This is a genomic window from Streptomyces sp. NPDC002520 (assembly GCF_053595235.1).
Genome location: NZ_JBSFXG010000015.1, coordinates 115,344 through 202,143, shown reverse-complemented (window position 1 = coordinate 202,143; position 86,800 = coordinate 115,344). Strand labels below are relative to the sequence as shown.

Genomic DNA, 86,800 nt, shown 5'->3' with positions numbered 1-86,800 from the left:
CTTCGGTCTTGCGTTTCCGACTCTATCAGATCTTTTCTCGATCCGATTTCCTCGGTGCTTTCCAGGTTTTCGCTCTCGCGTTTCCCTTTCCGGCGGTTCCGACTCTATCAGATCCTCGCGGCGTCTGATTCCCAGTCAGAGGGGGTGGTCTTCGCGGCTTGCGGGCCGTTCCGACGAGTGAGACTTTAGCGGATTCCCGGCTCCCGAGCTAATCGGGGGCCGCGTCCTTTCGGACACGGATTCCTCATTTCGCAAATGCGCACACCAAAGCAATCCGACGCATGAGCATCGATGAATGAGTGGACCTTGCGGAATGGCTGTCCGGGGACCGACCGGAGTCGGCGCTCACGTCGGACAACTCGGAGAACACTACGCACCCGGGTGAGGCGTGTCAACCCCTCCCTTGAGTTCACTCCAGGGCGTACGGTGGGCTGCATGACTACGCGTACGTGTACCCAGCTCTGGTGGGCCGCCTGACGGCGGCCGTACTCACGTATGCATCCAACGGCCGCCGCTTCGGCGGCCGTTCTCGTATCTCCTCCGGACTCCGGGGGCCGGCCGCAGGAGCGGCGGTCCCGACCAGGAGACGGAGTGGAGATGACGAGGGTCTTCAGCGGGGTTCAGCCGACCGGGCACCTGACGCTGGGCAACTACCTGGGAGCGATGCGGCGCTGGGCCGAGACCGACCAGCACCGGGCTGACTCCCTGTTCTGCGTCGTGGATCTGCACGCGCTGACCGTGGACCACGATCCGGCGCGGGTGTGCAGACTCAGTCGGCAGACGACGACGTTGATGCTGGCTGTCGGGCTCGATCCCGAGGTGTGCACCGTGTTCCTGCAGAGCCATGTCGACGAGCACACGAGGCTCTCGTACCTGCTGGAGTGCGTGGCGACCGACGGTGAGATGCGGCGGATGATCCAGTACAAGGAGAAAGCCGCGCGGGAGCGGGAACGCGGCGGGAGCGTGCGGCTGTCGCTGCTGACGTATCCGGTGCTGATGGCGGCGGACATCATGGCGTACGGCGCGGACGAGGTTCCGGTCGGGGACGACCAGGTTCAGCACGTCGAGCTGGCGCGGGATCTGGCGGTGCGGTTCAACCAGCGGTACGGGCACACGTTCGTCGTGCCGAAGGCGACGCGGCCGGGGATCGCGGCACGGGTGATGAACCTGCAGAACCCGACGTCGAAGATGGGGAAGTCGGACGCCTCGGGTCTGGGCGTCGTCTATCTCCTCGACGAGCCCGACGTCGTACGGAAGAAGGTCATGCGGGCCGTGACCGACAGCGGTCGGGGCGTGGAGTACGACCGTGAGGGGCGGCCCGGGGTCGCCAATCTGCTGGAGATTCTCGCTGCGTGCACGGACGGGAACCCTGAGTCACTGGCGGACGTTTACCCCTCGTACGGCGCTTTGAAGAAGGACACCGCGGAGGCGGTGGTGGAGGTTCTGAAGCCCGTGCAGGCCAGGCACAGGGAGTTGTGCACGGATCCCGCGTATGTGGAGGGGGTGCTCCGGGATGGTGCGGAGAAGGCTCGGGCGATGGCGCGGCCGACCGCCGATACGGCCTATCGGGCGATCGGGCTGCTGCCGGCCGCCCCGGAGCCCGCGCTGAGCGCGGTGCGGTAGGCGGTGCGTGTCCGGGGGCGGCCGGTGTTTCGGTGGGCGCCCCCGGGTGCGGGGGTCAGTCCTTCTTGCCGGAGGCCAGCTCGCGGCTGCGGTCGCGGGCGGCTTCGAGGGCGGCGATGAGGGCGGCGCGGACGCCGTGGTTCTCCAGTTCGCGGATGGCGTTGATCGTGGTGCCGGCCGGGGAGGTGACGTTCTCGCGGAGCTTGACGGGGTGCTCGCCGCTGTCGCGGAGCATCACGGCGGCGCCGATGGCGGACTGGACGATGAGGTCGTGGGCCTTGTCGCGGGGCAGGCCGAGCAGGATGCCGGCGTCGGTCATGGCTTCGACCAGGTAGAAGAAGTAGGCCGGGCCGGAGCCGGACAGGGCGGTGCAGGCGTCCTGCTGGCTCTCCGGGACGCGGAGGGTCTTGCCGACGGCTCCGAAGATCGCCTCGGCGTGCGCGACGTGCGCCTCTGTCGCGTGGCTGCCGGCGGAGATGACGGACATGGCCTCGTCGACGAGGGCGGGCGTGTTCGTCATGACACGGACGACCGGGGTGCCCGTGGCGAGGCGCTCCTCGAAGAAGGAGGTGGGGATGCCGGCGGCTCCGCTGATGACCAGGCGGTCGGTGGGGACGTGCGGGGCGAGTTCGTCCAGGAGGGTGCCCATGTCCTGCGGCTTGACCGTGAGGATCAGGATGTCGGCGGTCTTGGCGGCCTCGGCGTTGGTGACCGGGGTGACTCCGTAGCGGGTGCGGAGTTCTTCGCCGCGCTCGGGGCGGCGGGCGGTGACCAGGAGGTCCGCCGGGGCCCAGCCGGCCCGGATCATTCCGCTGAGCAGGGCTTCGCCGATCTTGCCGGTGCCGAGGACTGCGACTTTCTGGCTCATGCGGTTCAGTCTGGCACCGGGGACGCGGTGGGCGTGTCGGCTGTCCGGTGGGCGGAACGTCCGCCGGCCGGCGAGGTGGGGCCGGGACGGGCCCGGGGCGCGGTCACTGCGTTCGCCGCCTGAGGGTCGCCGCGCCCAGGACGAGGACCAGGACCGCGCAGCCCGCCACGATCAGGGCGTCCCTGATGAACGTGGCCGTCATGTCGGTGTGGTGGAGGACCTCGTTCATGCCGTCGACGGCGTACGACATGGGGAGGACGTCGGAGACGGCCTTCAGGACGGGGTGCATGTCGGAGCGGGGCGTGAAGAGGCCGCAGAGGAGGAGCTGGGGAAAGATCACCGCGGGCATGAACTGGACCGCCTGGAATTCCGAGGCCGCGAAGGCCGAGACGAAGAGACCGAGGGCCGTGCCGAGGAGGGCGTCGAGGAGGGCGACCAGCAGGAGGAGCCAGGGGGACCCGGTGACATCGAGGCCGAGGAACCAGACCGCGAGCCCGGTGGCGAGGGCGGACTGGACGATGGCGAGCGCGCCGAAGGCGAGGGCGTAGCCGGCGATGAGGTCGGCCTTGCCGAGGGGCATGGCAAGGAGGCGTTCGAGGGTGCCCGAGGTGCGTTCGCGCAGGGTGGCGATGGAGGTGACCAGGAACATCGTGATCAGCGGGAAGATGCCGAGCAGGGAGGCGCCGATGTTGTCGAAGGTGCGCGGGCTGGCGTCGAAGACATAGCGCAGCAGGATCAGCATCAGGCACGGCACGAGGATCATCAGCGCGATGGTCCGCGGGTCGTGGCGGAGCTGCCGCAGGACGCGGGTCGCGGTGGCGGTGGTGCGGGAGGCGTTCAGCACGCCGGTGGGCGCGGCGGGGGCTTCGTTCACGGTCGTCGTGCTCATCGGGTCGTCTCCTTGGTGCGGTCCGCGGCGGTGGCTTCGTCCACGAGGCGGAGGAAGGCGGCCTCGACGGTGTCGCTGCCGGTGCGGGTGCGCAGGGCTTCGGGGGTGTCGTCGGCGAGGATCCGGCCTTCGCGCATGAGGAGGAGGCGGTGGCAGCGCTCGGCCTCGTCCATGACGTGGGAGGAGACGAGGAGGGTGGCGCCGCGGGTGGCGGCGATGTCGTGGAAGAGGTTCCACAGGTCGCGGCGGAGGACGGGGTCGAGGCCGACGGTCGGCTCGTCGAGGACGAGGAGTTCGGGCGTGCCGAGAAGGGCGACGGCGAGGGAGACGCGGCTGCGCTGTCCGCCGGAGAGGTTGCCGGCGAGGGCGTCGGCGTGGCTGGTGAGGTCGACGTCGACGAGAGTCTGGGTGACGCGCTGGTGGCGGCGTTCGCCGGCGGCCCGGCCGGGGTCGAGGATCGCGGCGAAGTACTCGAGGTTCTGGCGGACGGTCAGGTCGTCGTAGACGGAGGGGGCTTGGGTGACGTAGCCGATGCGGCTGCGCAGGGTGGGGTGGCCGGCGGGGCGGCCGAGGACGTCGAGGGTGCCGGTGACCTTGGCCTGGGTGCCGACGATGGCGCGCATCAGCGTGGACTTGCCGCAGCCGGAGGGGCCGAGCAGGCCGGTGATCTGCCCGCGCGGGACGGCGAATCGGAGGTCGTGGAGGACGGTGCGGGGGCCGCGGACGACGGTGAGGTTCTCCGCGTGGACGGCGTCCGGAGCCGGGGGGCGGGTCGGCTCGGGCACATAATTCATCATGCGGTGAATAATCTTCCCGAGGGTCGCCGCCGTCAAGTGGCGGCGGTCGCTGTGCCGTACACGAGAACGGCGGCCCCGAGAACCGGGCCGCCGCTGTCGGGAAGGGAGATGGGGCGCTATCAGGGCTTGGTCGCCACGAGCAGGAGCACGTCGTACGTCTCCTCGACGATGCCGTCCGGGAAAACCCGCATCAGATGACCGCGCTCCTGCTCCAGGAAGGCGGTCCGTCGCTCCTCCGGGGTGACGAGGAGGAAGGAGTGGCTGCCGACGTTGGCGAGGTGGGTGTCGACCGGGACGCGACGGCTCCAGCGGACCTCGCCGCGGGTGAAGCGGAGCCGGCCGCTGGGGTCGGCGCGCTCGGTGTCCGCGGTGTGCTCGGCGTCCTTGCGCCGTTCGGCGGCGAAGTCGATGCCGAAGAAGCGGCACGCGCGCTCCTGGGCCTCGGCGATCCACTCGACGTCGCGGGGGGTGGTGTTCCACCACAGTGCCAGCGCGCCGCCCGGCCGCAGCACGCGCAGCGCCTCCGGCACCGACTGCGCCGGGTCGGTCCAGTGCCAGGCCTGTGCGTAGGTGAGGAAGTCCGCGCTGGTGTCGGCCAGGGGCAGGGCGTCGCCGTTGCCGTGGACGAGCGGAATGTGCGGCAGCGCGCGGCGGAACTCGGCGGCCATGCCCGCGCCGGGCTCGACCGCGAGGACCTCGGCACCACGCTCGTGCAGCAGGGCTGTGGCGATACCGGTGCCGGCGCCGACGTCCACGACCCGGGCGCCGGCGAGGGGGCGTCCGGCCAGTTCCTCGACGGTGTCGAAGAGGGCGGGCGGGTAGGAGGGGCGGTTCGCGGCGTACTGGGCCGCCGCGGCGTTGAAGGAGTGGGCGCGCGGAGCGTGCGGCGGGTGCGGCGGATGGGGGTGCTCGGAGTGGCCGGAGTGCTCGGGTGCGGCTGGCGATGCGGTCATGACGCCCATGGTGCGCGGGGGCGGCAGCGGGGACGAGCGGGTTTTTGACCCCGTTTCGGCGCGATTCACGGCTCGCGGACCGACGGCGGGCCGGGGGCGCGGCGCCGGCCCGCCCGGTGGAGGGCGGTGGTACGGCGCCGGCATGGCCCACGGCGCCGAGCGGGCGGCTCGGAGGTACGACAGTCGGCCAGACCCGCACCGGTACGACAGTCGGCCAGACCCGCACCGGGCAGCCCGGCGCTACGCCGAGCGGCCCGAACCCACACTGGGCGGCCTGGAGCTACGACGACCGGCCCAGACCCACACCGGACGGCCCAAAGCTACGCGGTCAGCCCAGACCCGCACCGGGCAGCCCGGCGCCACGACGACCGGCCCAGACCCGCACCGGGCAGCCCGGCGCCACGACGACCGGCCCAGACCCGCACCGGGCGGCGGCCCGGAACTCCCGGTCTACCGGCGTCGCTTCTTCTTCGACGGGTTGCCCGTGCGCCGGGTGGTGCGGCGCTCGTACTCCTCGCGGGCCGTCTCGTACTCGGCGCGGTGGAGTTTCTCGCCCGGGGCCTCGGTGAGGGAGCGGAAGGAGTAGGCGAGGAAGGAGCCGATGAAGCCGATGGCGAGGAGGCCGCGCAGGGAGGCCTGGCGCTCGGGGTCGTGGCGCTTGCCGAAGCCCTCCCAGGTGTTGCGGAAGGCGAGCGCGCTGCAGATCGCGAACATGGCGACGATCAGCACGCTCACGAGGGAGCCGGTGCCGGCGATCTGGAGGCCGTCGTAGGCGAGGCGCAGGATCAGGCAGGAGGCGACGGCCGCGGCGAGGGAGCCGACGGCGACGCCGGCGCGGCGGGCCGGGTAGCCATTGTCGTGGTTCACCCAGGTGGTGCCGAAGAAGCGGAGGGGCTCGGGGCGGGGGCCGCCGCCCGGGGAGCCCGCCGAGGTGTCCGGGGTGCCGGTTTCGTCGCTCACGGGACGATTATGGCGCCGGGCGGCGGCGGGCTCCTGGTGGGGTCGCCCGCGAGGGTCAGCCGCAGCGCGCGGCGATGTAGCCGTCGCTGCCCGTCTGCACGTAGGCGTCGGCGACGTACTCGCCGTTGTTGATGTTGTCCCAGATCTTCGACGTGCCGTACGGGCCCGTCACGGTGGTGCCCGGTGCCTGGCAGTAGATCGGGACCTTGCTGCCGTAGGGCAGGACGCGGACGATGTTGTAGTCGGTGCCGGGGCCGCTGCGGACGTTCAGACGGACGTCCGGGGCGACCGCGTAGTAGCGCGTGCCCGGTACCCCGCCCGTCGCCACCGCCGCGGCGGTGCTCACCGGTTCCGTGACCTCTTCGGCCCCTGCGGCCTCTTCGACTCGCTCGACGGACATGAGATGTCTCCCCCTGACGGCCCCTCGGATGGACGGGGGCCTCGTCGCTTCCCCTGGATCCGAGCCGCGGAACACCTGTGCGCGACTCGCACGCGGAGGTTAGCAAGCCGCCTCTGTCTCCTACGAGTCATCGACTAGGCTCCGTGCGTCGCGCGCGCGGTCGAACAGCACGGGGGTTGGTCCATGGCGCCACAGCGCAGCACCGGAGCGGGCGCGGAAGCGGAACTTCCCGAGTACGCCGGTCACTACCGTCTGGAGTCGTGCCTGGGTTCGGGCGGCATGGGCGTGGTCCAACTGGCGCGGAGTCCCTCGGGGATGAAGCTCGCGGTGAAGGTCGTCCACGCGGAGTTCGCCCGGGATCCCGAGTTCCGGGGCCGCTTCCGGCAGGAGGTGGCGGCCGCGCGGCGGGTGAGCGGTGCCTTCACGGCGCCGGTCGTGGACGCCGATCCCGAGGCCGAACGGCCGTGGATGGCCACACTGTTCATTCCCGGTCCGACGCTCTCCGAGCAGGTGAAGCGGAACGGGCCGATGCCGGCGGAGCAGTTGCGCAGGCTGATGGCGGGGCTCGCCGAGGCGTTGCGCGACATCCACCGGGTGGGCGTGGTGCACCGGGATCTCAAGCCGAGCAACGTGCTGCTCGCGGAGGACGGGCCGAAGGTCATCGACTTCGGCATCTCCCGGCCGAAGGACAGCGAACTGCGGACCGAGACGGGCAAGCTGATCGGTACTCCGCCGTTCATGGCGCCGGAGCAGTTCCGGCGGCCCCGTGAGGTGGGGCCGGCGGCGGACGTCTTCGCCCTGGGTTCGGTGCTGGTGCACGCGGCGACCGGTCGCGGGCCGTTCGACTCCGACAGTCCGTACGTCGTCGCCTATCAGGTGGTGCACGACGAGCCCGATCTGACCGGGGTGCCGGAGAGTCTGGCGCCGCTGGTGCTGCGCTGTCTCGCCAAGGAGCCCGAGCAGCGGCCGACTCCGGACGAGCTGATGCGGGAACTTCGGTCGGTGGCGGCCTCGTACGACACGCAGGCGTTCATACCGGCGCAGCGCACGGCCGGGGCGTCCGCCGCCCCGGAGCCCCGTGGCGAGGGCGGCACGCCGCGCTCCGCCGCCAAAGAGTCCTCGCCCGGGAAACGCAAGCGCGGGGGCAGGAAGGCGGTGCTGGGCGCCGGCGCGCTCGGCCTCGTCCTGGTCGGGGTGCCGGCGGCGGTGCAGTTCGGCGGCGCCGACCCCGCGCCCTCGGCGTCCCGCGCGTCATCGCCGCGGGCCGTCGAGCCCTGGGCCGTGAAGGCCGCCCCCGGGAGCGGCGGAATGCCCCGGTGCTCGTACGGGGGCGGGCAGTTGCTGTGTGCGCGGTCGGGCGTGGTGTACGCGCTCTCGCCCACCGACGGTTCGCGGTTGTGGCAGCGGTCGGCGGACGTGAAGGCCATGAGCGGGGCGCCGGTTCTCGCGGGCGGCCTGGTGCAGCCGCACACCAGCGGAGGTGCCCGGCTGTCGGCGCTCAGGCCGGCCTCGGGCGGGAAGGCCTGGAGCCGGGCCGTGCCGGCGGGCACGCTGGTGCGGTACGTCGGGGGTACGGCCCTGCTCACGGGCGCCGACGGAATCGTCACCGCGCTGGACGCCGCGTCGGGCGGGACCCGGTGGAGCCATCGGATCGACGGGCTCGCCGCGCCGTCCTTCACCTCCTTCCCGGGCGACCCGCTGGCCTACGCGGTCAGCACCTCCGGCGACGGGGCGCGGACGCTCGTGACCGCGGTCGACCCGGAGACGGGGCAGGTGCGGTGGCGGGAGCGGCTGAGCGGGACCCTCAAGCCCGTCGGTTCCGCGGGCGGTGCCGTCTTCTGCCTCTCCGTCGACCAGGTCTACGGCACGGCGCGGGGGGTGGTCCGTTTCACCCCGGGGACCGGGTCCTCGCAGCGGGTGGATCTCCCGGTGGCCCTGGACGGTGCCCAGGCCACCGTGCGCGGGGACACGGTCTACCTCCTGGCCGCCGGGGGTCTGCTCGAGGCCGTGGACATGGCGGACCAGCGGCTCCAGTGGCGTCTGGAGACGTCGGTGAGCCGTGGTTCGGCGCCGGTCGCGGACGGCCGGCACGTGTTCTTCACCGCGAGCGACGGACGGCTCCTCGCCGTCGACGCGCACGACGGAACGCTCGTCGGGCAGACCCGGGCGCGCCTGGGCGCGCAGGCCACCCAGGTGATGGGGGCGCCGCCCGCGCCGCTGCTCGGCCACGGCCACGTGTACGCCACCGCCCCCGACGGCACCGTCTTCGCCGTGGACGGACGCGATCCCGCGGCCTGGTGACACGCGAAGGGGCCGCCTCCGGACGGAGACGGCCCCTGAGGGTCGCGGACGGGTGCGGGTGTCTACCGGCGTTTGCGGCCGGTCAGCCCAGCTTGGTCACGTCACGCACGGCGCCCTTGTCGGCGCTGGTCGCCATCGCCGCGTAGGCCCGCAGAGCCGCCGACACCTTGCGTTCGCGGTTCTTCGGCGCGTACACGCCGCCCAGGGCCTGCTCGCGGCGGGCCAGTTCGGCGTCGTCGACGAGGAGTTCGATGGTGCGGCCGGGGATGTCGATGCGGATGCGGTCGCCGTCCTGGACCAGGGCGATGGTGCCGCCGGAGGCCGCCTCGGGGGAGGCGTGGCCGATGGAGAGGCCGGAGGTGCCGCCGGAGAAGCGGCCGTCGGTGATCAGGGCGCAGCTCTTGCCGAGGCCGCGGCCCTTCAGGTACGAGGTCGGGTAGAGCATCTCCTGCATGCCGGGTCCGCCCTTGGGGCCCTCGTAACGGATGACGACGACGTCGCCGTCCTTGACCTCCTGGGTGAGGATCCGCTGGACGGCCTCTTCCTGGGACTCGCAGACGACCGCCGGGCCCTCGAAGGTCCAGATGGACTCGTCGACGCCGGCCGTCTTCACCACGCAGCCGTCGACGGCCAGGTTGCCCCTGAGGACCGCGAGGCCGCCGTCCTTGGAGTAGGCGTGTTCGGCGGAGCGGATGCAGCCGCCCTCGGCGTCGTCGTCCAGGGCCTCCCAGCGCTCGGACTGGGAGAAGGCCTCCGAGGAGCGGACGCAGCCCGGGGCCGCGTGCCACAGCTCGACGGCCTCGGAGGACGGGGAGCCGCCACGGACGTCCCACGTCTTCAGCCAGTCGGAGAGGGAGGGGCTGTGCACGGCGTGCACGTCCTCGTTCAGCAGGCCGGCGCGGTGCAGTTCGCCGAGGAGGGCGGGGATGCCGCCGGCGCGGTGCACGTCCTCCATGTAGTACGTGCGGTTCTTCGCGACGTTGGGCGCCACCTTGGCGAGGCACGGGACGCGGCGCGAGACGGCGTCGATCTCCTCCAGGCCGAACGGGACGCCGGCCTCCTGGGCGGCGGCCAGCAGGTGCAGGATCGTGTTGGTGGAGCCGCCCATCGCGATGTCCAGGGCCATCGCGTTCTCGAAGGCCTGGAAGGTGGCGACGTTCAGCGGCAGGACCGAGTCGTCGTCCTGCTCGTAGTAGCGGCGGGTGAGGTCCATGACCGTGCGGGCCGCGTCCTCGTAGAGCCGGCGGCGGGCCGTGTGGGTGGCGAGGACCGAGCCGTTGCCGGGCAGGGAGAGGCCGATGGCCTCGGTCAGGCAGTTCATCGAGTTGGCCGTGAACATGCCGGAACAGCTGCCGCAGGTCGGGCAGGCGTTCTCCTCGATACGGAGGATGTCCTCGTCGGAGATCTTGTCGTTGACGGCGTCGGAGATCGCGTCGACCAGGTCGAGGGTGCGGACCGTGCCGTCGACCAGCGTGGCCCGGCCGGACTCCATCGGGCCGCCGGAGACGAACACCGTCGGGATGTTCAGGCGCAGGGCCGCCATCAGCATGCCCGGGGTGATCTTGTCGCAGTTGGAGATGCAGACCAGGGCGTCGGCGCAGTGGGCCTCGACCATGTACTCCACCGAGTCCGCGATCAGGTCGCGGGAGGGCAGGGAGTACAGCATGCCGCCGTGGCCCATGGCGATGCCGTCGTCGACCGCGATCGTGTTGAACTCGCGCGGGATGCCGCCGGCCTCCTTGATCGCCTCGCTGACGATCCGGCCGACCGGCTGGAGGTGGGTGTGGCCCGGCACGAACTCCGTGAAGGAGTTGGCGACGGCGATGACGGGCTTCCGGCCGATGTCCGCACCGGGTACACCGGAGGCGCGCATAAGGGCGCGGGCGCCCGCCATGTTGCGGCCGTGGGTGACTGTGCGGGACCTCAGCTCGGGCATCGTCGCTCGCTCCTTCAGTGACTGCGATCAGAGACTGCGATCAGAGACTTCTGACTGTTGTCGAGAGTACGCCGGTCATCCAGGGACCGGGACGCACTGTCCGAAATGCGGGACGGGTGTCTCGTGTGCGGGGAGGCTTCGAGAGGCGCGAGAGGTGAGCTCCGCGGGTCCGGGGCGTCCGGTACGACGGGATCCTCAGGCGCCCGTCAGATGCCGCTGCACCACCGGCGCCACCCGGGCGATGATCTGCTCCAGGTCCGCCGAGGCCAGCGGCTCCAGCTTGATCACGTAGCGCATCATCGCCGTACCCACGATCTGCGCGGCCGCCAGCTCGGCCCGCAGCTCCGCGTCCGGCAGGTCCATCTGGGCCGCGAGCCGGCGCAGCAGCTGGGTGGCGATGAGGCGGCGGAAGACGGCGGCGGCGGTCTCGTTGTTCACCGCGGACCGGAGGATGGCGAGGACGGGCGCACGGGTCGTGGGGTTCTCCCAGACGCCGAACACGAAGCGGGTCAGCCGCTCCCCCACCGCGTCCACCGGCCCTTCGGCCACCGCGCGGGGCGCGTCGAGCGCTGGCGCGAAGGCGACCGAGATGGCCGCCTCGAAGACCTGTTCCTTGGTGCCGAAGTAGTGGTGGACGAGCGCCGAGTCGACGCCGGCGGCCTTGGCGATGCCGCGTACGGACGTCTTCTCGTAGCCGCGCTCGGAGAACTCCTCGCGGGCCGCGGCGAGGATGCGGTCGCGGGTGTCGGCGGACTCGGTGCGCGGGGGCCGTCCCCGTCGGCGTGCCGTGGCCCCGGTCATCGGCGTGGCACCTCCAGCGAGGACGCAAGGTGCTTGCGGGTGAAGGCCAGGGCCTCGGCGAGGTCGGCCTCGCGCTCGGCGCTGGACATGGCCCGCCGGGTGTTGACCTCGACGACGACATGGCCGTCGAAGCCGGTGAGCGCGAGCCGCTCCAGCACCTCGGCGCATGGCTGGGTGCCGCGGCCGGGGACCAGGTGCTCGTCCTTGGCGGAGCCGCGGCCGTCGGCGAGGTGGATGTGGCCGAGCCGGTCGCCCATGCGGTCGATCATGTCCAGGGCGTCCGTACGGGCGGTCGCCGTGTGGCTCAGGTCGATCGTGAAGTGCCGGTAGTCGTCCTTGGTGACGTCCCACTCGGGCGCGTAGGCGAGCATCTCGCGGTCGCGGTAGCGCCAGGGGTACATGTTCTCGACGGCGAACCGCACGTCGGTCTCGTTCGCCATCCGCCAGATCCCGTCCACGAAGTCGCGGGCGTACTGGCGCTGCCAGCGGAAGGGCGGGTGGACGACGACGGTCGAGGCGCCCAGCTTCTCGGCTGCCGCCTGGGCGCGCTGCAGCTTGGCCCAGGGGTCGGTGGACCACACCCGCTGCGTGATCAGCAGACAGGGGGCGTGGACCGCCAGGATCGGGACGCCGTGATAGTCGGACAGGCGGCGTAGGGCCTCGATGTCCTGGCTGACCGGGTCGGTCCACACCATGACCTCGACGCCGTCGTAACCGAGGCGCGCGGCGATCTCGAACGCCGTCGCCGTCGACTCCGGGTAGACGGAGGCGGTCGACAGCGCGATGCGCACGTCCTTCGGTTCAGCCACGTCCGTCACCTTACGGGGTCGAGTGGGAGGGGTGCGGGGTGCCGGTTCGCCGTTGTGAGATGGGTCATTTCGGCGTTCGGGGCGGGTTGGGGGGTGGGTTGGGGGTGGGCGAGGGCGCGTTGCGGCTCGTCACGGTGGCTTGCCGCGGTGACCGGTCGCGGGGCGGGCCTGTGGCGGGGTCGGCCGGCCGCGGGGCGGGCCTTGGGCGGGTCGGCGCGTCGCCGAGCGGGCCCATCGCGGAGCCAGCCCGTCACGGAGCCGACCCACCCGTCGCAGAGCCGACCCGCCACAGAGCCGACCCGTCACAGGGCCAGCCCGTCAGCCTCTCGGGTGGCTACGCCGAACCCATGTGATCGAGCCGCCGCAGGATCACGCCCTCCCTCAGGGCCCACGGACAGACCTCCAGCTTCTCGATGCCGAAGAGGTCCATCGCGCCCTCGGCCACCAGGGCGCCCGCCAGTATCTGGCCGGCCCGGCCCTCGGAGACGCCGGGGAGGTCGGCGCGCTGGTCGCCGGTCATGCCGGACAGGCGCGGGACCCAGGCCTCCAGGGACTCGCGCTTGAGTTCGCGCTGCACGTAGAGGCCGTCGGCGGTGCGGGCGGCGCCGGCGATGCGGGCCAGCTGCTTGAAGGTCTTGGAGGTGGCGACCACGTGGTCGGGGGCGCCGAAGCGCTTGAACTCGCCGACCGTGCGGGCGATCTCCGCGCGGACGTGGCGGCGCAGGGCGCGCACGTCCTCGGGGACGGGCGGGTCGCCGGGCAGCCAGCCGGCGGTGAGACGGCCGGCGCCGAGCGGGAGGGAGACGGCGGCGTCCGGTTCCTCGTCGATGCCGTAGGCGATCTCCAGGGAGCCGCCGCCGATGTCCAGGACCAGCAGCCTTCCGGCGGACCAGCCGAACCAGCGGCGGACGGCGAGAAAGGTGAGGCGGGCCTCCTCGGGCCCGCTGAGGACCTGCAGCCGTACGCCCGTCTCGGCCTCCACGCGCGCGAGGACCTCGTCGGCGTTGGTGGCCTCCCGGACGGCGGAGGTGGCGAACGGGAGCAGATCCTCGACACCCTTGTCCTCGGCGGCCTGGAGCGCGTCCTGCACGACGTCGATCAGCTTGTGGATGCCGCTGTCGTCGATGGCACCGCTCTCGTCGAGCAGCTGGGCGAGCCGTAGTTCGGCCTTGTGCGAATGCGCGGGCAGCGGGCGCGCGCCGGGGTGGGCGTCCACCACCAGCAGATGCACCGTGTTGGAACCCACGTCCAGGACACCGAGTCTCATGTACGGAACGCTACTGCCAGATCGTCCGTGCACGGTCCCCGGAGCGGCGCCGGGCCACTTACCCTGGAGACGTGCCAAAGACGAAAAAGGCGAAGGACCAGAAGGCCGCCAAGGCGGACAAGGCGACCAGATCCTCCAAGGGATCGAAGGATTCTTCGCAGGCGAAGGCGTCGACGTCCGCACGGGCCCCGAAGGTGAGCGACGAGAAGGGGCTCGACTTCGCGCGGGCATGGGTGGAGTTCCCTGATCCGGCGGACGACGAGCAGGTCTTCCGCTGCGATCTGACATGGCTCACCTCTCGCTGGAACTGCATCTTCGGCAGCGGCTGCCAGGGTATTCAGGCGGGCCGCGCGGACGACGGGTGCTGCACTCTGGGGGCGCACTTCTCGGACGAGGACGACGAGAAGCGGGTGGCCGAGCACGTGGCACGCCTCACCCCGGAGATCTGGCAGCACCACGACGAGGGCACGCGCGGCGGCTGGATCTCGGAGGACGAGGACGGCGACCGGCAGACCCGCCCCTTCCAGGGATCCTGCATCTTCCAGAACCGTCCCGGCTTCGCCGGCGGCGCGGGCTGCTCGCTGCACATCCTGGCGCTGAAGGAGGGTCGCGAGCCGCTGGAGACCAAGCCGGACGTGTGCTGGCAGCTGCCGATCCGGCGGACGTACGACTGGATCGACCGCCCCGACGACACGCGCGTCCTCCAGGTCTCCATCGGCGAGTACGACCGCCGGGGCTGGGGTCCGGGCGGTCACGACCTGCACTGGTGGTGCACCTCGGCGACGTCGGCGCACGGCGCGGGCGATCCGGTGTACGTGTCCTACCGGGCCGAGCTGACCGAGCTGATGGGCAAGGAGGGGTACGACCGGCTGGTCGAGCTGTGCGAGGCGCGACTGGCGTCGCAGTTGCCGCTTGTCGCGCCGCATCCGGCCGATCCGGAGCCGGTCGACTGAGGTCGGCTTCGGGGCGCCGGGGGTGGGGATTGTTCGGCCCGCCCGCGGGTTGCGGGTCGCAGGTGGCCGGTCGCGCCCACGCGGCGGAGCCGCATATCGATGCGGCCCCGCGCCCCTAAGGAACTGCAGCGCCGTCGGTCGTGAACATGCCCTTGGCTGTATCTCCCACCACATCCACGCCCTCCCCCCGGCTAACTGTCCGAAGGGCTCGGGCTGTCGCTGTCGCTCGGAGACGGGGAGGAGCTGGGCGGGTCCGACGGGGTCGGGGCCGAGGGGCTGGGGCTCGGGTCCGTCGGGGACGGGGACTCGCTGGTCGGTGGGGTGGTGGGGGGTGTGGTCGAGGGGGTCGGGTCGGGGGTGTCGGAGGGGGAGGCCGGTGGGGTCGGCGGTCCGGAGGGCGCCGTGCCGTAGCCGTCGATGGTGACGACGGAGCCGGCCGGGGAGACCGCGACCTGGGCGCGCCAGTGGCCGGAGGGCTCGCGCAGGTGGTCGACGTACACCTTGATCGTCAACGTGTCGCCGGGGTCCAGGGTTCCCGAGGACTGGCTGAGGTAGAGCCAGGACGCCGAGGTGGTCGCGGACCAGCGCACCGGTGCGGAGCCGGACGCGGTGAGGGTGATCAGCGTGGTGTCGCCGTCGTGGCCGGCGCCGACCTCGAGCTGCCCCTCGCCCTTCGTGCCGGTTCCGGTGACGCTGACGACCTCCACGGAGACGTCCGCCTTGCCGTTCTTGCCGAAGCGCGAGCCGGGTCTCACGCTGGCGTTGCCCGCGTTCTCGTACCCGCCCGCCGCGTCGCTGCCGAGCGCGTCGGGGCTCTTCGCCTCGCGCGCGGTGATGGAACGGCCGTCCGCGTCGGCGATGGGTCCGCCCCGGTAGGCGGCCCACAGGGCGAGGACCGGGGCGGCGACGACGGTGGCGACGACGGTCGTGGTGACGGCACGCGCGCGCAGCCGGTCGCGCCGGGCCGCGCGGTCCTTGGGGTCCATCGGAAAACCACGCCGGTCGAAGCGCGGCACGGCGGCACCCCGCGCGCGCGGGTGGTGCGCGAGGGCGACGCGCAGGGCCGCGCGGGGCGCCTCCAGGACGGGCAGCTCGGCCGGGGTGACCGTGGCACCGGGCCAGCGGCCGGGCACCGCGCGCTCGGCGGTGCGGCGGCAGCGCGGGCAGTCGTCGACGTGCCGGACCAGCTCGCGGCGCAGGGCCGCGCTGAGGACCAGACGGCTGTCGCCGGTGAGGTGGGCCACGCTCGGGCAGCCCCCGGTCTCGACCACGGCGAGGGCGGCCCGGGTCCGCTCCACCTCGCACGCGGCGGAGGCCAGCAGCTCGCGCGCGACGGCGGGCTCCATGCCGAGCACGGCGGCGACCTCGTTCGCCGCGAGCTGGTGGCGGACGGCCAGCTCCAGCGCCTCGCGCTGCTCGGGGGTGGTGCCGGCCGCCTCCGGCCAGGCGAGCAGGGCGAGTTCGCGGCGCCGCCGTTCCCGGACCTCCGGGGTGACGGGTGGATCCGGCGCCTGCTTCCCGGCCGCGGGACGGCTCGCCGCATGGGTGACCTGACGTTTCTGCTTGGCCTGGGCGAGCCCGCGCAGGCATGCCCAGCGGGCCAGCGCGTACAGCCAGGCCCTGCGGTCGGCCGCGGCCTGCGGGACGCGCTGTCCGCGCCGTTCGGCGAGCGCGAGGACGTCCCGGAGGGCGGCGGTGGCGGCGTCGTGGTCGCACAGCACCGACAGGCAGTAGGTGAACAGACCGTCCAGATACGGCTCGTAGCGCGCCGACGGCCGCTGGGCGAGGGTGCGTGCGGCGGCGCGGTCGCGCGCCTCCCGGTGCGCCCGGTGCGCGCCGGTGGTGCGGGTCGAGGTCTCCGGACTGCTGCTCATCACCTGTGCGACCGTAGGCGGCGGCGGTGCGCCCCTTGTTGCACCTTGAGCACATTTAACCCGTACGGGTGAAACGATCCCTCATAAGGGGACAGGAACCCTTCATTCCGTGGCTCGAATTCGACGGGCCATGGCCGGTATCGAACCCCTTCAGCGGCCTCTGGACCACGCCCATGCGCCCCGGGCGGGCGTTGTCAGTGGTCCGGGCTACGGTTTCCGCATGGCTGCCCGTACCAAGACCACCAAGGACCGACCGTCCTACCGCTGCACCGAGTGCGGCTGGCAGACGGCGAAGTGGCTCGGCCGCTGCCCCGAGTGCCAGGCCTGGGGAACCGTCGAGGAGTACGGCGCGCCCGCGGTGCGTACGACGGCGCCGGGCCGGGTCACCAGCTCCGCGCTGCCCATCGGCCAGGTCGACGGCCGCCAGGCCACCGCCCGCACCACCGGCGTGCCGGAGCTGGACCGGGTGCTCGGCGGCGGTCTCGTACCCGGCGCGGTCGTGCTGCTCGCGGGCGAGCCCGGCGTCGGCAAGTCCACGCTGCTGCTGGACGTGGCGGCCAAGTCCGCGAGCGAGGAGCACCGCACCCTCTATGTGACCGGCGAGGAGTCGGCGAGCCAGGTGCGGCTGCGCGCCGACCGCATCCGCGCTCTCGACGACAACCTCTATCTGGCCGCCGAGACCGATCTGGCCGCCGTCCTCGGACACCTGGACGCGGTCAAGCCGTCCCTGCTGATCCTCGACTCCGTGCAGACCGTGGCCTCCCCCGAGATCGACGGCGCGCCCGGCGGCATGGCCCAGGTCAGGGAGGTCGCCGGGGCCCTGATCCGCGCCTCCAAGGAGCGCGGCATGTCCACACTCCTCGTGGGCCACGTCACCAAGGACGGCGCGATCGCCGGCCCCCGCCTGCTGGAGCACCTGGTCGACGTCGTCCTCCACTTCGAGGGCGACCGGCACGCGCGCCTGCGTCTGGTGCGCGGTGTGAAGAACCGCTACGGCGCCACGGACGAGGTCGGCTGCTTCGAGCTGCACGACGAGGGCATCACCGGGCTCGCCGACCCCAGCGGGCTCTTCCTGACCCGCCGTGCCGAGCCGGTCCCCGGCACCTGCCTGACGGTCACCCTCGAGGGCCGCCGCCCGCTGGTGGCCGAGGTGCAGGCGCTGACCGTGGACTCCCAGATCCCCTCCCCGCGCCGGACCACCTCGGGCCTGGAGACCTCCCGGGTGTCGATGATGCTGGCGGTGCTGGAGCAGCGCGGCCGGATCAGCGCGCTCGGCAAGCGGGACATCTACTCGGCGACGGTGGGCGGCGTGAAGCTGTCGGAGCCCGCCGCCGACCTCGCGATCGCCCTCGCCCTCGCCTCCGCCGCGAGCGACACCCCGTTGCCGAAGAATCTCGTCGCGATCGGCGAGGTGGGTCTCGCGGGCGAGGTGAGACGGGTCACGGGAGTGCAGCGCAGGCTCGCCGAGGCGCACCGGCTGGGCTTCACGCACGCGCTGGTACCGGGCGATCCGGGCAAGGTCCCGGCCGGGATGAAGGTCCTGGAAGTCGCCGACATGGGGGACGCGCTCAGGGTGCTGCCGCGCTCGCGTCGCCGAGAGGCCCCACAGGAGGCGGAGGACCGCCGGTAGACTTTGCGCAGGTCTCGCCCGTCCGTACGAACCGAGCAGGGGACGGGAGCGCCTCAGAACCTGCGACCGGAGGAGTGCAGTGGCAGCCAACGACCGGGCAGCAGCTCCCGGAAAGTCCGGTGGGAGTGCCGGTTCCGATGGCCTGATGCGCGCCTCGCTGAGCGCTGTGGCTCCGGGTACCGCCATGCGTGACGGACTGGAGCGGATCCTGCGCGGCAACACCGGCGGGCTGATCGTGCTGGGCTCCGACAAGACGGTCGAGGCGATGTGCACGGGCGGATTCGTCCTGGACGTCGAGTTCACGGCGACGCGCCTGCGGGAGCTGTGCAAGCTGGACGGCGGCATCGTGCTGTCGTCGGACCTGTCGAAGATCCTGCGGGCCGGCGTGCAGCTGGTGCCGGACCCGACGATCCCCACGGAGGAGACGGGTACGCGGCACCGGACGGCCGACCGGGTCTCCAAGCAGGTCGGCTTCCCTGTGGTGTCCGTCTCCCAGTCCATGCGGCTGATCGCCCTGTACGTCGACGGGCAGCGGCGCGTGCTGGAGGACTCGGCGGCGATCCTGTCCCGGGCGAACCAGGCGCTGGCGACCCTGGAGCGGTACAAGCTCCGCCTGGACGAGGTCGCGGGCACGCTGTCGGCGCTGGAGATCGAGGACCTGGTGACGGTCCGCGATGTGTCGGCGGTCGCGCAGCGGCTGGAGATGGTGCGGCGCATCGCCACCGAAATCGCCGAATATGTGGTCGAACTGGGCACGGACGGTCGTCTTCTGGCTCTCCAGCTGGAGGAGTTGATCGCCGGGGTCGAGCCGGACCGTGAGCTGGTCGTCCGGGACTATGTTCCCGAGCCGACGGCCAAGCGGTCCCGCACGGTCGAGCAGGCCCTGTCCGAGCTGGACGCCCTCACCCACGCGGAGCTGCTGGAACTGGGCACGGTGGCGCGGGCGCTGGGTTACACCGGCTCCCCCGAGACCCTCGACTCGGCCGTGTCCCCGCGTGGCTTCCGCCTCCTGGCGAAGGTGCCGCGCCTTCCCGGCGCAATCATCGACCGGCTGGTCGAGCACTTCGGGGGGCTGCAGAAGCTGCTCGCTGCGAGCGTCGACGACCTGCAGGCGGTGGACGGCGTCGGTGAGGCGCGTGCGAGGAGTGTCCGCGAGGGGCTGTCGCGGTTGGCCGAGTCGTCGATTCTCGAGCGGTACGTCTGAGTTCTCGGCCGGTCCGTTTACGTGCGGGCCGATGGGGGCTGGTCGCGCAGCTCCCCGCGCCCCCAGGAAGTTACGGTGACGCCGACCGCACAGGCCCCGCACCTACCCGGTCACCTGCGAGCCGCCGGGGGGCTCGTCGCGCAGTTCCCCGCGCCCCTTGGGGGGGGTGCGGTGTCGTCCGTCGTCAGTCCGCCGACAGGACGAACGACGCCTGGGACTTGGAGAAGCCCGGGGTCTTCGCTTCCAGGAGGTAGGTGCCGGGCTTGGCCGAGCCCGCTGGGGGTGTCGCGCACTGGGGGGCGCTCGGCTTGCGGTCCCACTGCACGGTGTAGGTGATGCTCTGGCCCGCGGCCACGCGGAAGACCAGGTCGGCGGCACCCTTGGGGCAGTCGGCCGAGGACCAGTACGTGTCGTCGCCGTCGGCCGGGGTGACCGTCAACACCGCGTGCTTCGGGCCGAGATCGACCTTGCAGTCGGTGGACGAGGAGTTCTTCGCGACCAGTTGGAAGGTCGGCGTCTGGTCCGGCGAGTAGGAGTTGTGCTTGCTGCGCAGGGTCAGGGAGACCGCGCCGGAGGAACAGACGGGCAGGTCGGAGGACGCCGAGAGCACGTCACCCGAAGTGACGTCGCCGGAACCGGAGCCCGAGCCGGAGCCCGAGCCGGACCCGGAGTCGCCGCCCGAGCCACTGTCGGAGCCGCCGCCCGAGCCGGACGAGCCGGAGTCGCCGGCCCCCGCGGAGTCGGAACCGCCGCCGGAACCGCCACCCGATCCGCCACCCGATCCACCGCCGGATCCGCTGCCGCCGGAGTCTCCGCCCGACTCGTCGCGCCCGCCGGGGTGTTGGCTGTACGCGGGGCCGGATCCGGACGGTCCCGGGGTGATCGTGGACACGGGATTCTTGTCGTTGGACCCGCCCGCGCTCGTCCTGCCGCTCCCGCCGCCGGACGTGACGACCCACATGATCAGCAGCGCCAACAAGGCGACCAGGGACAGCAGTACGGCCCTCCTTCGCCAGTAGATGGAGGAGGGAAGCGGCCCGATCGGATTGCGCAGAGATCCCACGGCGCAAACTGTACGAGAGATCGGCGCGCTCGCTTGCGTCACCCGCCGTCCGGACACCAACTTTTCCGGATCATCATCCCGGGCAACTTCCGCCGAGTACAGGCATCTTCGACGCCCCTCCGGCCCGCCGCGCGGAGCGTTCCTCACCCGGCGCAACGCTCCGGTTCCGCGCCGCAACCGACCATGTGCGCGCACGGCGTGGCAGGATCGGAAAGGCCATGACTGAAAAGCTTCACGCCCCCGTGATCGACTGGTTCGACATCAACGCCCGCGACCTCCCCTGGCGCCGCCCGGAGGCGGGGCCGTGGGGCGTGATGGTCAGCGAGTTCATGCTCCAGCAGACCCCCGTGAACCGAGTGCAGCCCGTCTACGAGCAGTGGCTGGCCCGCTGGCCGCGCCCCGCCGACCTCGCCAAGGAACCCCCGGGCGAGGCGGTGCGCGCCTGGGGCCGGCTCGGCTATCCGCGCCGCGCCCTGCGCCTGCACGGCGCGGCCGTGGCCATAACGGAACGGCACGGCGGGGACGTGCCGACCGACCATGCGCAACTGCTGGCTCTGCCCGGCATCGGCGAGTACACGGCCGCCGCGGTGGCCTCCTTCGCGTACGGGCAGCGGCATCCGGTGCTGGACACGAACGTGCGCCGGGTCTTGGCGCGCGCGGTGACGGGGGTGCAGTACCCGCCGAACGCCACCACCGCCGCCGAACGCCGGCTGGCCCGTGAGCTGCTGCCCGAGGACGACAGGACGGCCGCCCGCTGGGCCGCCGCCTCCATGGAGCTGGGCGCGCTGGTGTGCACGGCGAAGAACGAGGGCTGCCAGCGGTGCCCGATCGCCGCGCAGTGCGCCTGGCGGCTGGCCGGCAAGCCGGAGCACGAGGGGCCGCCGCGGCGCGGGCAGACGTACGCGGGCACCGACCGTCAGGTGCGCGGCAAGCTGCTCGCGGTGCTGCGCGATGCGCACGCGCCGGTGCCGCAGGCGGTGCTGGACCGGGTGTGGCACGAGCCGGTGCAGCGTGCCCGCGCGCTCGACGGGCTCGTCTCCGACGGACTGGTGGAGCCGCTGGCGAACGGTCTGTACCGGCTGCCGCTGAGCTGACGCCCGGCCAGGTCGGCCGAGTCGGCCGACCTGGCCTGCCAAGTCACAGGGCGGGGGCTTCCGTTACGACAGCCCCCGCCAGGCCAATTACCCTATAACGGGACAAAAAGACCAACTCCCTTACCCCGCGCCTACTTCCGTTACACAACCGACGGACATCCGATTGCCGGCCGCAGGCCGCTCCGCACAGCCCCGTGACAACTGCTCCGTAGTTTCTGTGTCGTGCCCGGCGGACCACCGGGACAGCGGGACGGCAGAACTTCAGGCACAAGCCGGAGTCACGGGGAACGGAGGCGGTTGATCATGGCGCAGGGTGAGGTGCTCGAGTTCGAGGAGTACGTCCGCACCCGGCAGGACGCGCTGCTGCGCAGCGCCCGCCGGCTGGTCCCGGACCCGGTGGACGCCCAGGACCTGCTGCAGACCGCGCTCGTGCGGACGTACGGCCGCTGGGAGGGCATCGCCGACAAGCGGCTCGCCGACGCCTACCTGCGCCGCGTGATGATCAACACCCGGACCGAGTGGTGGCGGGCGCGCAAGCTGGAGGAGGTCCCGACCGAGCAGCTTCCGGAGGCGCCGGTCGACGACTCCACCGAGCAGCACGCGGACCGGGCCCTGCTGATGGACATCATGAAGGTGCTCGCACCGAAGCAGCGCAGTGTCGTCGTGCTGCGACACTGGGAGCAGATGTCCACGGAGGAGACGGCCGCTGCCCTCGGCATGTCGGCCGGTACGGTCAAGAGCACGCTGCACCGGGCGCTCGCCCGGCTCCGCGAGGAGCTGGAGGCGCGCGATCTGGACGCACGCGCGCTGGAGCGTGAGGAGCGGGAGCGTTGCGCGGCCTGACCGGGGCCGGGCCCAGCAGGGCCCGAGGGAGTTCTCTGGCGGTGATCTCGGCTGTGGCCTCGGTCGCCGCCCTCGCCCTTTTTCTCGCCTCGTGCAGCAGCGGCGGCACGGGCGCGCGGGACGAGGGCCCGGCGCACGCCTCCGCGGTGGCCGGCGCCGTCACCTCGCCGTCGGCGAGCCCCTCCGAGACGTACAAGCGCGTGGACGCGGTCGCGCTGCTGCGGAAGGACCCGCAGGTCTCGGAGGCGATCAAGCGGGACCTGAAGCCGTGCGGCGGCGACGACTACCCGGTCGACGTCACCTACGGCCACCTGACCGGCGGACCCGTCAACGACGTCGTCGTCAACGTGCTTACCTGCGGCGACTGGGTCGGGCTCGGCACCTACGTGTACCGGGACGTCCGCGGCACGTACAAGAACGTGTTCCGGGCGGAGGAGTCACCGGTCTACGCGGAGATCGACGGCGCCGACCTGACCGTGACCAAGCAGGTGTACGACACGGACGACGCCCTCTCGAACCCGTCCAGGGAGACCGTGATCACGTACAGCTGGAAGGCGGGCCGGTTCACCCAGGTGCACACGCACGAGACCGACTACAGCAAGACGGGCGGCGACACGGCGGCGCCCGCGCCGGACAACTGACCACACCACACACCGCGCCACACCGCACCGCACTCCGCCGCACGCACCCCCACACACACGCACACCACGAGGACTGAGAGCACCGGGATGGCAGACCAGACCCACGTCCTGTTCGTCGAGGACGACGACGTCATCCGTGAGGCCACCCAGCTCGCCCTGGAGCGGGACGGCTTCGCGGTCACCGCGATGCCCGACGGGCTGTCGGGCCTGGAGGCGTTCCGGGCCGACCGCCCCGACATCGCGCTGCTGGACGTCATGCTCCCGGGCCTGGACGGCGTGAGCCTGTGCCGTCGTATCCGGGACGAGTCGACCGTGCCGGTGATCATGCTGTCGGCGCGTGCCGACTCCATCGACGTCGTCCTCGGTCTGGAGGCGGGCGCCGACGACTACGTGACCAAGCCGTTCGACGGTGCGGTGCTGGTCGCGCGGATCCGGGCCGTGCTGCGACGCTTCGGGCACGCGGGCGGCAGGGCCAAGGCCGAGGCCGCGGCGGACGCGGTGAACGACGGGGTGCTCACCTTCGGGGACCTGGAGATCGACACCGACGGCATGGAGGTGCGCCGGTCCGGGCAACCGGTCGCGCTCACGCCGACCGAGATGCGGCTGCTGCTGGAGTTCTCCTCCGCGCCGGGCACCGTGCTCTCCCGCGACAAGCTGCTGGAGCGCGTGTGGGACTACGGCTGGGGCGGGGACACCCGGGTCGTCGACGTGCATGTGCAGCGGCTGCGCCAGAAGATCGGCCCGGACCGGATCGAGACCGTCCGTGGCTTCGGCTACAAGCTGAAGGCCTGAGCGGAGCACCGTGATGCGGGGGATCCTGCGACACCCGGTCCGGCGCATGGAGCGCGCGGGTCTGCACACCGGGCTCAGATGGAAGCTCAGCGCGGCGATCGCGCTGGTGGCCGGTCTTGTGGCGATCGCGCTGAGCCTGGTCGTGCACAACGCGGCCCGGGTCTCGATGCTCGACAACGCACGCGACCTGGCCAACCAGCGCGTCCAGATCGCGCAGCGCAACTACGAGCTGAACCGGCGGCCGAACTTCCCCAGCATCAAGGTCGACGACCCCGGGCTGCCGGCCGCGCTGCGCGAGAAGGTGGAGCAGGGCCGCAAGGCCAGCGACGTCACCGACGACGCGGACGTGCCGGACATCTGGGCGGCCGTGCCCACCAAGGACGGGCATGTGCTGTCCCTGCACACCCCCATGCCGGACCGTTCCTCCGACGTGCTGAAGGACCTGGACCAGGCGCTGGTCATCGGCTCCGTGGCGGTCGTGTTCGGCGGCAGCGCGCTCGGCGTGCTGATCGGCGGGCAGCTGTCCGGGCGGCTGCGCAAGGCGGCGGCCGCCGCGAACCGGGTCGCAGGCGGCGAGACCGACGTCCGGGTGCGGGAGGCCATCGGCGGGATCGTACGGGACGAGACCGACGATCTCGCGCGCGCGGTGGACGCCATGGCGGACGCGCTGCGCCAGCGCCTGGAGGCCGAGCGCCGGGTCACCGCCGACATCGCGCACGAACTGCGCACCCCGGTGACCGGTCTGCTCACGGCCGCCGAACTGCTGCCCCCGGGCCGCCCGACCGAACTGGTCCTGGACCGGGCGAAGGCCATGCGGACGCTGGTCGAGGACGTCCTGGAGGTCGCCCGGCTCGACGGTGCCTCCGAGCGGGCCGAGCTGCAGGACATCATGCTGGGCGAGTTCGTCGCCCGGCGGGTGGCCGCGAAGGACCCGGACATCGTCGTACGGGTGGTGCACGAGTCGGAGGTCACCACCGACCCGCGCCGCCTGGAGCGCGTGCTGTTCAACCTGCTCGCGAACGCCGCCCGGCACGGCAGGCCGCCGATCGAGGTGAGCGTCGAGGGCCGGGTGATCCGGGTCCGCGACCACGGCCCCGGCTTCCCCGAGGAACTGCTCGCCGAGGGCCCGAGCCGGTTCCGCACCGGCAGCGAGGACCGCGCCGGCCAGGGCCACGGCCTGGGCCTGACCATCGCCGCGGGCCAGGCCCGGGTCCTCGGCGCCCGGCTGACCTTCCGCAACGTACGTCCGGTCGACACGCCGCCCGGCCTGCCGTCGGAGGGCGCGGTGGCCGTCCTCTGGCTCCCGGAACACGCCCCCACCAACACGGGCAGTTACCCGATGCTGCCGCTGTCCGGCGGAGCCGGCTGACCGGGTCGACCAGCACCGCCTCCGCGACCCGCACGGCTCTGGGCGGCCGGCACGAGGCGGGTGCCCGCAGACACGACGAAGGCCCCCGGGGCGGACACCGACCGGGGGCCTTCGACTCGGGGACGCGTCAGACCGCGTCGACCACGGGCGGCGCGACCGCGCCGTCGCCCTCCTGCGAGGAGGCCTGCTTCTGCGGACCGCCCTTCAGCGGCACCTCCTTGACGAACAGCGCGAGGATCAGCACCGGCACCGCGATCACCGCGCCGAGCAGGAACGCCGAGTGCGTACCGGAGGACACCGCGTGCTGGTACGCCTCCCGTGCCATCGCGGGCAGCTTCGCCAGGCTCTTCGCGTCCAGCTGGGCGGACTTCTCGGTGATGCCCTTGCCCAGCGCACCGGCCCGCTCGGCCATGACGTGCTGGACCCGGTTGTTGAACAGCGCGCCCATGATGGCGACACCGAAGGAGGAACCGAGCGTACGGAGCAGCGTCGTGGACGAGGAGGCCACGCCCATGTCCTTCATCTCCACGCTGTTCTGTGCCACCAGCATGGTGATCTGCATCAGGCAGCCCATGCCCAGACCCAGGACGGCCATGTAGATGCCGGAGGTCAGCCGGGTCGTCCCGGTGTCCATCAGGGACAGCAGGTACAGCCCGACGATCATCAGCGCGCCGCCGACGATCGGGAAGATCTTGTAGCGGCCGCTGTTGGTGGTGACCCGGCCGGCGACCATCGAGGTCACGAGCATCGCGCCGAGCATCGGCAGGAGCAGCAGACCGGAGTTGGTCGCGGAGGCACCCTGCACCGCCTGCTGGTACAGCGGCAGGTAGAGCGTGGCACCGAACATCACGAAGCCGGTGATGAAGCCGATGACGGACATCAGGGTGAAGTTGCGGCTGCGGAACATGTGCAGCGGAACCACCGGCTCGGCGGCCTTGGTCTGCCACCACACGAACCCGATCAGCGAGACGACGCCGATGGCGGTCAGCTCCATGATCCGCGCGGAGGTCCAGGCGTACTCGGTGCCGCCCCAGGTGGTGACCAGCACGATCGAGGTGATGCCGACGGTCAGCAGCGCGACGCCCAGGAAGTCGATGCGCGCCTTCGCCCGCTTCTTCGGCAGGTGCAGCACGGCGCTGACCAGCGCCAGGGCCACGGCACCCAGCGGCAGGTTGATGTAGAAGGACCAGCGCCAGCCCCAGTTGTCGGTGATGGTGCCGCCGACCAGCGGACCGCCGATCATCGCGAGCGCCATGACACCGGCCATCATGCCGGTGTACTTGCCGCGCTCCCGCGGCGGGATCAGGTCGCCGATGATCGCCATGACGCCGACCATCAGACCGCCGGCGCCGAGACCCTGCACGGCGCGGAACCCGATGAGCTCGCCCATGTTCTGGGCCATGCCGCTGAGCGCCGAGCCGATCAGGAAGATCACGATCGACAGGAGGAACGAGCCCTTGCGCCCGTACATGTCACCGAGCTTGCCCCAGATCGGGGTCGAGGCCGCGGTGGCGAGGGTGTAGCCCGTCACCACCCAGGACAGGTGCTCCAGGCCTCCCAGCTCGCCCACGATCGTCGGCATCGCGGTGCCCACGATCATGTTGTCGAGCATCGCGAGCATCATCGCGATCATGAGCGCGAGCAGGACCACTCGGACGCTCTTCGGCTGCTTCTCGGACTTTCCGGGTTTCGCCGTCTCCGGCTGCTCCGGTATCGGCCGGCCGGTCTCGGCCGTCTGCGTGTCCGCCATCTCTCCCACTCCCCCTGGCGGCCATCACTTACTTGCCGCCCGGCTAGTTCATTACACTGGGGAAAGTAGACTGGAAACTAGCCGGGCGTCAAGTAAGTTTCCGCGGGAGCGCAAGGAGTACGAGGATGGGCGTCACCATGGACGGCACGAAGCAGCAGCGCCGCGGCAACACCCGCCAGCGCATCCAGGACGTGGCGCTCGAACTCTTCGCCGAGCAGGGCTACGAGAAGACCTCCCTGCGCGAGATCGCCGAGCGTCTCGACGTCACGAAGGCGGCTCTCTACTACCACTTCAAGACGAAGGAAGAGATCATCGTCAGCCTCTTCGAGGATCTGACGCAGCCGATCGAGGACCTGATCGAGTGGGGCAGGAGCCGCCCGCACACACTGGAGACCAAGCAGGAGATCGTACGGCGCTACAGCGAGGCCCTGTCCGGCGCGGAACCGCTGTTCCGGTTCATGCAGGAGAACCAGGCGACGGTACGGGAACTGCGCATCGGCGACACCTTCAAGGACCGGATGCGCGGCCTGCGGGACATCATCATCGACCCCGAGGCCCGGCTCGCGGACCAGGTCCGCTGCATCAGCGCGCTGTTCACGCTGCACGCGGGGATGTTCGTGATGCAGGACCTGGAAGGCGACCCCGAGAAGAAGCGCGAGGCCGTTCTCGAGGTCGCCGTGGATCTCGTCACGCAGGCGCACGAGGGCGCCCGCCAGGATGACCGGCTCCCGCCAGGGTGACCGGCTGACGCGGGATCAGACCTTGACGCCCTTGGCGTGCAGGAAGGCGACCGGGTCGACCGCGGAGCCGTAGTTCGGGGTCGTGCGGATCTCGAAGTGCAGGTGCGGGCCGGTGGAGTTGCCGGTGCTGCCCGAGAGCGCGATGTGCTGGGCGGTGTTGACGACCTGGCCGACCTTGACGTCGATCCGGGACAGGTGCGCGTACTGCGAGTAGGTGCCGTTGCCGTGCTTGATGACGACGGCGTTGCCGTACGCGGGACCGTCACCGGCGCCGTTGGGACCGGCCTTGACGACGGTGCCGCCGTGCGCCGCGAGGACCTCGGTGCCGGTCGGCACCGCGAAGTCCTGACCGCTGTGCTTGGCGACCCAGTGGCTGCCGGACTGCATGAAGCTGGCCGACAGGGTGTACTTCTTCACCGGGTCGACCCAAGAGGCCGCGGAGGGAGTCGCGGCGCTCGCGATCCCGCTGCCCAGTACCGCCGTGGCGCCCATTCCGAGGGCCAGGACGGCCGCGCGGTTGCGGAGCGAGGACGTACGGGAGTTACGGGACGTGAAGCGCTGGAACATCTAGACCTCGTGAAGTCGGGAACAGAGAGCCACCCGGCGTACGAATGCTTCCGCTCGGCGGGTGGGCAATTCATTGGTAACCCGCCACCCCATCGGCACTCAATCCCCCCCATCTACGACTCGGTGCAGTAGACGGCATCAAATACCATTACTTCTTGACAGATCGCCCATTTCAGACACCCGGCCCCTGACGTGGCCTTTCCTCTCCAGGCGTCACCCCTAAAATCCCTTTTGTCCCGTTTGGAGATCCACGATCGGGGTTAGTACCGGGTATTTCGCTGTGTGCCATGTCACCGACTCCATAAGCCGTGGACCGGAGAAATGTGACGCAGGCCTCTATCCACCTACCGATCAGTAACCTTACGGTTCCCCTCGCGACACCCGCACAGCAGATCATGCCCCTGACAGATCACTTTTCGGGCCGTGCAGCGTACGGACGTGAGAGGAACCCCACCGATGACCACACGCCCCTGGGCGCGCCGGATATCCGTCACCGCCGTCTCCGTGGCCGCGCTCGCCGCACTGGCCGTCCCCGCGCAGGCGGCCGACTCCGCCGCCCCGGCCGCCGCCGGCAGCTCCACCGCGGCCGCCACCACCGGCAAGGTCGACTACGCCACCTGGCAGAAGGACTGCCAGACGGTCATGAACCAGGCCCTGCCGTACCTCAAGTACCGCATCGCCCACGCCGAGCCGGGCGAGAAGCAGGCGATCGTCTTCGACATCGACAACACCACGCTGGAGACCGACTTCGGGTTCTCCTACCCGCAGCCGGCCAACAAGCCCGTGCTGAACGTCGCCCAGTACGCCCAGCAGCACGGCGTGAAGCTGTTCTTCGTCACCGCGCGTCCGGGCATCATCTACTGGCCCACCGAGTACAACCTCGAGCACGACGGCTACGACGTCTCCGGCCTGTACGTCCGCGGCCTGTTCGACCTGTTCAAGGACGTCGCCGCCTACAAGACCGCACAGCGCGTCGACATCGAGAACCAGGGCTACACGATCGTCGCGAACATCGGCAACAGCGCCACCGACCTCTCCGGCGGCCACGCCGAGAAGACGTACAAACTCCCGGACTACAACGGCCAGTTGTCCTGACCCGCCACTGAGTCCACCGACTGGGCTCCATCCCTGTCTTTGAGGTTCTACGACCACGGGGTGGCGGATGGAGCCCGCGGCAATCGGCGGGAAGCCGGCCCTCGGGCTGATCGTCTCGCTGTTGAAGAAGCTGTTCCCTGCGGACGGCCCCGGAGCCGGACTGGTCGCAAAGCCCATACGGCTGAGAGAACTCGTCCCCTTCCGAAACAGCGGACGCGGACCGGGCGAGAAGGAAATGCGCAAACTCGCCGCGCAGCTGGTGGACGCGGCGCTCGATTCACCGGGTCCTCGCGGGCGGCCGCGGCCTCGGCATCGCCTTGGACAGGACCGCGCACGACGCGGACTTCCCGGACACCGAAGTACTGGCTCCCCGGTCCCGCCCCTTCGCCTTCTGATCTCAAGGCGCCCACAGACCCCGAAAGGGGCCGGTGCTCGAAAGCACCGGCCCCTTGTCGCGCGGTTTCTGCCCGGCCGATTCGCCGAAGCCTTACGCGTCCTTGCTCAGGTTCGGCCCGGCCCCGCCGGCCGCCTGCTCGATCGGCGGGACGTCCGGCAGTGCCGACTTCTCCTCACCCCGGAAGGTGAAGGTCTGCGTCTCACCCTCGCCCTCGGTGTCCACGACCACGATGTGACCGGGGCGCAGCTCGCCGAAGAGGATCTTCTCGGAGAGCGAGTCCTCGATCTCGCGCTGGATCGTGCGACGCAGCGGACGCGCGCCCAGCACCGGGTCGTAACCCTTCTTGGACAGCAGCTCCTTGGCGGACTGGGAGAGCTCGATGCCCATGTCCCGGTCCTTGAGGCGCTCGTCCACCTTGCCGATCATCAGGTCGACGATCCGCAGGATGTCCTCCTGCGTCAGCTGCGGGAAGACGACCACGTCGTCGACGCGGTTGAGGAACTCTGGCCGGAAGTGCTGCTTCAGCTCGTCCTGGACCTTGTTCTTCATGCGCTCGTAGTTGGTCTTCGTGTCACCCGAGGCCGCGAAGCCCAGGTTGAAGCCCTTGGAGATGTCCCGGGTGCCGAGGTTGGTCGTCATGATGATGACCGTGTTCTTGAAGTCCACGACCCGGCCCTGGGAGTCGGTCAGGCGACCGTCCTCCAGGATCTGCAGCAGCGAGTTGAAGATGTCCGGGTGGGCCTTCTCGACCTCGTCGAAGAGGACGACCGAGAACGGCTTGCGGCGGACCTTCTCCGTCAGCTGACCGCCCTCTTCGTAGCCCACGTAGCCGGGGGGCGAACCGAAGAGACGCGAGACCGTGTGCTTCTCGCTGAACTCCGACATGTCGAGGGAGATCAGCGCGTCCTCGTCACCGAAGAGGAACTCGGCGAGGGCCTTGGAGAGTTCGGTCTTACCGACACCGGACGGGCCGGCGAAGATGAACGAACCACCGGGACGCTTCGGGTCCTTCAGACCGGCGCGCGTACGGCGGATCGCCTTCGACAGCGCCTTGACGGCGTCGACCTGGCCGATGACCCGCTTGTGCAGCTCCTCCTCCATGCGGAGCAGGCGGCTGGACTCCTCCTCGGTCAGCTTGAAGACCGGGATGCCGGTGGCCGTGGCGAGGACCTCGGCGATCAGCTCGCCGTCGACCTCGGCGACGACGTCCATGTCGCCGGCCTTCCACTCCTTCTCCCGCTTGGCCTTGGCGGCCAGGAGCTGCTTCTCCTTGTCGCGGAGGGAGGCGGCCTTCTCGAAGTCCTGCGAGTCGATCGCGGACTCCTTGTCCCGGCGGACGGCGGCGATCTTCTCGTCGAACTCGCGCAGGTCCGGCGGCGCGGTCATGCGGCGGATGCGCATCCGGGAACCGGCCTCGTCGATCAGGTCGATCGCCTTGTCCGGCAGGAAGCGGTCCGAGATGTAGCGGTCGGCCAGCGTGGCCGCCTGGACGAGGGCCTCGTCCGTGATGGAGACACGGTGGTGGGCCTCGTAGCGGTCGCGCAGGCCCTTGAGGATCTCGATCGTGTGCGGCAGGGACGGCTCGGCGACCTGGATGGGCTGGAAGCGGCGCTCCAGGGCCGCGTCCTTCTCCAGGTGCTTGCGGTACTCGTCCAGGGTGGTCGCACCGATGGTCTGCAGCTCACCGCGGGCCAGCATCGGCTTCAGGATGGAGGCGGCGTCGATGGCGCCCTCGGCGGCACCCGCACCGACCAGCGTGTGCAGCTCGTCGATGAACAGGATGATGTCGCCGCGGGTGCGGATCTCCTTGAGGACCTTCTTCAGGCGCTCCTCGAAGTCACCGCGGTAGCGGGAGCCGGCGACCAGGGCGCCGAGGTCCAGAGTGTAGAGGTGCTTGTCCTTGAGGGTCTCGGGCACCTCGCCCTTGACGATGGCCTGCGCGAGACCCTCGACGACGGCGGTCTTGCCGACGCCGGGCTCACCGATCAGGACCGGGTTGTTCTTGGTACGGCGGGACAGCACCTGCATGACCCGCTCGATCTCCTTCTCGCGCCCGATGACCGGGTCGAGCTTGGACTCACGAGCGGCCTGGGTGAGGTTCCGGCCGAACTGGTCCAGGACGAGGGAGGTCGAGGGGGTGCCCTCGGCCGGGCCGCCGGCGGCGGCGGTCTCCTTGCCCTGGTAACCGGAGAGCAGCTGGATGACCTGCTGCCGCACCCGGTTGAGGTCTGCGCCCAGCTTGACCAGGACCTGGGCGGCGACGCCCTCGCCCTCACGGATCAGGCCGAGCAGGATGTGCTCTGTGCCGATGTAGTTGTGACCCAGCTGAAGCGCCTCGCGGAGCGACAGCTCCAGCACCTTCTTGGCACGGGGGGTGAAGGGGATGTGGCCGGACGGGGCCTGCTGGCCCTGGCCGATGATCTCCTCCACCTGCTGGCGGACCGCCTCGAGCGAAATGCCGAGGCTCTCCAGGGCCTTAGCGGCGACACCTTCACCCTCGTGGATGAGACCCAGGAGGATGTGCTCGGTGCCGATGTAGTTGTGGTTGAGCATCCGGGCTTCTTCCTGAGCCAGGACGACAACCCGCCGCGCGCGGTCGGTGAACCTCTCGAACATCGTTAATCGCTCCTCAGAGCGGTCAGGCAGTGGGGGGAACTTCCCCTCCCTGTCCTTCCGCAGCTTAGTCCCGCAAGCGGGGACCGCTCATTCCAACTGCCGACACCGTCCTTGGCCTCCTGACCCCGAACGCCGACATCTGCTCCAACCCGATGGTGCGAGACGATGTTCCCGCAGGCCAGGCAGTTACCCCACTCGCCAGTACGCCGATGGCGAACGTGAGACGGCCGATCCTGCGCGTCGCCCCCTCCCACTAGGCATGTCTTACCCGCAGGGACTGACACTCCATGCCGCGCGGCCTGGTTCCCTCCGCTATGGGCGAACAACCTTGCGCCTCCCCAGGGGCCCATACGCTCCCCTTTTGGGCACTGTGCGCAATTATCGGCACACCCAGCGTAACTCTCGGTGTGCTTCGCCGGTTGCACGTGGCATGGCTGGCTCGGTCCCCGTGACCTCCACGGTCCCTCTTCCCCGTCGTCCGTGCGACCCCGGCCCCGATGCCGGGGTCCGACGCTGGTACGAGAACGATCTGGGGTGGGCGACAGTGCCCGGCCGGCCGCTGCGGCTGGTCACGGGGGTGCGGTTCGACGTCCTGGACGTGCCGGCCGAGGCGGGCGCCGTGGCGCTCAGGCATCTCGCGCCGGGCTCTCCGGTGGCCCTGCGGGGCGAGCGGATGCGGCTGCTGGTGGCGGCGGGCGGCGCGGAGGAGCTGCCGCAGCTGCTGGACTGGCTGGAATGGGGGCCGCTGGACCTGGATCTGCGGGCCCTGGGCGCCGGGGGCCTGATGGAGGCGCCGGCTCGGCCCGAGCGGTTCCGCGGCGGGACTCCGTCGCCGGTGCGCGACCGTGCGAGGGCGGCTGCGGCCGCCGGGGAGTGCGCGGGCTCCGTGCAGGGGGCCGCCGTCTGGCTGCGGCCCCCCGAGCCGGGATGCGAGCTGGAGGCTTCGCTGCCGGCGCTGCCGGCCATCGGGGCCGCGGGGGGCGCCCCCGATCTCGTACGACTGGTGGACACGGTGGCAGCCCAGTGCCACCGGGTCCGGCTGCGGCGCCTGAGCGCCGGGCCGCCCGCCTGTCGGCGAAATCAGCCGTTGGCCTTCTCGTAGGCCTCGCGGATGGACGCGGGAACACGGCCGCGGTCGTTGACCTCGTAATTGTTCTCCTTCGCCCAGGCGCGGATCGCCGCGGTGTCCTGGCTGCCACCGGAAGCGGCACGCGCCTTTCCACGTCCACCCGAAGCACGGCCACCGGTACGCCGGCCGCCCTTCACATAGGGGTCGAGAAGGCCACGCAGCTTGTCCGCATTGCCGGTCGTGAGATCGATCTCGTAGGTCTTGCCGTCCAGCGCGAACGTCACGGTCTCGTCGGCCGTGCTGCCGTCGAGGTCGTCGACAAGAAGGACCTGAACCTTCTGTGCCACCGGATTTCCTTTCATCGATAACGAGAGGGCGAGGGGTGAGCGGCGTCCGCCGTTTCGCCGCCCCTGTTATATGCAGTACTGCAGTACGTCGGAAAGCAAACCGCTTTTGCCGGAAAAACACAAACCCCTGGGAGAGACCCAGGGGCCCGCCCCGGCCCGGAAACATGCGCGTTTCGGACATAGGGAACCGCGGCAATGACGATCACAGATGCAGAAGCATCCGACTGTTGCCCAAGGTGTTCGGTTTCACTCGTTCGAGACCGAGGAACTCAGCGACGCCCTCGTCATAGGAACGCAAGAGCTCCGCGTACACATCGGTGTCGACCGGTGTCTCACCGATCTCCACGAAGCCGTGCTTCCCGAAGAAGTCGACTTCGAAGGTCAGACAGAAAACGCGGCGAACGCCGAGCCAGCGCGCGGTCTGCAGCAACTTCTCCAGCAAGTGATGACCGACTCCGGCACCCCTGAGGCCGGGCTCCACCGCGAGAGTGCGCACCTCCGCGAGGTCTTCCCACATCACGTGCAGGGCACCGCAGCCGACCACCTCGGCGTTGTCGTCGCGTTCCGCGACCCAGAACTCCTGGATGTCCTCGTAAAGCGTGACCGTGGCTTTGTCGAGCAGGATGCGCTCACGGGTGTAGTCGTCGAGGAGACGGCGCACGGCAGGGACATCGCTGGTCCGGGCCCGCCGGACGGTGATGGCTTTTGCGGTGGCTTCGGGGCGCTCTGCTGACATGGGCGGACGCTATCGCTCGTCGGCCTCCGCCGCCGAGCCGGGGTTCTCCGCTTGAGCGTCTTGTGAAGCCTGCCGTGTTTCCGGTCCCTGGACGATGCGCCACGCGTCCCTGAGGGCCTGGCGCTGTTCGTCGCTCATCATCCCGAAGAAGGCGACGAGAGCGGCCGCCGGGTTGTCGCTCTGCGACCATGCGTCGTTCATCAGGGCGGCGGCGTACGCGGCCCGGGTCGAGACGGCCTCATATCGATAGGCGCGTCCTTCCGCCTCGCGCCGGACCCAGCCCTTGTGATGGAGATTGTCCAAAACGGTCATCACGGTGGTGTACGCGATGGACCGTTCCTGCTGCAGGTCTTCCAGGACTTCTCGAACAGTCACCGGGCGGTTCCACTTCCACACCCGGGTCATCACGGCGTCTTCAAGTTCTCCCAATGGGCGAGGCACAGCTCAGAACAATAGTGGGAGATCCTGCCCAATGACGTACCGAACGTGCGCTTTGGCCGCAAATGCGAACAAAAAGGGCGTACGACTCGAAAGCACCGATGGTGCGGAGAGTCGTACGCCGGGACGGGCGACGGGTGGGCGGTGGGAGGCGGCAGACGGGGTCAGGCGTCGCCGGTGGAGGCCTTGCCGGTGCCCTCCATGCGCGCGAGGGCGGCGTCGACGGCCGCGTCCTCCTTGGCCTTGGCGGCCCCGCCCTGGGTCTTCACGATCACCCTGACCAGACCGATGAAGAACACGGCCATGACGATGGGGGGCACGAGCGCGGAGACGTAGTCCATGGCTCCAGAGTAGCCACGCGGGACGGGGCGGAAGGGGCGGGGTGGGCGTGTCGCGGGCGGGGCGGGCGCGCAGACCCCCACAGCCCGCCGCCGGTTCGGCCGGTGGCGGGCTGTGGGGGCTGTGGGGGCTGTGGGGGCTGTGGGGGTCTGCGGCAGGCGGGCTGCCGGATCTGTGGTGGGGCGGCGGGCCCGCGGGGCCGCGGCGGATTCAGCCGGCGGCGAGTTGGCGGGGCTGCTGCGGGTCGGCCGGTGCCGCGGGTGGCTTGCGGCGCGGGAAGACCTCGCCCGGGGTGGGGATGGGCCGCTTCGGGCTCGCCGGTTCCGTGCCGGGGCGCTCGGCGGGGCGCTCCGACGGGGTGCGGCCGGGCTTCTGTGCGGGCTTCTGAGGCCGTTTCTCCGCCTCCTCGGCCACCATCACCCAGGCCTCGCCCACGCCGCCCCGAAGGGCAGTCAGGCGGTTCCGGGAGGCCGGTACGGCGGGAGCGGGGACCGTGTGCGCGCCCTGGGCGAAGCGGGCCCGTACCACCTGCTCGGCGAGGACCTGGCAGCGGCCGAGCAGGGCGGCGGCCACGGGGTTCCCGCGCAGCGCGCGGAGCGCGGCGAGGTCGTCCGGAGTCGGCCGGTACCCGGCGCCCAGCACCTCCTCCAGAAGCGTGAGGTACCCGGCGGCGGTGCCCGGCAGGGCGGATCGGTACCGGCCGAGATCGGTCACCAGGAAGGCGCGCAGCCTGGCTCCCTCGCGCATCGCCTCGTCGAGCGACTCGGCGAGGCGGAAGCAGTCCTGCACATCCTCGGTGGACGCGTGGCCGGGCTGAAGGGCGAGGGCGAGGGCGCGGCGGAGCACACGCAGCTCCTCCACGCCGAACGCCATGCCGCCGCGGGATCCGTATGGCGTGGGCATGCGGCGACGCTACCGCTAATCGGACAAAAGTGACGAATCGGACGGTTATGTCGTCGCGTGTCGCTCCCGGTTTCCCCCGACCGGGGCCAGGCGCGACCAGGCTCCGGTCCCCTCACATGCTCCGGTCTCCTCACATGCGGGACACGTTCCGCTCGTACACGAGGCGCAGTCCGATGAGCGTCAGCCAGGGCTGGTGTTCGTCGATCACCGAGGACTCCCCGAGCACCATCGGCGCCAGACCGCCCGTGGCGATCACCGTGACGTCGTCCGGGTCGTCGGCCAGCTCCCGGGCCATCCGGCTCACCACGCCGTCGACCTGCCCGGCGAACCCGTACACGATGCCCGCCTGCATGGCCTCCACGGTGTTCTTGCCGATCACGCTGCGCGGCCGGGCCACCTCGATCTTCCGCAGCTGCGCGCCCTTGACACCGAGCGCCTCCACGGAGATCTCGATGCCGGGCGCGATGACCCCGCCGACGTACTCCCCGCGCGTGGAGACCGCGTCGAATGTCGTGGCCGTACCGAAGTCGACGACGATCGCCGGGCCGCCGTACATCTCCACGGCCGCGACCGCGTTGATGATCCGGTCCGCGCCGACCTCCTTGGGGTTGTCGGTGAGGATCGGCACGCCCGTCTTCACGCCCGGCTCGACCAGGACCGCGGGCACGTCGCCGTAGTAGCGCCGGGTGACCTCGCGCAGCTCGTGCAGCACGGACGGCACGGTGGCGCAGATCGCGATGCCGTCGATGCCGTCGCCCAGTTCCTCGCCGAGCAGCGGGTGCATGCCCATCAGGCCCTGCAGCAGCACCGCGAGCTCGTCCGCCGTGCGGCGCGAGTCCGTGGAGATGCGCCAGTGCTCGACGATGTCCTCGCCGTCGAACAGGCCGAGAACGGTGTGCGTGTTGCCGACGTCGATCGTGAGCAGCATGGCCGTTACTCCGCCTCGCGAAGGTCCAGGCCGATGTCCAGGATCGGCGAGGAGTGGGTGAGGGCGCCGACGGCCAGGAAGTCCACTCCGGTCTCGGCGTACGCGCGCGCGTTCTCCAGCGTGAGCCGGCCGGAGGCCTCCAGCAGCGCCCGCCCGGCCACGATGCCGACGGCCTCCTCGCACTCGCCGGGCGTGAAGTTGTCCAGCAGGATCAGGTCGGCGCCCGCGTCCACGACCTCGCGCAGCTGGTGCAGGGTGTCGACCTCGACCTCGATCGGCAGCTCCGGGAAGGCCTCCCGTACGGCCTTGAAGGCCTGGGCCACACCGCCGGCGGCGACCACGTGGTTGTCCTTGACCAGGGCGGCGTCGGACAGCGACATGCGGTGGTTGACGCCCCCGCCGCAGCGCACGGCGAACTTCTCCAGGGACCGCAGGCCCGGGGTGGTCTTGCGGGTGTCGCGGACCCGGGTGCGGCTGCCCTCCAGGGCGTCCGCCCACGCGCGTGTGGCGGTCGCGATGCCGGACAGGCGGCACAGGATGTTCAGCGCGCTGCGCTCGGCGGTGAGCAGGTCACGCGTGCGCGCGGTGACCGACAGCAGCTTCTGCCCGGCCTCGACGCGGTCGCCGTCCTCGACGTGCCGCTCGACCTCGAACTCGTCCGTGCAGACCACCGAGAGCACGGCCTCGGCGACCCGGAGGCCGGCCGCGACGCCGGCCTCGCGCGCGGTGAAGTCGCCGGTGGACACCGCGTCCTCGGCGATGGTGGCGACGGTCGTCACGTCCACGCCGCCGTCCAGGTCCTCCTGGACGGCGACGTTGGCGATGTCCTCGATCTCGATGGGGTCGAGCCCGGCCTCGGCCAGCAGCTCGGCGAGCGCGGGGTCGAGCCCGCACTCCAGGTACTCCTCGTCGCCCTCCACGCCGCAGGCGCAGTCGTCACCGCAGCCGCCGGTCGGGGCGAGGGGAAGGTCGTCGGTGCTCACAGTTCACTGCTCCTGGGGGCGCGGGTGGTGCCGGGTGGGCCGGGTCGGGGGGAAGTCTGCGTGGGCCGGGTCGGGGGGAAGTCCGCGGTGTCCGTGGTGTGTACGGCCAGGGACCGGTCGGGGTTGATCCGTACCACGATGTGCCGCCGCCATCGCGCGTCGTCGCGCTGGGCGCGGTCCTCGCGCCAGTGGCAGCCGCGGGTCTCCTCGCGCAGCCGGGCGGCGGCGACCAGGACCCGGGCCACGCACAGGAGGTTGGTGGCCTCCCAGGTGTCGACGCCGGGCTCGGCGGTCTTGCCGTTCTCGTCGAGGGCGTCGCGGGCCTCGCTGTGCAGCCGCTGGAGCTGACCGGCGGCCTTTGCCAGGGACTCCTCCGAGCGCAGTACACCCGCGCCCTCGCTCATGATCCGCTGGATGGCGAAGCGGGTCTCGGGCGCGAGCAGCGGGTGCGCGGGCTTCTCGGGATCGGGGACGGCTACGGGCACACGCGCGTGCAGGCCGTTGTCCGCGTGGGCCGCGGCGATGTCGGCAGCGATGCGCTCGGCGTAGACGAGGCCTTCGAGCAGGGAGTTCGAGGCGAGCCGGTTGGCGCCGTGCACGCCCGTGCAGGCGACCTCTCCGCACGCGTACAGGCCGGGTACCGTCGTACGCCCGCGGGCGTCGGTGCGGACGCCACCGGAGGCGTAGTGGGCGGCCGGGGCGATCGGGATGGGCTCGGTGACCGGGTCGATGCCGTTGGCGCGGCAGGCGGCCAGGATCGTCGGGAAGCGGTGCTCCCACATGTCGGCGCCGAAGTGCCGGGCGTCGAGGAACATGTGCTCGGCGTCCTGCTCCTGCATCCGCCGCATGATGCCCTTGGCGACGATGTCGCGGGGCGCCAGCTCGGCCAGCTCGTGCTGCCCCGCCATGAAGCGCACGCCGTCGCCGTCGACCAGGTGGGCGCCCTCGCCGCGCACGGCCTCGGAGACCAGCGGCTGCTGGCCCTCGGCGTCGGCGCCGAGGAACAGCACGGTCGGGTGGAACTGCACGAACTCCAGGTCGCTGACCTCCGCGCCCGCGCGCAGCGCCAGCGCCACTCCGTCGCCGGTGGAGACGGACGGGTTGGTCGTCGCGGAGAACACCTGGCCCATGCCGCCGGTCGCGAGGACGACCGCGGGGGCGTGCACGGCGCCCACTCCGTCGTGCTGGCCCTCGCCCATCACGTGCAGGGTGACGCCCGCGGTGCGGCCGGCCTCGTCGGTCAGCAGGTCCAGCACGAGCGCGTTCTCGATCGTGCGCACCCCGCGCGCGTGGGCGGCCTCCACGAGCGCCCGGGAGACCTCCGCGCCGGTGGCGTCGCCGCCCGCGTGCGCGATCCGCCGCCGGTGGTGGCCGCCCTCGCGGGTGAGCTGGATGCCGCCCTCGTCGTCGGTGTCGAAGTGGGCGCCGGTCGAGATCAGCCGCCGTACGGCGTCGGGGCCCTCGGTGACGAGGATGCGTACGGCGTCCTCGTCGCACAGGCCCGCGCCCGCCACCAGGGTGTCCTCAAGGTGCTGCTCGGGGGTGTCGCCCTCGCCGAGGGCGGCGGCGATGCCGCCCTGCGCCCAGCGCGTCGAGCCGTCGTCCAGCCGGGCCTTGGTGACGACGACCGTCGTCAGGCCCGCGGCCTCGCAGCGCAGGGCGGTGGTCAGACCGGCCACCCCGGAACCGACGACGACCACGTCCGCGGAGATGGACCACCCCGGTGCGGGCGCGTGCAGTCGTATGCCTGTGCTGGTCACGAGGCGGCTCCGAGGGATCCGAAGGTGAGGGGCAGGTTGTCGATCAGCCGGGTCGCACCGACCCGGGCGGCCACGGCGAGGACGGCCTCGCCGGTGAAGTCGTCGCCGATCTCGGTGAAGTCGGACGGGTCGACCAGGGCGAGGTAGTCCAGCTGCAGCGGCGGGTCGAGGCGGGCGGCCTCGTCCAGGACCTGACGGGCGGCCGCGCGGACGGCGGCAGGGGCGCCGGGCACGGCCGTGGCCACGGCGTGCGCGTCGGCGGCCGCGCGGGACTCCCCTATGGCGCTGAGCGCCTCGGCACGCGCGTGCGTGGAGGGCACTTCGAGGGCCCGTGCGCGCAGCGCCTCCTGGGCCGCGTGCCGGTCACCGCCCGCGAACAGGGCGCGGGACAGGGCGAGGGCGGTGTGGCGCTCCTGGGGGGAGAGGTAACGGTTGCGGCTGGAGAGGGCCAGCCCGTCCTCCTCGCGCACGGTGGGGACGCCGACGATCTCCATGCCGAAGTCGAGGTCGCGCACCATGCGCCGGATCAGCGCCAGCTGCTGGGCGTCCTTCTGCCCGTACAGGGCCACGTCGGGCCGGGTCAGGTGCAGCAGCTTGGCGACGACGGTGAGCATCCCGTCGAAGTGGCCGGGGCGCGAAGCGCCCTCCAGGCGCTCGCCCATGGGGCCCGCGGAGATACGGACCTGGGGTTGGCCGCCCGGGTAGACCTCGTCCGCGAAGGGCGCGAACACGGCGTCGGCACCCGCCTGTTCCGCGAGCGACAGATCGGCGTCCAGGGTGCGCGGGTAGCGGTCCAGGTCCTCGCCGGCGCCGAACTGGAGCGGGTTGACGAAGACGGTGACGACGACCTCGCCGTCCGGTCCCGCGATCTCGCGTGCGCTGCGGATCAGCGTGGCGTGCCCCTCGTGCAGGGCGCCCATGGTCATCACGACGGCACGGCGGCCGTGGCGCACGCGCGCGTGCAGTTCGTCGGCGGTGCGCAGCAGGGCGGTGGTCATCGGGCGTTCCCCTCGGTGCCGGTCGTGCCGTTGGTTCCGTCGGTTCCGTGGGATCCCTCGGCGAGTACCCCGAGCAGGTCCTCGGCCAGCTCCGGCTTCAGCAGGCCGTGGGCGAGGGCGCGGTCGGCGGTCGCGCGGGCCATCGCCAGATAACCCGCGACGGTCTGCGGGGCGTGCTTGCGCAGCTCGGTGACGTGCGCGGCGACCGTGCCGGCGTCGCCGCGCGCGACGGGCCCGGTGAGCGCCGCGTCACCGGAGCGCAGGGCGTTGTCCAGGGCGGCGCCGAGCAGCGGGCCGAGCATCCGGTCGGGGGCCTCCACGCCGGCCGCGCGCAGCAGCTCCATGGACTGCGCGACCAGGGTCACCAGGTGGTTGGCGCCGAGCGCGAGGGCCGCGTGGTAGAGCGGGCGGTTCTCCTCGCGGATCCACTCGGGCTCGCCGCCCATCTCGATGACCAGCGCCTCGGCGGCCAGCCGCAGCTCCTCGGGCGCGGTGACGCCGAAGGAGCAGCCGGCCAGGCGCTGGACGTCCACGGGAGTGCCCGTGAAGGTCATCGCCGGGTGCAGCGCGAGCGGCAGCCCGCCCGCGCGCAGGGCGGGGTCGAGCACGGCGGTGCCGTACCGGCCGGAGGTGTGCACGAGCAGCTGGCCCGGCCGGACCGCGCCGGTCTCGGCGAGGCCGGCGACCAGGCCGGGCAGGGCGTCGTCGGGGACGGTCAGCAGGACGAGGTCGGCACGCTCCAGGACCTCGGCGGGCGACACCAGGGGGACGTCGGGGAGCATCGTCTCGGCACGCCTGCGGGAGGCGTCGGAGACTCCGGAGACGGCGACCGGACGGTGTCCGGCGAGCTGGAGGGACGCGGCCAGGGCGGGACCCACGCGTCCGGCGCCGACGACGCCGACGGTGAGCCGCGCGGGGCGGTCCTGGGTGTCTGACTGGTGGACCTGGTGGACTGTACTCACGCGACTGCGGCCTTCCCGTTCCAGTCCGCTCTGGGTACCGGACGATTTCTCGTCATGTTAACGCTATCGGCTCCGGGGGCATCCGGCTGTCCACAGGCTGTGGGTCACGCCACGTGCGCGAGAGCGCGGCCGCCACGAAATCCCGGTGCCCCGGACGGCCGTGCGCGGGATGATCCCCGCCATGACGGATTCGGCTGAGCGGGACGAAGAGCGGTTGTCGGAGCAGGGTTCGGATCAGGCTGAGGAGCGGTCGGCCGGGCAGGACGACGGGGCGTCGGCGGCACGGAGCGACGAGGTGTCCGCACGGAGCGACGAGGTGTCCGCACGGGACGACGCGGTGGCCGGGCCGGACGAGGCATCGGCGCAGGACGACGAGCTGTCGGCGCGGGAGCGGATACGGGCGCGGCGCAGGGCCGCACAGCGGGCGGCACGGCGCACCCTGTCCCGCGCGGGATGGGGCGGCACGATCCGCGAGCGGCTCGCGCGGCTGCAGGACGAGGCAGCCCGGGTGCACGACCTGGACGAGCCGGCCGACGTCTACGGCAACGGGATCGTGGAGGCCCTGGAGGAGCGCGTCGCCGCGCTGCTCGGCACCGAGGCGGCCGCGTTCTTCCCGACGGGCACCATGGCCCAGCAGATCGCCCTGCGCTGCTGGGCGGGCCGCACCGGCGACCCCGCCGTCGCCCTGCACGCGATGGCGCACCCCGAGGTGCACGAACGGCATGCGTTCAGCCAGGTCAGCGGATTGCGCCCGGTGATCGTGACGAGCGAGCCCCGGCTGCCCACGGCCGCCGAGGTGCGCGACTTCCCGGAGCCCTTCGGGGCGCTGATGCTCGAACTTCCCCTCCGGGACGCCGGTTTCGTGCTGCCCACCTGGGACGAGCTGACGGAGGTCGTCGAGGCGGCGCGGGAGCGCGACGCGGTGGTCCACTTCGACGGGGCGCGCCTGTGGGAGTCCACCGTCCACTTCGACCGCCCGCTGGACGAGATCGCGAGCCTGGCGGACAGCGTCTACGTGTCGTTCTACAAGTCCCTCGACGGCTTCGGCGGCGCCGCGCTGGCCGGCCCGAAGACCCTGATCGAGGAGGCGAAGACCTGGCGGCACCGGTACGGCGGGATGGTCTTCCAGCAGTTCCCGACCGCACTGTCGGCTCTCGCCGGGCTGGAGCGGGAGCTGCCCCGGCTGCCCGAGTACGTCCGCCACGCGCGCGTGGTGGCCGCCGCGCTGCGCGAGGGGTTCGCGGAGGCCGGGCTGCCCTGGGCGCGCGTGTACCCGCAGACGCCCCACACCCACGAGTTCCAGGTCTGGCTGCCGTACGACCCCGAGGTGCTGGCGGAGGCCGCCGTGCGCCAGGCCGAGGAGACCTCGGTGATGCTCTTCGCGGACTGGTGGGGCAAGGGTGGGCCCGGCCTGGCGTTCACCGAGGTCACCGTCCGCGCCGCGGGCCTGGAGTGGACGGCGGACGATGTCCGCGCCGCGGTCGGGGACTTCGTGGGCCGGCTGCCCGGCAGGGAGTAGCCGGTCATCGCCGGAACGGACCGCGCGGGCCTGCCTTCCGGCGGGCACGGGCGGTCCGGCGGGCGCACCGGCGGTCCGACGGGCACGGGCGGTCCGGCAGACACCGGCCGTCCGGCAGACACCGGCGGTGCGGCCGGCACCGGCGGTCCGCGGGCGGCCCGCGTCGTCCGGCTACAGCCCGCGGGGCCGCAGCCGGCGGCTCAGCGCGCGGCGGAACCGGCCCCGGGCCGGACGCTCGGCGAGGACGGCGCGAAAACGCCGGTGGTCGCGCAGTTCGCGCAGCACGTCGAGGTCGTGGCGGCCCGGCGCGGGCGGCTCGGGCTCGCCGTGCGTACGGGCACGGTGGACGTCGAGGAGGTACTGCTCGGTGACGCTCATGGCGGATCGCCTTCTCGGGACGTGGACTGATCGCCGGCTGATCGCCGACCGCTCGCCGGCTGATCGGGCTCCGCGGCTGCCCCGGCGCCTTCAGCCTGCTTCCGACCGGTGCGGATGTCCCGTGGATTGACGGCTGTCGTCAATCGGCGCGAGCGCTGTCAGTGGCCCGGTGCACGATGGGGGGCATGAGCGTGACCATCGACATCACCGGGCTGCCGCTCGAGCGGGTCTCCGTCGTGCCCTCTCCGCTGGCGGAGCTGGGGATGGCGCTGCACGCGCTCAGCGAGCCCGGCCACCACCCGGAGCTCCAGGGCTGGGCGACCGCCGTCTCGTCCCGGCTGGACCCGTGCCTGGCCGACCGGCTGTGCGAGGCGGAGTTCCTGTGGCGTACGACGTTCTCCGACGTCTTCGCCCCGTTCGCCGGGATCCCCGGCCGGCGCACGCTCCCGGGCGCCACGCTCGCCGAGGAGCTGGACCTGCTGGACAAGCTGACGGACGAGCAGTTCGTCCACGCCGCCCTGGAGTTCAGCTGCTCGCTGCGCTACGACGTCCAGGACACCGCACCGCTGGACGACCCGGAGCTGCGTCGGCGCGCCCTGGAGCTGGCCGCCGCGCGCGGCACCGTCCAGGAGCGCATCGCCCGGCAGTTGCTGGACGACCCGCCGGCCGTGCGCGCCTGGTTCCGCAAGCTGATGCTCGACTGCGACGAGGCCTTCTTCGCCGACACCTGGGCGCGGATCCAGCCCCAACTCGCCGCGGACGCCCGGCACAAGACCGAGCTGCTGCGCCGCAAGGGCCTCGGCGCGGCGCTGTCGTCGCTCTCCGGTGCCGTCTCCCTGGACGAGGAGAGCGCGCTCGTCACGGTCGACAAGCTCGTGATGGGCCGCACCGCCACCGGGGACGGCGGCCTGGTGCTGGTGCCGACCAGCCTCGGCCGGCCGCATCTGATGGTCCTGCACCGGTACGGTTGGCAGCCGTCGATCACCTACCCGGTCAGCGGCTCCCGGCCCGAGGCCCCGTCCGTCGAGCAGCTCACGCGCCGCCTGGAGGCACTGGCCCACCCGGTACGGATCCGGCTGTGCCGGCACCTGGCCCGCGCCCCGTACACCACGAGCGAACTGGCCGACGCGCACGGCATGTCGGCGCCCGAGATATCCCGGCACCTGGCGGTGCTGAAGAAGGCGGGCCTGATCACCAACTACCGCCGGGGCCGGTACGTACAGCACCAGCTGGACCTGTCGGCGGTGGCCCGCCTGGGCAGCGACTTCATCGAGGGCGTACTGCGCTGAGGCGGTCCGTGGACCGACCGGGCCCAGGTGCCCGGCCGGACCCGTGAACCGACGGGGGGCTGACAGGAGTCCGGCCGGAACCGTGAACCGACAGGCACGGGCAGGAGTCCGGTCGGTCCCGCGCGTGGCCCGCGTCAGCCGTGGCCGCCGGCCCGTACCAGCCCGGTCTCGTACGCCAGCACCACCACCTGCACCCGGTCCCGCAGCCCGAGCTTGGTGAGGATGCGGCCCACATGGGTCTTCACGGTCGCCTCGGACAGCACCAGCCGGGCGGCGATCTCGCCGTTCGACAGGCCCTGCGCGACCAGCACCATGACCTCGCGCTCGCGGTCGGTCAGCCGCTCCAGCTCCTTGTGCCGGGGCTCCTTGCCGGCGGAGGGCAGCATCGGCGCGAACCGGTCCAGCAGGCGGCGGGTGGTGGAGGGCGCCACGACCGCGTCGCCGCTGTGCACCGCGCGGATCGCGGACAGCAGCTCACCCGGCGGCACGTCCTTGAGCATGAAGCCGGAGGCGCCCGCCTTCAGCCCGGAGAAGGCGTACTCGTCCAGGTCGAACGTGGTCAGGATGAGCACCTTGGGCGGATTGGGCTCCGAGCAGATCCGCCGGGTCGTCTCGACGCCGTCCAGTTTCGGCATGCGGACGTCCATCAGGACCACGTCGACGTCGGTGGTGCGCAGCACCTGGAGGGCCTCGACGCCGTCGCCCGCCTCCGCGACGACCTCCATGTCCGGCTGGGCGGCGAGCACCATCCGGAACCCGGTGCGCAGCAGCACCTGGTCGTCGACGAGCATCACGCGGATCGCCATCGGGTCCTCTTCCGTGTCTTCGGTTGCCGTAGGGGCGGGTCTTCGGTCGCCGTGAAGGCGTCTTCGTCTTCCGTTGTCGGCGACAGGGGTGTGGCAGGTGTCGACAAGGGGCGTGCGGTGGTGTCAGTGCGACGGTTTGAGCGGGAGCAGCACGCTGATGCGGAATCCTCCGCCCGGCCGCGGACCGGCGTCCAGGGTGCCGCCGACCATGCCGACCCGCTCGCGCATGCCGATCAGGCCGTGCCCCTGGCCGTCGGCGCCGCCCTCCTCGTACAGCTCGTGCGGGGCGCCCTTGCCGTCGTCCTCGACGAGCAGGCCGAGCCCGTCGTCGAAGTAGACCAGCCGCACGCTCGCGCCCGTGTTGGGCCCGCCGTGCTTGCGGGTGTTGGTGAGCGCCTCCTGGACGATCCGGTACGCGGTCAGCTCCACCCCGCTGGGCAGCGGGCGCGGGGTGCCCTCGACCTTGAAGTCGACGGGCAGGCCGGAGCTGCGGCACTTCTCGACGAGCTCGTCGATCTGCTCGACGTCGGGCTGGGGGACGTACTCCCCGCCCTCCTGGTGCTCACCGGTGCGCAGCACGCCGAGCAGACGGCGCATCTCGGCGAGGGCCTGGCGGCCGGTGGAGGAGATCGTCTCCAGTGCCTTCTTCGCCTGGTCGGGGGCGGCGTCGAGGACGTAGGCGGCACCGTCGGCCTGGACGACCATGACCGACACGTTGTGCGCGACCACGTCGTGCAGCTCGCGCGCGATCCGGGCGCGCTCGGCGGCGACCGCGACCTTGGACTGCGCCTCGCGCTCCTTCTCCAGGCGGGCGGCGCGCTCCTCCAGCTGGGCGAAGTAGGCCCGGCGCGTGCGCATGGAGTCGCCGAGGACCCAGGCGAGCGCGAACGGAACGGTCTGGAACGCCGCTATCGCGGTCTGTCCGAGGAAGCTGCTGTGCTCGGCGGGCCAGCGGATCTGCGCCAGCGTCGCCGCGCTCAGGCTGACTCCGAGGGAGAGCCGGGAGGCCCAGCGGGCGCCCATCGTGGCGACCGTGTAGGTGATCACCAGCATCGCGAAGTCGGCGAGCAGCGTCTCGATGTCCAGGACCAGCTGGGCGAGCCCGGTGGCGATCCCCAGCAGCAGCATCGCCTCCGGGAAGCGGCGGCGCAGGGCGACGACGACGCACAGGACGGCGGACACGGCCATCCCCGCGGCGACGGACCCGTGGTGGTGGTCCGACGCCCCGTTGACGTTCACCACGCTCACGCCGGAGAGCCCGAACAGGACGACGGCCCAGAAGCTGTCGACCCAGGTCGGGTGCCGGCGGAGGAAGTCATAGAGGCGCTGCACGTAACCCAGAGTAGGGAAACCGAATGCGTGCAGGGGTCAACCGGAGGGCCGATCCGCGCCGGGCGCGTGTACTCCGCAAGGTGGAGGCAGTGCTCACCTGTGCGCCTAGTCTGTTGCGGTGACGGATGAGACGGCGCGGGACGTCGGGACCGGGGAACCCGAGGCGGCGGGAGCCGGAACGGCCGGAGCCGAGGCGGCGGCCGGAGCCGAGGCGGCGGCGGACGGCGGGCGCGGCTGGCGGGCCGCGACCGAGGCGGCGCTGTACGGCCCCGACGGGTTCTACCGGCGTCCCGAGGGCCCGGCCGGGCACTTCCGTACGTCCGTGCACGCATCGCCGCTGTTCGCCGTCGCCGTGGCCCGGCTGCTGTGCCGGGTCGACGAGGCGCTGGGCCGGCCCGAGGTGCTGGACTTCGTCGACATGGGGGCCGGGCGGGGCGAGCTGGTCTCCGGCGTCCTCGCCGCCCTGCCGGCCGACGTGGCCGCCCGCGCGCGCGGGTACGCCGTCGAGATCGCCGACCGTCCGCCGGGCCTGGACGCGCGGATCACGTGGCTGCGGGAACCCCCGGAGGCGGTGACCGGGCTGCTGTTCGCCAACGAGTGGCTGGACAACGTGCCCGTGGACGTCGCCGAGGTCGATCCGGCGGGCGTACCCCGCCTGGTGCTGGTCGCGGCGGACGGCTCCGAGCGGCTCGGGGAGCCGGTGACGGGCGCGGACGCGGACTGGCTGGCGCGGTGGTGGCCGCTGCCGGCCGAGGAGGGGCTGCGGGCGGAGATCGGGCTGCCCAGGGACCTGGCGTGGGCGACCGCCGTGGACCGGCTGGTCCGGGGACTCGCGGTCGCGGTGGACTACGCGCACACCGCCGACGCACGCCCCCCGTACGGCACCCTCACCGGCTTCCGGGAGGGACGCGAGACGGCCCCCGTGCCGGACGGGTCGTGCGACATCACGGCGCACGTCGCACTGGACGCCTGCGCGGCGGCCCGCACAGCGCACACGCCCTCCGACCCGGCGCACGCGGCTTTCCACTCGCCCGCGAACACGGCGCGCGCGCTCCCCACCGCACAGCTCCGCAGCCAGAGCGACGCGCTCCGTGCCCTGGCCGTCACCGGCGCACGCCCCCCGCTCGCGCTCGCCTCCACGGATCCCTCGGCCTACGTGCGCGCCCTCGCGAGCGCGGGCGAGGCCGCCGAGCTCACGGCACCGGGCGGCCTCGGCGACTTCGGCTGGCTGCTCCAGCCGGTCGGAATTCCGGACCCACTCCTGTAGGCCGGTGGCCCGGAGCCGGCCCACCGGCCCGGAGCCGCACTACTTGTCGATGTCGCCGACCACGAAGAACATCGACCCCAGGATCGCGACCATGTCCGCCACCAGCGTCCCCGGCAGCAGCTCGGTCAGCACCTGGATGTTGTTGTACGAGGCGGAGCGCAGCTTCAGCCGGTACGGCGTCTTCTCGCCCTTGCTGACCAGGTAGTAGCCGTTGATCCCGAGCGGGTTCTCGGTCCACGCGTACGTGTGCCCCTCGGGCGCCTTCAGCACCTTGGGCAGCCGCTGGTTGATCGGGCCCGGCGGCAGCCCGGCGATCCGGTCCAGGCAGGCGTCGGCGAGGTCCAGCGCGTTGTGGGTCTGCTCCAGCAGGCACTCGAAGCGGGCGAGACAGTCGCCCTCCTCGCGGGTGACGACCTTCAGCACGTCCTGCAGCTCGCCGTACGCCAGGTACGGCTCGTCGCGGCGCAGGTCGAAGTCGACGCCCGAGGCGCGCGCGATGGGTCCGCTCGCGCCGTAGGCGTGCACGGCCTCCGGTGCCAGCGCCCCCACGCCCCGCGTACGCCCGCGGAAGATCTCGTTGCCGAGCACCAGGTCGTCGAAGACGTCCATGCGGGAGCGGACGGCGGCGACGGCGGCACGCGCGCGTGCGGTCCATCCGGCCGGCAGGTCCTCCTTGAGGCCGCCGACGCGGTTGAACATGTAGTGCATGCGCCCGCCGGAGACCTCCTCCATGACGTTCTGCAGCACCTCGCGCTCCCGGAACGCGTAGAAGACCGGCGTGATCCCGCCCAGCTCCAGCGGGTAGGACCCGAGGAACATCAGGTGGTTCAGCACCCGGTTCAGCTCGGCCAGCAGCGTGCGCGTCCAGACCGCGCGTTCGGGGACCTCCATGCCGAGCATCCGCTCGACGGCGAGGACCACGCCCAGCTCGTTGGAGAACGCCGACAGCCAGTCGTGGCGGTTGGCGAGCATGATGATCTGCCGGTAGTCGCGCGCCTCGAAGAGCTTCTCGGCGCCCCGGTGCATGTAGCCGATCACCGGCTCCGCGTGCGTGATGCGCTCGCCGTCCAGCACGAGCCGCAGCCGCAGCACCCCGTGCGTGGACGGATGCTGGGGGCCGATGTTGAGCACCATGTCGGTGCTCTCGGCGGCGCCGCCGATGCCGACCGTGGTCTCCGTCGCAGTCATGACCCCAGTTTCCCCTACGTACGCTGGCCCCATGGAGACGGGGAGCCCGGAAACCGCCGGGGGGACCAGGGAAGAGCCGGTGTGGCACGGGCTGCCACCCGGCCTGCTGCGCATGCGCCGGCTGCTGCTGGCGCTGTGGACGGGGCTGATCGCCCTGCTGGTGGGGTTGCTGCCGGGCCTGCTCGCCGGACCCGTGTGGGCGGCCCTCGCGCTGCTGCCCCTGGCGGTCGGCGCCTGGTGCTGGCGGATGCTGGGCCGCAACTGGCGTTCCTGGCGGTACGCCGAGCGCGCCGACGACCTGCTGATCAGCCGGGGCGTGCTGTGGCGGGAGGAGACCGTGGTGCCGTACGGGCGGATGCAGCTGGTGGAGGTCACCTCCGGGCCCGTCGAGCGGCACTTCGGGCTGGCCAGCGTGCAGCTGCACACCGCGGCCGCCGCGACCGACGCGGTCATCCCCGGCCTCGACCCGGCCGAGGCGGAACGGCTGCGCGACCGGCTCACCGAGCTGGGCGAGGCCCGATCGGCGGGCCTGTGACGACGCCGGAGGACAGGTCCGGCGCGTCTGAGGGCGGGCTCGGCGCACCGGAGGGCGGGCTCGGCGCACCGGAGGGCGGGGCGGTCGCCGAGCGGCGGCTGCATCCCGTCACGCCCTTGCGGCGGGCGTGGGCGCCGGTCGCCGTGCTCGCCGGGTGGGCCGTGCACGACCCGAACGCCGCGCAGGAGCAGCTGACGCGACTGACCGGCACCATGCTCCTGATCGCGGTCAGCGTGCTGGTCCCGGCCGCCGGCCTGTACGGCTTCCTGTCCTGGTGGTTCACGCACTTCGCGGTCACCGACACCGAACTGCGCATACGTACCGGGCTGCTGTTCCGGCGCACCGCGCACATCCGCCTGGAGCGCATCCAGGCGGTCGACGTCACGCGGCCGCTCCTCGCGCGCGTCGCCGGCGTCGCCAAGCTGCGCATCGATGTCGTCGGGGCCGACAAGAAGGACGAACTCGCCTTCCTGGGCGAGCAGGAGGCGCGCACCCTGCGTGCGGAGCTGCTCGCGCGCGCGGCGGGCTTCGCACCCGAGGCGGCGCGCGAGGTCGGCGAGGCGCCGGCACGGGAGCTGTTGCGCGTGCCCCCGCGCGAGCTGGCGCTCTCCGTGGCACTGACGGGCGCCACTTGGGGCTCCCTGGCCGCCGCGCTCGTCGTACCGCCCGTGCTGTGGCTCGCCCTGCACAGCGTGTGGACCGTCCTCGCGACCGCTCTCACGCTGTTCGGCGGCGCGGTGGGACGCAGTGTGGGGCGGTTCGTGACCGAGTACGACTGGTCGGTGGGCGAGTCCCCGGACGGGCTGCGCATCGACCACGGACTGCTCGACCGCACGCACGAGACCGTGCCGCCGGGGCGGGTGCAGACCGTGCGGATCGTGGAGCCGCTGCTGTGGCGGCGGCTCCGCTGGGTGCGCGTGGAGCTGGACGTGGCCGGGTCGGCCAACTCCGTGCTGGTGCCGGTCGCCCCGCGCGCGGTGGCCGAGTCGGTCATCGCACGCGTGCTGCCCGGCGTGACCGTCCCCGAGTCCCTGTCCCGCCCGCCGCGGCGGGCGGGACGGTGCGTGCCGGTGTGGTGGCGCGGGCACGGCCTCGCCGTCACCGACTCGGTCTTCGCCGTGCGGCACGGCCTGCTGAGCCGCCACCTGTCCCTGGTTCCGCACGCGAAGGTGCAGAGCGTACGGCTCGCCCAGGGCCCTTGGGCGCGCCTGTGGCGCCTCGCCGACGTCCACGTGGACACCGGGGCCGGCAAGACCGTGACGGCCCGTCTGCGCGACGCCGAGGAGGCCGCCCTCCTCCTGCGGGACCAGGCGACCCGCTCCCGCACCGGCCGCAGGACGGCCCGCCCGGACCGCTGGATGGCCTGACCTCCGCCGTCCGGGAACACCTGCCCCCGAAACCCTCGGCCCCCGGAACGCCTGAGCCCGGCTCACCCTCTAAGGGGAGCCGGGCTCTTGGGTCGTTCGGGCCGGTCCGACCGGGTCAGGAAGCCGCGCTGCGCAGGCCCTGCACGTCGATCTGCTCGGTCTCGTCGTGCGCCGTGAGGTCGATGACCTGGCCGATGCCGTGCGACTCGGCGTCGGCGGACTTGAACTCGGCCTCCGTCTCGGCCTTGTGCAGCGCGAGCGCCTCCTGGCCGACGACGTCAGCGAGGTCCTCGTTCTGCACGGAGTCCAGCGCGGTGGACGACGTCTCCTTCTGGGTGCCGAAGAAGTCGAACCCGCCCTCGACCGTCGGGCGCCGCGCGGGCGCTGCCGGTACGACGGCCACCGCGGTCGGCACCGTGAAGTGCCCGGCGGGCTGCTGCCCCTGGTGCTTGGCGGGAAGGGTCGGCGTCTCCGGAACGGCGGCCGCGCGCGCGTGCGTGGCGGTCGCCTCGACCGGTCCCTGCGCCTCGTCCGGGGCAGCGGCGGGCGCTTCCGTCACGCCCTCCGCGGCGCCTTCTCCTTTGGCAACGGCCTCGGCGTCATCAGCCACGGACACGGACGACGCCGGGTCGGACGCGGAGTCGGCCACGGACTCGGAGTCGGACTCGGAGTCGGACTCGGACTCGGACTCGGACTCGGACTCGGACTCGGCTACAGCTTCGGACCGGGCCCGGGATTCGGCCGGATCCGGCCCCTGATCCTCCGACTCCGCCTCGACGGACTCGGGCTTCACGGACCCGCCCTCGACGGACTCGCCCTTCGCAGCGCCGTCCTCGACGGCCTCGTCCTGCGGGGACCCGTCCTCCTCGGACGCCTCACCGCCGAACCGCGCCAGCGCCTCCGCCGCCCTCCGGTACAGCAGCGCGCCCTCCGTCGAGAACACGACACGCTGCTCCGGCGTCTCCTCGGCCGCCGCCTCCGGCACCACGGCCTCCACTGAAGCCGCCGGTACCTCCGGCTCGCCGACCCGCTGCTCGCCGACCCGCTGCTCCGGGACCTCCGGCTCCGCACGGCGCGCCGGCGGCAGCGCGGGCGCGCCCGACGACGGGGCCGCCTCGAGTTCCAGCAGCCGGCGTCCCTCCAGGGCGCTCGCGCGTTCGGTCTCCGCCGTGGCGTACCGGCGCAGCAGGGCCGCGTGCTCGTTGCGCAGGCCGGTCAGCTCCGCGCGCTTGGCGCGCAGCCGCTGCTCCAGCTTGGTGCGCAGTTCGCGCGACTCCTCCAGGTCGGTCTCCAGTTCGGCGACCCGTTCCTCGAAGCGCCACTCGTCGCTGGCACGCACGCGCGTGAGGTCGGCGACCTGCTTGCCGGCCTGCGCGTCCCAGCGGCGCATCACGATCGCGCCGACAACAGCCGTCAGCGCGGCGGCCGCGGCCGCCGCGCGCAGCACCGTGGCCTCGGAGAACACCCAGGGACCCAGCGCGCAGACGACGGAGACACCGGCGATCGCCGAGGGCGGCAGGAGCCGGTGCAAAGGCGGGGAATGGCGGTGGCGTCCACGTGGCATGGCCAGAAACTTACCGCGCGTAGGCGAATCGTGGGCGCCCGCACCGTAAAAACACGGCCACACCGGTGTCCTCGCCGCGCTTCGTCGCCCTTCGTAAGCGGAAGGGCAGCCGCCGCTCAGCGGTCGGACAGCCGTCCGCTGAGCCACTGCAGGGTCGCCGGGATCTCCCGTCGCCAGGTGTTGAAGTTGTGTCCGCCGCTGTCCAGGATGATCGACGAGATGCGGGTCCGGTTCGTGGCCTGCACACGCTCTATGAACTTGAGCGTGTCCTTGTAGTTGTGCTCGCCGATCTTGCTGCTGGTGACGAGCAACGAGGTGTCGGGCGCGGGCTCGTGCTGGAGGAGCCACCACAGGTCGGCACGATTCTGAAGGGTCTTGTCGCGGCGGAAGAGGTCACCGGTCGTGGGATCGATCGGCGCCTTGTAGTACGGCGAGAGGCCCGCGCCGGCGGCGTAGGCGCCCGGATGGCGCATCGCCAGCTTCAGCGCGCAGTAGCCGCCGGTGGAGTCGCCGACGATGCCCCAGCTGCCGGGCCCCTTGCCCACCCGGTAGTGCGCGAGGACGGCGTCCGGCAGATCCTTGGCGAAGAACGTCTCGGTCTGCGGCCCGCCCGGGACGTCCACGCACTCGGTGTCGCGGGGCGGCGCCACGGTCGGCCGCAGCATCACCAGGATCATCGGCTGCATCCGCCCGCTCTTGGCCAGGTCCTGCGCGGTGCGCGGGTAGCGCAGCTTGTCCACCAGCGCCCGCGCCGTACCGGGGTATCCGGTCAGCACGACGGAGGTGGGAAACGTCCGCGTGCGGTACCGGGCCTGGAAGTACTCCGGCGGCAGGTAGACGTACGCCGGAGTGGCGATGCGGGTCCGGCGGCCCACGATGTCGACCTTCTGGATCTGCCCGGTCGCCTGCGGCCGGGAGCCGCTTCCGCCCTCCACCAGGGAGGTGGACACCACCTGGAGCGGGCCGCCGGCGCCGTGGTTGCCCGAGTGGTCGATGACGACGCCCTGGTCGGTCTCCTTTCCGAACAGGTCGGCCCAGCTCGCGTAGAAGCCGAAGGCCTGGTTGACGCCGATCCCCAGGGTTGCGAAGAGCGCCAACTGGGTGGCGAGTAGAAGGGCGACGCGACCGCTGACGGCCCGCCAGGTCTGCCGGGCCAGCCGTGGCCACCACCACACCGTGGCGACGAACAGCACCACGGCGAACACGACTGTCAGCATCAGCACTTTGTTGCTCGTGAGACCCATGGGCTGTTTCCTGCCTGCGCTTTCCGCCTGTTGGCCGCTCACACATTCGTTGCAAGGGCTTGCCCGAGGCTTTCCTTAGCCTTTGACCCGACTTTCCGGAGGGGAATGAACCTCACTCCCCGAGACACCGTCCTAGAGGGCGCAATGTCGCCGGATGCCCCGATCGGCACCGGGTTCAAGGTCTCTCGCAGAACTACGGGATGCGATGTCTGTCAGGATAGATGGGGAAATGTCGGGCGAGGTTCCGAGCCGAACAAGCCGGGCGCGGCGCGTGCTGCGCGGCCCGCGCCCCGAGGCCGTTCCCACCCTCATCGCCAGGGCGTGCGCCGTCGTGGGCGTCCTGGACATCGCCGGGGGCGTCTTCCCGCGCTTCCGTCACAGCCGTATGCACGCCCTCGTCGAGGTCCTGCCCGGTTCCTTCGGGCCCTTCGCCGCGGCCGTGTCGCTCGCCGACGGTGTGCTGTTGCTGCTGCTCGCGCACGGGCTCAGGCGGCGCAAGCGCAGGGCGTGGCGCGCCGCAGCCGTGCTGCTGCCGGCCGGCGCCGCCGCCCAGTTCGTGTACCGGCACTCGCTCGTCGGCGTGCTCATCTCGCTGGCGCTCCTGATGCTGCTGCTACGCCACCGCGACGAGTTCGCGGCCCTGCCCGACCCGCGCAGCCGCTGGCGGGCCCTCGCCAACTTCGTCCTGATGGCAGCCGGTTCGATCGTCCTCGGACTGGTCATCGTCAGCGCGCACCCGAACCGCATGGTCGGCGACCCGAGTCTGGCCGACCGGCTGACCCACGTCGTCTACGGCCTGTTCGGCTTCGAGGGCCCCCTGGACTACGACGGCTACACCTCCTGGACGGTCGCCTTCTCCCTCGGCGCGCTCGGCTGGCTGACCGCGGTCACCACCATCTACCTCGCCTTCCGCCCCGAACACCCGGCCGCCCGGCTCACCGAGGAGGACGAGGCGAAGCTGCGCGCCCTGCTCGACAAGCACGGGCGGCGCGACTCCCTCGGCCACTTCGCGCTGCGCCGCGACAAGGCGGTCGTCTTCTCCCCCAGCGGCAAGGCCGCCGTCACCTACCGCGTCGTCTCCGGGGTGATGCTCGCCAGCGGCGACCCGATCGGCGACGTCGAGGCCTGGCCCGGCGCCATCGAACGCTTCATGGACGAGGCCAAAGCCCACTCCTGGACCCCCGCGGTCATGGGCTGCTCGGAGACGGGCGGCGAGGTCTGGACCCGCGAGACCGGCCTGGACGCCCTGGAACTGGGCGACGAGGCGGTGGTCGACGTGGCGGATTTCTCGCTCGCCGGACGCGCGATGCGCAACGTGCGACAGATGGTCAAGCGCATCGAGCGAGCCGGCTACGAAACCCGGGTGCGGCGTGTCCGTGACCTCGGCGAGGCGGAGCTGGAGCGCATCCGCCTGGCGGCGGAGGACTGGCGCGGCACCGACACCGAGCGCGGCTTCTCCATGGCGCTCGGCCGCGTCGGCGACCCCGCCGACGGCGACTGCCTGATCGCCACCGCCCACAAGCAGGACGACGAACCCGGCGAGTACGGCGACCTGAAGGCGATCCTGCACTTCGTGCCCTGGGGCACCGACGGCGTGTCCCTGGACCTCATGCGCCGCGACCGCGGCGCCGACCCCGGCATGAACGAGCTGCTGATCGTCGCCGCTCTCCAGGCCGCCCCGAAGTTCGCCGTCACCCGGATCTCGCTCAACTTCGCGATGTTCCGCTCCGCCCTCGCACGCGGGGAGAAGATCGGCGCGGGCCCGGTGCTGCGGGCCTGGCGCGGCCTGCTGGTGTTCCTGTCCCGCTGGTTCCAGATCGAGTCGCTGTACAGGTTCAACGCCAAGTTCCAGCCCCGCTGGGAGCCGCGCTTCGTCGTCTACCGCGCCCCCGCCGACCTGCCCCGCATCGGCTTCGCCGCCATGCAGGCCGAGGGCTTCGTCACCCTCGCCCTCCCGCTGCCGCGCGCCCTGCGCCGGCGCAGGGCGGCCGGCGCTCGCCCCTGCGCGCACGCGGTCGCGGAGCACGACGTCCGCGCGGCCTGACCCGGCCCCGCCCCGCGTGGACCCCGCCCCCCGACCGCCCTCTCCGGGCCTTGTCCCGGCGGCCCGGACGGAAGCCGGCCCTTCCCCCACAGGGCCCTCCGTCCGGGCCGTGGCGCGTTCACGGCACCCCCGGGGCCTACGCTGAACGTATGAACAACCTCAGCGGGCGCGGCCGAGTGGCGGGCCTTCCGGCATGGGACCGGTGTGCGGTCATGGGCGTCGTCAACGTGACCCCCGATTCCTTCTCCGACGGCGGCCGCTGGTTCGACACGACCGTCGCCGTCAAGCACGGCCTGGACCTGGTCGCCGAGGGCGCGGACCTGGTCGACGTCGGCGGCGAGTCCACCCGCCCCGGCGCCACCCGCGTCGACGAGGCCGAGGAACTGAGGCGCGTCATCCCCGTCGTGCGCGGCCTCGCCTCCGAGGGCGTGGTCGTCTCCGTCGACACCATGCGCGCCTCCGTCGCCGAGCAGTCCCTCGCGGCCGGCGCCGCCCTCGTCAACGACGTCAGCGGCGGCCTCGCCGACCCCGCCATGATCCCCGTGGTCGCGGCCGCGGGCGCCCCCTTCGTCGTCATGCACTGGCGCGGCTTCCTCCAGAACGGGAACGTCAAGGGCACCTACGAGGACGTCGTCACCGAGGTCGTGGACGAACTGCACGCACGCGTGGAGGCCGTTCTGGCGGGCGGCATCGCCCCCGACCGGATCGTCGTCGACCCCGGCCTCGGCTTCTCCAAGGAGGCCGGGCACGACCTCACCCTGCTCGCCCACCTCGACCGGCTGCGCGCTCTCGGCCACCCCCTGCTCGTCGCCGCCTCCCGCAAGCGGTTCCTCGGCCGCGTCCTCGCCGGCCCGGAGGGCGCGCCCCCGCCCGCCCGCGAACGCGACGCCGCCACCGCCGCCGTCTCCGCGCTCGCCGCGCACGCGGGCGCGTGGGCGGTGCGCGTGCACGAGGTGCGCGCCACGGCCGACGCGGTACGGGTCGCGCAGGCCGTCGAAGAGGCGCGCACGGCAGCCTCTTCCGCGCAGGCACCCGGCGCGGAAGGAGCCCGGTGAGCGCCCCCCACACCGACGTCGAGCAGGTGGAGGCCGCCAACACCGCCTTTTACGAGGCGATGGAACGCGGCGACTTCGAGGAACTCGCCTCCCTCTGGCTCACCCCCGCCGACCTGGGCGTCGACGAGGAGTACCACGACCCGGCGGACACCGGCGTCGTCTCCTGCGTCCACCCCGGCTGGCCGGTGCTCACCGGCCGCGGCGAGGTCCTGCGGTCGTACGCCCTGATCATGGCGAACACCGACTACATCCAGTTCTTCCTCACCGACACGCATGTCTCCGTCACCGGCGACACGGCCCTCGTGACCTGCACCGAGAACATCCTCAGCGGCGGCCCGGCGCCCGCGGACGGCGCGGAACTCGGCCCCCTGGTCGGCCAGCTCGTCGTCGCCACGAACGTGTTCAGGCGTACGCCCGACGGCTGGAAGATGTGGTCCCACCACGCCTCCCCCGTCCTCGCCGAGACCGACGAGGACGGCGAGGACGACACGCCCCGTGTGAACGGCGTCGACCCCGACGACGGCCCCCTCGGCTGAACGTGCGAAACCCCGCGGGCAGAGGGGAACCGGCCTGCGGGTACAGGGAAAGCGACCTGCGGGAAGAGAAGTGGTTGGAATCACGAACCCCGGGTAGGAGCGGCTTCCGGCCCATGGCACGGCCGGGTTCCCCCGGGGAAACAGGCGGTGAACCCTCACCGTCCCTGCCCCTGTCCACGCCTCGGTGACCCCTCCGTGTCAGTGCCCGCAGGTAGATTCGTCTGTGGCCGGTGTGCCGCCCGCACGCGGCACCGACCGGCCGTTCCCGACGATTGCAGGAGTGATTCGCGTGGATCGTGTCGCGCTGCGCGGCCTGAAGGCCCGCGGGCACCACGGTGTGTTCCCCAGGGAGCGCGAGGAGGGCCAGACCTTCATCGTCGACCTGGTCCTCGGCCTGGACACCCGGCCGGCCGCGGCCGGCGACGACCTGGCGAAGACCGTGCACTACGGCGTCGTGGCCGAGGAGGTCGTGGCCGTGGTCGAGGGCGAGCCCGTGAATCTGATCGAGACGCTCGCCGAGCGGATCGCCCAGACCTGCCTCAAGCACGAAGGTGTCCAGGAGGTCGAGGTGTGCGTGCACAAGCCGGACGCGCCGATCACCGTCCCCTTCGACGACGTGACCGTCACCATCACCCGGAGCCGAGTATGACCCGACCTTTCGCCCAGGGTCAGAGCGACCCGACCGTCCAGCCGGTGCCCGCCTCCGTCGTCCAGAAAGTCGACGACGCCGACACGACCCTCCAGAACCCGCAGTGGGCCGTGATCTCCCTCGGTTCCAACCTGGGCAACCGCCTGGAGACCATCCAGGGCGCCGTCGACGCCCTGGAGGACACCCCGGGCGTGCGCATCAAGGCCGTGTCCCCGGTGTACGAGACCGAGCCGTGGGGCGTCGCGCCCGGCAGCCAGCCCTCGTACTTCAACGCGGTCGTGGTCCTCAAGACCACCCTGCCGCCGTCCTCCCTGCTGGAGCGGGCGCACGCCGTCGAGGAGGCCTTCAACCGGGTCCGCGAAGAGCGCTGGGCCCCTCGCACGCTGGACGTCGACATCGTGGCCTACGCGAACGTCACCTCCGACGACCCGCAGCTGACCCTGCCCCACCCGCGCGCCCACGAACGCGCCTTCGTCCTCGCCCCCTGGCACGACGTCGACCCGCAGGCCACGCTGCCCGGCCGCGGCGCGGTGGCCGAACTGCTGTCGGCCGTCACGCGGGGCGGCATCGCGCCCCGCGCGGACCTGGAACTCCGACTGCCCGAGTAGTCGTTAAGGTCGACACGACCACATTCCGGGACCGGTCCGGGGGAGTTGAAGGGACACCGTGAAACAGCTGCGCATCAGGGTGCTGATCGGCGTGTTCGTCGTCGCCGGAGTCCTGTCCTGGGCGGGTGCCCGCCTGTGGAACTCGATCGGGACCCTTCCCAGCGTCCCCCTGGCCGCCCCTGTCGTCCTCGCCCTGATCGCGGTGGTCCTGCTGTCCACGGCGCTCTCGCTGCGCACACGCTTCAAGGCCCAGCGCGAGCGCCGCCCCGACGCGAAGGCCGTCGACCCCCTGATGGCCGCCCGCGCGGTCGTCTTCGCCCAGGCCAGCGCCCTGGTCGCCGCCCTCGTCTCCGGCATGTACGGCGGCACGGGCGTCCTGCTGCTGGAACTCCTCGACATCCCGGCCCGCCGGGACCAGGCCCTCTACGCCGGCTTCTCGGTCCTCGCGGGCATCGCCGTCATAGCGGCCGCCCTGTTCCTGGAGCGGGTCTGCAAGCTCCCGGAGGACGAGGACCAGAACGACCACCGGGGCGCGGAACCGGCGGCCTGACCGCCGGCTCGGTCCGGGCCGGTCAGCGCGCCATGATGAGGCTCATCGCCTCGTTGCGCGTCGCCGCGTCCCGCAGCTGACCGCGCACCGCCGAGGTGATGGTCTTCGCCCCCGGCTTGCGGATGCCCCGCATCGACATGCACATGTGCTCGCACTCGACGACCACGATCACGCCCCGGGGCTCGAGTATCTCCATCAGCGAGTCGGCGATCTGCGTGGTGAGTCGTTCCTGCACCTGCGGGCGGCGGGCGTAGACGTCCACGAGCCGGGCCAGCTTGGACAGCCCGGTGATCTTCCCCGTCACGGACGGGATGTAGCCGACGTGGGCGACGCCCCGGAACGGCACCAGATGATGCTCACAGGTGCTGTACACCTCGATGTCCTTCACGAGGACCATCTCGTCGTGTCCCAGGTCGAAAGTCGTCGTCAGGACGTCCTCGGGCTTCTGCCACAGACCCGCGAAGATCTCCTTGTACGCCCGCGCCACCCGGCCCGGCGTCTCCCTGAGGCCCTCACGGTCCGGGTCCTCGCCGACCGCGATCAGCAGTTCCCGTACGGCGTTCTCGGCGCGCTTCTCGTCGAACTCGCCGATGGCGCCCTCTCCGTCCAGGGTCACGGGGTCGGTCATGTGGTTCCTCGTTCCTGTGCCTGTCACGCGCGGCGGCCACGCGTGCTCTGTGCGGACATGCCGAAATGCCGCGCCCCCCAGGCTAGAACCTGGGGGGCGCGGCATTCATTCCGGGCCAGCTGTGGCCGAAAGCCATCAGCTCTCGGTGCGGTCCTCCGGGGTCTGCTCCGTCAGGGGAGCGGACTCCGAAGCCGTGGACTTGGCCGTGCTGATCGCCGCCGTCGCGCCGTTCGCACCGTTCGTCAGGGCCAGCTCCTTGGGGGAGAGCACCGGCGGACGGGTGGACGGGGTACGGCGGGAGGAGCCGGTCCAGGCGGGCCGCGGCGGGCGCTTGACGATCGGCGCGAAGATCTCGGCGATCTCCTCCTTGCCCAGGGTCTCCTTCTCCAGGAGGGCCAGGACGAGGTTGTCGAGCACGTCGCGGTTCTCGACCAGCATCTCCCACGCCTCGTTGTGCGCGGTCTCGATGAGCTTCTTGACCTCTTCGTCGACCAGCGCGGCGACCTCTTCCGAGTAGTCGCGCTGGTGAGCCATCTCACGGCCGAGGAAGGGCTCGCTGTTGTCGCCGCCGAACTTGATGGCGCCGAGCCGCTCGGTCATGCCGTACTGGGTGACCATCGCGCGGGCCAGGCCGGTGGCCTTCTCGATGTCGTTGGCGGCACCGGTGGTCGGGTCGTGGAAGACCAGTTCCTCGGCCGCCCGGCCGCCCAGCATGTAGGCGAGCTGGTCGAGCATCTCGTTGCGTGTGGTCGAGTACTTGTCCTCGTCCGGGAGCACCATCGTGTAACCGAGGGCGCGCCCGCGGGACAGGATCGTGATCTTGTGGACGGGGTCGGCGTTCGGCGAAGCCGCCGCGACCAGGGCGTGACCGCCCTCGTGGTACGCGGTGATCTTCTTCTCCTTGTCCGACATGATCCGGGTCCGCTTCTGCGGGCCCGCGACCACGCGGTCGATCGCCTCGTCCAGCGCCTTGTTGTCGATCAGCTTCTGGTCGCTGCGCGCGGTGAGCAGCGCCGCCTCGTTCAGCACGTTGGCGAGGTCGGCACCGGTCATGCCGGGGGTACGGCGGGCGACGGCGGCCAGGTCGACGTCGGACGCGACCGGCTTGCCCTTCTGGTGGACCTTGAGGATCTCCAGACGGCCCTGCAGGTCCGGCGGGTCGACCGCGATCTGCCGGTCGAAGCGGCCCGGGCGCAGCAGCGCCGGGTCGAGGATGTCGGGCCGGTTGGTGGCGGCGATCAGGATGACGCCGCCCTTCACGTCGAAGCCGTCCATCTCGACGAGCAGCTGGTTCAGGGTCTGCTCGCGCTCGTCGTGACCGCCGCCGAGGCCGGCACCACGGTGGCGGCCGACCGCGTCGATCTCGTCGACGAAGACGATCGCCGGGGCGTTCGCCTTGGCCTGCTCGAACAGGTCACGGACTCGGGAGGCACCGACACCGACGAACATCTCGACGAAGTCGGAACCGGAGATCGAGTAGAAGGGAACCCCGGCCTCGCCGGCGACGGCGCGCGCGAGGAGGGTCTTGCCCGTACCGGGGCGGCCGTAGAGCAGCACGCCCTTGGGGATCTTGGCGCCGACGGCCTGGAACTTGGCCGGTTCCTGCAGGAACTCCTTGATCTCGTGGAGCTCCTCGACGGCCTCGTCACAGCCGGCGACGTCGGAGAAGGTCGTCTTCGGGGTGTCCTTGGTGATGAGCTTCGCCTTGGACTTGCCGAAGTTCATGACCCGGGAGCCGCCGCCCTGCATCTGATTCATCAGGAACAGGAAGACGACCACGATCAGAACGAAGGGGAGCAGCGAGAGCAGAACGCCGAGGAACGGGTTCTGCTTGGACGGCGACACGGTGTAGCCGTCCGGGATCTGCTTGTTCTGGTACTTGGTCTGCAGCGTGTTGGCAAGGCTCACGCCCTGGTCGCCGATGTAGCTCGACTGGATCTTCGAGCTGCCTTCGACCTTCTGGCCGTCCTTGAGAGTGACCTTGATGCTCTGCTCGTCACCGGTGGTGAGCTTGGCCGACTCGACCTTGTTGGCGTTGATCGCCGCCACGACCTGGCCTGTGTCCACCGTCTTGTAGCCGCCGGACGAGCCGACGACCTGCATCAACACGACCACGGCAAGGACGGCCAGCACGATCCACATGACCGGCCCACGGAAGTATCGCTTCACGTCCATCCATACGGAGCGGTGCCGCCCCGTCCCTCCTGCCATAGTGAGTTTGATAAGACAGTTCTTCTGACGGTACCCCAGCAATGTTGCCCGAAGCCGCACGGAGCGGCATCGACGGCCGGCAATCCCGTCTCTGCCACCTCCAACGCCGTGAAACCCGCTGGGGTTCCCGATCGTCTTACAGAGGCTGTGTTCAGCCGCCGTAGACGTGCGGCGCGAGCGTACCCACGAACGGCAGGTTGCGGTACTTCTCGGCGTAGTCGAGGCCGTAGCCCACGACGAACTCGTTGGGGATGTCGAAGCCGACCCACTCGACGTCGATGGCGACCTTGGCGGCGTCCGGCTTGCGCAGCAGCGTGCACACCTTCAGCGAGGCGGGCTCGCGGGAGCCGAGGTTGTTGATCAGCCACGACAGGGTCAGGCCCGAGTCGATGATGTCCTCGACGATCAGGACGTGCTTGCCCTTGATGTCGGTGTCCAGGTCCTTGAGGATCCGCACGACGCCGGAGGACTGGGTGCCCGCGCCGTATGAGGACACGGCCATCCAGTCCATGACGACGGGGGTGGACAGCGCCCGGGCCAGGTCCGCCATCACCATGACGGCGCCCTTCAGGACGCCGACGATGAGCAGGTCCTTGCCCGCGTACTCCGCGTCGATCTTCGATGCCAGCTCGACCAGCTTGGCGTCGATCTCTTCCTTGGTGATGAGCACCTGCTGGAGGTCGGCACCCATGTCTTTCGCGTCCACCCGCATCACTTTCGGTCGTCCCGCACTTACGGCCGGCGGCCGGCCCCGGGCCACCGTCGGAGGGTTGCTCCGGGGGTCGGGTTTCAGCCTTGCCGAATCACCAGTCTGCCACCCTGGCGCTGAGCAACGACTTTGCCCGGGAGATTGATGGCCCCCTGACCGCGCCAGCCGGTGATCAGCCGGTCGACTTCCTCGATGTGGCGGGCGAAGAGGGAACCGGCCGGGGCGCCCGCCTCGATGGCGGCGCGGCGCAGGATGCGGCGGCGGACGGCGGGCGGCAGGGCGTAGAGCTTCGCGCACTCCAGCAGACCCGTGGCGTCGCGCACGGAGGCCTCCGCCTGGCTGGCCCAGGTGTCGAGGGCGTCGGCGTCGTCGCGGGAGAGCTGGGCGGTGCGGGCCAGTGCCTCCACGACGCCCTTGCCGAGGGCCTTCTCCAGGGCGGGCAGGCCTTCGTGCCGCAGCCGGGAGCGGGTGTAGGCGGGGTCGGTGTTGTGCGGGTCGTCCCAGACGGGCAGGGACTGGGCCATGCAGGCCTTGCGGGCGGTCTGCCGGTCCAGCTGCAGGAACGGGCGCCGGTAACGGCCGTCGGCCCCCGAGACCGCGGCCATGCCGGACAGGGAGCGGATGCCGGAGCCCCGGGCGAGGCCGAGCAGAACGGTTTCGGCCTGGTCGTCCCGGGTGTGCCCGAGCAGGATCGCGACGGCGCCGTGGCGCGCCGCGGCGGCGTCGAGGGCGGCGTAGCGGGCGTCGCGGGCGGCCGCCTCGGGCCCGCCCTCGCGGCCGACGCTCACGGCGATGGACTCGGCGGGGTCGAGGCCGAGTTCGCGCATCCGGAGGACGACCTCGTCGGCGCGGAGTCCGGAGCCGGGCTGGAGGCCGTGGTCGACGGTGATGCCGCCGGCGCGGATGCCGAGCTTGGGGGCCTCGAAGGCGAGGGCGGAGGCGAGCGCCATGGAGTCGGCGCCGCCGGAGCACGCGACGAGCACGAGCGGGGACGGCGGGCGCTCGGTCCGGCTGTGTTCGCGGGCGCGGCCGGCGGGCGCCGCGGCGGCGGCCACTGCTCCGACGCTGCGGCTGTGTTCGGTCATGATGTCGTGAAGGACGCGGCGGACCGCCAGGCGTATCGCCGCGACCGCAGGATGGGGACCCATGTCCGGTTCCCTTCATGAAGTTTTCGGGGGGTGAGCCCGAGATTCGGTCACTCAGAGTGTGAAGATGGTGACAGAAGCGGGCCGTTCCCCGAGCATTGCACGCCTACCCACGGCTCACGGTCCCTCGGACGGGTGATTGGAGGGGCGTTCGCCTGCCGTCGGCCGGATCCGGTTCACGACTTTCCCGCGGCGTTCACGACCCGGTCCTGCGGTGCACCCGTGCGACCCAGTCCGCCGGTTTGGCGATCTCCGCCTTGGTGGGCAGGGTGTTGGGGGAGGTCCACACGCGGTTGAAGCCGTCCATGCCGACCTGGTCGACGACGGCACGTACGAAGCGCTCGCCGTCCCGGTACTGCTTCAGTTTGGCATCCAGACCCAGCAGCTTGCGCAGGGCGAGGTCGAGCCGGGAAGCGCCCTTGGCCCGGCGCTGCTGGAACTTCTCGCGAATCTCGGAGACGGTCGGTACGACTTCTGGACCCACTCCGTCCATGACGTAGTCGGCGTGGCCCTCCAGCAGGGACATGACCGCGGTGAGGCGGCCGAGGATCTCGCGCTGGGCCGGGGTCTGCACGAGTTCGACGAAGGAGTGCCCGCCGTCGTCCTCCTCGCCCTCGGGACGGCCCCCGGCGAGGGACTGGGCGGCTTCCCTGATGCGCTCCAGGAAGGTCATGGGGTCGACGTCGGTCTCCGCCAAGAACGACTGGATTTCGCCCTCGAGGTGGTCGCGCAGCCAGGGGACGGCGGTGAACTGGGTGCGGTGCGTCTCCTCGTGCAGGCACACCCACATCCGGAAGTCGTGCGGCTGGACGTCGAGTTCGCGCTCCACGTGGACGATGTTGGGCGCGACGAGCAGCAGGCGGCCGCCGCCGCCTGACGGCGCGTCGGGCGCCCCGCCGGCCGGCAGGTCGCGGGTGGCGGGGGCGAAGGTCTCGTACTGGCCGAGGACGCGGGAGGACAGGAACGACAGCAGCATGCCGAGTTCGACGCCGGTCACCTTGCCGCCGACGGCGCCGAGGACGGTGCTGCCCGGGCTGCCGGCACGGCGTTCCTGCATCTTCTCCAGGAGGGGCCTCAGGATCTCGCGGAAGCCGGCGACGTTCGCGCGGACCCAGCCGGGGCGGTCGACGACCAGGACGGGGGTGTCGTGGGTCGACTCGGTGCCCATACGGGTGAAGCCCCGGACGTGCTCCTCCGAGGCCTTCGCGTGCCGGCGCAGCTCCGTGACGACGGCCCTGGCCTCGTCACGGCTGACTTCGGGGCCCGGTCGTACGAGCCGTGTCGCGGTCGCCACCGCGAGGTTCCAGTCGACCATCCCGGGAGATGCGGTGCCACCGAAGCTCGTCATGCGTCAACGGTACGTGAGCAGGGCCCCGGGAGGCAGGCGGTGAGGTCGGCGGCCGCCGCGGGCGAAGCGGCCGCCCCACCGGTCAGGGCCCTACGACGGGCCCTGGCGGCAGCCGCACCCCGCGAGAGCCGTCGCCGTCTTGTCCAGGGCCGCCTGCGCCCCCAGGGGGTCCGTCGTGCCGGAGGCCAGAAAGGCGAAGGCCAGGAGGTGGCCGTCGGTGTCCACGACGGTGCCGGCCAGGGTGTTGACGCCGGTCAGGGTGCCGGTCTTGGCCCGGACGACTCCCGCGGCGCCGTCGGTGTAGCGGGTGATGAGGGTGCCGGTGAAGCCGGCCACGGGGAGGCCGGTGAGGACGGGGCGCAGTCCGGGCCGGGCGGGGTCGGCGGCCTTGACCAGGAGGGCCGTGAGGAGGTTCGCGGTGAGCCGGTCGTCGCGGTCGAGGCCGCTGCCGTCGTGGAAGGCGGCGCCGGACATCGGCAGCCCGAGCCGTGTCAGCTGGGCGGCGATGGCCTTGGCGCCGCCGTCGAAGCTCGCCGCCCGGCCGGACGCGAGGGCGGTCTGGCGGGCCAAGGCCTCGGCGATGTCGTTGTCGCTGTTGGTGAGCATGCGCTCGACCAGGGCGGACAGCGGGGGCGAGGAGACCGTGGCGAGGGTCTCGGCGCGGCCGGTGGCCTTGGAGGGGCCGGGGGCCGTGGTCTTGACGCCGGCCGCCTCGAGGAAGCCCGCGAACTTGCCGGCCGCGTCCGCCGCCGGGTCGCCGACGCGCGTCGCCGGCCCGCTGACGGACTTGTCGGTGCGGCCCTCGTCGACGCTGAGGGCGCTCACGGGGGCGAGGTTCTCGTTGACGCCGACGGGGTGCAGGGCGGGGCCGGCGTAGAGCGTGCTGTCGTAGGAGAGGGTGATCTTGGCGATGCCGCGCTCCTTGAGGGCGGCGGCGGTGTCGGCGGCCAGGGCGCGCAGGTTCGCCCAGCCTCCCCCGGTCTCGGGGTGTGCGGTGAGCGTGGGGTCGCCGCCGCCGACCAGGATCAGCTCGCCGGTGTCGGATTCGAGGGCGGCGCGGGTGGTGAGGCGGTGGTCGGCGCCGAGGGCGGACAGCGCGGCGACCGCGGTGGCGATCTTGGTGGTGGAGGCGGGGGTGAGGGCCTGGCCGGCTCCGGTGCCGTAGAGCTGCTTGCCGGTGCTCATGTCGACGACGGCCGCCGTGTGGGTGCCGCCGAGCGCGGGGGCGCCGAGGAGGGGCTCCAGGACGTCCGCGAGGGCCTTTCCGTCGGGCGGGGTCTTCCGGGCGCTCACCGCGTCCGCGGCGCCGCCCAGACCGGCCAGGACGGACGGGGCGCTCGGGGCGGGGCGGGGCGCCCCGTCCCGCGTGCCCGAGCCGCCGGAGCCGTCGTGATCTGCGCCACCCGGCCGCTCCAGTGCGGCCGCCCGCTCCCGCTCGGCCGTACGCTGACCGGTGGCGTCCCACGGGCCGGCGACGGTCACCACGACGGCGGCCAGTGCCAGACCGGCGGTGGCGGCGCCCGCGGTGTACTGCCAGGTCCGGGCTGCCGGGGTCCTGGGAGCCCGCGCGAGCTGCGGTTTCACGGCCCGCGTGAGCCGTGCGACCCTCGGTCTCGCGGCCGTCGCGGCGCGCGCCAGACGCGGTCGTACGGCGTTCGCGACCCGCATCACCTGCGGTCTCGCGGCCCGCCAAGGCCTCAGCTCTGGCACGACCACCAGCCCCTTTCGCGATCACACACCTGCGTGAGGGACACTTAACCACCAGAACTATGTGTTGATCATGGAGGAGCCACCGGTGGAGTTCGACGTCACGATCGAGATCCCGAAGGGTTCGCGGAACAAGTACGAGGTGGACCACGAGACCGGTCGGATCCGCCTGGACCGTCGCCTCTTCACCTCGACCGCCTACCCGACCGACTACGGCTTCGTCGAGAACACTCTCGGCGAGGACGGCGACCCGTTGGACGCGCTGGTCATCCTGGACGAGCCGACCTTCCCGGGCTGCCTCATCAAGTGCCGTGCGATCGGCATGTTCCGGATGACGGACGAGGCGGGCGGCGACGACAAGCTGCTGTGCGTCCCGGCCACCGACCCGCGTGTCGAGCACCTGCGCGACATCCACCACGTGTCCGAGTTCGACCGCCTGGAGATCCAGCACTTCTTCGAGGTGTACAAGGACCTGGAGCCCGGCAAGTCGGTCGAGGGCGCCAACTGGGTGGGTCGCCAGGACGCCGAGGTGGAGATCGAGCGGTCGTACAAGCGCTTCAAGGAGCAGGGCGGCCACTGAGCACGCCTGTCGCGCCTGACCGGCGCCGCTCTCGCGGACCTGGTCGCGCGCCTCGAGCGGGTGCGCGAGCGATGATCGCTGCGCGTGCGCCGAAATGTGATCGGCCGTGCGGTCTCGTGGAGACTGTGCGGCCGTTCGGCTGTCTGTGCGCATACTGAGGCTTACGGAAGGTCGCGTTCAGGGAGCGGTACGAAGTGGCGGAGGCGGCGGACAAGAAGCCCCGATCGGACGAGGCGCGGTACGACCCGGAGATCACCTCCGAGTTCGCGGTCCCCGAGGGCATCGCGGTCCCCGAGAGCGGCGGCGAGCCGGAGACCACGTCCGAGTTCGCCGTCCCGGTCGGTCTGGAGGCACCGCAGGCGTCGACCGCCGAGCCGGAGGGCTCGGCGTTCAGCGTGCCGAGCGCCTACAGCGTCCATGACACCCTGCCCGGGTTCACACCGGCGCTGGGCGTGCCCGCGGTCAGCCTGGTCAAGGACGCGCCCTGGCAGGACCGGATGCGCACGATGCTGCGCATGCCGGTGTCCGAGCGGCCGACGGTGGAGCCCGCACAGCGCGCGGAGGAGGGCGTCCCGGCGGTCCCGCGCGTCCTCGACCTGACGCTGCGTATCGGGGAGCTGCTGCTGGCCGGCGGTGAGGGCGCGGAGGACGTGGAGGCCGCGATGTTCGCGGTGTGCCGGTCCTACGGCCTGGACCGCTGCGAGCCGACCGCCACCTTCACACTGCTGTCGATCTCCTACCAGCCGTCGCTGGTGGACGACCCGGTGACGGCCTCGCGCACGGTGCGCCGGCGCGGCACCGACTACACCCGTCTGTCGGCCGTGTTCCGTCTGGTGGACGACCTGACGGACCCCGAGACGCACGTGTCCCTGGAGGAGGCCTACCGGCGACTCGCGGAGATGCGCCGAAACCGGCACCCCTACCCCGGCTGGGCGCTGACCCTGGCGAGCGGTCTGCTGGCCGGTGCGGCCTCGGTGCTGGTCGGCGGTGACCTGGTGGTGTTCGTCGCGGCGGCGTTGGGCGCGATGCTCGGCGACCGGCTGGCGTGGCTGTGCGCGGGTCGCGGACTGCCGGAGTTCTACCAGTTCACGGTCGCCGCGATGCCGCCCGCGGCGATCGGTGTGGCGTTCGCGCTGGCCCATGTCGACGTGAAGGCGTCCGCCGTGATCACCGGTGGACTGTTCGCACTGCTGCCCGGCCGGGCGCTGGTGGCGGGCGTGCAGGACGGGCTGACGGGGTTCTACATCACCGCGGCCGCGCGCCTGCTGGAGGTCATGTACTTCTTCGTCGGCATCGTCATCGGCGTGCTGGTCGTCCTGTACTTCGGCGTGCAGCTCGGCGGCACGCTGAATCCGGACGCGGCGATGATCATCAACGAGCGGCCGCTGGTGCAGATCGCGGCCTCCATGGTGCTGTCGCTGACCTTCGCGGTGCTGCTGCAGCAGGAACGGTCCACCGTGCTGTGGGTGACGCTCAACGGCGGCGTCGCCTGGTCGGTGTACGGCGCGATGCACTACGCGGCCGACTTCTCGCCGGTGGCGTCCACGGCGGTGGCCGCGGGGCTGGTGGGGCTGTTCGGGCAGCTGCTGTCGCGGTACCGGTTCGCGTCGGCGCTGCCGTACACGACCGCTGCGATCGGGCCGCTGCTGCCCGGTTCGGCGACGTACTTCGGGCTGTTGTCCATCGCCCAGAACGAGGTGGACAAGGGACTGGTGTCGTTGGCCAAGGCCGCGTCGCTGGCCATGGCCATCGCCATCGGGGTGAACCTGGGGTCGGAGATCTCCCGGCTGTTCCTGCGGGTCGGCTCCGCGGGCAAGCGCCGGGCCGCCAAGCGGACCAGGGGCTTCTGAGCGGCCTAGTAGCCCTGGGGGTACCCGTTGCGGTCGTGCTGCTGGGGGCCACGCTGCTGCGGGTACTGCTGCTGGTCGTAGTACTGGCCGTCGTAGCCCTGGTGGCCCGGGTGGCCCTGGCCGTCGTAGCCCTGGTGGCCCGCGTGGCCCTGGCCGTCGTAGCCCTGGTGGCCCTGGTGGCCCTGGTTGTCGTAGCCCTGATGGCCCTGGTTCCAGTACTGCTGCTGTTCCTGCTGCTGGTACGACGGCTGCTGCCCGTGCTGCTGCGGCTGGTGCTGGTACTGCTGCTGGTAGGGGTCCTCCGGCTCGATGCGGCGCAGTTGGGTCGTCGCGTCGTCCATGACCGGCTGCTGCTGGTACGCGGGCTGCGGGGCGGGCCGGGGCGTCTCCTGGGGAGCCTGCTTGTTCTTGCCGCGCGCGCGGAGGAACTCGATGGCGATCGGGACCACCGAGACGAGGACGATCAGGATGAGGATCGCCTCGATGTTCTTGGTGACGAACTCGATGTTGCCGAGCCAGGAGCCGAGCAGGGTGACGCCCGCGCCCCACAGGACGCCGCCGATGACGTTGAAGATCAGGAACGAGCGGTACTTCATGCCGCTGACGCCCGCGATGATCGGCGTGAACGTGCGGACGACCGGCACGAAGCGGGCCAGGATCAGGGACTTCGGGCCGTACTTCTCGAAGAACTCGTGCGCCTTGGTGACGTTCTCCTGCTTGAAGAGGCGGGAGTCCGGGCGGTTGAAGAGCGACGGGCCGACCTTCTTGCCGAACATGTAGCCCGCCTGGTCGCCGAGGACCGCGGCGAGGCAGATCAGGCCGATCGCGCCCCAGAGCGGGAAGTCGAGATCGCCGGACGTGATCAGCAGACCGCACGTGAACAGCAGCGAGTCACCCGGCAGGAAGAACCCGATGAGCAGGCCGGACTCGGCGAAGACGATGAGCAGCAGACCCCAGATGCTGTACGTGTCGAGCAGGTAATTGGGATCCAGCCAGCTCGGGCCGAGGGCGAGAGTCATCACGGGTCCGGGCTCCTGAGGGGATGAGGGCGGCTTTCGCGCGCTTGTGCGGCCGCACAAAGCTATCAACGCGATGTGACCGCCCCAGGTTCCACCGGTGGCTCCAGGATGCACTGTGCGACAACTGGGGCAAGGCTGTGACCCATGGGACTCGAGGACTACGGCGGCGGCCAGGGGCCCCGGCCCGACGTGCTGGTCGTGACGACGAACGACGTGCCCGGACACCGGGTGCAGGAGGTGATCGGTGAGGTGTTCGGTCTCACCGTGCGGTCCCGGCATCTCGGCAGCCAGATCGGCGCCGGGCTGAAGCCGATGATCGGCGGCGAGCTGAAGGGGCTCACCAAGACCCTCGTACAGACCCGCAACCAGGCCATGGAACGGCTGGTGGAGCAGGCACGCGCGCGTGGGGCCAACGGGGTGCTGGCGTTCCGGTTCGACGTGACGGAGGCCGCGGACACGGGCACCGAGGTGTGTGCGTACGGCACCGCGGTCGTGCTGGCCCGGGAGTAGGTCACCGGCAGGTCACCGGCGGTCCTCTCCCGGACCGATCTCCTCCCGGACCGGCCTCCTGCCCGGCCGGGGATCAGGCGGTGTGCCGGTCGGCGTTCGCGGTGATCGCCTCGCTCAGGTGGTCGGCGAGACCGGGCCGCATGGAGTCGTAGAACGCCTTGAACCGCTCGTCGGCGACGTACATCGCGCCCAGGCAGCGGTGCATGACGTGATGGCACTCGTAGTACCAGGTGTTGATGTGCTGGCGGTGCTCCTCGGCCAGGTCCATGGCCGCCTCGCCGGTCGGCTCCCCGCCCGCGGCCATGACGGCGACGTAGCGCTCGGTCCAGTCGTCGACCTCGGCCTGGAGGCGCTTCCAGTCCTCCTTGGTGTAGCGGGCGGCCCGGCGCTGCGACTCGGTGTAGGCCTCGGTGCCGCCCCAGCGCTGCTCGGCCTCCTCGGCGTACTGCTCGGGATCCTTGTCCCCGAAGACCTCGAACCGCTCCTCGGGGGTGAGATTGATGCCCATCGTGCGTGCCTCCATGGCGTGTTCCACGGCCGCGGCCATCTTCTGCAGCTTCTCGATCCGGGCGGTCAGCAGTTCGTGCTGCCGGCGCAGATGCACGCGTGCGTCCGCCTTGCCGGTGGCCTGGTCGTCGAGCAGGGCCGCGACGTCGTCGAGCGGGAAGCCGAGCTCCCGGTAGAACAGGATCTGCTGGAGCCGGTCGAGGTCGGCGTCGGCGTAGCGCCGGTGGCCGGCGCGGGTGCGCTCGCTGGGCACGAGCAGCCCGATCTCGTCGTAGTGGTGCAGGGTGCGCACCGTGACCCCGGCGAACCCCGCGACCTGTCCCACGGAGTAACTCACTTTCCGCTCCTTCGTCGTCCGTACGGCCTCCACGCTGCAGCCTCACGTCACGTGAGGTGCAAGCGGCATTTCCCGCCGGACGGGCATTTCCTTCCGGATGTTGAGCCCCTTTCGTCCGCTTATGGTGAGCCCGTGGCCCAGGACATGGCGCAGCAACCGCCCCCGACCGCTCCGCCGGCCCCGGCGCGGGCGCTGCTCCCGCTGATCCTGCCCGCCGTCGTCGTGGGGGTGGCGGCCGCCCTGGTCTTCATCGGGGTGAGTACGGCCGCGGAACGGCTCCAGCACGTGCTGTGGGGCCCCCTGCCCGACGCGCTGGGCATCGGCCGGTACTCCGTGCTGTGGATGTTCGTGATGCTGATCGCGACCGGCCTGGCCGTCGGCCTGGTGGTCTGGAAGGTACCCGGGCACGCCGGGCCCGACCCGGCCACGCTCGGGCTCGACGCGCCGGTCCTGCCGCCGGTCGTGCTGCCGGGCCTGGTGCTGGCGGCCGGTCTGATGCTGGCCGGCGGTCCGAGCCTGGGCCCGGAGAACCCGATCATCGCCGTGAACATCGGCCTCGCGGCGTGGCTGGGAGGGCGCGTGGTTCCCCGGGCGGAGGGCCGCCTGTGGCCCGCGCTGGCCGAGGCGGGCACGATCGGGGCGCTGTTCGGGACGCCGGTGGCGGCGGCGCTGGTCGTCTCCGAGGCGCTGGCCGGGCGGCCGATGCGGGGACGGCTGTGGGACAACCTGTTCGCGTCGCTGACGGCCGGCACATGCGGCGCCCTCACGACCACCCTGGTGTTCCATCCGACGTTCGACCTGGGCCTGCCGCCCTTCGGCCACCCCCGCTGGGGCGACGTGACGGCGGCCATGGTGACCGCCTCGGCGGCCGCGCTGCTCGGTATGTGCGCCGTGTACGCCTTCCCGTACGTCCACGCGGCCTTCCGGCGGCTGCGGCACCCGATGCTGATGCTTCCGGCGGGCGGGGTCGTCCTCGGGGCGCTGGCGGCCGTCGGCGGCCAACTGACCCTTTTCAAGGGGCTGGACGAGGTCGCGGAGCTGGCCCGTGCCCCCGAGGGACGGTCGGCGGGCGGGTTCGCGGCGCTGGCGGTGGTGAAGCTCGCGGCGCTGCTCGTCGCGGCCGCCTGCGGCTTCCGGGGCGGGCGCATCTTCCCGGCCGTGTTCGTCGGTACCGCGCTGGGCCTGTGCGCCCACGCACTGGTACCCGCGGTCCACCCCTCGGTGGGCGTGGCGACAGGAGTGCTGGGCATGCTCCTGGCGATCACCCGGCAGGGCTGGGTGAGTCTGTTCACCGCCGCCGTCCTGGTCGCCTCGCCGGCCGTCCTGGCCCTGCTGTGCATCGCCTCGTTGCCGGCCTGGCTGGTGGTGACCGGGCGACCGCAGATGCTCCTGCGCCCGGACGGCGTCCCGATCCGCTGACATCCCCATGGAGGCACGTTCATGGCCCTGCACAAAGGCCCCGCGAAGCACGACCACCGGCTGATGTCCGTCAACCCGTTCTTCGGTGAGGCGAACCCGGTCAGCGGCATGACCGAGGCCCCGCCCACCCACCGGCTCCCGGACGCGCCGCTGCCGCCGTCGACGGCGTACCAGCTGGTGCACGACGAGCTGATGCTGGACGGCAACGCGCGGCTGAACCTCGCCACCTTCGTCACCACCTGGATGGAGCCGCAGGCCGGGGTGCTGATGGCGGAGTGCAGCGACAAGAACATGATCGACAAGGACGAGTACCCGCGCACCGCCGAACTGGAGCGGCGCTGTGTGGCGATGCTCGCGGCCCTGTGGAACGCGCCGGACCCCGCCAGCACCGTGGGGTGTTCGACGACCGGTTCCAGCGAGGCGTGCATGCTCGCCGGCATGGCGCTGAAGCGGCGCTGGTCCAAGCGCAACGCGGACCGCTACCCGGGGGCCCGCCCGAACCTGGTCATGGGTATCAACGTCCAGGTCTGCTGGGAGAAGTTCTGCAACTTCTGGGAGGTGGAGGCCCGGCTGGTCCCGATGGAGGGCGACCGCTACCACCTCGATCCGCAGGCCGCCGCCGAACTGTGCGACGAGAACACCATCGGGGTCGTCGGCATCCTCGGCTCCACCTTCGACGGCTCCTACGAGCCGATCGCCGAACTGTGCGCGGCCCTGGACGCCCTCCAGGAGCGCACCGGCCTCGACATTCCCGTGCACGTGGACGGCGCCTCAGGCGCGATGATCGCGCCCTTCCTCGACGAGGACCTGGTGTGGGACTTCCGCCTGCCGCGCGTGGCCTCGATCAACACCTCGGGGCACAAGTACGGACTGGTCTACCCGGGCGTGGGCTGGGCTCTGTGGCGGGACACCGAGGCGCTGCCCGAGGAACTGGTCTTCCGGGTCAACTACCTCGGCGGCGACATGCCGACCTTCGCGCTCAACTTCTCCCGGCCGGGCGCCCAAGTGGTCGCCCAGTACTACACGTTCCTGCGGCTGGGCCGCGAGGGCTACCGCGCGGTGCAGCAGTCGACCCGGGACGTGGCGATGTCGCTCGCCCGGCGGGTCGAGGAGCTCGACGACTTCAAGCTGCTCACGCGGGGCGACCAACTGCCGGTGTTCGCCTTCACCACCGCCGACCACGTGACGTCGTACGACGTCTTCGACGTCTCCCGGCGCATGCGCGAGCACGGCTGGCTCGTGCCGGCCTACACCTTCCCGGCCGACCGGGAGGACCTGTCCGTCCTGCGGGTGGTCTGCCGCAACGGCTTCACCCACGATCTGGGCGCCCTGTTCGTCGAGGACCTCACCCGGCTGCTGCCCGAACTGCGCCGCCAGCCGCACCCCCTGACCCGGGACAAGGAGGCGGCCACCGGCTTCCACCACTAGGAGCGTCGGAGAGAAGGCGGGAGAAAAGCGTCGGGGAGCAAGCCGAGTCGAGGAGCGAGCCGAAGGCGGAGCGGAGCGCATCCGAAGCGCGAGGCGACGGACCGGGAGTGATCAGCGGTCGTCCCCCGGATGCCGCTCCCCCGTCGCGTACGGGTTCTCCTCGCCCTCGCCCAGCACACCCACGAACGGCTCGCCCTCGCCCGCGAAGGTGTACGCCCCGCCCTCGATCCGCCCGATCAGCCCTTGGGTCCACTCGGCCTCGGCGTCGGCCGTGTGGACCCAGAGATTCATGATCTCGCCGATGTGGCCGAGCTGCTCCGGACCGTCCTCGGGCACGTAGTGCTCGGTGACGGTGGAGCGCCACTCCTCGGTCCGCCGGATCCGCTCCGTCAGGAGCGCCACCGCCTCGGCGCGCGGCAGGTCGACCATGAAGCCGATGGCGGCCGACTTCACGTCCGTCCTCTGGTCGTAGGAGACGAGGGCCTCGCGCAGCAGCCGGAAGTACTCCTCGGTTCCCCGGTCCGTGACCTCGTACTCGGTGCGCGGCGGGCCCCCGGCCGTGGACGGCGCGATCTCGTGCGCGTGGAGCAGTCCCTGCTTCGCCATCTGCTTCAGGGCGTGGTAGACCGAACCCGGTTTGGCGTTGGACCACTCGTGCGCGCCCCAGTACTCCAGGTCGCCCCGGACCTGGTAGCCGTGGGCCCGTCCGTGCTGGCGGACCGCGCCCAGCACGAGGAGGCGGATCGCTGACATGCGGTCCAGGTTATTGCCGTACGGCTACTCGGCCTGCTCCAGGGCCACCAGCTCGAAGGCGGTCCGGCCGTCCAGCGACTCCCGGATGATGTCGGCGTGACCCGCGTGCCGGGCCGTCTCGCGGATCAGATGCAGGCACACCCAGCGCAGCGAGACGCGGCCCTCCGGCGGGAACCAGGGGTCGGGCGGCAACGGGAAGGAGTCGTCCAGGCTCGGCGCGGACCGGATGAACTTCTCCGTCTCGGCGGCGACCTGCTCCCAGTAGGCCAGCTGCCCCGCCACCGTCTCGTCGTCCGTCAGCTGGAAGCACTCGTGCCAGTTCGACTGGTCGCGGTGCACGGCCGGCGGCTCCTGCCTGGCCCGCGCGATCCAGGTCTGCTCGACCTCGGCGGCATGCTTGAGCAGTCCGCCGAGCGACAGCTCACTGGCGCTCGGACGGGAGCGGGCCTGCTCCTCCGTCAGCCCGAGCAGTGCCCGGCGGATGCCTCCGCGCTGCTCCTCGATGAACGCCAGCAGCGCGCCGCGCTCGTCGCCCTGCGCCTCCGCCGGTACGTGCTTGACCATGGCCGACCGCCTTTCCTGGGTGCCGCCGGGGCGCTCCGCCCCCTGACGCCACCGAAGTTACGGGCGATTGAGGTCAGATCCTGGCCTCAATGGCCCGCCGGTTTCGGAAAAGTCCGCTCACACGCGCGCGTGCGTCAGAACGGGAAGCCGCTGCGCCCGTGCTGGACCGAGATCCACTTGACGGTGGTGAAGGCCTCCAGCGTGGTCTCGCCGTTCAGACGGCCGAGGCCGGAGTGCTTCTCACCGCCGAAGGGGACGATCGGCTCGTCGTGCACGGTCCCGTCGTTCACGTGGAACATGCCGGTCTCGATCTGCTTGGCGAAGTCCACACCGCGCTCGACGTCACCGGTGTGGACGGCGCCGCTGAGGCCGTACGGGGTGTCGTTGACGATCCGGACCGCCTCCTCCTCGCCGTCGAACGGGACGAGGAAGACGACCGGGCCGAAGACCTCCTGCTCGAGCAGGGGGGAGCCGGCGGGGACGTCGGTGAGCACGCTGGGCTCGACCAGGTTGCCGTCGGTGGCGCCGTGCACCAGGGCCGTGGCGCCCTCGGCGAGCGCCTGCTCGACCGTGCCCGAGATCGCGTTCGCCTGCCGGGAGTCGAGCACCGGGCCGATGACGGTCTCCGGGTCGCGCGGGTCGCCGACCTTGAGGGACCTGACCTTGGCGACGAACTTCTCGGTGAACTCGTCGGCGACCGAGCGGTCCACGAGGACCCGGTTGGCGGCCATGCAGACCTGGCCCTGGTGGACGAACCGGCTGAAGACCGCCGCGTCGACCGCGTAGTCGATGTCGGCGTCGTCCAGGACGACCAGCGCGCTGTTGCCGCCCAGTTCGAGCACCGAGCGCTTGAAGTTCCTGGCGCACACGGTGGCCACGTGCCGGCCGACCTTGTCGGAACCGGTGAAGGAGATGACCTTGGGAACCGGGTGCTCGATGAAGGCGTCACCGATCTCGGCTATGTCGGTGACGACGACGTTGAGCAGGCCGCCGGGCAGGCCGGCCTCCTCGAAGATCTTCGCGACCAGGGTGCCGCCGGCGATCGGGGTGTTCTGGTGCGGTTTGAGGACCACGGCGTTGCCGAGGGCGAGTGCCGGGGCCACCGACTTGATCGACAGCAGGAACGGGAAGTTGAACGGGCTGATCACGCCCACGACGCCCACCGGGAGGCGGTAGACGCGGTTCTCCTTGCCGTCGATCGGGGAGGGCACGATCCTGCCCTCGGGGCGCAGCGCCAGGTGGACCGCCTCGCGCAGGAACTCCTTGGCGAGGTGCAGCTCGAAGCCCGCCTTCACGCGCGTGCCGCCCAGCTCCGCGATGATCAGGTCGGCTATCTCCTGCTCGCGGTCCTCGATCAGCCTGAGGGCCTTCTCGAAGACCGTGCGCCGGGCGTAGGGGTTGGTCGCGGCCCACTGCCTCTGGGCGCGGGCGGCCGCCTGGTAGGCCTGGTCGACCTCGTCGACCGTGGCCACCGTGATCGAGGCCAGCTTCTCGTCGTCGTACGGGTTGAAGTCGATGACGTCCCAGGAACCGGTGCCCGGCCGCCACTCACCGTCGATGTACTGCTGGGCCAGGTCGTTGAAGTAGGACGACATGTGATCCCTCAATCGCTAGCGGACACCAGATCCACGCCAGTACTGATCACGCGTCATCGTACTTGTGTTTCAAGAGAGTTGAAGGAGACCCCGGAGAAGATCGCGGCTCTCGTCGGGACCCGGGCTGTCCTGCTGGAGCTCCTTGAGAGCCTGCTCGTAATGGGCGACGTCCTCGCGCTTGTCCAGATAGAGCGCGCTGGTCAGTTGCTCCAGGTAGACGACGTCGGACAGGTCGGACTCGGGGAAGCTGAGGAGGGTGAAGGCGCCGCTCTCGCCGGAGTGCCCGCCGAAGCCGAACGGCATGATCTGCAGCCGCACGTTGGGCCGCTCGGAGACGTCGATCAGGTGCTGGAGCTGGCCCCGCATCACCTCGCGGTCGCCGTACGGCCGGCGCAGGGCGGCCTCGTCGAGGACGATGTGGAACTCCGGCGCGTCGGAGGCGAGCAGGTGCTTCTGCCGCTCCATGCGCAGCGCCACCCGCCGCTCCACGTCGTCCGCGCTCGCGCCCTTCATGCCGCGCCGGACCACCGCGCGCGCGTACTCCGCCGTCTGGACCAGACCGTGCACGAACTGCACCTCGTAGGCGCGGATCAGGGATGCGGCACCCTCCAGGCCCACATAGGTGGGGAACCAGCTGGGCAGCACGTCCGTGTAACTGTGCCACCAGCCCGCCACGTTGGCCTCGCGCGCGAGGGAGAGCAGCGACTCGCGTTCGACCTCGTCGGTGATGCCGTACAGCGTCAGCAGGTCTTCCACGTCACGGGTCTTGAAGCTCACCCGGCCCAGTTCCATCCGGCTGATCTTCGACTCGGAGGCGCGGATGGAGTACCCCGCCGCCTCACGCGTGATCCCGCGCGCCTCGCGCAGTCGCCTGAGTTGCGAGCCGAGCAGCATGCGCCGCACCACCGATCCGGGCTCTCCCGCGCTCACGTTCGCCAGCCTCCCCAACCGTCTTCAGGGCCCGAAGTCTGCCACTAAAACACTTCGAGCAGTACTCGTACGGTTACGGAAACGGAAAGTCGACGGCCGTTCCTACCTGTGAAAGGTCACGACCACTGGCGGTCGACACCGTGAAGATGACGGAAAAAATGGCCAACAAGCGGTACGGGCGGGTCCAATTCGGTCGCGTGCACGTGCATCTGCCCTTGCATCTGCTCTACGCATCCGAAACCATGGTCCCGCGCCACCGCTGCATCGCAACGACCGCGAATTCCCGGGAGTGCCTCGCATGGGGACGAATGGATCGACCATGCTCAAGCCGTTACGGCAGGGCCTTCCACCGCTGGATCCCTCGGCCGTATCCGATGCCGCCTCCCGCGCCCTGCCCGCCCGCTACGAGGCGGTGCGCGAGGCCCGGCACTTCACCCGGGACACCCTGGACCGCTGGGACGTCGGCGATCACTTCGACGACATATGCCTGGTGGTCTCCGAACTCGTCACCAACGCCCTGCGACACGGCCTGCCCGACGCCCGCCACCCTTCCGACGAGGCTCCGCGGGCCGCGGCTTTCGACCCCGCCGACCCCGCGTGCGCCGGGCAGCCCCCGTGCGTACGGCTGCACCTGATGCGCTGGACCGGCCGGCTGGTGTGCGCGGTGCGCGACCCCAGCCACGAGACGCCGGTACCGCGCGACTCCGACGACTTCTCCGCCGAGTCGGGGCGCGGCCTGTTCCTGGTCGACTCCTTCGCCGACAGCTGGGGCTGGCATCCGCTCGCGGGCACCCTCAGCGGCAAGGTGGTCTGGGCGCTGTTCCGGATCGGGCCGGCCGACTGAGGACGTACGGCGCACGCGTGTGCCGTGTTTCTACGCGCGTCCACACACCCGTCACGAAGACACCGTCGCCGGGCCCCACCGGACCCAGGACACCCGAGCGCGGGTGTCAGCTCGCCGCCAGGTGGTCGAACTCGCCGTCCTTGACACCGAGGAGCATGGCCTCGATCTCCGCGCGCGTGTACACGAGCGCGGGTCCGTCCGGGAAGCGCGAGTTGCGTACGGCCACTTCGCCCCCGGGCAGCCGCGCGAACTCCACGCAGGATCCCTGCGAGTTGCTGTGCCGGCTCTTCTGCCAGGCCACTCCGTCCAGCTGCGTGGCAGCCATGCCGTTGTACACGTCGTACCCCCCGTACACGCTGTCAACGTCGCGGTCCACAGGTCGCTCCCCGGTGGTGCACTGGCTGATGTGGCCATGGATGCTCTGGTCAACTGACCCGGATCATAACCTTGTTCATGTGCAGATGCATGAGCAGATGCACGTGCACGGGCGGTGTTCCTGCGGTTACAGCATGGACGGCCGTCTACCCGAGCCGTTCCAGCGTCTGCCCCAGAGCCGGGAGCACATGCCCCCGCCATCCCCCGTTCATGATCTTCCGCGCCATCATCTGCGCCGGATCGTCCGGATCGAATCCTTCGTGCACGAGGAAGAGACGCGTTCCACGCCCTTCCTGTTCCAGGGTCCACGTGATGGTCCAGTCCGCCGGATTGGCCGGATCGGCGTCGGCCCACCGGAGCGACAGCGTCCGCCCGGCGTCAAACGCGAGGACCCGCACCTCGACGACGCCGGAGAAGCGGGAGTTGGGGCGCGGGACCGAGGTCATCCGGTACGTGTGCCCGACCTCGAGCCGGAAGTCCTCGGACCCGGGCATCTGCCAGCGGGCGAGCAGTTCGGGCTCGGTCAGGGCGCGCCAGACCTTGGCGGGCGGGTGCGGGAAGAACTGGTCGACGCGGACGACGGTCAGGTCGTCGTCCGCCGCCGGCTCCGGTGGTGTGCTCATGGCCGCTCATCGTCGGGCATGGCGTCCAGCAGGGCGCCGAGCCCCTTCAGCCGGTCGCGCCAGAACCGCTCGTACGGATGGAGCCAGTCCTGCACCTCGGCGAGCGGGGCCGCCTCCAGCTGGTAGATCCGCTGCCGGCCGGAGCGCCGCTCGGAGACGAGGCCGGCCTCCCGGAGCACCTTGAGGTGTTCCGAGAGACTCGGGCGGCGCATGTCGAAGTGGTCGGCGAGTGCCTGTACGGGCTGCGGCCCGCGCTCGCGCAGCAGCCGCAGCACCTCGCGCCGGGTGGCGTTGGCGAGCGCGGCGAAGACGCGGTCCTCGGCGGCGGTACCCGTACCGTTCATGGAGCGGTCAGAAGCCTTCCTTCTCCGTCAGCAGCATCAGACCGTTGCCGTCGGGGTCCGTGAAGGAGGCCATCCGCCCCCAGGGGAGTTCGTCCGGTCCCTGCACGGCGATCCCGGCCGCGGTGAGCCGGGCGCGGTCCGCGTCGACGTCGGTCGTGACCAACATGATCCCCCGCGCGGAACCGGGCTCGAAACCACCCATGCCCGGCCCTGAGAGCGTGAAGACGGTCTGGGCCCCCACGGGGGCCACCTGGAGCCAGCGGCCCTGGGGCATGTCCCGGTCGACGGTGACCTCCATGCCCAGGACGTCCCGGTAGAAGCGCAGGGCGCGGTCCTGGTCGGAGACGGGAAGCGTGACGAATGAGGCGTGCGTGATGGCCATGCCCAAAAGAATAGGTAGGCGATCTCCTACGAGTCAACCGTAGGAGATCGCCTACCTGTATGTGCTCACCTGTTGCGTTCTCAGTGGCCCGCATCGCCGGGTGCGGCGACGGCCACGAGCGGGCTCTACGCCGCGAGCCGCTTTCCGTACCGGCGCTCGAAGCGCTCCACGCGCCCGGCCGTGTCCAGGACGCGGGCTGTGCCGGTGTAGAAGGGGTGGCTGGCGTCGGAGATCTCGACGTCCACGACCGGGTAGGTGGCGCCGTCCTCCCACTCGACCGCCTTCTCGCTGGTCATGGTCGAGCGGGTGAGGAAGGCGTGACCCGCGGCGCGGTCACGGAAGACGACGGGCCCGTAGGCGGGGTGGGTTTCCTTGCGCATGGCGTACCTCAGCGCTCCTCTCGGAAGTCGACGTGCCGACCGGCGACCGGGTCGTACTTGCGCAGAGCCATGCGGTCGGGGTTGCTACGGCGGTTCTTTCGGGTCACGTAGGTGAAGCCGGTCCCCGCCGTGGACCGGAGCTTGATGACCGGGCGGAGTTCGTTGCTTGCCATGCCGACATAATACTGAAAATGAATCCCATTGCCAATAGATGCTTGTGTGAGGTACGTCACCATGCCCGCTCACCGCGTGCGCGCCTTCGACGCGTCCGGGTGAACCCGCGCGAGCGGCTCGCGGCGCCGTGCCGCCCGGAGTTCGGAGGTCTTCCCGGCGACGGCTGGTAGCTTGCTGCGGACCCTCCCGCCCAGGGGGACCGGCTACAGCTTGGGAGCTTGACGTGACGACGGCGACTGCAAGGGTGCGGACCGCGGCCGTGGCAGCGGGGCTGGTGGGCGCGCTGGCGCTGACCGCGTGCAGTGGCGGCGGTGACTCCGAGAAGGACTCCTCGGCCTCCGCGACCCCCACGTCCACCGCGGGTTCGGGCGGCGCGTCCGGCACCGTGACCGGCGCCTCCGACCAGCTCCAGGGCAGCTGGGTGACCGCCAGCGGCGGCAAGATCGTCGCCCTGGTGATCACCAAGAAGCAGGCGGGGCTCTTCGCCACCGGCGGAACGGTGTGCAGCGGCAGCGCGGGCGAGCAGTCGGGTATGCGGATGATCCATCTGAAGTGCACGGACGGCAGCAAGGACCGGACCAGCGGCATGGTCGACTCGGTCACCGCGAAGGACATGAAGGTGACCTGGTCCGGCAGGCTCGGCAAGGAGAGGTACATGAAGGCGGAGGGCGGGAAGCTGCCGTCCGGGATGCCGACGGACCTGAAGCAGTAGCGCCCGTGAGGCTGATGCTGCCCGGAGCGGTCGGCTCTCCGACGTGCCCCGAGCGGTCAGCTCTCCAATGCGCCGACGAATCCGAACCGGTGATTCGGGTGGGGCGCGTGATCGTGTCCCGGGCGCAGGCGCCATGATGCGGGGAGACCGTCACGACCTCGATGGGATCTGCTCATGCGCGTTATTCCGCTCACCGTCACCGCTCTCGCCGCCGCCCTCCTGCTGACCGCCTGCGACGACGGCGGCGGCGCCGAGAACGGGAAGAGCAACTCCGCCTGCGAGATCGGCGGAGTGTCGGTGCAGATCGGGTCGGCGAGCGTGGCCCCGGCCGCCGGCGACACGGGCGAGGTGCCCGTCAGCATCACCAACCAGAGCACCCCCTGCACCCTGGACAAGTTCCCGGGCGCGCGGTTGAACACGGGCAGCACCGAGGTCGACGTGCCCGTGCTCCAGGGCGCGAAGGCCCAGAAGCTGAAGCTCGCCAAGGGTGACTCGGCGACCTTCACCATCACCTACGTGCGCGGGAAGGCGGGCGACAAGAACGGCCTGGAGGCGAAGTCCGTGAAGATCGCCCTGCCGGGCTCCACGGCCACCCGCAGCTTCCCGTGGGCGTACGGCCCCGTCGCCACCAAGGGCGGCCCGCAGACTCCGGACGCCTCCGTCAGCGCCTTCCAGCAGGTCGGGGACTGACCCTCACGGGAGCCTGGGCCGGGCCCTGACCTGGGCCTCGTCCGCGGCTCGGGCGCCCTCCGTCCAGCCGGCCGCGTCGCTCACCCCGCGCAGCCGGGTCGTGGTGGTCTCCGGGAACATCTGCTCCAGCCGGTCGGTGACGGCTATCTCGCGCGTGGCCAGCACTGGCAGCAGGCCCTGGGTCACCTGGGTCTCGGCGACGGCCGCGAGCCGGTCCCCGACGCGATGGGCGTAGGCCGCGAGGAACGACTGGCGGAAGGTCTTGGTGCGCTTGCGGCCGCCGGCCCTCTGGGCGGCCTCGGCCTTGGTCATCGCGTGCGTGGCCTGCACCAGCAGTGAGGTGTAGAGCAGCTCGACGGCCTCCAGGTCGGCCTCGAAGCCGACGACCGTGGAGAAGGCGAGCGGCTCGTTCCACACCGCGCGGCAGTGGTTGGCGCGGGCGACCGCGTCCAGGAGCACGGCCTTGGCCTGCTCGTACGGCGGCTCGACACCGATCCGGCAGGCGCCGGGCGCGTCCGGTGCGGGGGCCGACGCGGCGAGCAGCGCCTCGTCCACGCTGTGCCGGGCCATCAGCTCCTGCGCCTTGGCGGTGAGGGCCTCGGCCTCCTCCGGGTAACCGGTGGCCTCCGCCTTGGCGAGCAGCGCGCGGATGCGCGTGGGCATGCGGGACGCTCCGGGGCCGGGGTCCCGGCGGGTCTCCTCCAGGGGTTCGAGGGCGGGCAGGCGCAGCAGCAGGCGGTACAGCTCCAGGACGGCGGTGGCGTGCGAGAACCGGTCGCTCCCGTGCGCGGGGCTCGCGTGTTCCTCCAGCGCGTCGAGCTGGGCGGCCCAGCGGTGCCCACGCGGACGGTCCCGGCCGGTCTGCGCGCGGATCAGCGCGGCGCAGAGGCGCGCGTGGACGTCGTCCAGCTCCCGTCGTACCAGCCGTACGACATCGGCGGGCTGCCAGCCGCGCTGCCAGGCCGCCACCACGAACTCCTCGCCGCGCCGGACGAGTTCCGCGTCCGCGTCGGGGTCGGCGGCGAGCAGGGACGCGCCGGTGTCGAGTCCGGCGTCGGTGTCGTCGTAGAGGGCGGCCCGGAACGCGCGCTCGACGGTGCTGGCAGTGCTGGTCACGTCGTCGATCGTGCCACGCGGCACCGACAGCCCGGCGACGGCCGTCCACAGGTTGTGGACAGATGCTGGCGGCCAGGGATGGGCGCCGATTCCAGAGGGGCAGGGACAGGGGCAGGGGTAGGGGTAGGGGCAGAGGCAGAGGCAGAGGCAGGCGACCGAATCAGGAACGAGACTGTCAACCATCGGTTGACAGTCTCAGGGTGTCAACTTACGGTTGACACATGGCGACCAACCCGTACACCACGGCATCCGTACGCCTCGACGACCTCATCGAGGCCATCAAGAAAGCCCACTCAGAGCCCCTCGAACAGCTCCAGGACGCGGTCATCGCCGGCGATCACCTCGGTGACGTGGCCGACCATCTGATCGGTCACTTCGTCGACCAGGCCCGCCGTTCGGGCGCGTCCTGGACCGAGATCGGCAAGAGCATGGGCGTGACCCGGCAGGCGGCGCAGAAGCGGTTCGTGCCGAAGGAGTCCGCCGACCTCGATCCCAGCCAGGGCTTCAGCCGCTACACCCCGCGCGCGCGGAACGTGGTCATGGCCGCGCACAACGAGGCCCTGGCCGCCCGCAACCCCGAGGGCCGCCCCGAGCACCTGCTCCTCGGCCTGCTCGCCGAGCCGGAGGGCCTGGCCGCGAAGGCGATCACCACGCAGGGCGTCCTGCTGGACTCCGTACGCCAGGCCGCGACCGCCGCGCTCCCGCCGGCCGCCGAGGACGTCCCCGAGCTCGTCCCCTACGGGCCCGAGGCAAAGAAGGTCCTGGAGCTCACCTTCCGCGAGGCGCTCCGGCTCGGCCACAACTACATCGGCACCGAGCACCTGCTGCTGGCCCTGCTGGAGCACGAGAACGGCGAGGGCGTCCTCAACGGACTCGGCATCTCCAAGGCGGCGACCGAGGAGTACGTCGGCAAGGTTCTCGCGTTGCTGCTGGAGCAGAAGAACGCGGGCACCGCGGCGGAGGGGGACGTCGCTGAGGGGTAGACACGTCGAGGGGAGTCCGCAGAGCGGGAGTCCGCGAAGGAGTGCCCGCGGAGCGGGAGGCGAAGGATCGCCCGCAGGGCTGAAGGCGGGGGCTGAGCACGCGGGTTGAGGGCAGAAGCTGCGGTCCGAGGCCTGCGGTCCGGGGCCTCCGGTCCGGGGCCTGCGGCCCGGTCGGCCCCGCCCTCACCCCTCGGTGTCTCGCCCTCACCCTGGGCCGGACACGCGAGCGGACGCATCGCCTGGCCGGGGTCGAGAGGCGGAGGCGCGGCGAAACCGCAGGTCGGGGTCGTTGTCAGACCCGCCTGCGACACTCGCAGACATGGCCGACCGGTGGGCGCTCGCTCCGGCCGAGGACGGTGGCGTGGACGTCGCCCCCCTCGGTCCGGACGGGCTGCCCGCCGGTCCGGTGCGGCGGGAGAGCGATCTCGCCGGGGCGGTGCGGAGCCGTCCGGAGGTGACGCGCTGGGTGTGGCGGTCGACCGCCGAGGTCTACCCGCGTCTGCTCGCCACGGGGGTGCGAGTGGAGCGGTGCTACGACATCGAGGACGCCGAGACACTCCTGTTGGGCCACGAGGGCCGGTACGGCGAGCCACGCTCGGCCGCCGCCGCCCTGGCCCGCCTCCGCGGTGGTCCCGTACCGCCCGACCCGCCGCAGCGCTCGGCCGAACCGGGCGCCCAGTCCCCGCTGTTCGAGCCGACCGGCGCCCGCCTGCCCCTGGCGGACCTCCTCACGGTCTACGCCGACCAGCTGCGGCGGCACGAGAAGACCGCCCACCCCGACCGGATGCGGCTGCTCACTGCGACCGAGTCGGCGGGCATGCTGGTGGCCGCCGAGATGAACCGCGCGGGCCTGCCCTGGAGCGCCGAGGTCCATCGCGAGCTGCTGCGCGACCTGCTCGGCGAGCGCTACGCGGGCGGTGGCGAGCCGCGCCGACTGGCCGAGCTGGCGGACGAGGTCTCGGCGGCCTTCGGCCGGCGCGTGCGGCCCGACCTGCCCGCCGACGTGATCAAGGCCTTCGCGCAGGCCGGGATCAAGGTCAGATCCACCCGCCGCTGGGAGATCCAGTCGGTCGACCATCCCGCGGTCGCACCCCTGCTGGAGTACAAGACGCTGTACCGCATCTGGGTGGCGCACGGCTGGTCCTGGCTGCAGGACTGGGTGCGCGACGGCCGCTTCCGGCCGGAGTTCCTCGCCGGCGGCACGGTCACCGGGCGCTGGGTGACCAACGGCGGAGGCGCGCTGCAGATCCCCAGGGTGATCCGGCGAGCCGTGGTCGCCGACCCCGGCTGGCGGCTGGTGGTGGCCGACGC

General features: G+C 71.5%; 84 protein-coding genes (1 of these 84 running past the window's edge). 34 read left to right on the top strand and 50 right to left on the bottom strand.

The annotated features are described in order from the left end of the window. Nucleotides 1–597: 597 nt before the first annotated feature. Entirely contained in the window at nucleotides 598–1,623 is a 1,026-nt protein-coding gene (gene trpS, locus ACWD5D_RS22520) for a tryptophan--tRNA ligase (protein WP_451374509.1), read from the top strand. A 55-nt stretch (nucleotides 1,624–1,678) separates the two neighbouring features. Here the strand turns inward: trpS and proC are convergent, their stop codons facing one another. From proC to ACWD5D_RS22490, 6 genes are all read right to left on the bottom strand, one after another. Next, a complete protein-coding gene (proC, locus tag ACWD5D_RS22515) occupies nucleotides 1,679–2,491 on the bottom strand; it encodes a pyrroline-5-carboxylate reductase (RefSeq protein ID WP_451374508.1) in 813 nt (270 codons plus the stop codon). A gap of 103 nt (nucleotides 2,492–2,594) precedes the next feature. Then, the gene (locus ACWD5D_RS22510; protein WP_451374507.1) at nucleotides 2,595–3,380 is read right to left on the bottom strand and encodes an ABC transporter permease; all 786 of its coding nucleotides are present in this window, start codon (nucleotides 3,378–3,380) and stop codon (nucleotides 2,595–2,597) included. Beyond that, nucleotides 3,377–4,177 (bottom strand): ABC transporter ATP-binding protein, encoded by an 801-nt coding sequence (locus ACWD5D_RS22505; protein ID WP_451374506.1) that lies wholly within the window; start codon nucleotides 4,175–4,177, stop codon nucleotides 3,377–3,379. The genes ACWD5D_RS22510 and ACWD5D_RS22505 overlap by 4 nt, the downstream gene beginning before the upstream one ends. A gap of 119 nt (nucleotides 4,178–4,296) precedes the next feature. Continuing rightward, nucleotides 4,297–5,130: a class I SAM-dependent methyltransferase gene (locus tag ACWD5D_RS22500; RefSeq protein ID WP_451374505.1), complete on the bottom strand. Its 834-nt coding sequence runs from the start codon at nucleotides 5,128–5,130 to the stop codon at nucleotides 4,297–4,299. Between the two features lie 450 nt (nucleotides 5,131–5,580). Continuing rightward, nucleotides 5,581–6,090, bottom strand: coding sequence for an EamA/RhaT family transporter (locus tag ACWD5D_RS22495; protein WP_451374504.1), 510 nt, complete (start codon nucleotides 6,088–6,090; stop codon nucleotides 5,581–5,583). Between the two features lie 55 nt (nucleotides 6,091–6,145). Further along, nucleotides 6,146–6,490: an SH3 domain-containing protein gene (locus ACWD5D_RS22490; RefSeq protein ID WP_451374503.1), complete on the bottom strand. Its 345-nt coding sequence runs from the start codon at nucleotides 6,488–6,490 to the stop codon at nucleotides 6,146–6,148. Between the two features lie 183 nt (nucleotides 6,491–6,673). Between ACWD5D_RS22490 and ACWD5D_RS22485 the strand changes: the two genes are divergently transcribed. Then, nucleotides 6,674–8,791 (top strand): protein kinase domain-containing protein, encoded by a 2,118-nt coding sequence (locus ACWD5D_RS22485; RefSeq protein WP_451374502.1) that lies wholly within the window; start codon nucleotides 6,674–6,676, stop codon nucleotides 8,789–8,791. 82 nt (nucleotides 8,792–8,873) lie between these two features. Here the strand turns inward: ACWD5D_RS22485 and ilvD are convergent, their stop codons facing one another. The 4 genes from ilvD to ACWD5D_RS22465 all read right to left on the bottom strand — a co-directional run bounded on the left by ilvD (nucleotide 8,874) and on the right by ACWD5D_RS22465 (nucleotide 13,604). Next, a complete protein-coding gene (gene ilvD, locus ACWD5D_RS22480) occupies nucleotides 8,874–10,727 on the bottom strand; it encodes a dihydroxy-acid dehydratase (RefSeq protein ID WP_451374501.1) in 1,854 nt (617 codons plus the stop codon). A gap of 195 nt (nucleotides 10,728–10,922) precedes the next feature. Beyond that, entirely contained in the window at nucleotides 10,923–11,528 is a 606-nt protein-coding gene (locus tag ACWD5D_RS22475; RefSeq protein WP_451374500.1) for a TetR/AcrR family transcriptional regulator, read from the bottom strand. Continuing rightward, the gene (locus ACWD5D_RS22470; RefSeq protein ID WP_451374499.1) at nucleotides 11,525–12,346 is read right to left on the bottom strand and encodes a sugar phosphate isomerase/epimerase family protein; all 822 of its coding nucleotides are present in this window, start codon (nucleotides 12,344–12,346) and stop codon (nucleotides 11,525–11,527) included. The genes ACWD5D_RS22475 and ACWD5D_RS22470 overlap by 4 nt, the downstream gene beginning before the upstream one ends. A gap of 325 nt (nucleotides 12,347–12,671) precedes the next feature. After that, on the bottom strand, nucleotides 12,672–13,604 hold the full coding sequence (locus ACWD5D_RS22465; RefSeq protein ID WP_451374498.1) for a Ppx/GppA phosphatase family protein: 933 nt from the start codon (nucleotides 13,602–13,604) through the stop codon (nucleotides 12,672–12,674). Between the two features lie 71 nt (nucleotides 13,605–13,675). On the opposite strand from ACWD5D_RS22465, the gene ACWD5D_RS22460 reads away from it, so the two are divergent. After that, a complete protein-coding gene (locus tag ACWD5D_RS22460) occupies nucleotides 13,676–14,557 on the top strand; it encodes a hypothetical protein (RefSeq protein WP_451374497.1) in 882 nt (293 codons plus the stop codon). A 191-nt stretch (nucleotides 14,558–14,748) separates the two neighbouring features. Here ACWD5D_RS22460 and ACWD5D_RS22455 read toward each other — a convergent pair whose 3' ends face one another. Next, the gene (locus ACWD5D_RS22455) at nucleotides 14,749–16,434 is read right to left on the bottom strand and encodes a BACON domain-containing protein (RefSeq protein ID WP_451374496.1); all 1,686 of its coding nucleotides are present in this window, start codon (nucleotides 16,432–16,434) and stop codon (nucleotides 14,749–14,751) included. 217 nt (nucleotides 16,435–16,651) lie between these two features. Between ACWD5D_RS22455 and radA the strand changes: the two genes are divergently transcribed. Together radA and disA are read left to right on the top strand one after the other, a co-directional pair. Then, nucleotides 16,652–18,061, top strand: coding sequence for a DNA repair protein RadA (gene radA, locus ACWD5D_RS22450; protein ID WP_451374495.1), 1,410 nt, complete (start codon nucleotides 16,652–16,654; stop codon nucleotides 18,059–18,061). Between the two features lie 79 nt (nucleotides 18,062–18,140). After that, nucleotides 18,141–19,265, top strand: coding sequence for a DNA integrity scanning diadenylate cyclase DisA (gene disA / locus ACWD5D_RS22445; RefSeq protein WP_451374494.1), 1,125 nt, complete (start codon nucleotides 18,141–18,143; stop codon nucleotides 19,263–19,265). Nucleotides 19,266–19,449: 184 nt separating this feature from the next. On the opposite strand, the gene ACWD5D_RS22440 is transcribed toward disA, so the two are convergent. Next, nucleotides 19,450–20,328 carry a hypothetical protein gene (locus ACWD5D_RS22440; protein WP_451374493.1) on the bottom strand — a complete coding sequence of 293 codons (879 nt, stop codon included), beginning with the start codon at nucleotides 20,326–20,328 and terminating at the stop codon, nucleotides 19,450–19,452. A 218-nt stretch (nucleotides 20,329–20,546) separates the two neighbouring features. Here ACWD5D_RS22440 and ACWD5D_RS22435 point away from each other — a divergent pair, with 218 nt between their 5' ends. The 5 genes from ACWD5D_RS22435 to cseC all read left to right on the top strand — a co-directional run bounded on the left by ACWD5D_RS22435 (nucleotide 20,547) and on the right by cseC (nucleotide 25,067). After that, a complete protein-coding gene (locus ACWD5D_RS22435) occupies nucleotides 20,547–21,422 on the top strand; it encodes an A/G-specific adenine glycosylase (RefSeq protein WP_451374492.1) in 876 nt (291 codons plus the stop codon). Nucleotides 21,423–21,725: 303 nt separating this feature from the next. After that, complete coding sequence (locus ACWD5D_RS22430; protein ID WP_451374491.1) at nucleotides 21,726–22,265, top strand: SigE family RNA polymerase sigma factor; 540 nt, start codon at nucleotides 21,726–21,728, stop codon at nucleotides 22,263–22,265. Nucleotides 22,266–22,306: 41 nt separating this feature from the next. Further along, nucleotides 22,307–22,906, top strand: coding sequence for a hypothetical protein (locus ACWD5D_RS22425; RefSeq protein WP_451374490.1), 600 nt, complete (start codon nucleotides 22,307–22,309; stop codon nucleotides 22,904–22,906). Nucleotides 22,907–22,993: 87 nt separating this feature from the next. Next, nucleotides 22,994–23,698, top strand: coding sequence for a two-component system response regulator CseB (cseB, locus tag ACWD5D_RS22420; RefSeq protein WP_451374489.1), 705 nt, complete (start codon nucleotides 22,994–22,996; stop codon nucleotides 23,696–23,698). 13 nt (nucleotides 23,699–23,711) lie between these two features. Continuing rightward, nucleotides 23,712–25,067: a two-component system sensor histidine kinase CseC gene (cseC, locus tag ACWD5D_RS22415; RefSeq protein WP_451374488.1), complete on the top strand. Its 1,356-nt coding sequence runs from the start codon at nucleotides 23,712–23,714 to the stop codon at nucleotides 25,065–25,067. A gap of 127 nt (nucleotides 25,068–25,194) precedes the next feature. On the opposite strand, the gene ACWD5D_RS22410 is transcribed toward cseC, so the two are convergent. Continuing rightward, on the bottom strand, nucleotides 25,195–26,817 hold the full coding sequence (locus tag ACWD5D_RS22410) for an MDR family MFS transporter (protein WP_451374487.1): 1,623 nt from the start codon (nucleotides 26,815–26,817) through the stop codon (nucleotides 25,195–25,197). Between the two features lie 125 nt (nucleotides 26,818–26,942). Between ACWD5D_RS22410 and ACWD5D_RS22405 the strand changes: the two genes are divergently transcribed. Next, nucleotides 26,943–27,557 (top strand): TetR/AcrR family transcriptional regulator, encoded by a 615-nt coding sequence (locus tag ACWD5D_RS22405; RefSeq protein ID WP_451374486.1) that lies wholly within the window; start codon nucleotides 26,943–26,945, stop codon nucleotides 27,555–27,557. 15 nt (nucleotides 27,558–27,572) lie between these two features. Here the strand turns inward: ACWD5D_RS22405 and ACWD5D_RS22400 are convergent, their stop codons facing one another. Continuing rightward, on the bottom strand, nucleotides 27,573–28,124 hold the full coding sequence (locus ACWD5D_RS22400; RefSeq protein WP_451374485.1) for a M23 family metallopeptidase: 552 nt from the start codon (nucleotides 28,122–28,124) through the stop codon (nucleotides 27,573–27,575). A gap of 456 nt (nucleotides 28,125–28,580) precedes the next feature. On the opposite strand from ACWD5D_RS22400, the gene ACWD5D_RS22395 reads away from it, so the two are divergent. After that, complete coding sequence (locus ACWD5D_RS22395) at nucleotides 28,581–29,219, top strand: HAD family acid phosphatase (RefSeq protein WP_451374484.1); 639 nt, start codon at nucleotides 28,581–28,583, stop codon at nucleotides 29,217–29,219. A gap of 487 nt (nucleotides 29,220–29,706) precedes the next feature. On the opposite strand, the gene ACWD5D_RS22390 is transcribed toward ACWD5D_RS22395, so the two are convergent. Then, the gene (locus ACWD5D_RS22390; RefSeq protein ID WP_451374483.1) at nucleotides 29,707–32,232 is read right to left on the bottom strand and encodes an ATP-dependent Clp protease ATP-binding subunit; all 2,526 of its coding nucleotides are present in this window, start codon (nucleotides 32,230–32,232) and stop codon (nucleotides 29,707–29,709) included. Nucleotides 32,233–32,662: 430 nt separating this feature from the next. Between ACWD5D_RS22390 and ACWD5D_RS22385 the strand changes: the two genes are divergently transcribed. Then, nucleotides 32,663–33,334, top strand: a complete 672-nt coding sequence (locus tag ACWD5D_RS22385) for an SCO3374 family protein (RefSeq protein ID WP_451374482.1) — start codon at nucleotides 32,663–32,665, stop codon at nucleotides 33,332–33,334. Here ACWD5D_RS22385 and ACWD5D_RS22380 read toward each other — a convergent pair. From ACWD5D_RS22380 to ACWD5D_RS22335, 10 genes are all read right to left on the bottom strand, one after another. Then, entirely contained in the window at nucleotides 33,313–33,648 is a 336-nt protein-coding gene (locus ACWD5D_RS22380; protein WP_451374481.1) for a histone-like nucleoid-structuring protein Lsr2, read from the bottom strand. The genes ACWD5D_RS22385 and ACWD5D_RS22380 overlap by 22 nt on opposite strands. A gap of 202 nt (nucleotides 33,649–33,850) precedes the next feature. Next, entirely contained in the window at nucleotides 33,851–34,384 is a 534-nt protein-coding gene (locus ACWD5D_RS22375) for an amino-acid N-acetyltransferase (protein WP_451374480.1), read from the bottom strand. Nucleotides 34,385–34,393: 9 nt separating this feature from the next. After that, a complete protein-coding gene (locus tag ACWD5D_RS22370) occupies nucleotides 34,394–34,813 on the bottom strand; it encodes a BlaI/MecI/CopY family transcriptional regulator (RefSeq protein ID WP_451374479.1) in 420 nt (139 codons plus the stop codon). Between the two features lie 173 nt (nucleotides 34,814–34,986). Continuing rightward, entirely contained in the window at nucleotides 34,987–35,163 is a 177-nt protein-coding gene (locus ACWD5D_RS22365; RefSeq protein ID WP_451374478.1) for a hypothetical protein, read from the bottom strand. Nucleotides 35,164–35,371: 208 nt separating this feature from the next. Then, nucleotides 35,372–36,034 carry a hypothetical protein gene (locus tag ACWD5D_RS22360; protein ID WP_451374517.1) on the bottom strand — a complete coding sequence of 221 codons (663 nt, stop codon included), beginning with the start codon at nucleotides 36,032–36,034 and terminating at the stop codon, nucleotides 35,372–35,374. A 160-nt stretch (nucleotides 36,035–36,194) separates the two neighbouring features. Beyond that, nucleotides 36,195–36,992 (bottom strand): type III pantothenate kinase, encoded by a 798-nt coding sequence (locus ACWD5D_RS22355; protein ID WP_451374477.1) that lies wholly within the window; start codon nucleotides 36,990–36,992, stop codon nucleotides 36,195–36,197. 5 nt (nucleotides 36,993–36,997) lie between these two features. Continuing rightward, nucleotides 36,998–37,975: a carboxylating nicotinate-nucleotide diphosphorylase gene (gene nadC, locus ACWD5D_RS22350; protein WP_451374476.1), complete on the bottom strand. Its 978-nt coding sequence runs from the start codon at nucleotides 37,973–37,975 to the stop codon at nucleotides 36,998–37,000. Further along, entirely contained in the window at nucleotides 37,972–39,735 is a 1,764-nt protein-coding gene (locus ACWD5D_RS22345) for an L-aspartate oxidase (protein ID WP_451374475.1), read from the bottom strand. The genes nadC and ACWD5D_RS22345 overlap by 4 nt, the downstream gene beginning before the upstream one ends. Continuing rightward, nucleotides 39,732–40,733, bottom strand: a complete 1,002-nt coding sequence (panC, locus tag ACWD5D_RS22340) for a pantoate--beta-alanine ligase (RefSeq protein WP_451374474.1) — start codon at nucleotides 40,731–40,733, stop codon at nucleotides 39,732–39,734. Before panC ends, ACWD5D_RS22345 begins: the two co-directional genes overlap by 4 nt. Next, the gene (locus tag ACWD5D_RS22335) at nucleotides 40,730–41,695 is read right to left on the bottom strand and encodes a Rossmann-like and DUF2520 domain-containing protein (protein WP_451374473.1); all 966 of its coding nucleotides are present in this window, start codon (nucleotides 41,693–41,695) and stop codon (nucleotides 40,730–40,732) included. The genes panC and ACWD5D_RS22335 overlap by 4 nt, the downstream gene beginning before the upstream one ends. Before the next feature lie 181 nt (nucleotides 41,696–41,876). Between ACWD5D_RS22335 and ACWD5D_RS22330 the strand changes: the two genes are divergently transcribed. After that, nucleotides 41,877–43,214 (top strand): threonine aldolase family protein, encoded by a 1,338-nt coding sequence (locus tag ACWD5D_RS22330; protein ID WP_451374472.1) that lies wholly within the window; start codon nucleotides 41,877–41,879, stop codon nucleotides 43,212–43,214. Nucleotides 43,215–43,385: 171 nt separating this feature from the next. On the opposite strand, the gene ACWD5D_RS22325 is transcribed toward ACWD5D_RS22330, so the two are convergent. Further along, entirely contained in the window at nucleotides 43,386–43,592 is a 207-nt protein-coding gene (locus tag ACWD5D_RS22325; RefSeq protein WP_451374471.1) for a hypothetical protein, read from the bottom strand. A gap of 185 nt (nucleotides 43,593–43,777) precedes the next feature. On the opposite strand from ACWD5D_RS22325, the gene ACWD5D_RS22320 reads away from it, so the two are divergent. After that, the gene (locus tag ACWD5D_RS22320; RefSeq protein ID WP_451374470.1) at nucleotides 43,778–44,881 is read left to right on the top strand and encodes a DUF5937 family protein; all 1,104 of its coding nucleotides are present in this window, start codon (nucleotides 43,778–43,780) and stop codon (nucleotides 44,879–44,881) included. Between the two features lie 134 nt (nucleotides 44,882–45,015). Here ACWD5D_RS22320 and ACWD5D_RS22315 read toward each other — a convergent pair whose 3' ends face one another. Together ACWD5D_RS22315 and ACWD5D_RS22310 are read right to left on the bottom strand one after the other, a co-directional pair. Next, on the bottom strand, nucleotides 45,016–45,687 hold the full coding sequence (locus ACWD5D_RS22315) for a response regulator (RefSeq protein ID WP_451374469.1): 672 nt from the start codon (nucleotides 45,685–45,687) through the stop codon (nucleotides 45,016–45,018). Nucleotides 45,688–45,810: 123 nt separating this feature from the next. After that, nucleotides 45,811–47,019 carry a sensor histidine kinase gene (locus tag ACWD5D_RS22310; protein WP_451374468.1) on the bottom strand — a complete coding sequence of 403 codons (1,209 nt, stop codon included), beginning with the start codon at nucleotides 47,017–47,019 and terminating at the stop codon, nucleotides 45,811–45,813. Between the two features lie 259 nt (nucleotides 47,020–47,278). On the opposite strand from ACWD5D_RS22310, the gene ACWD5D_RS22305 reads away from it, so the two are divergent. Then, nucleotides 47,279–48,286: an SAM-dependent methyltransferase gene (locus tag ACWD5D_RS22305; RefSeq protein ID WP_451374516.1), complete on the top strand. Its 1,008-nt coding sequence runs from the start codon at nucleotides 47,279–47,281 to the stop codon at nucleotides 48,284–48,286. 39 nt (nucleotides 48,287–48,325) lie between these two features. On the opposite strand, the gene ACWD5D_RS22300 is transcribed toward ACWD5D_RS22305, so the two are convergent. Next, nucleotides 48,326–49,474 carry an NADH-quinone oxidoreductase subunit D gene (locus tag ACWD5D_RS22300; protein ID WP_451374467.1) on the bottom strand — a complete coding sequence of 383 codons (1,149 nt, stop codon included), beginning with the start codon at nucleotides 49,472–49,474 and terminating at the stop codon, nucleotides 48,326–48,328. Between the two features lie 31 nt (nucleotides 49,475–49,505). Here ACWD5D_RS22300 and ACWD5D_RS22295 point away from each other — a divergent pair, with 31 nt between their 5' ends. Beyond that, on the top strand, nucleotides 49,506–50,009 hold the full coding sequence (locus tag ACWD5D_RS22295) for a PH domain-containing protein (protein WP_451374466.1): 504 nt from the start codon (nucleotides 49,506–49,508) through the stop codon (nucleotides 50,007–50,009). A 98-nt stretch (nucleotides 50,010–50,107) separates the two neighbouring features. Next, a complete protein-coding gene (locus tag ACWD5D_RS22290) occupies nucleotides 50,108–51,376 on the top strand; it encodes a PH domain-containing protein (protein WP_451374515.1) in 1,269 nt (422 codons plus the stop codon). Nucleotides 51,377–51,491: 115 nt separating this feature from the next. On the opposite strand, the gene ACWD5D_RS22285 is transcribed toward ACWD5D_RS22290, so the two are convergent. Together ACWD5D_RS22285 and ACWD5D_RS22280 are read right to left on the bottom strand one after the other, a co-directional pair. Further along, a complete protein-coding gene (locus tag ACWD5D_RS22285) occupies nucleotides 51,492–52,940 on the bottom strand; it encodes a hypothetical protein (protein WP_451374465.1) in 1,449 nt (482 codons plus the stop codon). Between the two features lie 116 nt (nucleotides 52,941–53,056). Further along, a complete protein-coding gene (locus ACWD5D_RS22280) occupies nucleotides 53,057–54,184 on the bottom strand; it encodes an alpha/beta hydrolase (protein WP_451374464.1) in 1,128 nt (375 codons plus the stop codon). A 229-nt stretch (nucleotides 54,185–54,413) separates the two neighbouring features. Between ACWD5D_RS22280 and ACWD5D_RS22275 the strand changes: the two genes are divergently transcribed. The 6 genes from ACWD5D_RS22275 (at nucleotide 54,414) to ACWD5D_RS22250 (ending at nucleotide 59,626) form a co-directional block, all read left to right on the top strand. Further along, nucleotides 54,414–56,228: a phosphatidylglycerol lysyltransferase domain-containing protein gene (locus tag ACWD5D_RS22275; protein WP_451374463.1), complete on the top strand. Its 1,815-nt coding sequence runs from the start codon at nucleotides 54,414–54,416 to the stop codon at nucleotides 56,226–56,228. Nucleotides 56,229–56,377: 149 nt separating this feature from the next. Continuing rightward, a complete protein-coding gene (folP, locus tag ACWD5D_RS22270; protein WP_451374462.1) occupies nucleotides 56,378–57,283 on the top strand; it encodes a dihydropteroate synthase in 906 nt (301 codons plus the stop codon). Beyond that, a complete protein-coding gene (locus tag ACWD5D_RS22265) occupies nucleotides 57,280–57,819 on the top strand; it encodes a nuclear transport factor 2 family protein (protein ID WP_451374461.1) in 540 nt (179 codons plus the stop codon). The genes folP and ACWD5D_RS22265 overlap by 4 nt, the downstream gene beginning before the upstream one ends. A 289-nt stretch (nucleotides 57,820–58,108) precedes the next feature. Then, nucleotides 58,109–58,468, top strand: a complete 360-nt coding sequence (gene folB / locus ACWD5D_RS22260) for a dihydroneopterin aldolase (RefSeq protein WP_451374460.1) — start codon at nucleotides 58,109–58,111, stop codon at nucleotides 58,466–58,468. Beyond that, nucleotides 58,465–59,076: a 2-amino-4-hydroxy-6-hydroxymethyldihydropteridine diphosphokinase gene (folK, locus tag ACWD5D_RS22255; protein ID WP_451374459.1), complete on the top strand. Its 612-nt coding sequence runs from the start codon at nucleotides 58,465–58,467 to the stop codon at nucleotides 59,074–59,076. The genes folB and folK overlap by 4 nt, the downstream gene beginning before the upstream one ends. Before the next feature lie 58 nt (nucleotides 59,077–59,134). Beyond that, the gene (locus tag ACWD5D_RS22250; RefSeq protein WP_451374458.1) at nucleotides 59,135–59,626 is read left to right on the top strand and encodes a DUF3180 domain-containing protein; all 492 of its coding nucleotides are present in this window, start codon (nucleotides 59,135–59,137) and stop codon (nucleotides 59,624–59,626) included. 22 nt (nucleotides 59,627–59,648) lie between these two features. On the opposite strand, the gene folE is transcribed toward ACWD5D_RS22250, so the two are convergent. From folE to dacB, 6 genes are all read right to left on the bottom strand, one after another. Continuing rightward, complete coding sequence (gene folE, locus ACWD5D_RS22245) at nucleotides 59,649–60,254, bottom strand: GTP cyclohydrolase I FolE (RefSeq protein WP_451374457.1); 606 nt, start codon at nucleotides 60,252–60,254, stop codon at nucleotides 59,649–59,651. Between the two features lie 135 nt (nucleotides 60,255–60,389). Next, nucleotides 60,390–62,429, bottom strand: coding sequence for an ATP-dependent zinc metalloprotease FtsH (gene ftsH, locus ACWD5D_RS22240; RefSeq protein ID WP_451374456.1), 2,040 nt, complete (start codon nucleotides 62,427–62,429; stop codon nucleotides 60,390–60,392). Nucleotides 62,430–62,616: 187 nt separating this feature from the next. Continuing rightward, nucleotides 62,617–63,177: a hypoxanthine phosphoribosyltransferase gene (gene hpt, locus ACWD5D_RS22235; RefSeq protein ID WP_393878974.1), complete on the bottom strand. Its 561-nt coding sequence runs from the start codon at nucleotides 63,175–63,177 to the stop codon at nucleotides 62,617–62,619. A 77-nt stretch (nucleotides 63,178–63,254) separates the two neighbouring features. Then, the gene (tilS, locus tag ACWD5D_RS22230) at nucleotides 63,255–64,322 is read right to left on the bottom strand and encodes a tRNA lysidine(34) synthetase TilS (RefSeq protein ID WP_451374455.1); all 1,068 of its coding nucleotides are present in this window, start codon (nucleotides 64,320–64,322) and stop codon (nucleotides 63,255–63,257) included. Nucleotides 64,323–64,515: 193 nt separating this feature from the next. Beyond that, a complete protein-coding gene (locus tag ACWD5D_RS22225; RefSeq protein ID WP_451374454.1) occupies nucleotides 64,516–65,667 on the bottom strand; it encodes a zinc-dependent metalloprotease in 1,152 nt (383 codons plus the stop codon). Between the two features lie 90 nt (nucleotides 65,668–65,757). Beyond that, nucleotides 65,758–67,335: a D-alanyl-D-alanine carboxypeptidase/D-alanyl-D-alanine endopeptidase gene (gene dacB, locus ACWD5D_RS22220; protein ID WP_451374453.1), complete on the bottom strand. Its 1,578-nt coding sequence runs from the start codon at nucleotides 67,333–67,335 to the stop codon at nucleotides 65,758–65,760. A 127-nt stretch (nucleotides 67,336–67,462) separates the two neighbouring features. Here dacB and ACWD5D_RS22215 point away from each other — a divergent pair, with 127 nt between their 5' ends. Next, a complete protein-coding gene (locus tag ACWD5D_RS22215; RefSeq protein WP_184975399.1) occupies nucleotides 67,463–67,954 on the top strand; it encodes an inorganic diphosphatase in 492 nt (163 codons plus the stop codon). 194 nt (nucleotides 67,955–68,148) lie between these two features. Next, the gene (locus ACWD5D_RS22210; RefSeq protein WP_451374452.1) at nucleotides 68,149–69,804 is read left to right on the top strand and encodes a threonine/serine ThrE exporter family protein; all 1,656 of its coding nucleotides are present in this window, start codon (nucleotides 68,149–68,151) and stop codon (nucleotides 69,802–69,804) included. A 5-nt stretch (nucleotides 69,805–69,809) separates the two neighbouring features. Here the strand turns inward: ACWD5D_RS22210 and ACWD5D_RS22205 are convergent, their stop codons facing one another. After that, entirely contained in the window at nucleotides 69,810–70,826 is a 1,017-nt protein-coding gene (locus ACWD5D_RS22205; RefSeq protein WP_451374451.1) for a DedA family protein, read from the bottom strand. A gap of 141 nt (nucleotides 70,827–70,967) precedes the next feature. On the opposite strand from ACWD5D_RS22205, the gene ACWD5D_RS22200 reads away from it, so the two are divergent. After that, nucleotides 70,968–71,333, top strand: coding sequence for a YbjQ family protein (locus tag ACWD5D_RS22200; RefSeq protein WP_451374450.1), 366 nt, complete (start codon nucleotides 70,968–70,970; stop codon nucleotides 71,331–71,333). Nucleotides 71,334–71,406: 73 nt separating this feature from the next. Here ACWD5D_RS22200 and ACWD5D_RS22195 read toward each other — a convergent pair whose 3' ends face one another. Beyond that, the gene (locus ACWD5D_RS22195) at nucleotides 71,407–72,177 is read right to left on the bottom strand and encodes a MerR family transcriptional regulator (RefSeq protein ID WP_451374449.1); all 771 of its coding nucleotides are present in this window, start codon (nucleotides 72,175–72,177) and stop codon (nucleotides 71,407–71,409) included. Nucleotides 72,178–72,309: 132 nt separating this feature from the next. Between ACWD5D_RS22195 and ACWD5D_RS22190 the strand changes: the two genes are divergently transcribed. Both ACWD5D_RS22190 and ACWD5D_RS22185 read left to right on the top strand, forming a co-directional pair. Beyond that, nucleotides 72,310–73,596, top strand: a complete 1,287-nt coding sequence (locus tag ACWD5D_RS22190) for an ion channel protein (protein WP_451374448.1) — start codon at nucleotides 72,310–72,312, stop codon at nucleotides 73,594–73,596. A 21-nt stretch (nucleotides 73,597–73,617) separates the two neighbouring features. Beyond that, entirely contained in the window at nucleotides 73,618–75,024 is a 1,407-nt protein-coding gene (locus tag ACWD5D_RS22185) for a glutamate decarboxylase (protein WP_451374447.1), read from the top strand. A gap of 111 nt (nucleotides 75,025–75,135) precedes the next feature. On the opposite strand, the gene ACWD5D_RS22180 is transcribed toward ACWD5D_RS22185, so the two are convergent. The 4 genes from ACWD5D_RS22180 to ACWD5D_RS22165 form a co-directional block, all read right to left on the bottom strand. Continuing rightward, nucleotides 75,136–75,777, bottom strand: a complete 642-nt coding sequence (locus ACWD5D_RS22180; protein WP_451374446.1) for a PadR family transcriptional regulator — start codon at nucleotides 75,775–75,777, stop codon at nucleotides 75,136–75,138. Between the two features lie 24 nt (nucleotides 75,778–75,801). Next, complete coding sequence (locus ACWD5D_RS22175; RefSeq protein WP_451374445.1) at nucleotides 75,802–76,341, bottom strand: DinB family protein; 540 nt, start codon at nucleotides 76,339–76,341, stop codon at nucleotides 75,802–75,804. 134 nt (nucleotides 76,342–76,475) lie between these two features. Continuing rightward, entirely contained in the window at nucleotides 76,476–77,936 is a 1,461-nt protein-coding gene (locus ACWD5D_RS22170; RefSeq protein ID WP_451374444.1) for an aldehyde dehydrogenase family protein, read from the bottom strand. A gap of 69 nt (nucleotides 77,937–78,005) precedes the next feature. Continuing rightward, nucleotides 78,006–78,830 (bottom strand): helix-turn-helix domain-containing protein, encoded by an 825-nt coding sequence (locus tag ACWD5D_RS22165; protein ID WP_451374514.1) that lies wholly within the window; start codon nucleotides 78,828–78,830, stop codon nucleotides 78,006–78,008. A 334-nt stretch (nucleotides 78,831–79,164) separates the two neighbouring features. Here ACWD5D_RS22165 and ACWD5D_RS22160 point away from each other — a divergent pair, with 334 nt between their 5' ends. Then, nucleotides 79,165–79,710 (top strand): ATP-binding protein, encoded by a 546-nt coding sequence (locus ACWD5D_RS22160; RefSeq protein WP_451374443.1) that lies wholly within the window; start codon nucleotides 79,165–79,167, stop codon nucleotides 79,708–79,710. A gap of 106 nt (nucleotides 79,711–79,816) precedes the next feature. On the opposite strand, the gene ACWD5D_RS22155 is transcribed toward ACWD5D_RS22160, so the two are convergent. The 6 genes from ACWD5D_RS22155 to rpmG all read right to left on the bottom strand — a co-directional run bounded on the left by ACWD5D_RS22155 (nucleotide 79,817) and on the right by rpmG (nucleotide 81,987). Beyond that, a complete protein-coding gene (locus ACWD5D_RS22155; protein ID WP_451374442.1) occupies nucleotides 79,817–80,086 on the bottom strand; it encodes a DUF397 domain-containing protein in 270 nt (89 codons plus the stop codon). A 145-nt stretch (nucleotides 80,087–80,231) separates the two neighbouring features. Continuing rightward, a complete protein-coding gene (locus ACWD5D_RS22150; protein ID WP_451374441.1) occupies nucleotides 80,232–80,708 on the bottom strand; it encodes an SRPBCC family protein in 477 nt (158 codons plus the stop codon). Further along, a complete protein-coding gene (locus ACWD5D_RS22145) occupies nucleotides 80,705–81,052 on the bottom strand; it encodes an ArsR/SmtB family transcription factor (RefSeq protein ID WP_451374440.1) in 348 nt (115 codons plus the stop codon). Before ACWD5D_RS22145 ends, ACWD5D_RS22150 begins: the two co-directional genes overlap by 4 nt. A gap of 7 nt (nucleotides 81,053–81,059) precedes the next feature. Beyond that, complete coding sequence (locus tag ACWD5D_RS22140; RefSeq protein WP_451374439.1) at nucleotides 81,060–81,434, bottom strand: VOC family protein; 375 nt, start codon at nucleotides 81,432–81,434, stop codon at nucleotides 81,060–81,062. A 125-nt stretch (nucleotides 81,435–81,559) separates the two neighbouring features. Next, nucleotides 81,560–81,814 (bottom strand): type B 50S ribosomal protein L31, encoded by a 255-nt coding sequence (locus ACWD5D_RS22135; RefSeq protein WP_451374438.1) that lies wholly within the window; start codon nucleotides 81,812–81,814, stop codon nucleotides 81,560–81,562. Between the two features lie 8 nt (nucleotides 81,815–81,822). Beyond that, a complete protein-coding gene (gene rpmG, locus ACWD5D_RS22130) occupies nucleotides 81,823–81,987 on the bottom strand; it encodes a 50S ribosomal protein L33 (protein ID WP_451374437.1) in 165 nt (54 codons plus the stop codon). A 224-nt stretch (nucleotides 81,988–82,211) separates the two neighbouring features. Here rpmG and ACWD5D_RS22125 point away from each other — a divergent pair, with 224 nt between their 5' ends. After that, a complete protein-coding gene (locus ACWD5D_RS22125) occupies nucleotides 82,212–82,700 on the top strand; it encodes a hypothetical protein (protein ID WP_451374436.1) in 489 nt (162 codons plus the stop codon). Between the two features lie 174 nt (nucleotides 82,701–82,874). Continuing rightward, nucleotides 82,875–83,390 (top strand): DUF4232 domain-containing protein, encoded by a 516-nt coding sequence (locus ACWD5D_RS22120; RefSeq protein WP_451374435.1) that lies wholly within the window; start codon nucleotides 82,875–82,877, stop codon nucleotides 83,388–83,390. Between the two features lie 3 nt (nucleotides 83,391–83,393). Here ACWD5D_RS22120 and ACWD5D_RS22115 read toward each other — a convergent pair whose 3' ends face one another. Continuing rightward, entirely contained in the window at nucleotides 83,394–84,506 is a 1,113-nt protein-coding gene (locus tag ACWD5D_RS22115) for a DUF2786 domain-containing protein (RefSeq protein WP_451374434.1), read from the bottom strand. A 221-nt stretch (nucleotides 84,507–84,727) separates the two neighbouring features. Here ACWD5D_RS22115 and ACWD5D_RS22110 point away from each other — a divergent pair, with 221 nt between their 5' ends. Further along, nucleotides 84,728–85,489, top strand: coding sequence for a Clp protease N-terminal domain-containing protein (locus ACWD5D_RS22110; protein WP_451374433.1), 762 nt, complete (start codon nucleotides 84,728–84,730; stop codon nucleotides 85,487–85,489). Between the two features lie 319 nt (nucleotides 85,490–85,808). Further along, nucleotides 85,809–86,800, top strand: partial view of a bifunctional 3'-5' exonuclease/DNA polymerase gene (locus tag ACWD5D_RS22105; protein ID WP_451374432.1) — the 5' portion only. It continues 736 nt past the right edge of the window; the window shows 992 of its 1,728 coding nt (coding positions 1–992); the start codon lies at nucleotides 85,809–85,811; its stop codon lies off the right edge, out of view.

Excerpts from the sequence above, each read along its gene's own strand:
- trpS (WP_451374509.1), top strand. The coding sequence starts at position 598 with ATGACGAGGGTCTTCAGCGGGGTTCAGCCGACCGGGCACCTGACGCTG.
- ACWD5D_RS22160 (WP_451374443.1), top strand. The coding sequence starts at position 79,165 with ATGGGGACGAATGGATCGACCATGCTCAAGCCGTTACGGCAGGGCCTT.
- ACWD5D_RS22110 (WP_451374433.1), top strand. The coding sequence starts at position 84,728 with ATGGCGACCAACCCGTACACCACGGCATCCGTACGCCTCGACGACCTC.
- ACWD5D_RS22365 (WP_451374478.1), bottom strand. The coding sequence starts at position 35,163 with ATGGACTACGTCTCCGCGCTCGTGCCCCCCATCGTCATGGCCGTGTTC.
- ACWD5D_RS22170 (WP_451374444.1), bottom strand. The coding sequence starts at position 77,936 with ATGTCGTCCTACTTCAACGACCTGGCCCAGCAGTACATCGACGGTGAG.
- ACWD5D_RS22360 (WP_451374517.1), bottom strand. The coding sequence starts at position 36,034 with ATGGCGTTCGGCGTGGAGGAGCTGCGTGTGCTCCGCCGCGCCCTCGCC.
- ACWD5D_RS22355 (WP_451374477.1), bottom strand. The coding sequence starts at position 36,992 with ATGCTGCTCACGATCGACGTCGGCAACACGCACACCGTTCTCGGCCTG.
- ACWD5D_RS22510 (WP_451374507.1), bottom strand. The coding sequence starts at position 3,380 with ATGAGCACGACGACCGTGAACGAAGCCCCCGCCGCGCCCACCGGCGTG.
- ACWD5D_RS22430 (WP_451374491.1), top strand. The coding sequence starts at position 21,726 with ATGGCGCAGGGTGAGGTGCTCGAGTTCGAGGAGTACGTCCGCACCCGG.
- ACWD5D_RS22135 (WP_451374438.1), bottom strand. The coding sequence starts at position 81,814 with ATGCGCAAGGAAACCCACCCCGCCTACGGGCCCGTCGTCTTCCGTGAC.
- ACWD5D_RS22465 (WP_451374498.1), bottom strand. The coding sequence starts at position 13,604 with ATGAGACTCGGTGTCCTGGACGTGGGTTCCAACACGGTGCATCTGCTG.
- ACWD5D_RS22280 (WP_451374464.1), bottom strand. The coding sequence starts at position 54,184 with ATGGGTCTCACGAGCAACAAAGTGCTGATGCTGACAGTCGTGTTCGCC.
- radA (WP_451374495.1), top strand. The coding sequence starts at position 16,652 with ATGGCTGCCCGTACCAAGACCACCAAGGACCGACCGTCCTACCGCTGC.
- ACWD5D_RS22145 (WP_451374440.1), bottom strand. The coding sequence starts at position 81,052 with ATGAACGGTACGGGTACCGCCGCCGAGGACCGCGTCTTCGCCGCGCTC.
- ACWD5D_RS22175 (WP_451374445.1), bottom strand. The coding sequence starts at position 76,341 with ATGGTCAAGCACGTACCGGCGGAGGCGCAGGGCGACGAGCGCGGCGCG.
- ACWD5D_RS22400 (WP_451374485.1), bottom strand. The coding sequence starts at position 28,124 with ATGTTCCAGCGCTTCACGTCCCGTAACTCCCGTACGTCCTCGCTCCGC.
- cseB (WP_451374489.1), top strand. The coding sequence starts at position 22,994 with ATGGCAGACCAGACCCACGTCCTGTTCGTCGAGGACGACGACGTCATC.
- ACWD5D_RS22435 (WP_451374492.1), top strand. The coding sequence starts at position 20,547 with ATGACTGAAAAGCTTCACGCCCCCGTGATCGACTGGTTCGACATCAAC.
- ACWD5D_RS22140 (WP_451374439.1), bottom strand. The coding sequence starts at position 81,434 with ATGGCCATCACGCACGCCTCATTCGTCACGCTTCCCGTCTCCGACCAG.
- folP (WP_451374462.1), top strand. The coding sequence starts at position 56,378 with ATGAACAACCTCAGCGGGCGCGGCCGAGTGGCGGGCCTTCCGGCATGG.
- ACWD5D_RS22505 (WP_451374506.1), bottom strand. The coding sequence starts at position 4,177 with ATGATGAATTATGTGCCCGAGCCGACCCGCCCCCCGGCTCCGGACGCC.
- ftsH (WP_451374456.1), bottom strand. The coding sequence starts at position 62,429 with ATGGACGTGAAGCGATACTTCCGTGGGCCGGTCATGTGGATCGTGCTG.
- ACWD5D_RS22385 (WP_451374482.1), top strand. The coding sequence starts at position 32,663 with ATGGCTGGCTCGGTCCCCGTGACCTCCACGGTCCCTCTTCCCCGTCGT.
- rpmG (WP_451374437.1), bottom strand. The coding sequence starts at position 81,987 with ATGGCAAGCAACGAACTCCGCCCGGTCATCAAGCTCCGGTCCACGGCG.
- ACWD5D_RS22410 (WP_451374487.1), bottom strand. The coding sequence starts at position 26,817 with ATGGCGGACACGCAGACGGCCGAGACCGGCCGGCCGATACCGGAGCAG.
- ACWD5D_RS22200 (WP_451374450.1), top strand. The coding sequence starts at position 70,968 with ATGGGACTCGAGGACTACGGCGGCGGCCAGGGGCCCCGGCCCGACGTG.
- ACWD5D_RS22225 (WP_451374454.1), bottom strand. The coding sequence starts at position 65,667 with ATGACGAGCTTCGGTGGCACCGCATCTCCCGGGATGGTCGACTGGAAC.
- folE (WP_451374457.1), bottom strand. The coding sequence starts at position 60,254 with ATGACCGACCCCGTGACCCTGGACGGAGAGGGCGCCATCGGCGAGTTC.
- ACWD5D_RS22185 (WP_451374447.1), top strand. The coding sequence starts at position 73,618 with ATGGCCCTGCACAAAGGCCCCGCGAAGCACGACCACCGGCTGATGTCC.
- ilvD (WP_451374501.1), bottom strand. The coding sequence starts at position 10,727 with ATGCCCGAGCTGAGGTCCCGCACAGTCACCCACGGCCGCAACATGGCG.
- ACWD5D_RS22500 (WP_451374505.1), bottom strand. The coding sequence starts at position 5,130 with ATGACCGCATCGCCAGCCGCACCCGAGCACTCCGGCCACTCCGAGCAC.
- ACWD5D_RS22375 (WP_451374480.1), bottom strand. The coding sequence starts at position 34,384 with ATGTCAGCAGAGCGCCCCGAAGCCACCGCAAAAGCCATCACCGTCCGG.
- ACWD5D_RS22325 (WP_451374471.1), bottom strand. The coding sequence starts at position 43,592 with ATGAGCGTCACCGAGCAGTACCTCCTCGACGTCCACCGTGCCCGTACG.
- hpt (WP_393878974.1), bottom strand. The coding sequence starts at position 63,177 with ATGCGGGTGGACGCGAAAGACATGGGTGCCGACCTCCAGCAGGTGCTC.
- tilS (WP_451374455.1), bottom strand. The coding sequence starts at position 64,322 with ATGGGTCCCCATCCTGCGGTCGCGGCGATACGCCTGGCGGTCCGCCGC.
- ACWD5D_RS22285 (WP_451374465.1), bottom strand. The coding sequence starts at position 52,940 with ATGCCACGTGGACGCCACCGCCATTCCCCGCCTTTGCACCGGCTCCTG.
- ACWD5D_RS22150 (WP_451374441.1), bottom strand. The coding sequence starts at position 80,708 with ATGAGCACACCACCGGAGCCGGCGGCGGACGACGACCTGACCGTCGTC.
- ACWD5D_RS22180 (WP_451374446.1), bottom strand. The coding sequence starts at position 75,777 with ATGTCAGCGATCCGCCTCCTCGTGCTGGGCGCGGTCCGCCAGCACGGA.
- ACWD5D_RS22405 (WP_451374486.1), top strand. The coding sequence starts at position 26,943 with ATGGGCGTCACCATGGACGGCACGAAGCAGCAGCGCCGCGGCAACACC.
- ACWD5D_RS22395 (WP_451374484.1), top strand. The coding sequence starts at position 28,581 with ATGACCACACGCCCCTGGGCGCGCCGGATATCCGTCACCGCCGTCTCC.
- ACWD5D_RS22485 (WP_451374502.1), top strand. The coding sequence starts at position 6,674 with ATGGCGCCACAGCGCAGCACCGGAGCGGGCGCGGAAGCGGAACTTCCC.
- cseC (WP_451374488.1), top strand. The coding sequence starts at position 23,712 with ATGCGGGGGATCCTGCGACACCCGGTCCGGCGCATGGAGCGCGCGGGT.
- ACWD5D_RS22490 (WP_451374503.1), bottom strand. The coding sequence starts at position 6,490 with ATGTCCGTCGAGCGAGTCGAAGAGGCCGCAGGGGCCGAAGAGGTCACG.
- ACWD5D_RS22275 (WP_451374463.1), top strand. The coding sequence starts at position 54,414 with ATGTCGGGCGAGGTTCCGAGCCGAACAAGCCGGGCGCGGCGCGTGCTG.
- ACWD5D_RS22165 (WP_451374514.1), bottom strand. The coding sequence starts at position 78,830 with ATGCTGCTCGGCTCGCAACTCAGGCGACTGCGCGAGGCGCGCGGGATC.
- ACWD5D_RS22330 (WP_451374472.1), top strand. The coding sequence starts at position 41,877 with ATGACGGATTCGGCTGAGCGGGACGAAGAGCGGTTGTCGGAGCAGGGT.
- proC (WP_451374508.1), bottom strand. The coding sequence starts at position 2,491 with ATGAGCCAGAAAGTCGCAGTCCTCGGCACCGGCAAGATCGGCGAAGCC.
- ACWD5D_RS22475 (WP_451374500.1), bottom strand. The coding sequence starts at position 11,528 with ATGACCGGGGCCACGGCACGCCGACGGGGACGGCCCCCGCGCACCGAG.
- dacB (WP_451374453.1), bottom strand. The coding sequence starts at position 67,335 with ATGCGGGTCGCGAACGCCGTACGACCGCGTCTGGCGCGCGCCGCGACG.
- ACWD5D_RS22120 (WP_451374435.1), top strand. The coding sequence starts at position 82,875 with ATGCGCGTTATTCCGCTCACCGTCACCGCTCTCGCCGCCGCCCTCCTG.
- ACWD5D_RS22295 (WP_451374466.1), top strand. The coding sequence starts at position 49,506 with ATGGAGACGGGGAGCCCGGAAACCGCCGGGGGGACCAGGGAAGAGCCG.
- panC (WP_451374474.1), bottom strand. The coding sequence starts at position 40,733 with ATGACCACCGCCCTGCTGCGCACCGCCGACGAACTGCACGCGCGCGTG.
- ACWD5D_RS22390 (WP_451374483.1), bottom strand. The coding sequence starts at position 32,232 with ATGTTCGAGAGGTTCACCGACCGCGCGCGGCGGGTTGTCGTCCTGGCT.
- ACWD5D_RS22320 (WP_451374470.1), top strand. The coding sequence starts at position 43,778 with ATGAGCGTGACCATCGACATCACCGGGCTGCCGCTCGAGCGGGTCTCC.
- ACWD5D_RS22300 (WP_451374467.1), bottom strand. The coding sequence starts at position 49,474 with ATGACTGCGACGGAGACCACGGTCGGCATCGGCGGCGCCGCCGAGAGC.
- ACWD5D_RS22315 (WP_451374469.1), bottom strand. The coding sequence starts at position 45,687 with ATGGCGATCCGCGTGATGCTCGTCGACGACCAGGTGCTGCTGCGCACC.
- folK (WP_451374459.1), top strand. The coding sequence starts at position 58,465 with ATGACCCGACCTTTCGCCCAGGGTCAGAGCGACCCGACCGTCCAGCCG.